The 114581-nt window shown below is 70.4% G+C and carries 101 protein-coding genes and 3 pseudogenes (2 of these 104 running past the window's edge); 59 read left to right on the forward strand and 45 right to left on the reverse strand.

What is annotated here, in order from left to right; translation table 11 throughout:
* Positions 1 to 469, reverse strand: partial view of a LysR substrate-binding domain-containing protein gene (locus RCO28_RS01240; protein WP_308939003.1) — the 5' portion only. Its footprint begins 437 nt before the window's first position; 469 of the gene's 906 nt are visible here — the first part of the coding sequence; it begins with the start codon at positions 467 to 469; its stop codon lies beyond the left edge, outside the window.
* Positions 470 to 577: 108 nt separating this feature from the next.
* Between RCO28_RS01240 and RCO28_RS01245 the strand changes: the two genes are divergently transcribed.
* The 11 genes from RCO28_RS01245 (at position 578) to RCO28_RS01295 (ending at position 14273) form a co-directional block, all read left to right on the forward strand.
* A complete protein-coding gene (locus RCO28_RS01245) occupies positions 578 to 1726 on the forward strand; it encodes an acyl-CoA dehydrogenase family protein (RefSeq protein WP_308939004.1) in 1149 nt (382 codons plus the stop codon).
* A 134-nt stretch (positions 1727 to 1860) separates the two neighbouring features.
* On the forward strand, positions 1861 to 3636 hold the full coding sequence (locus RCO28_RS01250) for an acyl-CoA dehydrogenase family protein (RefSeq protein WP_308939005.1): 1776 nt from the start codon (positions 1861 to 1863) through the stop codon (positions 3634 to 3636).
* 49 nt (positions 3637 to 3685) lie between these two features.
* Positions 3686 to 4465, forward strand: a complete 780-nt coding sequence (locus RCO28_RS01255; protein ID WP_308939006.1) for an SDR family oxidoreductase — start codon at positions 3686 to 3688, stop codon at positions 4463 to 4465.
* A gap of 32 nt (positions 4466 to 4497) precedes the next feature.
* A complete protein-coding gene (locus RCO28_RS01260) occupies positions 4498 to 5283 on the forward strand; it encodes a crotonase/enoyl-CoA hydratase family protein (RefSeq protein ID WP_308939007.1) in 786 nt (261 codons plus the stop codon).
* 26 nt (positions 5284 to 5309) lie between these two features.
* Positions 5310 to 7421: a 3-hydroxyacyl-CoA dehydrogenase NAD-binding domain-containing protein gene (locus tag RCO28_RS01265; RefSeq protein ID WP_308939008.1), complete on the forward strand. Its 2112-nt coding sequence runs from the start codon at positions 5310 to 5312 to the stop codon at positions 7419 to 7421.
* A gap of 334 nt (positions 7422 to 7755) precedes the next feature.
* Complete coding sequence (locus tag RCO28_RS01270; RefSeq protein WP_308939009.1) at positions 7756 to 9000, forward strand: MFS transporter; 1245 nt, start codon at positions 7756 to 7758, stop codon at positions 8998 to 9000.
* Complete coding sequence (locus RCO28_RS01275; RefSeq protein ID WP_308939010.1) at positions 8997 to 9449, forward strand: MaoC family dehydratase; 453 nt, start codon at positions 8997 to 8999, stop codon at positions 9447 to 9449. The genes RCO28_RS01270 and RCO28_RS01275 overlap by 4 nt, the downstream gene beginning before the upstream one ends.
* 19 nt (positions 9450 to 9468) lie before the next feature.
* Positions 9469 to 10212 (forward strand): enoyl-CoA hydratase-related protein, encoded by a 744-nt coding sequence (locus RCO28_RS01280; protein ID WP_308939011.1) that lies wholly within the window; start codon positions 9469 to 9471, stop codon positions 10210 to 10212.
* Between the two features lie 49 nt (positions 10213 to 10261).
* Positions 10262 to 12187: an AMP-binding protein gene (locus RCO28_RS01285; RefSeq protein ID WP_308939012.1), complete on the forward strand. Its 1926-nt coding sequence runs from the start codon at positions 10262 to 10264 to the stop codon at positions 12185 to 12187.
* Positions 12188 to 12217: 30 nt separating this feature from the next.
* Positions 12218 to 13057 (forward strand): MBL fold metallo-hydrolase, encoded by an 840-nt coding sequence (locus RCO28_RS01290; RefSeq protein ID WP_308939013.1) that lies wholly within the window; start codon positions 12218 to 12220, stop codon positions 13055 to 13057.
* Positions 13050 to 14273, forward strand: a complete 1224-nt coding sequence (locus tag RCO28_RS01295; protein ID WP_308939014.1) for an acetyl-CoA C-acetyltransferase — start codon at positions 13050 to 13052, stop codon at positions 14271 to 14273. Before RCO28_RS01290 ends, RCO28_RS01295 begins: the two co-directional genes overlap by 8 nt.
* A gap of 1153 nt (positions 14274 to 15426) precedes the next feature.
* On the opposite strand, the gene RCO28_RS01300 is transcribed toward RCO28_RS01295, so the two are convergent.
* The 3 genes from RCO28_RS01300 to RCO28_RS01310 all read right to left on the reverse strand — a co-directional run bounded on the left by RCO28_RS01300 (position 15427) and on the right by RCO28_RS01310 (position 17598).
* The gene (locus RCO28_RS01300; protein ID WP_308939015.1) at positions 15427 to 15873 is read right to left on the reverse strand and encodes a PIN domain-containing protein; all 447 of its coding nucleotides are present in this window, start codon (positions 15871 to 15873) and stop codon (positions 15427 to 15429) included.
* Entirely contained in the window at positions 15870 to 16112 is a 243-nt protein-coding gene (locus RCO28_RS01305; protein WP_308939016.1) for a type II toxin-antitoxin system prevent-host-death family antitoxin, read from the reverse strand. The genes RCO28_RS01300 and RCO28_RS01305 overlap by 4 nt, the downstream gene beginning before the upstream one ends.
* Before the next feature lie 793 nt (positions 16113 to 16905).
* On the reverse strand, positions 16906 to 17598 hold the full coding sequence (locus RCO28_RS01310) for an isochorismatase family cysteine hydrolase (RefSeq protein ID WP_308939017.1): 693 nt from the start codon (positions 17596 to 17598) through the stop codon (positions 16906 to 16908).
* Between the two features lie 56 nt (positions 17599 to 17654).
* Between RCO28_RS01310 and RCO28_RS01315 the strand changes: the two genes are divergently transcribed.
* The 3 genes and pseudogenes from RCO28_RS01315 (at position 17655) to RCO28_RS01325 (ending at position 18806) form a co-directional block, all read left to right on the forward strand.
* Positions 17655 to 18167, forward strand: coding sequence for a PadR family transcriptional regulator (locus RCO28_RS01315; RefSeq protein ID WP_308939018.1), 513 nt, complete (start codon positions 17655 to 17657; stop codon positions 18165 to 18167).
* 19 nt (positions 18168 to 18186) lie between these two features.
* A pseudogene (locus RCO28_RS01320) lies at positions 18187 to 18309 on the forward strand (transposase); the annotation flags it as partial.
* A 254-nt stretch (positions 18310 to 18563) separates the two neighbouring features.
* Complete coding sequence (locus tag RCO28_RS01325; RefSeq protein ID WP_308939019.1) at positions 18564 to 18806, forward strand: hypothetical protein; 243 nt, start codon at positions 18564 to 18566, stop codon at positions 18804 to 18806.
* 237 nt (positions 18807 to 19043) lie between these two features.
* On the opposite strand, the gene RCO28_RS01330 is transcribed toward RCO28_RS01325, so the two are convergent.
* Positions 19044 to 19640, reverse strand: coding sequence for a TetR family transcriptional regulator (locus RCO28_RS01330; protein ID WP_308939020.1), 597 nt, complete (start codon positions 19638 to 19640; stop codon positions 19044 to 19046).
* Between the two features lie 291 nt (positions 19641 to 19931).
* Here RCO28_RS01330 and RCO28_RS01335 point away from each other — a divergent pair, with 291 nt between their 5' ends.
* The 14 genes from RCO28_RS01335 (at position 19932) to RCO28_RS01400 (ending at position 35053) form a co-directional block, all read left to right on the forward strand.
* The gene (locus tag RCO28_RS01335; protein ID WP_308939021.1) at positions 19932 to 20624 is read left to right on the forward strand and encodes an AfsA-related hotdog domain-containing protein; all 693 of its coding nucleotides are present in this window, start codon (positions 19932 to 19934) and stop codon (positions 20622 to 20624) included.
* On the forward strand, positions 20617 to 21309 hold the full coding sequence (locus RCO28_RS01340) for an HAD-IB family hydrolase (protein WP_308939022.1): 693 nt from the start codon (positions 20617 to 20619) through the stop codon (positions 21307 to 21309). Before RCO28_RS01335 ends, RCO28_RS01340 begins: the two co-directional genes overlap by 8 nt.
* A gap of 106 nt (positions 21310 to 21415) precedes the next feature.
* The gene (locus RCO28_RS01345) at positions 21416 to 22036 is read left to right on the forward strand and encodes a hypothetical protein (protein ID WP_308939023.1); all 621 of its coding nucleotides are present in this window, start codon (positions 21416 to 21418) and stop codon (positions 22034 to 22036) included.
* The gene (locus RCO28_RS01350) at positions 22033 to 22887 is read left to right on the forward strand and encodes a hypothetical protein (RefSeq protein WP_308939024.1); all 855 of its coding nucleotides are present in this window, start codon (positions 22033 to 22035) and stop codon (positions 22885 to 22887) included. Before RCO28_RS01345 ends, RCO28_RS01350 begins: the two co-directional genes overlap by 4 nt.
* Before the next feature lie 143 nt (positions 22888 to 23030).
* On the forward strand, positions 23031 to 23762 hold the full coding sequence (locus tag RCO28_RS01355; protein ID WP_308939025.1) for an SDR family oxidoreductase: 732 nt from the start codon (positions 23031 to 23033) through the stop codon (positions 23760 to 23762).
* A gap of 52 nt (positions 23763 to 23814) precedes the next feature.
* Positions 23815 to 24798 carry a DMT family transporter gene (locus tag RCO28_RS01360; protein WP_308939026.1) on the forward strand — a complete coding sequence of 328 codons (984 nt, stop codon included), beginning with the start codon at positions 23815 to 23817 and terminating at the stop codon, positions 24796 to 24798.
* Positions 24799 to 24896: 98 nt separating this feature from the next.
* Positions 24897 to 25892 (forward strand): aldo/keto reductase, encoded by a 996-nt coding sequence (locus tag RCO28_RS01365; RefSeq protein WP_308939027.1) that lies wholly within the window; start codon positions 24897 to 24899, stop codon positions 25890 to 25892.
* A gap of 65 nt (positions 25893 to 25957) precedes the next feature.
* Positions 25958 to 27016, forward strand: a complete 1059-nt coding sequence (locus RCO28_RS01370) for a ketoacyl-ACP synthase III (RefSeq protein WP_308939028.1) — start codon at positions 25958 to 25960, stop codon at positions 27014 to 27016.
* 786 nt (positions 27017 to 27802) lie between these two features.
* A complete protein-coding gene (locus tag RCO28_RS01375; protein WP_308939029.1) occupies positions 27803 to 29485 on the forward strand; it encodes a DUF6880 family protein in 1683 nt (560 codons plus the stop codon).
* 497 nt (positions 29486 to 29982) lie between these two features.
* A complete protein-coding gene (locus RCO28_RS01380) occupies positions 29983 to 30276 on the forward strand; it encodes a hypothetical protein (protein WP_308939030.1) in 294 nt (97 codons plus the stop codon).
* Positions 30277 to 30893: 617 nt separating this feature from the next.
* A complete protein-coding gene (locus RCO28_RS01385) occupies positions 30894 to 32234 on the forward strand; it encodes an MFS transporter (RefSeq protein ID WP_308939031.1) in 1341 nt (446 codons plus the stop codon).
* A complete protein-coding gene (locus RCO28_RS01390) occupies positions 32231 to 33475 on the forward strand; it encodes an amidohydrolase family protein (RefSeq protein ID WP_308939032.1) in 1245 nt (414 codons plus the stop codon). The genes RCO28_RS01385 and RCO28_RS01390 overlap by 4 nt, the downstream gene beginning before the upstream one ends.
* Positions 33476 to 33506: 31 nt before the next feature.
* On the forward strand, positions 33507 to 34769 hold the full coding sequence (locus RCO28_RS01395) for an amidohydrolase (RefSeq protein WP_308939033.1): 1263 nt from the start codon (positions 33507 to 33509) through the stop codon (positions 34767 to 34769).
* A 107-nt stretch (positions 34770 to 34876) separates the two neighbouring features.
* Positions 34877 to 35053, forward strand: a complete 177-nt coding sequence (locus tag RCO28_RS01400) for a hypothetical protein (RefSeq protein ID WP_308939034.1) — start codon at positions 34877 to 34879, stop codon at positions 35051 to 35053.
* A gap of 148 nt (positions 35054 to 35201) precedes the next feature.
* Here RCO28_RS01400 and RCO28_RS01405 read toward each other — a convergent pair whose 3' ends face one another.
* The 5 genes from RCO28_RS01405 to RCO28_RS01425 all read right to left on the reverse strand — a co-directional run bounded on the left by RCO28_RS01405 (position 35202) and on the right by RCO28_RS01425 (position 41050).
* Positions 35202 to 36098 carry an aminoglycoside phosphotransferase family protein gene (locus RCO28_RS01405; protein ID WP_308939035.1) on the reverse strand — a complete coding sequence of 299 codons (897 nt, stop codon included), beginning with the start codon at positions 36096 to 36098 and terminating at the stop codon, positions 35202 to 35204.
* Between the two features lie 293 nt (positions 36099 to 36391).
* Positions 36392 to 37804 (reverse strand): aspartate ammonia-lyase, encoded by a 1413-nt coding sequence (gene aspA, locus RCO28_RS01410; protein ID WP_308939036.1) that lies wholly within the window; start codon positions 37802 to 37804, stop codon positions 36392 to 36394.
* 74 nt (positions 37805 to 37878) lie between these two features.
* On the reverse strand, positions 37879 to 38895 hold the full coding sequence (locus RCO28_RS01415; protein ID WP_308939037.1) for an asparaginase: 1017 nt from the start codon (positions 38893 to 38895) through the stop codon (positions 37879 to 37881).
* A 41-nt stretch (positions 38896 to 38936) separates the two neighbouring features.
* Positions 38937 to 40376, reverse strand: a complete 1440-nt coding sequence (locus tag RCO28_RS01420) for an amino acid permease (RefSeq protein WP_308939038.1) — start codon at positions 40374 to 40376, stop codon at positions 38937 to 38939.
* A 2-nt stretch (positions 40377 to 40378) separates the two neighbouring features.
* Positions 40379 to 41050, reverse strand: coding sequence for a FadR/GntR family transcriptional regulator (locus RCO28_RS01425; protein WP_308939039.1), 672 nt, complete (start codon positions 41048 to 41050; stop codon positions 40379 to 40381).
* A gap of 366 nt (positions 41051 to 41416) precedes the next feature.
* On the opposite strand from RCO28_RS01425, the gene RCO28_RS01430 reads away from it, so the two are divergent.
* The gene (locus RCO28_RS01430; RefSeq protein ID WP_308939040.1) at positions 41417 to 41818 is read left to right on the forward strand and encodes a hypothetical protein; all 402 of its coding nucleotides are present in this window, start codon (positions 41417 to 41419) and stop codon (positions 41816 to 41818) included.
* 515 nt (positions 41819 to 42333) lie between these two features.
* Here the strand turns inward: RCO28_RS01430 and tnpA are convergent.
* From tnpA to RCO28_RS39285, 6 genes and pseudogenes are all read right to left on the reverse strand, one after another.
* Positions 42334 to 42750 (reverse strand): IS200/IS605 family transposase, encoded by a 417-nt coding sequence (gene tnpA, locus RCO28_RS01435; RefSeq protein WP_308939656.1) that lies wholly within the window; start codon positions 42748 to 42750, stop codon positions 42334 to 42336.
* A 96-nt stretch (positions 42751 to 42846) separates the two neighbouring features.
* Positions 42847 to 44481 (reverse strand): streptophobe family protein, encoded by a 1635-nt coding sequence (locus tag RCO28_RS01440; RefSeq protein ID WP_308939041.1) that lies wholly within the window; start codon positions 44479 to 44481, stop codon positions 42847 to 42849.
* A 3-nt stretch (positions 44482 to 44484) separates the two neighbouring features.
* Entirely contained in the window at positions 44485 to 46779 is a 2295-nt protein-coding gene (locus tag RCO28_RS01445) for an MMPL family transporter (protein ID WP_308939042.1), read from the reverse strand.
* A 205-nt stretch (positions 46780 to 46984) separates the two neighbouring features.
* On the reverse strand, positions 46985 to 47365 hold the full coding sequence (locus RCO28_RS01450; RefSeq protein WP_308939043.1) for a hypothetical protein: 381 nt from the start codon (positions 47363 to 47365) through the stop codon (positions 46985 to 46987).
* A gap of 30 nt (positions 47366 to 47395) precedes the next feature.
* On the reverse strand, positions 47396 to 47818 hold the full coding sequence (locus tag RCO28_RS01455) for a hypothetical protein (RefSeq protein ID WP_308939044.1): 423 nt from the start codon (positions 47816 to 47818) through the stop codon (positions 47396 to 47398).
* Positions 47819 to 47872: 54 nt separating this feature from the next.
* Positions 47873 to 48028: pseudogene (locus tag RCO28_RS39285) on the reverse strand (helix-turn-helix domain-containing protein); the annotation flags it as partial.
* 414 nt (positions 48029 to 48442) lie between these two features.
* Between RCO28_RS39285 and RCO28_RS01460 the strand changes: the two are divergent.
* Positions 48443 to 49189 (forward strand): alkyl sulfatase dimerization domain-containing protein, encoded by a 747-nt coding sequence (locus RCO28_RS01460; RefSeq protein WP_308939045.1) that lies wholly within the window; start codon positions 48443 to 48445, stop codon positions 49187 to 49189.
* Positions 49190 to 49222: 33 nt separating this feature from the next.
* On the opposite strand, the gene kynU is transcribed toward RCO28_RS01460, so the two are convergent.
* The 3 genes from kynU to RCO28_RS01475 all read right to left on the reverse strand — a co-directional run bounded on the left by kynU (position 49223) and on the right by RCO28_RS01475 (position 52797).
* Positions 49223 to 50464: a kynureninase gene (kynU, locus tag RCO28_RS01465; RefSeq protein WP_308939046.1), complete on the reverse strand. Its 1242-nt coding sequence runs from the start codon at positions 50462 to 50464 to the stop codon at positions 49223 to 49225.
* Positions 50465 to 50481: 17 nt separating this feature from the next.
* On the reverse strand, positions 50482 to 51321 hold the full coding sequence (locus tag RCO28_RS01470) for an MBL fold metallo-hydrolase (protein ID WP_308939047.1): 840 nt from the start codon (positions 51319 to 51321) through the stop codon (positions 50482 to 50484).
* A gap of 93 nt (positions 51322 to 51414) precedes the next feature.
* The gene (locus RCO28_RS01475) at positions 51415 to 52797 is read right to left on the reverse strand and encodes an APC family permease (protein WP_308939048.1); all 1383 of its coding nucleotides are present in this window, start codon (positions 52795 to 52797) and stop codon (positions 51415 to 51417) included.
* 304 nt (positions 52798 to 53101) lie between these two features.
* Between RCO28_RS01475 and RCO28_RS01480 the strand changes: the two genes are divergently transcribed.
* The 12 genes and pseudogenes from RCO28_RS01480 (at position 53102) to RCO28_RS01535 (ending at position 62274) form a co-directional block, all read left to right on the forward strand.
* Positions 53102 to 54028: a LysR substrate-binding domain-containing protein gene (locus tag RCO28_RS01480; RefSeq protein WP_308939049.1), complete on the forward strand. Its 927-nt coding sequence runs from the start codon at positions 53102 to 53104 to the stop codon at positions 54026 to 54028.
* A 154-nt stretch (positions 54029 to 54182) separates the two neighbouring features.
* Positions 54183 to 55649, forward strand: a complete 1467-nt coding sequence (locus RCO28_RS01485) for a 2-hydroxymuconic semialdehyde dehydrogenase (RefSeq protein WP_308939050.1) — start codon at positions 54183 to 54185, stop codon at positions 55647 to 55649.
* Positions 55650 to 55727: 78 nt separating this feature from the next.
* Positions 55728 to 56564: a 2-keto-4-pentenoate hydratase gene (locus RCO28_RS01490; RefSeq protein ID WP_374991071.1), complete on the forward strand. Its 837-nt coding sequence runs from the start codon at positions 55728 to 55730 to the stop codon at positions 56562 to 56564.
* Position 56565: 1 nt separating this feature from the next.
* Positions 56566 to 57339: a fumarylacetoacetate hydrolase family protein gene (locus RCO28_RS01495; RefSeq protein WP_308939051.1), complete on the forward strand. Its 774-nt coding sequence runs from the start codon at positions 56566 to 56568 to the stop codon at positions 57337 to 57339.
* Positions 57336 to 57764 carry a RidA family protein gene (locus RCO28_RS01500; RefSeq protein ID WP_308939052.1) on the forward strand — a complete coding sequence of 143 codons (429 nt, stop codon included), beginning with the start codon at positions 57336 to 57338 and terminating at the stop codon, positions 57762 to 57764. The genes RCO28_RS01495 and RCO28_RS01500 overlap by 4 nt, the downstream gene beginning before the upstream one ends.
* A gap of 10 nt (positions 57765 to 57774) precedes the next feature.
* On the forward strand, positions 57775 to 58347 hold the full coding sequence (locus RCO28_RS01505; protein WP_308939053.1) for a 3-hydroxyanthranilate 3,4-dioxygenase: 573 nt from the start codon (positions 57775 to 57777) through the stop codon (positions 58345 to 58347).
* Between the two features lie 20 nt (positions 58348 to 58367).
* The gene (locus tag RCO28_RS01510) at positions 58368 to 59381 is read left to right on the forward strand and encodes an amidohydrolase family protein (RefSeq protein WP_308939054.1); all 1014 of its coding nucleotides are present in this window, start codon (positions 58368 to 58370) and stop codon (positions 59379 to 59381) included.
* Positions 59374 to 59667 carry a hypothetical protein gene (locus tag RCO28_RS01515; RefSeq protein ID WP_308939055.1) on the forward strand — a complete coding sequence of 98 codons (294 nt, stop codon included), beginning with the start codon at positions 59374 to 59376 and terminating at the stop codon, positions 59665 to 59667. Before RCO28_RS01510 ends, RCO28_RS01515 begins: the two co-directional genes overlap by 8 nt.
* A gap of 35 nt (positions 59668 to 59702) precedes the next feature.
* A complete protein-coding gene (locus RCO28_RS01520; protein WP_308939056.1) occupies positions 59703 to 60326 on the forward strand; it encodes an acetaldehyde dehydrogenase family protein in 624 nt (207 codons plus the stop codon).
* A pseudogene (locus RCO28_RS01525) lies at positions 60323 to 60966 on the forward strand (hypothetical protein); the annotation flags it as partial. The gene RCO28_RS01520 and the pseudogene RCO28_RS01525, both read left to right, overlap by 4 nt.
* Before the next feature lie 74 nt (positions 60967 to 61040).
* Positions 61041 to 61424 carry a tyrosinase family oxidase copper chaperone gene (locus RCO28_RS01530; protein ID WP_308939658.1) on the forward strand — a complete coding sequence of 128 codons (384 nt, stop codon included), beginning with the start codon at positions 61041 to 61043 and terminating at the stop codon, positions 61422 to 61424.
* The gene (locus tag RCO28_RS01535) at positions 61408 to 62274 is read left to right on the forward strand and encodes a tyrosinase family protein (protein ID WP_308939057.1); all 867 of its coding nucleotides are present in this window, start codon (positions 61408 to 61410) and stop codon (positions 62272 to 62274) included. Before RCO28_RS01530 ends, RCO28_RS01535 begins: the two co-directional genes overlap by 17 nt.
* 48 nt (positions 62275 to 62322) lie before the next feature.
* On the opposite strand, the gene RCO28_RS01540 is transcribed toward RCO28_RS01535, so the two are convergent.
* Entirely contained in the window at positions 62323 to 62649 is a 327-nt protein-coding gene (locus RCO28_RS01540; protein WP_308939058.1) for a chaplin, read from the reverse strand.
* A 231-nt stretch (positions 62650 to 62880) separates the two neighbouring features.
* Between RCO28_RS01540 and RCO28_RS01545 the strand changes: the two genes are divergently transcribed.
* Positions 62881 to 63939 (forward strand): SpaA isopeptide-forming pilin-related protein, encoded by a 1059-nt coding sequence (locus RCO28_RS01545; protein ID WP_308939059.1) that lies wholly within the window; start codon positions 62881 to 62883, stop codon positions 63937 to 63939.
* Positions 63940 to 64032: 93 nt separating this feature from the next.
* On the opposite strand, the gene RCO28_RS01550 is transcribed toward RCO28_RS01545, so the two are convergent.
* From RCO28_RS01550 to RCO28_RS01565, 4 genes are all read right to left on the reverse strand, one after another.
* Complete coding sequence (locus RCO28_RS01550) at positions 64033 to 64767, reverse strand: D-Ala-D-Ala carboxypeptidase family metallohydrolase (RefSeq protein WP_308939060.1); 735 nt, start codon at positions 64765 to 64767, stop codon at positions 64033 to 64035.
* Positions 64768 to 64913: 146 nt separating this feature from the next.
* On the reverse strand, positions 64914 to 66503 hold the full coding sequence (locus RCO28_RS01555; RefSeq protein ID WP_308939061.1) for a GAF domain-containing protein: 1590 nt from the start codon (positions 66501 to 66503) through the stop codon (positions 64914 to 64916).
* Between the two features lie 26 nt (positions 66504 to 66529).
* Entirely contained in the window at positions 66530 to 66817 is a 288-nt protein-coding gene (locus tag RCO28_RS01560) for a hypothetical protein (protein WP_308939062.1), read from the reverse strand.
* A 14-nt stretch (positions 66818 to 66831) separates the two neighbouring features.
* Entirely contained in the window at positions 66832 to 67869 is a 1038-nt protein-coding gene (locus RCO28_RS01565; protein ID WP_308939063.1) for a rod shape-determining protein, read from the reverse strand.
* A 524-nt stretch (positions 67870 to 68393) separates the two neighbouring features.
* Between RCO28_RS01565 and RCO28_RS01570 the strand changes: the two genes are divergently transcribed.
* The 3 genes from RCO28_RS01570 (at position 68394) to RCO28_RS01580 (ending at position 75415) form a co-directional block, all read left to right on the forward strand.
* Positions 68394 to 69917 carry a hypothetical protein gene (locus RCO28_RS01570; RefSeq protein ID WP_308939064.1) on the forward strand — a complete coding sequence of 508 codons (1524 nt, stop codon included), beginning with the start codon at positions 68394 to 68396 and terminating at the stop codon, positions 69915 to 69917.
* A 42-nt stretch (positions 69918 to 69959) separates the two neighbouring features.
* A complete protein-coding gene (locus tag RCO28_RS01575) occupies positions 69960 to 71282 on the forward strand; it encodes an MFS transporter (RefSeq protein ID WP_374991072.1) in 1323 nt (440 codons plus the stop codon).
* A gap of 443 nt (positions 71283 to 71725) precedes the next feature.
* Positions 71726 to 75415, forward strand: coding sequence for a S8 family serine peptidase (locus RCO28_RS01580; RefSeq protein ID WP_308939065.1), 3690 nt, complete (start codon positions 71726 to 71728; stop codon positions 75413 to 75415).
* A gap of 29 nt (positions 75416 to 75444) precedes the next feature.
* Here RCO28_RS01580 and RCO28_RS01585 read toward each other — a convergent pair whose 3' ends face one another.
* The 7 genes from RCO28_RS01585 to RCO28_RS01615 form a co-directional block, all read right to left on the reverse strand.
* On the reverse strand, positions 75445 to 80664 hold the full coding sequence (locus RCO28_RS01585) for an SAV_2336 N-terminal domain-related protein (RefSeq protein ID WP_308939066.1): 5220 nt from the start codon (positions 80662 to 80664) through the stop codon (positions 75445 to 75447).
* A complete protein-coding gene (locus RCO28_RS01590) occupies positions 80654 to 81706 on the reverse strand; it encodes a MoxR family ATPase (protein ID WP_308939067.1) in 1053 nt (350 codons plus the stop codon). The genes RCO28_RS01585 and RCO28_RS01590 overlap by 11 nt, the downstream gene beginning before the upstream one ends.
* A 44-nt stretch (positions 81707 to 81750) precedes the next feature.
* Positions 81751 to 83532, reverse strand: a complete 1782-nt coding sequence (locus RCO28_RS01595) for a trypsin-like peptidase domain-containing protein (RefSeq protein ID WP_308939068.1) — start codon at positions 83530 to 83532, stop codon at positions 81751 to 81753.
* On the reverse strand, positions 83529 to 83888 hold the full coding sequence (locus tag RCO28_RS01600) for a CU044_2847 family protein (RefSeq protein WP_308939069.1): 360 nt from the start codon (positions 83886 to 83888) through the stop codon (positions 83529 to 83531). The genes RCO28_RS01595 and RCO28_RS01600 overlap by 4 nt, the downstream gene beginning before the upstream one ends.
* A gap of 459 nt (positions 83889 to 84347) precedes the next feature.
* Positions 84348 to 85850, reverse strand: coding sequence for an acyl-CoA synthetase (locus RCO28_RS01605; protein WP_374991073.1), 1503 nt, complete (start codon positions 85848 to 85850; stop codon positions 84348 to 84350).
* Between the two features lie 138 nt (positions 85851 to 85988).
* A complete protein-coding gene (locus RCO28_RS01610) occupies positions 85989 to 86573 on the reverse strand; it encodes a hypothetical protein (RefSeq protein WP_374991074.1) in 585 nt (194 codons plus the stop codon).
* Between the two features lie 72 nt (positions 86574 to 86645).
* Positions 86646 to 87233, reverse strand: coding sequence for an XRE family transcriptional regulator (locus RCO28_RS01615; RefSeq protein WP_308939071.1), 588 nt, complete (start codon positions 87231 to 87233; stop codon positions 86646 to 86648).
* Positions 87234 to 87413: 180 nt separating this feature from the next.
* Here RCO28_RS01615 and RCO28_RS01620 point away from each other — a divergent pair, with 180 nt between their 5' ends.
* From RCO28_RS01620 to RCO28_RS01650, 7 genes are all read left to right on the forward strand, one after another.
* On the forward strand, positions 87414 to 88055 hold the full coding sequence (locus RCO28_RS01620; protein ID WP_308939072.1) for an HAD family hydrolase: 642 nt from the start codon (positions 87414 to 87416) through the stop codon (positions 88053 to 88055).
* Between the two features lie 108 nt (positions 88056 to 88163).
* Positions 88164 to 89339: a helix-turn-helix transcriptional regulator gene (locus RCO28_RS01625; RefSeq protein WP_308939073.1), complete on the forward strand. Its 1176-nt coding sequence runs from the start codon at positions 88164 to 88166 to the stop codon at positions 89337 to 89339.
* 102 nt (positions 89340 to 89441) lie between these two features.
* Positions 89442 to 89852 (forward strand): hypothetical protein, encoded by a 411-nt coding sequence (locus RCO28_RS01630; RefSeq protein ID WP_308939074.1) that lies wholly within the window; start codon positions 89442 to 89444, stop codon positions 89850 to 89852.
* A 199-nt stretch (positions 89853 to 90051) separates the two neighbouring features.
* Positions 90052 to 90237 (forward strand): hypothetical protein, encoded by a 186-nt coding sequence (locus RCO28_RS01635; RefSeq protein WP_308939075.1) that lies wholly within the window; start codon positions 90052 to 90054, stop codon positions 90235 to 90237.
* Positions 90238 to 90469: 232 nt separating this feature from the next.
* Positions 90470 to 90703, forward strand: coding sequence for a DUF397 domain-containing protein (locus RCO28_RS01640; RefSeq protein ID WP_308939076.1), 234 nt, complete (start codon positions 90470 to 90472; stop codon positions 90701 to 90703).
* 61 nt (positions 90704 to 90764) lie between these two features.
* Positions 90765 to 91247, forward strand: a complete 483-nt coding sequence (locus tag RCO28_RS01645; RefSeq protein WP_308939077.1) for a hypothetical protein — start codon at positions 90765 to 90767, stop codon at positions 91245 to 91247.
* Between the two features lie 11 nt (positions 91248 to 91258).
* A complete protein-coding gene (locus RCO28_RS01650) occupies positions 91259 to 92164 on the forward strand; it encodes a JmjC domain-containing protein (protein ID WP_308939078.1) in 906 nt (301 codons plus the stop codon).
* A gap of 115 nt (positions 92165 to 92279) precedes the next feature.
* Here RCO28_RS01650 and RCO28_RS01655 read toward each other — a convergent pair whose 3' ends face one another.
* From RCO28_RS01655 to RCO28_RS01700, 10 genes are all read right to left on the reverse strand, one after another.
* On the reverse strand, positions 92280 to 93005 hold the full coding sequence (locus RCO28_RS01655) for a nucleotidyltransferase domain-containing protein (protein WP_308939079.1): 726 nt from the start codon (positions 93003 to 93005) through the stop codon (positions 92280 to 92282).
* A gap of 54 nt (positions 93006 to 93059) precedes the next feature.
* The gene (locus RCO28_RS01660) at positions 93060 to 93875 is read right to left on the reverse strand and encodes an FkbM family methyltransferase (RefSeq protein ID WP_308939080.1); all 816 of its coding nucleotides are present in this window, start codon (positions 93873 to 93875) and stop codon (positions 93060 to 93062) included.
* Entirely contained in the window at positions 93872 to 94132 is a 261-nt protein-coding gene (locus RCO28_RS01665) for a Trm112 family protein (RefSeq protein ID WP_308939081.1), read from the reverse strand. Before RCO28_RS01665 ends, RCO28_RS01660 begins: the two co-directional genes overlap by 4 nt.
* 5 nt (positions 94133 to 94137) lie before the next feature.
* On the reverse strand, positions 94138 to 95181 hold the full coding sequence (locus tag RCO28_RS01670; RefSeq protein ID WP_308939082.1) for a DMT family transporter: 1044 nt from the start codon (positions 95179 to 95181) through the stop codon (positions 94138 to 94140).
* A gap of 1 nt (position 95182) precedes the next feature.
* Positions 95183 to 95911, reverse strand: a complete 729-nt coding sequence (locus tag RCO28_RS01675; protein WP_308939083.1) for a class I SAM-dependent methyltransferase — start codon at positions 95909 to 95911, stop codon at positions 95183 to 95185.
* Positions 95908 to 97221, reverse strand: a complete 1314-nt coding sequence (locus RCO28_RS01680) for a condensation protein (RefSeq protein WP_308939084.1) — start codon at positions 97219 to 97221, stop codon at positions 95908 to 95910. Before RCO28_RS01680 ends, RCO28_RS01675 begins: the two co-directional genes overlap by 4 nt.
* Positions 97218 to 101618, reverse strand: a complete 4401-nt coding sequence (locus RCO28_RS01685; protein WP_308939085.1) for an alpha-(1->3)-arabinofuranosyltransferase family protein — start codon at positions 101616 to 101618, stop codon at positions 97218 to 97220. The genes RCO28_RS01680 and RCO28_RS01685 overlap by 4 nt, the downstream gene beginning before the upstream one ends.
* Positions 101615 to 102337 carry a class I SAM-dependent methyltransferase gene (locus RCO28_RS01690; protein ID WP_374991092.1) on the reverse strand — a complete coding sequence of 241 codons (723 nt, stop codon included), beginning with the start codon at positions 102335 to 102337 and terminating at the stop codon, positions 101615 to 101617. Before RCO28_RS01690 ends, RCO28_RS01685 begins: the two co-directional genes overlap by 4 nt.
* An 86-nt stretch (positions 102338 to 102423) precedes the next feature.
* Complete coding sequence (locus RCO28_RS01695) at positions 102424 to 103593, reverse strand: glycosyltransferase family 4 protein (protein ID WP_308939087.1); 1170 nt, start codon at positions 103591 to 103593, stop codon at positions 102424 to 102426.
* A gap of 375 nt (positions 103594 to 103968) precedes the next feature.
* On the reverse strand, positions 103969 to 104928 hold the full coding sequence (locus RCO28_RS01700; RefSeq protein WP_308939088.1) for a DUF3068 domain-containing protein: 960 nt from the start codon (positions 104926 to 104928) through the stop codon (positions 103969 to 103971).
* Positions 104929 to 105317: 389 nt separating this feature from the next.
* On the opposite strand from RCO28_RS01700, the gene RCO28_RS01705 reads away from it, so the two are divergent.
* The 3 genes from RCO28_RS01705 (at position 105318) to RCO28_RS01715 (ending at position 107479) form a co-directional block, all read left to right on the forward strand.
* A complete protein-coding gene (locus RCO28_RS01705) occupies positions 105318 to 105470 on the forward strand; it encodes a hypothetical protein (protein WP_308939089.1) in 153 nt (50 codons plus the stop codon).
* Positions 105471 to 105475: 5 nt separating this feature from the next.
* Positions 105476 to 106738 (forward strand): helix-turn-helix domain-containing protein, encoded by a 1263-nt coding sequence (locus tag RCO28_RS01710; protein ID WP_308939090.1) that lies wholly within the window; start codon positions 105476 to 105478, stop codon positions 106736 to 106738.
* 81 nt (positions 106739 to 106819) lie between these two features.
* On the forward strand, positions 106820 to 107479 hold the full coding sequence (locus tag RCO28_RS01715; protein ID WP_308939091.1) for a hypothetical protein: 660 nt from the start codon (positions 106820 to 106822) through the stop codon (positions 107477 to 107479).
* Positions 107480 to 107605: 126 nt separating this feature from the next.
* Here the strand turns inward: RCO28_RS01715 and RCO28_RS01720 are convergent, their stop codons facing one another.
* Complete coding sequence (locus RCO28_RS01720; protein WP_308939092.1) at positions 107606 to 108043, reverse strand: MarR family transcriptional regulator; 438 nt, start codon at positions 108041 to 108043, stop codon at positions 107606 to 107608.
* Positions 108044 to 108162: 119 nt separating this feature from the next.
* On the opposite strand from RCO28_RS01720, the gene RCO28_RS01725 reads away from it, so the two are divergent.
* On the forward strand, positions 108163 to 109182 hold the full coding sequence (locus RCO28_RS01725; RefSeq protein WP_308939093.1) for an NADP-dependent oxidoreductase: 1020 nt from the start codon (positions 108163 to 108165) through the stop codon (positions 109180 to 109182).
* Positions 109183 to 109254: 72 nt separating this feature from the next.
* Positions 109255 to 109680, forward strand: a complete 426-nt coding sequence (locus RCO28_RS01730) for an organic hydroperoxide resistance protein (protein ID WP_308939094.1) — start codon at positions 109255 to 109257, stop codon at positions 109678 to 109680.
* Positions 109681 to 109759: 79 nt separating this feature from the next.
* On the opposite strand, the gene RCO28_RS01735 is transcribed toward RCO28_RS01730, so the two are convergent.
* On the reverse strand, positions 109760 to 112111 hold the full coding sequence (locus RCO28_RS01735) for a M14 family zinc carboxypeptidase (protein WP_308939095.1): 2352 nt from the start codon (positions 112109 to 112111) through the stop codon (positions 109760 to 109762).
* A gap of 145 nt (positions 112112 to 112256) precedes the next feature.
* Here RCO28_RS01735 and RCO28_RS01740 point away from each other — a divergent pair, with 145 nt between their 5' ends.
* Positions 112257 to 113159 carry an EI24 domain-containing protein gene (locus tag RCO28_RS01740; RefSeq protein WP_308939661.1) on the forward strand — a complete coding sequence of 301 codons (903 nt, stop codon included), beginning with the start codon at positions 112257 to 112259 and terminating at the stop codon, positions 113157 to 113159.
* 25 nt (positions 113160 to 113184) lie between these two features.
* Here the strand turns inward: RCO28_RS01740 and RCO28_RS01745 are convergent, their stop codons facing one another.
* Positions 113185 to 114426, reverse strand: a complete 1242-nt coding sequence (locus tag RCO28_RS01745; RefSeq protein ID WP_374991075.1) for a pyroglutamyl peptidase — start codon at positions 114424 to 114426, stop codon at positions 113185 to 113187.
* Positions 114427 to 114485: 59 nt separating this feature from the next.
* Positions 114486 to 114581: the 3' end of a TetR/AcrR family transcriptional regulator gene (locus RCO28_RS01750; RefSeq protein ID WP_308939096.1), read on the reverse strand. It continues 498 nt past the right edge of the window; the window shows 96 of its 594 coding nt (coding positions 499-594); the start codon falls outside the window, past its right edge; its stop codon occupies positions 114486 to 114488.

A 114581-nucleotide genomic window follows, 5' to 3' on the forward strand; every position in this document is an offset into this window, starting at 1 on the left:
CGGGCGGCTCTGCCAGCCAACGGACGATCGCCAGGTCCAGCGCCCGGTCCGCCACCATGCGCAGCCCCTCGGAGGCGTACGTCGTGCTCCGCAGCGTCAGCTCGATTCCCGGGTGCCGCGTCCGAACGGCCTGGCTGAGGCTGCTCACCAGGATGTGTGACGACGGCCCGGCGAACCCCAGCCGGACCCGCCCCGCCTCGCCGGCACCCACCGCCCGTAGGGCGCGGCGTGCCCGCACCGCGCTCTCGACCAGTTCCCGTGCCGGCTCCACCAGGGCCTCACCGGCACTCGTCAGGCGCACGCTCCGCGTGGTCCGGTCGAACAGCCGGTCACCCAGGTCTGACTCGAGCTGTCGGATCGTCCGGCTCAGCGCCGGCTGCGTCAGATGCAGGCGCGCCGCGGCACGGCCGAAGTGCAGTTCCTCGGCCACGGCGAGGAAGGCGTCGAGCTGGCGTGTATCCACAGCCATCGATCATTGCATATCCCGCATCAATCAAACCGAGATCGGCATTGGACCTGAAACAAACAGCGAAGTGATCCTCGGGACCTGTCCCCTCAACCGGAAGAGAGAGAAAGCATGGACCCGCAGGACTTTGCTGACGCCATCGACGCGGTGCGCGCCTTCGTGCGCAAGGACGTGGTCGCCGCGGAGGAGGAGATCGAGGAGGCCGACCGGATCCCCGATCGGCTCCGCCGTAAGGCCGCGGACATGGGGCTGTTCGGCTACGCCCTTCCCGAGGAGTACGGCGGCCTCGGGCTATCCATGTCCGAAGAGGTCCGGCTCGCCATGGAGCTCGGCTGGACCACGCCGGCGTTCCGCTCGATGCTGGGGACGAACAACGGGATCGCCGGCCAGGTGCTCGTCAACTGCGGCACCCCCGAGCAGCGGGAACGGTACCTGCCCGGCATGGCCTCGGGAGAGCTCATCGGTTCCTTCGCGCTGACCGAGCCAGAGGCAGGCTCCGACCCGAGCGCCCTGCGCACCAGGGCCGTCCGGGACGGCGACGGTTACGTCCTCGCAGGCCAAAAGCGGTTCATCACCAACGCGCTCGATGCCGACCTGCTCATGGTCTTCGCCCGCACTGACCCCTCGGCTCCTGCCAACCAGGGCATCTCGGCGTTCGTCGTCCCCGCGGGCACCGAGGGGGTCACAATCGGCCCCAAGGACGACAAGATGGGCCAGCGCGGCACGACCACGTCGGAGATCTTCTTCGACGGGGCCCGCGTCCCTGCCGCCAATCTCGTGGGGGGTGTCGAGGGCGAGGGCTTCTCGGCGGCGATGCGCTCACTCGCCAAGGGACGGCTGCACATCGCCGCGCTGTGCGTGGGCCTCGCCCAGCGCCTGATCCACGAGAGCACCGTCTACGCGACCACCGCGTCGCAAGGCGGCGAAAAGCTTGCGTCGTTCCAGCTGGTCCAGGCGATGCTCGCCGACAGCCAGACCGAGGCCTACGCCGGCCGGGCCATGGTGCTCGATGCAGCGAGGTCGTACGACGACGGGTCGGACCGGCGGATGGCCACCTCCTGCGCCAAGCTCTTCTGTACCGAGATGGCGAACCGCGTGGCCGACCGTGCGGTCCAGGTCCATGGCGGCATGGGCTACATGAACGAGGTACCCGTTGCCCGCTTCTACCGCGACGTACGGCTCTTCCGGCTCTACGAGGGCACCAGCGAGATCCAGCGGCTCATCATCGCCAAGCAGATGCTCAAGGGGTCGCTCGGCTGAACCCGGGGCGCGCACCAACAAGGGTCCCTGTCGGAGAAATCCGACAGGGACCCTCGCCGTCCTCCGACTCCGGTGCAGGCACCCCTCTTCACAGAATGAGAGCACCGCCACGACGTACCTGGAGGACAGCCCCGATGACCTACACGCCGCCCCTGCGAGACATGCGTTTCGCGCTCCACGAGGTGCTCGACGCCGCCTCGGTCCTGACATCGGCCGGCATCGAGATCGACCGCGACACGATCGACGGTGTCATCGAGGGTGCCGGCGAGATCTGTGCCGAGGTCATCGCCCCGCTCAACGCCCCCGGGGATGTGCAGGGTTGCCGGCGGGACGAGGAGGGTGTGCACACTCCCGATGGGTTCCAGGACGCCTACGAGAAGTACGTCGCCGGCGGCTGGCCGGCAGTCGACGCCGACGAGCGCGACGGGGGCGGCGGTCTCCCCAATGTCGTGGGCTCCCTCATCAAGGAGATGCTCGCGTCGGCCAATCCTTCCTGGGCGCTCTACACCAGCCTCTCCGCCGGTGTGTACCGATGCCTCAACGCCAACGCCGGCGACGAGCTCAAGCAGACGTACCTCCCGAACCTGGCCTCCGGCCGCTGGACCGGCACGATGTGCCTCACCGAACCACACTGCGGCACCGACCTCGGCATGCTGACCACCCGGGCCGAACCGCAGGCCGACGGTACCTACCTGATCTCGGGCACCAAGATCTTCATCACCTCCGGCGACCACGACCTCACCGACAACATCGTGCACCTCGTCCTTGCCCGGACGCCCGATGCGCCGGAGGGGACCCGCGGAATCAGCCTCTTCGTGGTGCCCAAGCACCAGCTCACCGACGACGGCGGGCCCGGTCGCGCCAACGGGGTGCATTGCGACGGGATCGAGTCGAAGATGGGCCTCCACGGCAGCGCGACGTGTGTCCTGCGGTTCGACGGCGCGGTCGGCCACCTCGTCGGCCAGGAGAACAAGGGCCTGGCCGCGATGTTCGTGATGATGAACGGCGCCCGCCTCGGCACAGGGGTGATGGCCCTCGGCGTCGCCGAACGGGCGGTGCAGGCAGCCCTTGCGTACTCCCGGGAACGACTGCAGTCGCGGGCCCCTTCGTCGCTGCGCGACCCGGCCAAGCCAGCCGATCCGATCATCAACCAGCCCGACGTCCGCCGCATGCTCCTGACCCAGCAGGCCTGGGTGGGTGGGGCCCGCATGTTCCTCTACTGGCTCGCCCTGCAGACCGACCTGCGCCGGAACGCGACAGATCTCGAGGTCCGGAGTCTGGCCGAAGACCATCTGTCCCTCCTGACGCCCGTGGCCAAGGCCTTCGTCTCCGACCGCGCTGTCGACGTCTCCTCACTTGCCATGCAGGTGCTGGGCGGCGCGGGCTACATCACCGACTATGGCGTCGAGCAGTGCCTGCGCGACGCCCGGATCCTGCCGATCTACGAGGGCACCAACGGGGTGCAGTCGCATGACCTGCTCGCCCGCAAGGTCATCGGCGACGGTGGGCGTCGAATGGAGCAACTCCTGGAGCTGGTGGCGCAGTTCACCGACCGGATCGCCGAGACGCCTGACCTCGTGCCGTTCGCGCTGACGCTGGACACCCTGACCCAGGACATCCGCGAGCTGACCCGCGACCTGATGGTCGGGACCGAGCAGGACGAGTTCCGCGTGGGCACCAGCGCGGTCGACTACTTGGAACTCATCGGCCACTACCTGTTTGCCCGGTTCTGGGCGCAGGCCGCCGAGCACGTCGTGGCTCTCGGCCCCGCTGCCACCCCTTTCCACAAGCGCCAACTCGCACTCGCGCACTTCTACTTCGACAAATTGCTGCCGAACACGGCCGCGCTGCTCCTGCGCGCGCGATCGTCGACCGCAGTGCTCATGGACCCTGCCGCGATCGACCGCTGACGCCGGTCCCCATCCGATCCATCCGCTCACCCACGACGAAGGAACGAACATGAGCACTGCCAACGGCCTCTTCAGCCTCGAAGGACGCACCGCCCTCGTAACGGGCGGATCCCGTGGAATCGGCCTGCAGATTGCCGAGGCCCTCGGGGCCCAGGGCGCCCACGTACTGATCAGCTCCCGCAAGGCCGACTCCCTGGAGAGCGCCCAGCGGCACCTCTCCGGCCTGGGCGCGAAGGCGGAATGGATCGCTGCCGACTGCGGCAAGGAGGACCAAGTGGTCCGCCTCGCCGAGGATGCGATGGAGCGCCTTGGCAAGATCGACATCCTGGTCAACAACGCTGGCGCCACCTGGGGAGCGCGCACCGAGGACCACCCGCTCGCCGCCTGGGACAAGGTGATGAACCTCAACGTCCGCTCGATCTTCCTGCTTTCGCAGCAGGTCGCCAAGCTCTCCATGATCCCGGCCGGCTACGGCCGCATCCTGAACGTCGCGTCGATCGCGGGGCTCCGGGGCAACGCCCCCTCGTCGGCCAAAACCATCGCCTACAACACCAGCAAGGCCGCGGTCATCAACTTCACGCGTGCCCTGGCAGCCGAGTGGGCGCCGTACGGCATCAACGTCAATGCGCTCGCGCCCGGCTTCTTCCCCTCCGACATGACGCGCGGAACGCTCGAGAACCGTCTCGACCAGATCGTCGCTCGCGTCCCCCAGGGCCGCATCGGTGACGGCGACGACCTCAAGGGGGCGGCGCTGCTGTTCACGAGCAACGCCGGCAAGCACATCACCGGCCAGACCCTCGCCGTCGACGGCGGCGCGACCGCGATCTGACCCGAGAACCCGACGATGCGAGGAGCAACTCCATGAGCGAGAGCAAGCCCGGTGAGGTCACGATCCGGATCGACGGCCGGATCGCCGTCATCACCGTCGAGAACGAGTCGAAGAAGAACTCGTACACACCCGAGATGATGGAGCAGCTCAGCGAGCACCTGACCCGGTTCGAGGAGGACGACGAGCTCTGGGTCGCCGTCTTCTGCTCCGCCGGCAAGGACACGACCGCCGGCCTCGACATGCCCAAGTTCTTCGGCCCGACCGCGACTGCGAAGCCGCGCGACCCGGCAAAGGTCGACCCGTTCGGCCTGGGCCGCCGGTGCACCAAGCCGGTGATCGCCGTCGTCCAGGGCCTGACCTTCACCGTGGGCATCGAGATGATGCTCGCGGCGGACGTCGTCGTCGCTGCCGACACGGCCGTGTTCCAGCAGCTCGAGTCCAAGCGCGGCATCGCACCGATCGGCGGCGCCCACTTCCGCTACCTCACCCGCACCGGCTGGGGCAACGCGATGTACCACCTGTTCCTGTGCGACCGGTTCGACGCCAAGGAGGCGCTGCGACTCGGCTTCGTGCAGGAGGTCGTCCCGTTCGGCCGGCAGCACGACCGGGCCATCGAGCTCGCCCGGGAGATCTGCACCAACGCGCCACTGGGCATCCGTGCGACCAAGGTCGGGGCCATGGCCTTCCTCGATGCGGCGGAGCAGGCCGCCATCGCCCAGATCCCGGCGATCCGCGACAAGGTCATGGACTCCGACGACTGCAAGGAAGGCATCCAGTCGTTCATCGAGCGCCGCGAAGCGGTCTTCAAGGGCCGTTGAGCCGCGAAACGAGAGAGGTGAGCACCATGCCAGGCACAACCGAGACCGTCGGGCTGTCCACCACAATCCACTACGAGACCCATGGCCACGTCGCCGTTATCCGGCTGGCCAATCCCCCGGTGAACGGCCTGGGTGACACGCTCCGCACCGGACTGGCCGCCGGCATCGCCGCGGCCGCCACCGACGACGCCGTCCGGGCCGTGGTCATCGTCGGCGAGGGCAAAGGCTTCTGCGGCGGCGCGGATCTGAGGCAGTTCGGCACCCCGGCCGCCTCGGTGAGGCCGGCCGTGTCCGAGGTGTTCCAGCAGATCCTGGCGCTCCCGAAGCCGGTGGTTGCCGCCATCCACGGGTTCGCGCTCGGTGGCGGCTACGAGCTGGCCCTGGCGTGCAGCCACCGCATCGCGCACCGGGACGCCACCATCGGCCTGCCCGAGGTCAACGTTGGCCTGCTGCCGGGCGCCGGCGGGACGCAGCGCCTGCCGCGCCTCATCGGCACGCCTGCGGCGCTGGAGCTGATCCAGAACGGCGCCACCGTCCGCGCAACGCGTGCTGCCGAGCTCGGCATGATCGACGCCTGCGTCGACGGTGACGTGCTCGAGGCCGCGCTGGACTTCCTCGATGACGGCGAGCTCGCAGGAGCACAGCCTCGGCTGGACGATCTTCCGCCCGTGGTCGCGGACGGCGCGGACTTCGCAGCCGCCCGCCGGCTGGTTCGTCCCAGCACCCGTAACGGCATTGCCCAGCTGGCCGCCATCGACTCGGTGGAGACGGCCACTCGACTCCCTATCGAGGAGGGCCTCGCGCTCGAGCGTGCCACCTTCCTCCGTCTGCTTGAGAGCCCCGAGGCCAAGGCCCTCCGCCACACCTTCTTCGCGGAGAAGGAGGCCGCCAAGGTCACCGACATCGCACCGTCCGTGCGGCCTAGGAACATCGAGCGCGTGGCCGTGATCGGCGCCGGAACGATGGGCACCGGCATCGCGATGGCATTCGCGAACAGCGGCCTCGCCGTCGCGCTCGTTGAGCAGGACCGGGCGGCGCTGGAGCGCGGCATGGCGATGGTGAAGCGCAACTACGAGGCGACCGCAGCCAAGGGCCGCCTCGCCGCCCACCAGGTGGAGGAGCGGCTCGCCCTCATCACCCCCGCTCTGGACCTCGACTCGGTGGCGCATGCGGACCTGGTCGTCGAGGCGGTGTTCGAGGACATGGCCGTGAAGAAGGAGGTCTTCACCAAGCTGGACGTCATCGCCAAGCCCGGAGCCGTCCTGGCGTCGAACACGTCCCGCCTCGACATCGACGAGCTCGCCCGCTCGGTGTCGCGCCCCCAGGACGTGATCGGGCTGCACTTCTTCAGTCCCGCGCACGTGATGAAGCTGCTCGAGGTCGTCCGCGGTGCGGCGACCGCCGACGACGCCGTGGTGACGAGCATCGCCATGGCCCGCCGGATCGACAAGGTCCCGGTGCTCTCGAAGGTGTGCGACGGCTTCATCGGCAACCGGATGCTCACGCCGTACCGCCGCGAGGCCGACTTCCTCCTGGAGGAGGGCGCGACCCCGGAACGGGTCGACCAGGCACTGCAGGCCTTCGGCTTGGCCATGGGCCCCTTCGCGATGTCCGACCTCGCGGGTCTCGACATCGGCTGGGCCGCGCGCAAGCGACTGGCGCCCACCCGCGACAAGGGCCTGCGCTACTCCAGGGTGGCCGACGTGCTCTGCGAGGCTGGCCGCTTCGGCCAGAAGTCCGGCGCAGGGTACTACCGCTACGCGTCGGACAGCCGGAAGCCGATCCCTGACCCGGCCGTGGACCAGGTCATCCGACAGTGCGCCACGGAGGACGGCATCCAGCTGCACGAGATCGGCGACTCCGAGATCATCGACCGCTGCGTGCTCGCGCTCGTCAACGAGGGTGCCCGGATCCTCGGTGACGGCATCGCTCAGCGCGCCTCCGACATCGACGTGGTGTACGTCGACGGCTACGGCTTCCCCGCGTTCCGGGGTGGTCCGATGTATTACGCCCAGACGGTGGGTCTCGCCGAGGTGCTGCAACGCATCCAGCAGTTCGAGGCCGTCCACGGAGCGTCCTGGACGCCGGCCCCGTTGCTGGAGCGGCTCGTGGCCCAGGGCAAGGAGTCGTTCGACTGATCCGGCCTCACGGCCGTGACGACGCCACGGAAATCGGCGTCGGGCGTGCTCGCACGGAACAGCCCCGGCTCCGGTTTCCGGCGTTCCCGCTGCGGGGCCCCTGTCGGAAGATTCCGGCACCAGGCATCGCCGAAGTCCTACTGACCAGGTCCGGCGCTCTGACAAGAATCGACAGTGGTGGCGCACATCACATATTCGGGTGGTCCACCCACAGTGCCGGGGCGCATCGTCGTCCCCGACTCCGGAAGGACAGACTCCTGTGCACATAGAACGCGTCTCGGAATCCAGCTCACAGGCGCCGCAGCGGCCGGCCAGTGGCCTCAAGGCATGGTCGATGACCGGTGTCGTCATCCTGCTTTACATGATCAACTACGCCGACAAGGCCGTGTTCGGGATCATTGCCCAGCCACTCGCGCGCGAACTCGGACTGACCGCTTCCCAGATCGGCATGGTAGGCAGTCTGTTCTTCCTGCTCTTCACCCTGGGCGGCTTTACCTCCGGCCTGCTGAGTCGCTGGCTGGGGCTCCGGTGGGCCCTGCTGGCACTGGCGGTCATCTGGTCCGCCTCGGTGCTGCCCGTCGTCGTGGCGGGCACCCTCGCCGCGCTGATCGCGAGCCGCATGCTCCTCGGTTTCGCCGAGGGGCCGAGCTCGGCACTCATGCACACGAGTGTCTACTCCTGGCACGCCCCCGCCAAGCGCGGTTTCCCCAGCGCCCTGCTGCTCAGCGCGATCTCGATCGCGAAGATCATCTTCGCCCCCGTGCTCACCTGGGTCACCATCTCCCACGGTTGGCGAGCGACGCTGATCACGACGGCCGTCCTCGGTCTCGTCTGGTGCGCCGTGTGGCTGGCCACGTGGTCCGATGGGCCGTACGCCGGCGGCAAGCACGGCTCGACGGAGTCGACCACGACCGAGTCGGTGCGGTGGGCTTCGATTATCCGGACGCCCACGTTCGTCTTCGGTGCCCTGCTGTTCATGGCCTACTACGCACTACAGACCGTGATCCTGACCTGGCTGCCGTCGTACTTCGAACTGGGCCTCGGGTTCACGGCTCAGCAGGCTGGATCGCTATTCGGCATCCCCAGCCTGGTGGCGCTTGTGTACATGCTGACCGCGTCGCGCCTCAGCGACCGCATGATCACCCGGGGCGCAACGGTGCGGAAGGCCCGGAGCGTCCTGGCCGCCGGCGGCGTGCTGGTGTGCGCGGCCATCCTGCTGTTCGTTCCGTACATCGACTCCCCTCTGCTCGTAGTCGCCCTGATCTCCCTCGCGTACGGCATCGCATCCGCGGCCGCACCCCTGCTGAACACAGCGGTCTCGGTGATCTGTCCGCAGCACCAGCTCGCCGGCACCCTCGGTGTGTACATGGCGATCATGGCGGTGGGCGGACTCATCGCCCCGTGGCTCGCCGGTGTCATCGTCGACCACGCAGCAACTCCGGCCGCCGGCTTTGCCTTGGTCTTCCAGATCCTCGGTGCCGCGGCAGGCGTCTTCGCGGTCCTGGCGATGCTGTTCATGCAACCCGACCGTGACCGGGTCCGGCTGCTCGGTGCCGCTGAGAGCCGGAGCCAGGCATGAGGATCCTCGCCGGCATCGCCGACCTCGAGCGTGCCGTCGGCACCCACCTCGGCTACAGCGGCTGGCACTTCGTCTCCCAGGAGCAGATCGATCGGTTCGCCGAAGCCACCGGGGATCACCAGTGGATTCACTTGGACCGCGAGCGCGCAGCGAAGGGGCCGTTCGGCACGACCATCGCCCATGGATTCCTGACCGTTTCGCTCCTGCCGACCCTCCTGCAGCAGGTCTATCGCGTCGACGGATTGCGGATGGGCATCAACTACGGCATCGAGTCGGTGCGGTTCCCGGCCATCGTGCCGGTCGGATCGCGGGTCCGCGTGGGCGCCGAGCTGCTGCATGTCAACAAGGGGGCCACCGGGGCCCGTTGCCGTACGCGCGTCACAGTCGAGCGCAAGGGCGGAGACAGGCCGGTCTGCGTCGCCGAGACGCTGTCCTTGCTCGTCCCGTGAGCGGAGAGGAACCACTGCGATGACCACACTACGTATTGAGGACGTCCATGAGGGCGTGCGCCTCCTCACGATTGACAGGCCGGACAAGCGCAACGCCCTGAACCATGCGACTTACCTCGCGATGGTGGAGTCCTTGGGAGAGGCAGACGTCGACCCAGGCGTCCGGGTGCTGATCATCACCGGTGCCCAGGGGAACTTCACCAGCGGCAACGACATCGCCGACTTCCGGCGTACGCCGCGTCCCGAACCACGCGGAGGTCAGCTGCTGTTCGCTGCCCTCCGCGCGACCCGCACCCCGGTGATCGCGGCCGTCGAGGGATACGCCGTGGGAATCGGAGCGACCATGCTGCTGCACTGCGACCTCGCGTACGCCGGTGCCGACAGTCGGTTCCGCTTCCCGTTCACTGCACTCGGTCTGACTCCTGAGGGCGGGTCAAGTTACCTGCTACCGCGCCTCGGCGGAGATAAGAAGGCCGCCGAGCTCCTGCTCCTCGGCGAGATGTTCGACGCTCAACCGGCCCTCGAGGTCGGCCTCATCAATCGGGTCGTCGCGAGCGGCGACGCGCTGGCCGAGGCCACGGCCCGGGCATGCACCCTGGCACGGCTCCCCGCGGCCTCGGTCCGGGCGACGAAGGAGTTGCTCCGCGGCCACCGTGATCAGGGCGTGCAGGCCGCCCTCGCCGCGGAGAACGCGGAGTTCGCCGAGCGGCTCGCCAGCCGCGAAGCCCAGGAAGCATTTGCGCGCTTCGCCGCTGTGTCCTGATCAGCAGGACCACGAAGAACCTCCATCAGCAGCCGAAGGGGATTCCAGCATGACGCACACGTCGGGCCATTCGGTGGCCCCCGACACCGAGCACGTCGGCCCCGTCCCGGCGTACTGGGCTCCCGTGGACCTGTCCACACGTGAACTCATCGCGGAGTACGAACGCACCCCCTTCGCGGCACGGGGACTGCCCTCGAGCGTGTACGACTACATCCGCAACGGGGCCATGATCGCCCCGGACCGGGCGGCCCTCACCTACATCCCGGATGCCAGGGACCCAGACACTGCCGTCCACGTCAGCCACCGAGAGACACTCCGGAAGATCACCCAGGCAGCAAACCTGTTCCAAGACCTGGGCGTCACCGGGAATGATCCGGTCTCGATCCTGACCGCGGGCACTCCGGAACCCCAGTTCGCGCTCTGGGGCGCTCAGACCGCCGGCATCGCTAACCCGCTGAACTGGATGCTCGACCCGAAGCTCCTCGGCGACCTGATCAGTGCCATCGGCTCACGCATCCTCATCACCTTCGGAGGCGATGCCGTCACCGACCCCTGGCCGAAGGTCGACGAGATCCTGGAGAACGCACCGTGCGTCGAAACGGTGATCCGGGCCGGCGGGGCCCGCACGGGTCCTGCCCCTCGCGGGGTGCGGATCCTGCAGTTGGAGGACGAGCTCAACCGGTACGACGGAGACGCGCTTCAGCGTCCGCGGGACATCCGCCCGGACACAGTCGGCGGGATCTTCGCCACTGGTGGGACCATCGGCGCACCCAAGCTCGCGAAGGTCACGCACGGCGGCCAGATCTACGCCAGCTGGGCCTCCGCGATCTCACACCGGGTGCCCATCGGCGTCGTGCGCTTCAGCGCATCGCCGATGTTCCACGTCCACGGCCTGGCGGTCAGCCAGCTCACGGCCCTGGCCTTGGGCGGCACGACAGTCCTGCCCACATCCGGTGGATGGCGGGGAACCGGCGTCATCGACAACTTCTGGGCTCTCGTCCAGCGTTTCGACGTGGAGAGCGTGCCCTTGCTGCCCACGATCGCGAATCGCTTGGTCCAGCGGCCGGAGGCCATCCCTGCGCACCACCCCGTCAAACGGGTGTCCAGCGGCTCCGCCCCGTTGTCCGCCGAGATCGCCAACCGGTTCAGGAAGTTGACAGGGGTGGCGATCGTGGAGGGCTACGGGCTGACCGAGACGTCCGGGGCGGTCGTCTCGTGCCCGCGCGGAGTGGAACCAGTCGCAGGTGTCGTCGGGATGCCGGTCCCGTACACCGACGCGCGGGTCGTTCGTGGGGGCGGAGGCGGCGAGCTCGTCGAATGCGCACCCGGTGAACCCGGCATCCTGCACCTGCGAGGGCCGTCGGTGTTCGCCGGGTACGTGGATGCCCTGCAGGACGAGGGCGCCCTGCTCGAGGACGGCTGGCTGAACACCGGTGACCTCGCCAGCCGGGAGGCGAACGGTTTCCTCCGCATCACCGGCCGCCTGAAGGACGTCATCATCCGCGGCGGGCACAACATCGACCCCGCTCCCATCGAGGAGGCGCTCTTCCAGCACCCCCGTGTGGCAGACGCCTCGGTTGTCGGCATGCCCGATGCGGACGCCGGCGAGGTGCCGGTCGCGTATGTAGTACCCGTCGGCGGCGCTGCCCTCGACCTCGTCGATCTCGCTGCGCACATGCGGCAGCAGGTGAGGGAACGGGCAGCTCTGCCGCGGGAGTACTTCCTCATGGACGAGCTGCCCAGGACTGCGGTCGGCAAGGTCAGGAAGAACCGGATCCGCCTCGATGCGATCGTCAGGGCTTTCGGACGACTGCTCGACGAGGCCGGGCTCCAGGGGTGCTACGAGCTGGCTGCGGAGGACCAGGGCGCTGCGGGCGTCGATGTCGGCGTAACCCTCCTCGACGACGACCCCGGCTCCGCGGAGCGGGCGCGGGCGGCCCTGTCCGCACTCACCGTTCGGCACCGGATCCTCTGACCTGGCGACCACGCGAAAGGACACAGCACGATGGCTGCATTGGCCCTCGACGTTTACACCAGTCCCCTGCGGGACCTCCCCGGTGGCGGATCGTTCTCGCCGACCACTGCCACCCTGGTCATGGGACCCACCGAAGCGGTCCTCATCGACACCGGGTACGCACGCGAGGACGTCGACGAGATCGCGGCTCGGGTGACCCGGCACGGGAAGGCACTCAGCGCGATCTGCATCACCCACGCCCACCCCGACCACTACCTGGGGCTCGGGGCCCTGCTCAAGCGGTTCCCCGACGCGAAGCCGGTCGCCGCGCCGCCCGTGGCCGATGCGATCCGCCGGGGGCTCGAGGCGGCCCGGACCACGTGGCGGGCCAGGTTCGAGGGACTGGCGCTGGACAACACGATCGTTCCCGAACCGCTCGACGGCAGTCGCCTCACCGTGGACGGTGAGGTCTTGCACGTGATGACCATCGGTCAGGGGGACATCCCCGACAACACCGTGGTCCACGTCCCGTGCATCGACGCTGTTGTCGCCGGGGATGTCGTCTACAACGGCGTACACCCGTTCCTGGGTGCCTCCGGCCCTGACGAGTGGCCCCAGTGGATCGCGAGCATTGACGCGATCGCCGCCCTCTCGCCTCGCAGGGTCGTGGCCGGACACAAACGTCCCGAGCTACCCGACGACGACCTGGTGGCCTCGCTCGGGGCCACCCGCTCCTACATCGCGGAGTTCATCCAGGCGGTCGACCAGGCCGACAGCGCACGCGACGTCATCAGCCGGATGCTCGACCTCTACCCCGACCACGCCAATCCCAGTGCCCTGATCAGCGCAGCCAAGGCCGCCATCAACAGAAGGACGTCCACCCATGCCTGAAGCAGTCATCGTCGCGACCGCACGTTCCCCGATCGGGCGAGCCGTCAAGGGATCCCTGAAGGAAGTGCGGCCCGACGACCTCGCGGCCCGCATGGTCACCGCGGCCCTGGACACGTTGCCGTCACTCGACCGAGCGCAGATCGACGACCTGATGCTCGGATGCGGCCAGCCGGCCGGGGAATCCGGCTACAACATGGCGCGCGTGGTTTCGCTTCTGGCAGGGCTGCCAGAGGTTCCCGGCACCACAGTCAACCGCTACTGCTCGTCGAGTCTGCAGACGACCCGTATGGCCTTCCACGCGATCAAGGCCGGCGAGGGCAACGTGTTCATCTCGGCCGGCGTCGAGTCGGTGAGTCGGTCCACGGCCACCGGGCGCTCCGACGGCCTGCCGGACACGAAGAACCCGCTCTTCGCCGAGGCACTCGCCCGGACCGACCACCGGTCCGAGGCCGACGCGGAGCCCTGGCACGACCCGATAACTGATGGACTGCTGCCTGACATCTACATCAGCATGGGACAGACGGCCGAGAACGTGGCCCAGCTCAGGGGCATCAGCCGTCAGGAGCAGGACGAGTTTGCGGTGCGCTCGCAGCACCTCACCGAGAAGGCCCGGGTGAACGGCTTCTGGGAGCGCGAGATCGTGCCGGTTCCCCTCCCCGACGGCACGGTGATGAGCCAGGACGACGGGCCACGGCCGGGCACCACCCTGGAGGCCGTCTCCCAGTTGAAGCCGGTATTCCGGCCCGACGGGACGGTCACCGCGGGCAATGCCTGCCCGCTCAACGACGGCGCCGCCGCAGTCGTGATCATGAGCGACATCAAGGCCAAGGAGCTAGGCCTCACCCCCCTTGCCCGGATCGTTTCAACGGGCATCACCGGCCTGTCTCCCGAGGTCATGGGTCTGGGACCGATCGGGGCCACCCGAAACGCCCTGGCCAACGCTGGGATGTCCATCAGCGACATCGACCTGGTGGAGATCAACGAGGCCTTCGCAGTGCAGGTGCTCGGGTCGGCGCGCGAGCTGGACATCCCGCTCGACAAGGTCAACGTCAACGGCGGTGCGATCGCCGTGGGGCACCCGTTCGGTATGACCGGCGCCCGCATCACCACGACCCTGATCAACTCCCTGCAGTTCCACGACAAGCAGTACGGCCTCGAAACCATGTGCGTGGGCGGGGGGCAGGGCATGGCCATGATCATCGAGCGGCTCTCCTGATCATGTCGGCATTCCGTTGCTGACGTAAACCAGCGACTGCGTGAGACCCCGCCAGTTTCTTGGCGGGGTCTCGGTGAGCTGATCCAGGCCAAGGGAATCGAAAGCTCCCCGGAAGGACCGGGCCTACTTTGCGGCGACGCGGGTTACAGGCTGCCGGTAGCCCGACTCCGCCTCGCCGCCTTCTGTGGCGGACGTGGGTTGCCCAGCCTGGTTGGAGTCGCAGGTGGGAGAGGTCGACACTGGATCACCCGGGGCCGGCCAGTACGCACCATCCGAACTCAGGCGTACGAAGGCGGCGTGAACGGAGGGACCCGCACTACGCTGGGAAACGGCGGGCTGACCTGCAAGAAGCCGCACGGCTCCACCCCCGGGTACAGGGGGCCGGAGCCCGCTGCGCCGGTAAGGCACTCCGCTGTGCTGCAGTTCAAAAGCTCTCCCACGTGTTGCCCTCGACCTGCGGGCATGGCCAACGCGCCCGGTCAGCGGTCCATCAGGGCAGGCACGAGCGCGCCTCCAGTGGACACGCAGTGGACGGAAGGATCAGGAAAGGACGGGAAACAGGCGGACGGGGGCGGGCATCCAGGAGTCCGTTTAGCTGCTCTGACCTGCATAAACGGGAAGGTTGCGGCAAGATCAGGAAGATCGGCAAGGGACTCATAATCCGTCGGCCGTGGGTTCGAGTCCCACCCGCCCCACCACGCGCAGGTCAGAAACCCCTTCTGGCCTGCGCAAACGTCTTTTCGGGTGTCCGCAGGTGGGACTCTTGCCCAACGGATTCGACTCTGTTGGCGTTGCTTCGGTGAACGGGTGGGGCTGGAGTGGCTCCTGAGGCTGTGACCTGCGGGGATGTTGTGGCTGTTGATGCGGTGAGCCGCGCCGAAGTGGTGTCCAGTGGCCCGATGGTGGCCACGACGGTAATGAAACTGCAGTTCGACCTCGTGATGCGCGAGGCAGCATCCCGCATCAAGCCAACGGCCAGATGCTCCGGCAAAACTGCGGCCTTTGCGCGGGGTGTGTGCGTAGCGTGCACACCTGAGCGCGACGCTGGTGACATCAGGGCTGTGCTTGCCGCCGGTCATCCTCGACGCAACTCCGCGTGACCCGGGTGGAGCGCACTGGGTGGGAATCGTTGTCACTCTGCCAGGCCCTGGGCTCAGAGGTCGTCCGGCAGGAGTCGGAAGGCCTTGTGGCCGGTCAGGGGGCGGGCCATGCGGAAGTGGCGATCTGTGGTGAAGATTGCTTCGGTTCGGTAGGCGGCAGCCAGAGCCACATTCATGGCATCGGTCAATCCAATGCCCTTCCCTCCGTCAGCGTCTGCGTAGCCTTCGGCGACGGCGATCGCCGTGCTGAGGTGCTCGGCGACAGGGGGTACTTCGAACCGGCGGGTGGCCACGTGGCGTTCGATGAACCTGGCCGCGGTCAGGGCTTGGCGGGGGCCGCCTCTAGCCGTGATCAGGTAGTCCAGCTCGGCCAGAACCATGGGGGAGACGATGAGGTGACCGATCGCTGCCAGTGCCTCTCTGTGTTCCTCGTGACCGGTGAGTTTCGGGTCAAGCAGGCGGTAGAGCGCGTTGGTGTCGGCGATTGCGATCAGACTCACGAACCCATCCCCCTGAGTACGTCGTCGATCTCATCGTTGGTGAGGTCGGGAAGGTCGAGTTCCGGCAGATCGATGAGACCCATGGGGTCCGTCGGGTACGCGGGGATGTCGTCGTCGGTGATCGGGACAACGCGTGCGACGGCGACGCCGTTCTTGGTGACGACGACGGTCTCGCCTCGTGCAGCAGCGGCGAGGACCTGCGACGACTTCTGATTGAACTCGCGGGCAGTGGTCTCCATGTACTACATGTTACTACTTTAGCTGGACGGGGTGAGCCATGTGCCGTCAGGCCTCTGTCAGGTACAGGGGTGAGATCCTGTCGCGCCGGTAAGGCACTCCGCTGCGCCTGGGTTCGAGTCTGCCAACCTCGCAGATCGGCAGCCTGGGGAAACGCCCGGACCTCCCATAATCCCCCCCCCGTGCTCAACCGGACTTGAGGCCTCTTATCGACTCGCGAGCTGGCCAGCAGGTGGCCCCGGTGGCCCGCAAGTGGCCGGAACGGCCGGGAAAGATCAAGAAAGAGAGAGAAAGTCGAGCACGCGGCAGGGCCTCTGACCTGCAGAAACGGGAAGATCGAGGCAAGGCCCGGAAGGATCATGAAGATCCGTAAAGGACTCATAATCCGTCGGCCGTGGGTTCGAGTCCCAACCGCCCCACCACGCGCAGGTCAGAAACCCCTTCTGGCCTGCGCAAACGTCTTTTCGGGTGTCCGCAGGCGGGACTCTCGCCCAACGGATGCGACTCTGTTGGCGTTACGTCGGTAAGTGCGCGAGGTTGGCGTGGCCCCTGAGGCTGTGACCTGCGGGGATGTTGTGGCTGGTGGTGCGGTGAGCCGCGCCGAAGTGGCGTTCAGTGGCCCTGCAGTGGCCACGACGGTAATGAAACTGCAGTTCGACCTCGTGATGCGCGAGGCTCGGGCTTCCTCTGCGTATGGCTGTGCACTGCTGGCGAGGGTGGCTTGGGTGCTTCTTGAGTTACGGCGCGGCGGCTGCGGGGTGGTGTCCGTTCCGGTAGCTCGTGGCTGGTGCCGCATCAGCCAATGTTCGCCCTGTCGGCTACCTCTCGTAGGTGGGCGGCGGCTGTGGCCAGTTGGTTCGTGATCTCCTCGGCGGTCAACACGAGTGCGAAGCCTTTGCGTAGGACGGCGAGCTCTGGTTCCTGCCGAGACTCGTCGTCGGTGGCCGTGACGTCTGCCCCGAACACGACCTTGTAGCCGCGCTCGTATGCCTGCCGGGCTGTGGTGCCACAGCAGTAATTGGTGAGAGTTCCCGTGACAATGACCGTGTCGCGACCGAGGTTGCGGAGCATCGTGTCGAGTGGGGTGTCGTAGAACGCGCCGTAGGAGGGCTTACGGATCAGGGCCTCGTCCGGGCGGCGGCCCATCTGGTCCCACACTTCGGCTGGTCCCGGCCGACGCCAGTCGGTGTCGGCGTGCGGAAGGTAAGGCAGGGTCTTCGGCCGGTCCAGTCCGAGATGCGTGTCGTCGAAGATGGTCCAGATCACGGGGACAGAGGCGGATCGGCATTCCTTGACCAGCCGACGCAGTCTTGGCGCCATCCGGGTCGCAGCCGGCACCCAGTAGGGGCTCCAGCCGGGCCGGATGAATTCATCCTGCATGTCGATGACCAGTAACGCCGCCCGCTCCGGCCGTACATCGAAGGATGCCCGGCCGTGCTCGTAGGCGTCACGCGCCCGCGCGGTCACCCATTCCTCGGTATACGACATCCCCAACTCCTTACATCGATTCGATGTACCTCGTTTCGATGTGCGAGAGTAGCAGCATGCTGGAACTCGCGATCCTGGGATTCCTGGCCGACGGGCCGCTGCACGGCTATCAACTGCGCCGTCGGATAGCGCACTTGTCCGGCCACGCCCGACCGGTCAGCGACGGCAGCCTCTATCCAGCAATCAACCGACTCGTCAACGCCGGGCTACTGGATCGCAGAGCCGAGCCGGGCGCCTCGGCCGCCCAGCGGCACACCCTGAGCCTGACCACCGCCGGCCGCACCGAGCTCTTGCGCCGACTGCGGGATGCCGACGGCCTGGACATCAGCGACAGCACCCGGTACTTCACCATCCTGGCCTTCCTCTCCCAACTCCCCGACACCGCCGACCAGCACGCGGTACTGCGTCGGCGCCTGGAATTCCTGCAACAGCCCGCAAGCTTCTTCCACGACGGCGAGCGCCCGCTGCGCGCTGAGGACACTGGCGACCCCTACCGCAGCGGCATGCTCACCATCGCCCGCGCCACCAGCCACGCGGAACAGTCCTGGCTACGGGAGATTCTGGGCTGACAACACCGACAGGCCCCGCCGGGCTGCATCCTGGTGCGACTACTACTCTCCGCACCTGACCACCAAACGGTGCCGCCGGGTGGCGGACTGGGCCGGAGCCAGCAACGTCGAGATCGCCTACACCCGGACCAGCAGCTGGTGGAGCTCTACGACGACCTGGGCCGGTGGAGTGGCGGCAGTACACAGGACTGGACGACAAGGCCCTTGACCTGCTTGAGGAGGTCGACGGCACGTCCCTAGGTGAGGCGATCCTGGACTTTGCCGGCGTGCAATTCATGTTCCTGCCCGCCGAGTTGGAGCGCCGAGGCGGCGGTCGACGCCGGTCTGCTCAACGGCGACGGCGGGCGAGCGGCGGGTGGCAGGGCAGGGCAGGGCAGGGCTGGGCGCAGTGCGAGCTTGGCGCTGGATGCGCTGGAGGCGTCGCGGTCCGCGTACAAGATCGGCAACTCGGCTACGGCGCTCGGCGTGGTCCTCGCCGGGTTCGAGCGGCGTCTGTCGGAGCTGGCCGAGGGCTGGTTCAACGCTGCTACGGGGCAAGCGACGAGGGCTGGCGCGGTGCCGCTGGAGAGGCTGTTCGGTGTCGCGAATTGCCCGTCGAAACGGCGGCAGCCGTACGAGCGGCGATTGATCGGATGGTGAGGTCGTCGCGGCTGGTGTTCAAGGTGCTGACGACTAGGGGAGGCCCCACGTGCGTGGGGAGCAGTCGGGAGATCTGCCAGGACCACTGAACGATCCGGGAGCAGCCCCACGTATGCGGGGATGGGCCCTGCACCGCTTCGCGGCCGGTATCGGGCTCGATCTGCTCCCCACGCCTGCGGGAATGGACTGGATGGGACGCCGGTCCGCGGTCGTCCTGATGGATGACCGTCTGCGCGTTCAGCCTTGTGTGGCGGTAGCGGCGGTCGCGTCCACGACGGCAGCGCCTTGTAGGAGCAGGGAGTGGCGGAGGGCTGCCGACTCCGCGTCGTGGGAGGTGAGCAGTGCACGCTGTTGCTCTGCGACGAAGGGCCAGGTCGCGATGGCGATGAGCGTCAGGATGAGGTGGGCCGTCTCGCAGCGGCCGATGCCTCCCAGGGCTTCGCTGAGCTTGCCGCTCTTGTCCTGGTAGTAGGCCGACCGCTCCTGTCGGCCAGGGAATTCCTGCCCGCCGTAGTACAGGCCCTCCCAGGCGATGAGCCGGGCAAGTGTGGGGTCGTTGGAGTGGTAGTCGAAGATCTCGCCGGTGTAGCGGCGTGCGGCTTCGCGGGTCTCCGGGACGGGAACTTGCTGGCTGAGGTCCTGGTATGCGGTGCTGATGACGGCGGAGAACAGGCCTTCCTTGTCTCCGAAGTTGGCGTAGATGCGTTGCTTGTTGACTCCGGCGTCGGCCGCGATGCGGTCGACCCTGGCGCCGGCGATGCCGTATCGGGCGAACTCGACCCGTGCTGCGGTGAGCAGCTTGTGGCGGGTGACCCGGCTCTTCTCTGTCTGCATGGGGATCCACTCTAGAACACCAACCAACCATCTAGTTAGTTTCAAGACAGGGCAAAGAACCAACTAGATGGTTGCTTCCGAGGTGTGGATCTTCGTAACGTGATCACCGCCGCAGGAGATGCGCGGCAGCGAACGCCGCACGCAACTCCCTACTGCCGTCTGCGCGAAGGGAGTAGGCGGTGATTCTGAACATTCTCGGAGGGGGATTTGAGTATGTCTGACACCACTCAGTCGGTCGTGGTCGTGGGGGACCGATTCACTGGTTTCGCGGCTCAGGAGGGCGTTCTCACCGTGTCGCAGTTCCTCGCGGAGCTGCAGTCCGGTGAATACGTGGAAGGCCCGGTCCGTGTGGTCCGGGCTGGTCAGGGGGTGGGGCACTTCGAGTGGCAGCTCATATGCGATCGCGTGGAGGTGCATGGACTGCAGCATCAGGTGCAACTGGTGCGCCAGCACACCGAACTGACGACTCGTGCGGAGTGCCACAAGCGGAGTGAGCCCAACGCGCTCATAGCCGATCTGCACCGTGTCGATGACCAGCTGTTCCGAGCGTCGTTGCGACTGCACAACGACAACGAGCTGCTCCTGGATCATCAGACGGGTCAGCACGTGCAGGGCATGGTGGCGGTCGAAGCGGCCAGACAGATGTTCCTCGCGGTGACGGAACGCTTCTTCGCCGCCGCGTACACCGGGCGCCGCTACTACTACGTCATCGAGTCCATGAACACGGACTTCGAGAACTTCCTCTTCCCGCTGGATGCACAGATCGAGTACCGCGTCCTGACCTCGGAGTTGAGCGATCCCGCCCGGTTGTCCTTCGCGGTAGAGGTCAGCCTGCTGCAGGCCGGGCGAAGGGCGTCGGCGTCGCGTATCACCTTCAGCGCCTTCGACGACTCGCTGCTCAAGCCCAAGGAGCACCGTCGCGCGGCGCAGGCTGTCGCGCACACCCTGGCTGCCACGATCATGCGGGAGCCCGCCGGTGTCTGAGTATGCGAGCGCCGGGGAGCCGGACGTCGCGTTCTTCGACGTCGACGAGACCCTGATCTCGGTGAAGAGCATGTTCCGCTTCCTGGACTTCTATCTGGAAGCCAGGGGTGAGGCTCCGGGTACCTACCGGCGTCTGGCCGGTGAGCTGCAGCAGATGGCGGGTCTGGGCGTTCCTCGTGAGGCCGTGAACCGTGCCTACTACCGGCTGTACGCCGGTGAGTCGGAGCGTCGGCTCGCTCGGTTGGGCGCCCAGTGGTTCGCCCAGGAGAGCCAGTCGGCGGGCTTCTGGCTGGCGGCGGCCGTGTCCGAGCACGACCGGCTGAGGCGCCAAGGTGCCGCAACCGTGCTGGTCTCGGGGTCCTTCTTCGCCTGCCTCGATCCGATAGCCGAAGCCCTGGACGCAAGCGATGTGCTCGGCGCCCCGGTGGTCATCCGCGACGGGCGGCTGACCGGCGAGATCGGTGAACCAATGATCGGTCGGGGCAAGGAACATGCCGCTCTCAACTGGCTCACACGCCAAGGACTTTCACCCTCCCGCTGCTCGGCTTACGGCGACCACCTGAGCGACGTCCCGCTCCTGCAGGCAGTAGGCACGCCGGTGGTCGTGGGCGACGAGCCCCAGATGGCGAGCCTGGCCGAGCAACGCGGATGGCGCCGCCTGCCATACGCGCTGACCACGGCCTGAAGACGCCCGTCCGGCCAACCCCGACTTCATACGTCGAGGGCAGCGGGCCTTGATCACGCACATCCGATCACTCGAAATTCGCCATCAACACATGTGGAGAACAACCATGTCTGCTTCCCTGATCGTCACCTCTGAACTGTCCGTGAAGCCCGACCGCGTGGACGAAGCTGCTGCCACCTGGCTCAGCCTGCATGCCGACGCGCCGGCCCACGAGCGGGCCCTGTTCCGAGGCCTGGACGGGACCTCGCTCCTCGAATTCACGGTGCTCCCGTCGGTCGCTGATGTCGAGGCGCTGCGGACCGACTGGCAGCGTCAGTTCGATCAGCTCGCTCCCTTCGCGGAAGGCGACTTCGCCCGCGAACTGCTCGAGTTCATCGAGGCTCCCAAGCCCACCGACTTGGCTCTGCCGCAGACCCGCTACGTTCAGATGCGGCACGTCGAGGTCAAGCCCGGCCAGTACCAGGCCTACCGGGCCTGGCGTGAGGAGACCATCTTCGACGTGGTGCGGGGCCACGACGACGCGGCTGTCTTCCTCGCCTACCACTCCCTGCTGAGCAGCGCACCGGGCGTCATGTTCGTCTCCGGCTTCGACTGCCCGCCCGAGCAGTACAACACCGCCTTCACCTCGCCCCGCTACCAGGAGATCGTCCAGCAGGCCGGCGACCGCTACATCACCGGCGGGGACCGCGGTCTGTACACCAAGTTCTACGAGCGGGTGGAGAAGTGACGGCGACGGTGCCGGAGACCGCGGCGACGAGTCGCTCGTACGACCTGAGTGTCACTACACAGGGCCCCGTCTACCCGCCCAGCGAAGTCATGGACCAGGACGGCAACTTCGTCGTCATCGGCCGTCTCAACACGGCAACCGGCCCTCGCTGGGGGAGGGCGGTGGTCTCTGCCGACAGCCCTGTTCCACCTCTCGGCGAGGACCTTCCGTACACGATCGTGCGTGAGCTGCCGGAACAACTCGGGGAGCGGGACCGGCAGATGGAGCTGTACACGCTGCCGCTACCGCTCCCGTGCAACAACTACCCCATGCTCTTCGCACCTGAGCAGCGTCCGGATGCCCACGAAGTGCAGCGGCCGAGCCATCCGTTGCATCAGGCCCCCATCCCGGACCTGAGGGCCGCCGACGGACCGCGTCGGCGGGAAGCGATCACTCTGGAGCAGTGGGTCAGGGCACGCGGCCAGCTCGAGGTCGAGGTGCCGGCCGACGGACGCAGCGCCCGCTTCTCCTTCTCCTTCACCGGGCTGATCCCGGACAGCGTGTACACGGTGATGTCGCTGCGGGAGCGCGATCTGGATCCTGCGGGGCCCACGCGACCTGGCCCGCTGGGCGTGCCCAACGCCTTCTACAGCGACCGGCACGGCATGGCCCACTATCAGGCGACCCTGCCGAATCCGTTCCCCGCGCCCGGCGCCCCCGGGGCGAACCGCATGATCAACGTGGTGGTGCTGTGGATGAGCTACCAGCAGAACTACGGCGGAGCCATCGGCCACTTCGGCCTGGGCGGCGACATCCACGCCCAACTCAAGCTGTGCGGACCGCACTTCGCCGAGTTCACCACCTGCGACTGACCACTTCGGCGGCCGGGCGCGGCCGGATCCCACCCGGCCGGGCGCGGCCGGATCCCACCCGGCCGCGCCCGCGCCGGACGGCCCTGGGCTCGCGGTGCTCTCCTCGACTCGCCCAACTTCCCTCGTACTCAAAGGAGTTCTTCATGCCCGCACTCACCGGCCGTACGGCCCTGATCACCGGAGCCGACCGCGGCATCGGTCTCGCTCTGGCCCGCCGCCTCGGCGCTGAGGGCGCCAACCTCGTCCTGCACTCCAACAACGCGGACGGCCTGCGACAGACCCTCCAGGCCGAGCAATGGCCTGCCGAACGCATCCACACCGCCGTCCTCGACGTCGCGGATGCGGATGCCGTCGAGCGTTCGGTCGCCGAGGCGGTCGACCGCTTCAGCGGCATCGACTATCTGCTCAACGTGGCCGGCATCGTCCACTACGGCGGCATTGAGCAGTGCACCGTCGACCAGTGGCAGCAGACCCTGCAGACCAACCTGACCGGCTACTTCCTCATGGCACGCAGCGTCCTGCCGCACATGCGCAAGGCCGGCGACGGCGTCATCGTCAACATGTCCTCGATCTGGGGACGACGGCCCGCCCCTGGCACCCTCGCCTACTCCGTGTCCAAATACGGAGTCGAAGGGCTCACCAAGTGCCTGGCCGAAGAAGCCCGGCCCTGGGGCGTGAAGGTCTCCAGCCTCGTCCTGGACAAGGTGGACACCAACTTCCGCGACGGCATGGCCGCCCGGATCTCGTACGACGCCGAACAGCGCGATCGCATGCTGTCCGCCGACGACGTCGCCGACGCGACCCTGGCCATCCTGACCAGTTCGTCGCGCGCCCACCCGTCCTCCATCGAGCTGGACGCCTGGCGCTGGATCTGACGCCCCGGCCGCCGATACCCCACTCCTCCCACCACGAGACGGAACAGCAGCAATGTCCTCTTCCAAGACCCTGGTCGGCGCCGCCGGCGGCCTGGCCACCGCCCTTGCCTGGGGCGGCATGTTCGCCGTGGCCCAGTCCGCCTACCAGCACCTCGACCCCTTCCACCTCACAGCCGTGCGCTTCGCTCTCGGCGCCGCAATCTTCCTGGTGCTCCTCGCGCTCAAGGAAGGGGCCGCAGCCTTCCGATACGAGGGCAATCTGGCCAAGCTCTGGGTGCTCGGCACGATCGGCTTCGCCGGGTTCAACCTGCTCACCTACGTGGGCCTCGAGTCCATGCCCGCGCAGAGCTCATCCCTGGTCGTGGCGACCATGCCCCTGGTCACCGTGATCGTCCTGTGGATCAGGACCAAGAAGGCACCCGCGCCCCTGGCCCTGGCCTTCGTCGTCCTCGCACTGATCGGCCTGACCATCGTGCTCGGCAACGGCAACCCGCTCGCAGTGTTCTCCGGCGGCCTGGGCACAGGCGGCCTTCTCACCCTCATCGGCGTGATCTGCTGGGTCGTGTACACCACCAGCGCCGCCCAGTTCCCCACCTGGTCCCCGCTGCGCTTCACCGCCCTGAGCTGCCTGCCCGGCACCATCAGCATCCTGGCCGTCACCGCGGTGAGCCAGGCGGCCGGCTGGACCGGCAGCTTCGGTGTCGGCGACTACGCGGCAGCCTGGTGGCAGATCCTCTACGTCGCCATCCCCGCCACCGCCGTGGCCATCCTGACCTGGAACATCGCCAACCGGAACCTCGGCCCGGCCAACGGGGTGCTCTTCATCAACCTCGTGCCCGTCACGGCGTTCGTCGTCTCCGCGTTCCAGGGACACGCCCCCACCGGAGCCGAACTCACCGGCATCTGCCTCGTCATCGTCTCCCTGCTCGGCGCCAACATCGCCGGGCGCCGCCATGCCGCTCGTACTGCAGTGCCCCAGCCGTCAAGCCCGGACCAGCCGGCAGCAGCCTCCAAGGAACCGGCAGCAGCCCGCTGACACGCCCCCATCACACCCACCGACGGCGGCAGAGCGGCGCAGCGCCCGCCTTCTGCCGCCCCCCACCACCGCGTTCCCGCCACCCGGAGCAACTCACCATGCACACACGCCGCCTCGGCACGCACGGCCCGCTGGTCTCCGAACTCGGACTGGGCTGCATGGGCATGTCCGCCTTCTACGGCCCCCGCAACGACGACGATGCCCGCAACACCCTGCTCACCGCCCTCGACCTCGGCATCACACTCTTCGACACCGCCGACGCCTACGGCAACGGACACAACGAACAGCTCCTCGGCAGGGTCCTCGGCCCCCACCGCGACCGTGTCACCCTCGCCACCAAGTGCGGCATCCGCTCCGTCAGTTCCCAGGGAACCAGCGGCGGCGCCGTCATCGACTCCAGCCCGGCCTACATCCGCCAGGCCTGCGAGGCCTCTCTCACCCGTCTCGGCACCGACCACATCGACGTGTACTACCTGCACCGCCGCGACCCCGGCATCCCCATCGAGGAGTCGGTCGGCGCCATGGCCGAACTGGTCCACGAAGGCAAGGTCCGCCACCTCGGTCTGTCCGAAGTCAGCGCCACCACCCTCCAAGGGGCCCACGCAACCCACCCCATCGCTGCCCTGCAGACCGAATACTCCCTATGGGAACGCTCTTTGGAGGACGACATCATCCCCACGGCCCGACGCCTGGGCGCCGCCATCGTCCCCTACTCGCCCCTGGGCCGCGGCTTCCTCACCGGAGCCGTCACCTCGCTGCACCACCTGACCGCCGACGACTACCGGCATCACGACCCGCGCTTCCAGGGCGGCAACCTCACCCACAACCTCGCCTTGATCGACCGCGTACGCGACATCGCCGACCGCCACGAAGCCACCCCGGGCCAGATCGCCCTGGCCTGGCTCCTCGCCCAGGGCGACGACATCGTCCCCATCCCCGGCACCAAGCGCCGCACCTACCTGCGCGAGAACTCGGAAGCCACCGCACTCCGCCTCACCGGCGATGACCTCGACACGCTCACCCGCTCCGTACCGCGCGACGCCGTCCACGGCCCCCGCTACGGAGACAAGGCCCTGCAACTCCTCAACACCTGAGAACCGAACCTGCTCGCGTGCCCCGGCCGTACCCGGACACCGCACCAACAAGAGGGGAAACGACCATGTCCTGCACCACCTCTCCCTGCCTTTCCGGCGTCTGGTACACCCAGGGCGGCCCACTGGAAGAACCTGCGCCCACCCCGCATCGCCACGGAATCCTCGGCACCGGCTCCTACCTGCCCTCACACACCGTCACCAACAGCGAGATCGCAGCCCGTACCGGCGTGACCGAGGATTGGATCCTCAGCAAGACCGGCATACGCCTGCGCCACTACGCCGCCGACGACGAGGCCACCTCAGACCTGGCCGCCCACGCGGCCCGCGCCGCACTGGCCAACGCCGGTCTGAGACCCGGGCAGCTCTCCTACATCGTGGTCGCCACATCCACCCCCGACCACCCCCAGCCGGCCACCGCCGCGATCGTGCAGCACCTCATCGGCGCCGACAACGCTGCCGCATTCGACGTCAACGCCGTATGCACCGGCTTTCTCTTCGCCCTCAACGCGGCACACGGCATCGTTCCCGAAGACGGATACGGCCTGGTCATCGGCGCCGACATCTACTCCCGCATCATCAACCCCACCGACCGCCGCACCGCGGTCCTCTTCGGCGACGGAGCCGGTGCCGTGGTCCTCGGCCCCGTGGCCGAACCCGGAGGAATTCTCGCCACCCGCCTGCGCACCTTCGGCGACCTGCACCGCACCATCGAAGTCCCCGCCGGAGGCAGCCGGATCCCCGCCCGCCACCAGGCACCGGACGACCCGGCCCACTACTTCGCCATGCAGGGCCGCGACGTACGCGAGTTCGTCACCGATCAACTTCCCCTCGCCATAAAGGAAATCCTGAGGGACACCGACACCAGCCCAGACGACGTCCAACACTTCATCCCGCATCAGGCCAACGGCCAGATGCTCCGGGAGATCGCCCCCACCCTCGGCCTCGACCAGGCCCACCACCACATCGTCGTCGAAGACACCGCCAACACCGGCGCCGCATCCGTACCCCTCACACTCGACCTCGCCAACCGCCGAGGCGCACTGAAGCACGGCGACAGCGTTCTGCTCAGCGCCTTCGGAGGCGGTATGTCCATCGGCACCACCCTGCTGCGCTGGGCCCGATGACAGATCCCTAGGTGGTGTGTTCAAAGAAGATCCGGGTGGTGGATCACGGCCGGGCGATACGCCGTTATGAACTGTCCGATACCGAGTGGGAGTTCGTCCGGTCGCTGCTGCCTGAGTCGTGTGGCGCATGAAGCGGTGGGACAACCGCACAGTGCTCAACCGGATCGTGTGGAAGTTCCGCACCGGGACGGCTTGGCCTGATGTTCCGGAACCCTGGACGGCACGTTCGAGCAGATGCTCCGGACCGCACAGACGAGGGCGGACACATCCGAGCTCTCATGACGCACGAAGGGGTGCACACCAGATGGTGTGCACCCCTTCAGCATGCCTGGTGCCCTGCCCTGCCCTGCCCTGCGGCGGTGTATCAGCCGATCCCCAAGCCGCCTTTAGTAGGGGGTTGGGGCCACCTCCTCAATATGCGCTTGGCCCCGCGGAAGCACGCAGGGATCACCGCCGGGCAGAAGTCTGGCGGGGCTAGCGAATCTCTGGGCTCGCCACGAGCTGGCTCTGAAGCGGACGCGTTCGACGTGGAAAATCTGATGGGGAGTAAGACCGCGTGGCGGCGACGTAGGCGATGGTGGCCTTGCTGCCCTTGCTGCCCTTGCTGCCCTCGCTGCCCTCGCTGACCGTCGGCGAGCCGGCGTACGTCGGAGGTCCCGGTGTATCAAGGGTCCCGCTCGCGAGAGGGCGTCCGGGCGTGCTCAGTCCTCACATGCGGCCGCGCAGGTGTGGACGGCCGGGGCCGTCTGGCCTCCGCGAGCTGCCGTTCCGCAGTTGAATACCGGTGTGGCACGAAAATTTGTGGGGTTCGGCGAGGACGATCTGCGGGCGCTGGCCGGGGCGCGGTCCTTCGGGCGGGGGCTGGGGTACCTGGACGCGGTGAGCGGTCTGGAGGTGGGAGACGGCTCGGTCACCGCCGTGGTGCACGGTACGGAATCCTACGAAGTCGAGCTCACCCTTGGCGGGGACGACGGGCCCTCGGGATGGTGTGACTGCCCCTACGGACAGGAGGGCAACTTCTGCAAGCACTGTGTGGCGGTCGGGCTGACCGTGCTGCGGCGGGCGGAGACGATCCCGCATCAGCGGGCCGCCGCACGGGCACGGGCCTCCGGCCTGGAAGCGTGGTTGACGGCGCTGTCCCGGGACGAACTCCTCTCACTGGTGCGGGAGCAGATCGCCGAGGACCGCCGGCTGCGCCGACGCCTGGAGCTGCGGGCCTCCGCCGCTTGCTCCGACCTCGGTGCGGTCCGGGATCGGATGATTGCGCTGATCGATCCGCGCCCTTTCGCCCGGTACGGGTACGTCGAGTACGCCGATGCCCCCGGGTATGCGCAGCAGGTGGCGGAGGCGGCGGGCGCGCTGCGCGCCCTGACCGCCGACGGTCGGGCGGCGCAGGCTGTCGCTCTGGCCGAGGAGGCGATCCGGGTACTGGGGGAGGCGTACGAGGAGATCGACGACTCCGACGGTGTGGTGGGGCAGGCCGCCGCCGCGGTGGCCGAGGCCCATCTGGAGGCGTGCGGAACCGCGCGGCCCGATCCGGAGCGGCTGGCCGACTGGCTGGTCGGACAGGTGCTCGGAGACAGCCACGACGTGACGGACCTGGACCTGCTCGACTACGCCGAGGTGCTGGGCCCGAGCGGGCTGGCCCGAATGCGGCAGTCGGCGGCCGAGGCGCGGCGGCGCAGTCCTTCCGGCTGGGCGGAGCGGTATCTGATGGAGCGCCTGGTCAAGGCGGAGGGCGACGTCGACGCACTGGTCGCTCTGTACGCACAGGACCTCGACCCAGCCGGTGCCACGCATCTGCGCATCGCCGAGGAACTCGAATCGGCGGGCCGCGCGGACGAGGCGCTCACGTGGGCAGAGCGCGGAATCCGGGACTGTGCCGCCGAGGTGTACATCGACGGCCGCCTGGTCGACTACGTCTGTGCCCGTTACGCGAAGGTGGGGCGGCCGGCGGACGTGGTCGGTGTGCGCCGGGACCGGTTCCGCATCGAGCGGTCCCTGGCCGCCTACCAGCAGTTGCGCTCTGCCGCTCAGGCGGCGCACTGCTGGGAGGCCGAACGCGTGGCCGCGCTGGCCGCTCTGCGGGAGGACGCCCGCCGTGAGTACGGCCGACGGTACGGCGGGCCCGTGCTGATCGACTCGCTGCTCGATGACGGTGATGCGGAGGCGGCCTGGCAGGAGGCCGTCGGCCTCGCCGACGACCGGCAGTGGGAACAACTCGCCGACCTGTCGCGCGAGACGCGTCCGGCCGAGGCGCTCGCGGTCTACCTGCGGCTGGTCGAGCGGATGAAGGAGCCGACCGGCGACCGTGCCTACGAGCACGTGGCGCGACTGCTGTTGGGTGCTCGTGACTGCCATCGTGCGCTGGGGACGCAGGAGGCGTTCGCCGTGTATCTCGCCGGCCTGCGGGCGGAACTGAAGCGTCGGCGCAAGCTGATGAGCATCCTCGACCGGTACGGGCTGTGAAGGGGGTGCGGGCCTGGTGCCCGCTCACCACGTGCCCGGCTGCGCTTCTCAGCCCCTGGGGTGGATCACGCGTACACGCTGGTGTCAGTAGCGGTACCGCGCCTGGACGATGATCGACTCGTCGTCGGTCGGCTTGTATCCCGATTCACCGCCCTTCCGGTTCTCGAGCTTGCGGTGTGGAGCCGGGTGTGGCTGGGCTGGTGGTGCCTGTCGGTGTCGTCGCGGTCGTGGTCTGGCTCTGGCTCAACGTGCGGCTGTTCGGTCCTGTGGGACCCACGAGTTGGGCGGCGAGGGGCATCTACGGTGAGCAGCTCCACATCGACGGCCAACGCCGAACCGGGCCGATGGATACGAGGCTCCGGCTATGAGCGTGAACGACTCATCGTTTCCATACAGCTTGTTCAGTAACTTGGGGGGTGTCAAGGTCTCCCGTACTGAATGCGCAGCCCGGAGCAACGACCGAAGAGGGGGTCCATGGGCGAGGGCAGGCGGGCGTGGTGCGCGCCACCTTCTACGCCCACTGCGACGACAAGCCGCTGCAGATGTTCGTGGACGCCTGCGCGAAGGCGACGGGGGAGGAGTGCCGCGCCCGCGCTCGGCGCGACGCGGTCCGGTCGCGCATCGGCCCCGATCTGCTCGCCCGGGTGTGGGTGGGTGAGCGGATCGCCGTACTGCGCTGGTGGGTTGAGCAGGAATCCCCGTACCTGTCAGCCGAGGAGGTCGTGCGCATGCTGCTCGATCTCGCGCTGCGCGGGAGGTACTGGGCCGGCGGCTTCGAGTCGCAGGGCTGACTTCGCGCTTGTTCACTCCCGACTGGTGGGCATCGGGCTCGTTGCCGTGCGTCCCGCTCGGGCCGGATCACGATCGGGGTCATAGAGCCGCTCCTGGCCCGTCCGTCACCGCAGTACGGCGATCAGGCGACCCCCTCGGGACTGCTTCATCCTTGACAGCTTCCCGCGTTGCTGAACAAGATGTCTTTAAATATTCACCCGGTCTCGCATCTGGGGAATGTGTCCGCTTGGCTTCTGGGGAATTCCGTGCGCCCAGGCATCCATCGGCACACATCCCGAGGTGATCGGGATCGAGGCCGCTCGTTCCCGGCCGCCCGAACTCTTCTACAGGCCCAGCTCGGTTCGGGCGATTCAGTCGGCGGAGACCGAGCGCGTCGCCCCGCTCGCGCTCACCCCATGACATCTACGCCCGGGACGGACACCCGCACCAGCACTGCCCTCAACGGCTCAAACGGCTCAACGGCTCAACGGCTCAGCGACCGGTAGACGGCCGCATGCATCGGGAGAGACCTATGACAGCGGATACGGCCGGATACGGTGCTTCGCACGGGCCCCGGCCGCGAGGATCACGGGGTCCTCGCGGAAAGAACCTGACGCTCCTGACCGCGTCCACCGCGATGGACAACGCCGAGAGCAGCGTGACCACGGTCCTCTTCCCCCTCATGCGTGACGCGATGGGCCTCACCTCATCGGCACTGGGAACGATCGTGGCCGTGGCCAAGGTGGTGGGGATGGTCGCGGGAATCCCGTGGGTGCTGCTGGCCCGCAGGTTCCGGCGCAAGGTCGTCCTGGCCGTGTGCTCCGGCTTCTGGGGCATCTGGATCATCCTGGCCGCCATGGCAGGCGACTTCACGCAGTTCGTCGTGCTCTACGGGATCGCGGCGGCCGGGTTCGCCGGGGCCGGCCCCATCGCCCTGGAGATTCTCGGCGATCTCTACGAGGACAACCGCCGTGGCCGAGTGACAGGCATGCTCTACGGCGGCGTCGCCCTCATCGCCGGGGTGAGCGCGCCGTTGTTCGGCCAGCTCTCCGGTCTGGAGGACGGATGGCGGTACGGATACCTGATTTCGGGCGTGACGTGCCTGGTCGTGGGCGTGCTGATCCTGATGTTCCTGGACGACCCGAGGCCGGCCGCACCACAGCCACTCACCGCAGCGGAGGCCATCGAGGACAAGGCCCGCACCGTGCGCAGCGGACTGCGCGAGCTGGCCCGTATCCGGACCTTCCGGCTCATCCTCTTGCAGCGGCTGTTCTCCGGCCAGAACGTCATGATGAGTTTCGGCGTGGTCTTCCTGGTCGAGGAGCGCGGCTTCTCGACGGCCACCGCGTCCGTCGTCGCGCTCCCGTTCGCGCTCGGGTATCTGGGCGGAACCCTCGCCGGCGGGCTCATCAACGACCGCGTGCATCGGCTGCGTCCGCTGAGCGGCCGGGTCGTCATGCTCCAGATCAGTCAACTGGCCTTCGCGGGTGTCGCGTTGATCTGCATCCAGACGGTCTCGCACAGCATCGGGCTCTACGTCCCGCTCTTCGCCGTACTCGGATTCCTCCAAGGACAGGTCCCCGTCGTAAACCGGCCGTTGATCATGGCGGTGGTCCGTCCCGAACTGCGAGCCCTGGCCTTCGCGGTGTCGGTCTCCACAGTCGAAGCCTTCGCCTACGCCGGCTACGCGCTGCTGACGGGCTTCCTGGGCGATGCCGTCGGCCTGCAGAGCGCACTGCTCATCGTGACGGTCCTGCTCACTGCGTTCAACGGGCTGGCCTCGGCGGCCCTGTACCGGCCGTATGCACACGACAGCACCGCTCTGACCGACCTGACGCTACGCAAAGGCCTACGCAAAGGCCTACGCAAAGGCCTACGCAAGGGCCCAACCGCAGCCGCCCCGGAAGGGGCATCCCGGCCGTCTCCTGATCCCGGCCCCCTCCCCGCACCACACACGAAGGAACTACCGCCGTCATGAACGACACCACAGTCAGCGCCCTCATAGTCCGGGGTGGCCCCCTCATCGACGGCACGGGCGCCACCCCCGTAGCCGACGGAGCGGTCCACGTCGTCGACGGCCGCATCACCTGGGCAGGGTCCGCCTCCGCCGCACCTCCGGCACCACGGGGAGCCCGCGCGATCGACGCCCGAGGCGGCGCCATCCTGCCCGGCTTCATCGACTGCCACGTGCACCTCGCGGCGCCCGGCGGCGAGATGAGCCGCGTTCAGCTCGCGGCGATGCCCGCCTCTCTGCGCACCCACCTGACCACGCCGCGCCTGTTGAACACCCTGCTGTCCGGCGTCACCACCGCACGCGACCTTGCGGGGCTCGACGCCGGCTTCAAGCAGGCGGTGGCCCGCGGCCTGGTCGCCGGACCGCGCCTCCAGGTCGCCGTGGCGATGATGTCGCCCACCGGCGGCCACGGCGACTTCCGCATGCCCACGGACAACGGCCCCACGGAGCCCTCCGTCAGCCGCCTCGCCGACGGCATCGCGCAGTGCGCACACGAGGCCAGGAACCTGCTGCGGCAAGGCGCCGACCTGATCAAGGTCGCGGCCTCGGGCGGCGTGGGCAGCCCCACCGACCAGCCGGACGACGAAGGCTTCACCGAGGCGGAGATCCGCACCATCGTCGACGTGGCACGCGCACACCGCGGCAAGCGCGTCGCCGCGCACGCACAGGGACGCGGAGGAATCCTCAACGCGCTGCGCGCCGGCGTCGACAGCATCGAGCACGGCTACGAGATCGACGACGAGATCATCGACCTCATGCTCGCCCAGGGCACCTTCCTCGTACCGACCCTGTCCACCGCCACCGCGAGCTTCGACCCGGCCGTCACCCCCGCGTGGACCGTCGCCAAGAAGAAGCAGTGGCAGGCACGCGCACTCGCCGCGATTCCGCGCGCCGTCGAGCGCGGCGTGAGGATTGCGATGGGCACGGACTGCGGCGTATCCGCGCACGGCGACAACCTGCGCGAGCTGGGCCACCTCGTCGACTGCGGCATGACGCCCATGAACGCGATCCTGGCAGGCACTTCGGTGGCCGCCGAACTCCTGGGCCTCGCGGCCGACATCGGAACCCTTGAGGCAGGCAAGCGCGCCGACGTCGTCATCGCTTCCTGCGACCCACTCGCCGACATCCACAAGCTGGGGGATGCCGCGAACATCCCGGTGGTCATCAAGGACGGCTCGGTCCACAAGAACACCTTCGAGAACTGACCTCGACATCCGACGGGAGAAACGGAACCACATGTCCACGGCACCCTCCACGGCGGCGACGGCACACACCCTCGCCGCGGACCACGACCACCCCGCCGTCCTCGCGCTCTATGAGGAACTGCACCGCCACCCCGAGCTCTCGCATGCCGAGCACACCACGGCCGCCCGCGTCGCGAAGGAACTGCGGGCCCTCGGCGTCGAGGTGACGGAGAACGTCGGCGGTACCGGAGTCGTCGGGGTCCTGGAAAACGGTCCGGGCCGCACTGTGCTGGCGCGCGCGGACATGGACGCGCTGCCTGTCCAGGAGGCGACCGGACTGGCCTATGCGTCACGTGTCGACGGGCTCATGCACGCTTGCGGCCACGACATGCACACCGCCATGCTGATCGGCGCCGCCCAGGCCCTCGCTCGCGGGCGCCAACACTGGAGCGGGACAGTGCTGTTCGTCTTCCAGCCGGCCGAGGAAACCGGGGAAGGCGCCCTCGCGATGCGCGACGACGGCCTGCTGAAGCGGTTCCCTTGCCCCGACGTACTGCTCGCCCAACATGTCAGCGCCGGACCCGCGGGCCTTGTGGCCCATGTCGAAGGCCCGGTTCTGGCAGCCTCGACCTCCCTCGACGTCGTCATCAACGGACGTGGCGGCCACGGATCACGCCCCGACACCACGATCGACCCCATCGTCATCGGCGCCGCCGTGGTCGGCCGGGTGCAGTCGATCGTTGCCCGGGAGATCGCCCCGCGCCAAAGTGCCGTCGTCACCGTGGGACGGTTCCACTCCGGCACAGCGAACAACGTCATCCCCGCGACAGCGGAGCTCGGCCTGTCCGTGCGCTCGGCCTCGGGCGAACTCCAGGACCAGATCGTGACGGCGATCCGGCGCATCGTGACCGGCGAGTGCGCGGCGGCGGGCACCCTCGCCGAGCCGGAGATCCGCATCGTGAAGTCCATGCCTGCGACGGTCAACGACCCCCGGACGGCCCGCCGCATCGCGCAGACGCACCGGGAGATGTTCGGCGCCGCACGCATCATCGACCCCGGAGCGGCCATGGGCAGCGAGGATTTCTCCGAACTCGCGGTCCGCCCTGACGGTACGTCAATTCCCTACCACTACTGGTTCCTGCCCTCCACCCTGGCCCCGGTCTGGGATGCGGCTCCCGGCACGTCACTGGAGGAGAAGTTCGCGCAGGTGCCGAGCGCCCACAGCCCGCACTTCGCCCCCGACCCCGCGGTACTCGGTCAAGGCGTCGCCGCCATGACCGGCGCGGTACTGACCGAACTCGACCAGAGGACGTAGCGCGGGCCCCGGCCTGCCGGAGCTGCCCTGAGGGCGACGCCTGGTACACGCATCGAGCAGACGCTGGCGAGGTCCGAAGCAGCGTCTTCCGGCTCCGCCTTGTTGCCATGGGCCCGGAGGCGCAGCAGCTTGCCGAGCAGGCTGCCGCGATACAGGTGAAGACTCGGGAGATCTTCTTCGCTGCCGACAGGGCGGACATGCTCGCCCGAGGCGAGGCAGCGGAGCATGCCTGTGAAGCCTTCGCGGTCGCCGCCAGAGAGGTGCTGGCCGAGAAAGACCGATAAGCAGCGGCACAGCCGCACAACGTTCGACGAGAACCGCTCAAAGTTCGGCGCGACGGAACACTGGAGCCTCGTCCAGGGGACACTCAGTGCTGCTGTCCGTGAGGGCGGAAAGCGATCGTCTCTGTCACGGCCTACGACCGGGGCGACATCACTCCATCGACTCCAGAATGCGGTCGAGTGTCCGGCGCCCCATGCTGCTCATCGTCGGATTGCTCTCGGCGTAGTACCAGACAACACCCATCGCCTGGTCGAACGCCCATGCCTTGCCGCGCTCCCACTCCAGATCGTCACAGGCCAGTGCCCGTCGGAGCACTTCCCGCGGGCCTGGCTGCAACAGGTGCCAGGCACTGACCAGGTCCAGCGCGGGGTCGGCCGGGCCGAAGCCGCCGGTGTCGAGTACGCCGCTGAGCCGGTCTCCCGCGACCAGTACGTTGCCGGGAATCAAGTCACCGTGGCTCATCACGTCGGCACCCGTGCGCGGCAACTCCCGAAAGTGGCTCCACACCTGGCGCAGCCGGGGCACGTCGAGCAGCCCCTCACTCTCCTCGAAGCACTCCGCCATCCAATCGTCGTGGTCGGTGAGAACGCCGCCACGATTTTCGCCGCTGAAAAGCCGCCCCCGCGTCTCGGCGTCCCGCAGGGCGGCGATGAAGGCCGCAAGGTCCTCGGCAAAAGTGGCCGACCCACTCGGGTCGGCATCAAAGGCGACCGTTCCCGGCAGCCATGTCTGGACCGACCACGGCATGGGGTAACCCGCTCCGGGCTTTCCCAAGGCGACGGGTTCCGGGGCGGGGAACCGGGAGACCTGCGCCAGCTCCGCGCTCGCCTGGGCTTCCTGCTCCAGAACAGCCAGCGCCTCGGCGGCATCGACTGGACGCAGTGGGAAACGCGCGGAGAGGTCGTCCCCGATGCGGAAGATGGCGTGGACCGTACCGGTCGACGGCAGGGGTCGGATCGGCTTGCCGCTCCACTGAGGGAACTGTTCTTGGATCAAGGTCGCAACGATGTCGGTGGTCAGGTCCACCTGGTCATCGTGCATAGCCATTCCCGCAAGCCCTTCCACCAGTCCCATTCGAAACGCCGGAAGCAGACCAGATCAGCTCAGACGACAGCCAGTATTCATGCGCCAGGGTTCAGATCAATTGAGTTTTTCGCCCACCCAGGTGTCTCAAACCGTTCTGGTCGCCCCAGGTCACAGGGCCGGCTTCGGACCAGATCACTTGAGACGGTGCCGGTGAGCGACGCCTCCGTCAGGCCGCACGACTCATCACAGGTGAAGGGTGCTTCGATCGGACAGGCCGGGAGCCCCGCGCTCAACCGCAGGTGGGGCAACCCGCCTCAGGTCACGGGCACGCCGCTGCCCGCGACGACCTCGGGCCGCAGCAGGGCGGCGAGCTTTTCGGCGGGCAACAGGCCCTTCTCCAGGACGAGTTCGGCCACGCCCCTGCCGCTGACGAGGGCCTCCTTGGCGATGTCGGTGGCGGCGGTGTATCCGATGTGCGGGTTGAGGGCGGTGACCAGGCCGATGGAGTTCTCCACGCTCGCGCGCAGCGCCTCGGTGTTGGCGGTGATGCCGTCGACGCAGCGCTCGGCGAGCGTGAGGCAGGCGGCCCGCAGGTGGGTGATGCTCTCAGACAGGGAGTGCAGGATGATCGGCTCGAAGGCGTTGAGCTGGAGCTGTCCGGCCTCGGCGGCCATGGTGATGGTGACGTCGTTGCCGATCACCTCGAAGGCGACCTGGTTGACGACCTCGGGGATCACGGGGTTGACCTTGCCGGGCATGATCGACGAACCGGCCTGAACGGGCGGGAGGTTGATCTCGCCGAGACCGGCGCGCGGCCCGGAGGACAGCAGGCGCAGGTCGTTGCAGCTCTTGGAGAGCTTGACGGCGATGCGCTTGAGGACGCCGGACATCTGGACGAACGCGCCGCAGTCCTGGGTGGCCTCGACCAGGTTGGCGGCGGTGACCAGGGGCAGCCCGGTGATGTCGGAGAGGTGGCGGCGGGCCGACTCGGCGTATCCGGCAGGGGCGTTGAGGCCGGTGCCGATGGCCGTCGCCCCCAGGTTGATCTCGTGGACCAGTTCGACGGCCTCGGCGAGGCGGCTGCGGTCCTCGTCGAGCATGACGGCGTACGCCGAGAACTCCTGGCCGAGCGTCATCGGCACCGCGTCCTGGAGCTGGGTGCGGCCCATCTTCAGGACGTCACGGAACTCGACGGCCTTGCGGCCGAAGGAGTCCTGCAGGACGGCCATCGCCTTGAGCAGGCCGCGCACCGCGAAGACCGTCGCGACCTTGACGGCGGTGGGGTAGACGTAGTTGGTGGACTGGCCGAGGTTGACGTCCTCGTTGGGGTGCAGGTGCTCGTACTGCCCCTTGGCGTGGCCGAGCAGCTCCAACGCCCGGTTGGCGACGACCTCGTTGGCGTTCATGTTGGTCGAGGTGCCGGCGCCGCCCTGGATGACGTCCACGACGAACTGGTCGTGCAGCTTGCCGTCGCGGATCTCGCGGCAGGCGGCGACGATCGCGGCGGCCTTCTCGGGCGACAGCAGACCGAGTTCCTCGTTGGCGAGGGCGGCGGCTTCCTTGACCGCGGCGAGGGCGTCGATGAGGTGCGGGTAGGCGGAGATCCGGGAGCCCGTGATGGGGAAGTTCTCCGTGGCGCGCAGGGTGTGCACGCCCCAGTACGCGTCGGCGGGAATGTCCCGGTCTCCGAGCAGATCGTGTTCGCTGCGAGTGACGTCGGCGGCCATGACGGTGTCGGTCTTCTTTCCGAAGTACGAATCAGGGGTAGGCAGTTGAGGGTTGCGGGGGCGGAGGAGGGTGGTCAGGCACAGGTCGGCAAGGTGACCGGGGCCAGGGCGCGCAGGGGCCGGATGGACCCCACCGGTCGCCCGCCGCCGAGCAGCGGTTGCCCGGCGAACTCGGTGAGCGACTCGGGGTCCACACCGGCCCGGACGAGGGCGGCGGCGGCGACCGGGACGCGGGCCCGGTCGGCACCGTCGGCGATCTTCACCGCGATCGCGCGGCCGTCCGGGAGCGCGGCGACCTCGACGCCCTCGAAGCCGTCCTTGGCGAGGAGTCCGGGAACGGCCCCCATCAGGGCGGCCACGTCGCGGCCGGCGCCGGAGGCCATCTCGGCGTGCTCGCGCATGGCGTTCGCCAACCGGGCCTCGTGGGTGCCGGGGGCGGCGGAGGTGATCCGGGCGGCGGCGCGGGCCAGGCCGTGCAGCGAGACGGAGAACAGCGGGGCGCCGCAGCCGTCGACGGTCACCTGGGCGATGCGCTGACCGGTGAGGTCCTCGACGGCGTCGGCGATCGTCTTCTGGAGGGGGTGGCCGGGGTCCGGATAGTCGTCCAGGGACCAGCCGTTGAGCTTGCAGGTGTACAGCATCGCCGCGTGCTTGCCCGAGCAGTTCTGGGCGAGGCGCGAGGGCGAGCGGCCCTCGCGCAGCCAGCTGTCCCGGACAGCGCTTCCGTACGGCATGTCCGTGACGTTGCGCAGGTCGTCCTCGGTGACTCCGGCGAGGTCGAGGATGCGCCGGGCTCCGGCGAGGTGGCGTTCCTCGCCGGAGTGGCTGGCGGCCGTGAGGGAGAGCAGCTCGCCGTCGAGGGGGAGCCCCGCCCGGAGCATGGCGACGGCCTGGACGGGCTTGAGTGTCGAGCGCGGGTGGAACGCGGCCTCGATGTCGCCGATCTGGAAACGGACCTCGCCGTCGGCCCCGAGGACGACGACGGAGCCGTAGTGGATGCCCTCGACGACGCCACCGCGGACGAGGTGGGCGACGGGAGCGTGGAGGGGTTCGCGGACCAGGGGTGCGTCCGCCGGTGAACTGCCGTACATCACTGTCTCTTTGAGGATTGACGAAGGGGGTGCCGGGCCGGTCAGGCGTCGACGTCGGACGGGGTGCGTGTCTGGCGGCGGCGGATGGCGTACCACCCGGCGACGAGCGCGGCGACGATCAGCGGCAGACACAGCACGGTCGTGCGTCCGGCGCCGCCGTCGGCGTACATGAGGACCAGGACGGTGGCGAGGAAGGCCAGCGTCACGAGTTGGGTCCAGGGGGAGCCGGGCAACTGGTAGCCGGGGCGGTCGAGTTCGCCCCGCTGGGTCTTCTGCCAGAACACCAGGTGACAGATCATGATCATGCCCCAGGTGGCGAGGATGCCGACCGCGGCGAAGTTCAGCACGATCTCGAAGGCGTCGGCCGGGACCACGAAGTTCAGGCCGACACCCAGCACACAGATACCGCTCGTGAGCAGGATGCCGCCGTACGGGACCTGGCTGCGGCTCATCACGCCGGTGAACTTCGGCGCGGAGCCGGACATCGCCATGGAGCGCAGGATGCGGCCGGTGGAGTACAGGCCGGAGTTGAGCGAGGACATCGCCGCGGTGAGCACGACGAGGTTCATCACCCCGCCCGCCGCCGGAATGCCGATGTTGGAAAGCACGGTCACGAAGGGGCTCTCGGCGGACGTGTACTTGCTCCACGGCAGCAGCATCGAAAGGAGCACCACCGAGCCGACGTAGAACAGGCCCACACGCCACATGATCGAGTTGATCGCCTTCGGCATGATCTTCTCGGGGTTCTCGGTCTCACCGGCCGCGACACCGACCAACTCGACGGAGGCGTACGCGAAGACGACGCCCTGGATGATCAGCAGCATCGGCAGCAGACCGTTGGGAAAGACGCCGCCGTGGTCCGCGATGAGGGCCGGGCCGGGGGTGCTGCCGTCGATCGGGTGCTGCGTGACAAGCAGGAAGATGCCGATGCACATGAAGAGCACCAGCGCGCCGACCTTGACGATGGCGAACCAGAACTCCAGCTCGCCGAAGATCTTCACCGAGATCAGGTTCACGGTGAGGACCACGGCAAGGGCGATCAGCGCGATCACCCACTGGGGTATGTCGGAGAACATGCCCCAGTAGTGGGTGTAGGTGGCGACCGCGGTGATGTCGGCGATGCCGGTGGTGGCCCAGTTCAGGAAGTACATCCAGCCCGCGGTGTACGCGCCCTTCTCGCCGAGGAACTCACGGGCGTACGACACGAAGGCGCCGGACGACGGGCGGTACAGGACGAGTTCGCCGAGGGCGCGCACGACCAGGAAGGCGAAGAGGCCGCAGACGGCGTACGCGATGAAGAGGGCGGGCCCGGCGTCCGCGAGGCGGCCGCCTGCGCCGAGGAAGAGGCCGGTGCCGATGGCGCCGCCGATGGCGATCATGTTGACGTGCCGGGACTTCAGCGACTTGCTGTAGCCCGCGTCACCGGCGTCGACGTGCCGGGTTGCAGGGCGCATCTCTTCTTTGAGGTGCTGTTCGCTCACGCCTAGGGTCCGCCTTCCGGGGGAGTGTCCGTACGCGCGGGGCGCACGATGTCGGTGAGGGTCGTCGAGACGCGGTTGAGGTGGTGGCTCATGGCGTCCTCGGCGTCGTCCTCGGAACCGTCGATCAGCGCCTCGACGATCATGCGGTGCTCAACGTTGGACTGTTCGCGGCGGCCGCCCAGCTGGTTCAGGAAGGCCGACTGCCGGGCCAGCGCGTCCCGGATCTCCTCGATGACCCGCCGGAACACCGGGTTCTGGGCGGCCTCCGCCACGGCCAGATGGAAGAGGGTGTCCATCGCGACCCAGGCGGTGGTGTCGGTCTCCTGCTCCATGCGGTCGAGCAGGTGGGTCAGCTGGTCGAGGTTCTCCGGGGTGCGGCGTCGGGCCGCGTACCGGGCGACCGGGATCTCCACGTGGTGGCGCACCTCAAGGAGGTCGCTGGCCGCGTAGTCGCCGAAGGTGGGGTCCTCGACGGTGTTCGCGATCACGAAGGTGCCCTTGCCGGTCTTGGCGACCGTGAGCCCCATGGTCTGCAGGGCGCGCAGGGCCTCCCGCAGCACGGGCCGGGACACCTCGAGGGTGCGGCAGAGCTCCGCCTCGGAAGGGAGCTTGTCGCCAATGGCGTACTCGCCGCGCTCGATGGCGCCGCGGAGGTGGGCGAGAACCGCTTCCATGGCGCTGACACGCCGCGGCCCCGGGCCACCTGTCTGGCTGTCTGACAGGTTCACGCAGCAGATATTCCGGGCTGCGGGGCGTGGATGTCAAGGGGTGGGGGAGAGCCGATGCCAAGGGGCGGGGGAGAGTCGCTGGCAAGGGGCGGGGGCAGCTGCAGGTGGAGTGAGAACCGGCTGTGTGTTGTCCGTGGGGTTCGAACTGCCGCTGTACGTAGGCACGTTGTGGTGTCACCAGAGGTGCGGGGGTGAAGGCGGCCCTGCCGTCTCTCGTACCGGACGAGCTGGAATGGAACGTTCGGATTCCCGTGACCCGTACTGCACGGCTGTCTACGACCGCACTCACCGGTGGCCCTAGGGTGGTCCCTCATGGACTCCCTCACCAATGACCTGCCGTTGCTGGAGTTGCTGTGCGCCGGTGACGAAGTGCGGGTCCCCGGCGAACTCGAATCGTCGGGCCCTCACGAGCATGCTCCCGACGCGGTCGTGGACACATACGTGGTCGACGGCGGCCGGCTGCTTCTCACTCTCTGGCGCGGCCGGCTGCATGAGGTGATCTACCAGACCCCGGCGGAGTCCGGAGAGGACGCAGCGCGGCGCAATGACCGGCTGTTCGCGCACTACGGACAGGGCGACGACTGGACCGAGATTCTCGACAACGGTTTCGGCAAGACCTATCGCCGTGCCGATCAGCGGCGGTACGCGTTGTGGAGCTACGCGATGGACGTCACGACCTTCGGCACGATGGACTTCCATCAGGTCATGTGGTAGCCGCCCCGGCGTCCGAGGACGAGGTGCGGTGAACCTTCGCCCAGTACCGGGTGACCGTTCCTACGGCTGACACGGGAAGAGGCCGTGCCCAAGGTCGGCATCGTCACGCGGCATAGACGTGTTCAACGTCCCGGCCCCCGTGTCGAAGCCCGCCTCGCCGTAGCCGAGGATCGAATCGGATAGAGATGTCCGCTTCTCCGGCAGAACCGCAGGTGAGAAGCGCCACCCATTTAAGGTGCGAGTCCCACCCGCCCCACTGGAAGTTGCGCGCCCCCGGTCCGTTTCCAGTTGGCCCTGGACCCACATTCCGTGCGACAGCGCCTGGATGGGCGGGAGTTGGGGGTGAGGGTTTGCGGACCGTTCAGCGGAATCCTTGCGAGGAACCCCGGTCGTTCAGGGGCCGGGAGGAATCGCATCTCGTGGTTGCGACGCGGAGCGTCGCGGTGCCGGGTTTGACGGGCGCGGAGCGCCCCTACGGCTGCCCGGCGGAGCCGGGAACTGCTGTGCCGTGTCGGTCAGTCGGGCCGCTTCTGGTTCTCGATGTACTGCTTGACCACGGTGAGCGGGGCGCCGCCGACGGAGGCTGCGAAGTAGGACGGTGACCAGAAGTGCTCGCCCCACAGGTAGCGGTTGATGTGGTCGGGAAACTCCTGGCGAAGTCGGCGTGCGGAGACGCCCTTGAGGGAGCCGACCAGGCGGGCCAGGGCGACCTTGGGCGGATAGTGAACGAGCAAGTGGACGTGGTCTGCTTCGCCGTTGAACTCGCGCAGCTCGGCGCCGAAGTCCGCGCACACGTCGCGCATGATCTCCTCACAGCGCCTCAGGGCGGCATCGGTGAACACTGTGCGCCGGTACTTCGGCGTGAAGACCAAGTGCGCGTGCAGGCTGTGTACGACGCTGCGGCCCCTGCGTATGTCGGGGGGGCCGGTCAGGCAGGGCGGTCGCGCCGACCGGACCGGCCCCGGAGACAGGTCATGGTCATGTCCTGGTGTCAGCCACGAGGACAGGTCCTCGTCCTTGAGGAAACCTCACGAACCTGTGTCCGGTTGAGGACGAGGCCGCAGACCCCCACCCACCCGGCCGGGCCCCGTGCGGGCCCCCTGGCGACCGGCCCGGACCGCGTGGAGGCGACTGCCCGCGTAGCAGGCGAGGCCGGCCAGGACGGAACCGGTGAGAGCCGGGAGTCGTACGGAACCGTCGAGGCCGGCGTCCATCCCGCCCATCTCGTTGCCCATGAGGGAGAAGCCGATCCCCACCGAGACCTGTGAGACCAGGCCGAGGGCCAGGACGCAGAGGCCCACGGCCACACCGGCGCGCAGCGCGATCTCCAGGTGCCGGCCGAGCACGGCGTTCGACTCCTCGCGGGCCGTTCGTGCCGGGGTGCGGGCGCCGGTGCGGTAACCCGCGTACACGAGCAGGCACGCCAGGAGGGTCAGGCCGATCAGCCACAGCGGGAGGCCGGCCACGGCCTTGCCGCTCAGATCGATCTGCTTGGCCCCGCCGTCGGCGCCGGAGCCGGAGCCGGTCGCTCCGCCGAGTCCGCCCGCGCCGCCCATGCCGCCGGCACCGCCGCCCATGCCGCCGAGACCGCCCATCATGCCGCCGCCTTCGGGCTGTCGGCGCTCCAGACCGGCCTGCCAGGACGCGCCCAGACCCGAGGTGAGGACGGTCGAGATCAGGTTCGGGGCGGCCAGGAGCAGCGCCCCCGCGGCCTTCGCCGCCTGATCGCGCCCGGTCGCCGCGGCCGCTCCGGCGAGGAGCGCGAGGAACAGGGCGACCGTGCACAGGGCGGTGAAGATCCCGGTCAGGGTCGAGGCGACCGGGTTCCACTTGAGGCGCGCCCGGCTGAGCGCGACAGGGCCGGGCAGCGACGTGCGACGAGCGGCCAGACAGCCGAGGCCGATGACGAGCGCCACTTCGAGCACCGCGAGGAACCCGGTCAGCGCGATGTCCGTGGTGAAGTCGACGGAGGAGATTCCGCCGCCGCCCGTCAGCTTGCCGAGCCCGCCTCCCGAGCCGCCCTTGCCGAGCTTCTCCGCAACGCTCTCGGGAAGAGTCAGCGTGCCGCGTGCCAGGTACGCCAGTACGGGTGCGATGACGGCGGTGACGCCGAGCGCCCCTCCTGTGCGGGCGATCAGCAGCGCGGGAGCCGGGCGCATACGGCGGCGCAGCGGCCGGAAGAAGCACCAGCCGAGGACGGCCGCTCCCAGGAACGTGACCATCAACGGCATGGCCCCCACCTGACCGGCGACACCGAGGCTGAGACCGCCACCGCCGCCGCCGCCACCACCGAGCATGTCGAGCATGCCTCCACCGGCGCTGGCACCGGCACCAGCACCGGCACCGGCCTTCGGCGCGAGGTCGGCGGCCAGGCCGATCTTCCCGCCGAACGCGAGGCTGATGACCGCCGGGACGAGCTGGGTCAGCGGCGCGCTGCCGTCGGCACCCAGGGCGCGCAGCGCGAGGTATCCGGCGACTGCCATGGCGGCGATCGCGGCCATGACGGCCAGGCCTCCTTCCAGGGCGTGGCGCGCGGCGCCCCCGCTGGGCCTGGGCGAGGACGGCTCGGCTCCGGCCTTCCCCGGCCCGGTCCCGCGCGCCGGTGCGGCGGCCTCGGTGGACGCTGCTCCCCTTACCGACCGCGTCGTCGTTGTCCGGCTCATGGGTCAGCGCACCTCGTACGGCTCGGCGGGGACGGTGGCGGTGTCCGACTGGGCAGTCGCGTCGGTCGGTGCCGCGTCGGTCGGTGCCGTGTCGGTCGGTGCCGTGTCGGTCGGTGCCGTGTCGGCCCGGGCCGGCTCGCGCTCCTGGAGGCTCTCGCCCTCCACGTCGACGTGCGGCACCCAGCGGTCCAGCCACCGCGGCAGCCACCAGGCGCGGTGGCCGAGCAGGGCGAGTACCGCGGGGACCAGGGTCATGCGTACGACGAAGGCGTCGAAGAGGACGGCGATCGCCAGGCCGAACCCGATGGTCTTGACCATCTGTTCGCTCGACCCCATGAACCCGGCGAACACCGAGATCATGATGACGGCCGCGGCCGTCACGACCCGGCCGCTGTGCTCGAAGCCGCTGACCACGGCGCGTACGGGCTGCCGGTCCGCGACGTAGGCCTCACGCATCCGGGTCACCAGGAACACCTCGTAGTCCATGGCCAGACCGAACACCACGCCGACCATGAAGATCGGCATGATGGACATCACCGGCCCGGGGACCGAGACCCCGAACAGGGCGCTCAGCCAGCCCCATTGGAAGACCGCGACCACCGCGCCGAGTCCGGCGGCGATGGAGAGCAGGAAGCCCAGGGCGGCCTTGAGCGGCACCAGGATCGAGCGGAACACCGCGATCAGGAGCAGGAACGCCAGTCCCACGACGAGCGCGATGTAGGGCAGCAGTGCATCGGTGAGCTTCTGCGAGACGTCGACGTTCATCGCGGTCGTGCCCGCGATCAGCACCTCGGCGTCACCGCCTTCGACCTCGGGTGCGCGCAGCGCGTGGACGAGGCCGGAGGTCTCCTCGCTGCCGGGTGCCGTGGTCGGCACGACGGTGAGGACGGCGGTGTCCTTGCTGTCGTTGAATCGGGGCGGTGTCACGGTGGCCACCCCGTCCGTGTCCTTGATCCCGGTGGCGGCGTCACGTGCGGCGGCCTGGGCGTCACCGCCGTCCTCGGCCCGTACGACCGCGGTCAGCGGGCCGTTGAAGCCGGGGCCGAAGCCGTCGGCGAGCAGGTCGTAGGCGCGGCGCTGGGTCGTGGACGTCGGCTTGGACTCGTCGCCGGGCAGGCCGAGTTCGAGCGAGGCGGCCGGCACCGCGATGGCGATCAGGGCGGTGGCGCCGACGAGCAGCACCGCGAGCGGGCGCCGGGTGATGAACCGGGCCCAGCGCGCGCCCAGGCCGGGACGCGGCGCCGCCCCGGACGGCTCGTCGCCCCCTCGGCGCCTGCGGCGGCGGGGGCGGGCAGGCTTGATGCGCTTCCCGGCGATGCCGAGCAGGGCGGGGATCAGTGTGACGGCGATCAGCACCGCGAGTGCGGCGGTTCCGGCCGCGGCGAGCCCCATCTGGGACAGCACCGGGATGCCGACGACGGGCAGCGCCGCGAGGGCGATCACGACGGTCAGACCGGCGAAGACGACGGCGGAGCCCGCCGTGCCCACCGCGTGCGCGGCGGCGTCCTCACGGTTCCGGCCGCGGGCCAGCTCGTCGCGGTAGCGGGAGACGACGAACAGGGCGTAGTCGATACCGACGGCCAGGCCCAGCATGGTGGCCAGCACGGACGTCGTCCCGCCCAGGTCGAGCGGCGCCGCGAGGACCTTGATCACGCAGGTTCCGACGCCGACACCGAGCAGCGCCGTGAGCAGCGGCAGGCCCGCCGAGATCAACGCGCCGAACGTGATGACGAGCACCACGGCGGCCACCGCAAGCCCGATGGCCTCCGTGGAATGACCGCCCGTGGCCGCCTCGGAGACCGCGTTGCCTCCGGCCTCGACCGTGAGACCGGTCGAGCGCGCCTCCTCCACGGCGTCCGTCAACGCCTCCCGGGAGGTGTCCGCGAGCTCGTTGACGGTCACGCCGTACGACACCTGCGCGTAGGCGGTGGTGCCGTCCTTGCTGACGGAGCCCGTCTTGAAGGGGTCGGTCACCCGGTCCACCTGCGGTGCCTCGCCGAGCGCCGCCACGGCGGCCACGACGGCCTGCTTCTGGTCCGGGGCGGTCACCTTGCCGTCGTCGGCCTTGAAGACGACGCGTGCCGTGGCGCCGTCCGCCTTTATCTCGGGGAAACGCTCCGCCAGGAGGTCATAGGCCTGTTGGGCCTCGGTTCCCGGCATGGAGAAGTCGTTCGGCGGCGCGGCGTCGGCACGGGAGGCGAGCACCCCTGCCACCACGAGCAGCCCCGCCCACAGGACGGTGACCAACCACCTCCATCGAAAGGAGAACGTGCCAGTTTTGTAGAGGAAAGCAGCCACAAGGGTCCCCGGTCATGTTGCCGATCAACAGAACGGGGGCAAGAGTCGCACCTTCACCTGACCGCTTCCGGAGTGATTTCTGGGAGGTTTCTAAGAGGGGTTTCTGCTACCGGAAATCAAGAAATCCGAAGCCCCGCGGCTTTTCCAGCAGGGAGCGGATGCGTGGCTCAGGGAGGCGTGTTCAGGGGTGTGTTCAGGGGTGTGTTCAAGCGGTGTCGTGACGGCTTCGGTGCCACGGCGGTCCTCCGACTGCGACCACGGTCGCGAGGGCAGCCGCGGTGACGAACGAGGCCCAGGCCGTCAGCGGGTCGAGCAGCAGCTCCACCGCCACCGCGGCCACGACGAGCAGGACCTTGGCGACGACGAGCTGCCGCAGGGGCAGGTGCTGAGCCGCCGGGCGCCGCCGGATGCGGCTGCGGACGAGGTGCAGGACGGGCGGTACGACCACCACGATCAGGCACAGGCGCAACGCGTGCTCCCACAGCGGCATGTTCCTGCCGTACACCCATGCCCCGCCGATGAGCAGCCCGGCGGCGGCATAAGCGAGACGCAGGCCGGTGGCGGTCGGCTCGGATCGCGGCGTCATCTGGAACTCCCCTCCCATGACGCCCGACCGTCACCGTTGACCGGCGGGCCGGGCGGTGGCGTCGACTGTGAGCAGGCCGGTGACCGCGTCGATCAGTGCCACCACGTACGACTCGGCGTCCAACTCGGCGGTTGCGGCGGCCCCTTGCGTTCCCTCCAGGTCGGCCAGGGCGGAGATGATCAGCTGGCCCGCCCACCTGATCCGGGGGCGCAGCGGTGGCCGGGTCAGGCCGGGGAGCCGGTCGGTGACCAGGCGTCCGACAGCCACGGCCTCCTCGAGCCCACCCAGGTCCGGAAGGGCGGTGACATCGCGCCCGACGTACTCGCATACGCGGTCCAGGAACCGGACGTAGTAGCTGCCGGAGCGGGTCGCCTGCTCGGCCAGGGGTCGGACCAGAATCTCCACCAGTTCCCTCGGGTCGCCGAGGCGCCCGGTCTCCGCTGATGTCAGCAACTCTGCGCGCCGGGCGTCGATGACACTGAGTCGGTGCTCGAAGATGGCTCTGATCAGAGTCTCTTTGTTCTCGAAATGGTATTTCGCCGCGGCCGTGTTGCGCTGCCGAGCCTCGGAACTGACCTGCCGCAAGGAAGTCGCGTCGATTCCTTGAGTGGCGAACAGGCGCTCCGCTGCGACCAGGATCTGCAATCGCGTCGGTGTTTCCACGGTCTTCCCTCTCTCACTGTGGGCCGATTAAACCGCGTGATTTAATCGGCGTCAACGCTCAGTCGAACCTCGCAGCGAGGAGGCACCCGTGCCCGATTCGTCCAGCGCACCGACAGCCCATACGACAGCCCATACGACAGCCCATACGACAGCCCATACGGCAGTCCGTACGACAACCCATACGGAAGAGCGGCCCGCCCCGGCTGCGCGGGCGAACGGCCTCGCGTCGTCGGCCACGAGAACCTGCTCGACCACTACGCCCGCTACGCGAAAACCGCGGGCCTGAACGCCGCGATCAACGGGCAGCGGCCCGGCGCCAACGGCCGAAGCTGGCCCAGCGCACCCGAGGACTTCGTCGTTCCGGACATCACGTTCCGCGACAGCCTCGAACTCCGCATCGGGGGTGAGCGGTTCATGGTGCGGCACGCCAAGGGCGAGACCGACGACGCCGCCTGGGTGTGGGCCCCGCGGCGACGGGTGATCGCGGCGGGCGACCTGGTGGTCGGCTACCTGCCCAACGCCGGGAACCCTCGCAAGGTCCAGCGGTACGCGGAGGAGTGGGCGGATGCCGCGGAGCAGATGGCCGCCCTCGACGCGGACTGTGGGATCACCGGCCACGGCGACTGCGTACGAGGAGCCGACGCCATCCGCGACGAACTCCTGACGATGGCCGCCTGCCTCCGGCACATCGTGCGCCACACCCTCGACGGTCTGAACGCGGGCCTGCGGCCGGATGAGATCGTGGAATCGCTGGCGGTCCCCGAGCACCTCGCCAACCACCCCCGTCTCCAACCCGGCTACGACCGGCCCGAGTTCATCTGCCGCAATGTGATCCGGCGGTACGGCGGCTGGTGGGACGGGTACGCCGCGAACCTGCTGCCCGCACCCGCCGCCGTGCAGGCGCGCGAGATCACCCGACTCGCCGGCGGTGTCGACGCATTGGCGGCGCGTGCGCGTGAACTCGCCGACTCCGATCTCCGGCTGGCATGCCATCTGGCGGAGTGGGCCTTCCTCACCGATCCGCAGTCGACCACCGCCCAGGACTGCTACGCGGAGGTGTTCGGCCGTCGCCGCGAGGCCGAGACATCGCTGATGGGGAAGCTCGCGTTCTCCGATCCGCATCGGCGTGCGGCTGCGGAACGGGCGAAGGCGGGCCGCTGAGCGAAGGCAGGCCGCTGAGCGAAGGCGTGGGGATCAGGTCACCTGGGAGCGGGTCGCGTAGCGGTCCTCGCGCCACACGTCTGTGGACAGGACCTGGCGCAGAACCTCGACTGCGTCCCACACATCCACGAAACGCACGTAGAGCGGGGTGAACCCGAAACGCATCAGGTCGGGAGCGCGGAAGTCCCCGATGACGCCGCGGTCGATGAGCGCCTGCATCACGGGGTACGCGTGCTCGTGCCGCAGGGCCACCTGGCTGCCTCGGGCACCCGGGTCGCGCGGGGAGGCGACTTCCAGACCGAATCCCGCGCACTCCTGGTCGACCAAGTCGATGAACAGGTCAGTCATCTTTTGGCTCTTGGCGCGTAGCAGGTCGAGGTCGACGCGTTCCCAGGTGTCGAGGCTCGCCTCGAGCGGTGCGTACGAGAGCAGGTGCGGGGTGCTGCACCGGAAGCGGTCGATGCCGTCGGCCGGACGGTAGTCGGTGGTGAAGGCGAAGGGGTCGGCGTGGCCGTGCCAGCCGGACAGCGGCTGGTGGGCCGTGTCCTGGTGGCGGGTGGCGGCGTAGACGAAGGCAGGTGAGCCGGGGCCGCCGTTGAGGTACTTGTAGGTGCAGCCCACGGCGAAGTCGGCGCGGTCGGCGTTCAAGTGGATGGGGAGGGCGCCGGCACTGTGGCAGAGGTCCCACACGACCAAGGCGCCGTGCCGGTGGGCCAGTTCGGTGACCGCGGCCATGTCGTGCAGTCGCCCGGTCCGGTAGTCGACGTGGCTGAGGACGACGACCGCCACGTCCTGGTCGAGTATGTCCTCAAGGCCGGGGCCGCTGTCATACAGCAGACGGCGCTGATAGCCGTCGAGGAGGCCGGTGGCGCCTTCCATCATGTAGAGGTCGGTGGGGAAGCTGGCCGCCTCGGAGACCACGGTCTTTCGGTCGGGGCGCATGGCGAGGGCGGCGGCGAAGACCTTGAAGAGGTTGATCGATGTGGAGTCGCAGACCACGACCTCGCCCGGGTCGGCGCCGATCAGTGGGGCGATGCGGTCGCCGAGCGTGCGCGGCTTGTCGAACCAGCCGGCGTCGTTCCAGCTGCGGATCAGGCCTTGTCCCCACTCGGTCTCGACCATGTCGACGACGCGGGTGTACGCACCGCGGGGGAGGGCCCCGAGGGAGTTCCCGTCGAGATAGATCACGTCCTCGGGGAGGACGAACTCGCCTCGCAGCGGCGCGAGTGGATCGTTGGAGTCGTACTGCTCGCACTGGGAGCGGGTGAGGGGCATCGTGTTCCTCTTGTCTGTCACAGGGACATCAGGTCGTGGCCGACGACGACTTCGCCTTCGAAGCCCTGTGCGGCGTGCTTGCGCCAGGTCTCGTCCGGGATGGCGACGTCCGTAGGGACGAAGTGGGACAGCACGAGCGTCCTGACGCCGGCCTGCTGGGCGAGCCGGCCCACCTGGTCGACGTCGGTGTGGCTGGTCAACAGGTGCCGACGCAGAGTCTTTCCGTTGAATCCGGCCACCATGGCGTCGACGGCCGGCAGGTACATCACCTCGTGCACCAGGACGTCTGCTCCCGCGGCGAGGCGCACCAGGTTCTCCGACGGCGCGGTGTCTCCGGAGATGACGATGGAACGGTCTGCGGTGTCGAACCGGTAGGCCAGAGCGGTCGCGATCGGCGGGTGATGCACCAGCGTCGCCGTGACCCGGACGTTCTCGTCCTCGTGCACCACGCGCTCTTCGGTGATCTCGGTCGGCGCCATGAGGTTGTCCAGCGGCGGCAGACCCTCGTCCGTGATGCGGGTGTCGATGTCGAACCGGTTCATGGCGAGGAAGTGTTCGGTCATCTCTGCCAGGGGCGGTGGCCCGTAAGTGGGCACGCGATGTTCGAGGTTCGCCGCCCAGGCGAGCAGGAACAGGTTGCCGTAATCGGCGTTGTGGTCGGAGTGGTGGTGCGTGATGAACACCCCGCGCATGGAGGACAGCGGTACTCCGGCGAGGGCCATCTGCCGGGCGACCCCGTTGCCGCAGTCGACGACGTAGCTGGATCCGTTGACGACGATGACCTGGGCGGGGGCGCTACGGGTCCGCTTGGGCGCCGGTCCGGCGGCAGTGCCGAGAAGGGTCAGTCGAGTGCTCATGGGGAGGGCTCCTGAGAGGTGTGCTGGGCGCGTGGCAGAAGGTCAGTGCCGGTACACGCCGGTTTGCGGTCTTGCCGGTGGGTGCGCTGTGGCTCAGCGGGCTGGGGTGCGCGGCGGCAGGGGGCTTGCTTCGTCATCGTCTTGTCGGGCTCGGACAACTGCGTTCGCGTGCTTGTGACGTACGAGCCACACGCCGGCGCCGACTGCCAGCCAGGACACCAGCGCCACGGTGGCAGGCCAGGTCAGCTTGTCCAGCAGCAGGTACGCCTGGACCGCCAGTACCGCGGTGCCCAGGAGCACGGTGGTGAGGTGCAGACCCCAGGGCAGCTTGAACGGTGCGGCCTCGTACTGCTGCGGGTAGCGGGACCGCAGCCGGCAGGACGCGATGATCATGATGGCGAGCATCGGCGTGGCCGCGATCGACACCATTCCGGCGATGGAGGCGACGCTGAACCCGGTCAGTACGGGAATGGCACCGATGAGGTACAGGCCGAACAGCAGCCAGTGGGGCGTGCCGTACCGCTTGTTCACCGCGCCCAGCCGCGTCGGCAGCCAGCCGTCGCCGATGGCTGCGAGTACGGGCTTGGTCGAGGTGAGAAGCAGCGAGTTCATGTGGCCTGCCACGGACGCCAGGGCCCCGCCGAGGATGAAGAACGTGAAGCCGCCGGGCGTCAGGATGTGGTCGGCCACCACCGACATCGGTTTGCCCGCTACCTCGGTGATCGGCAGGGTGCCGACCGACGGGATCGCCAGGAAGACGTAGAGGACGGCGGCCAGGACGATGCCGCCGATCATCGACAGCGGGATGTCCCGTCCCGGACGCTTCATCTCCCGCCCCAGTTCGGCGACGTAGGTGCTGCCGGTGATGGCGAAGGTGAGCATGGCGGCCGCGGTGAGCAGGTTCCCGGTGCCGTGGGGCGCCGAGTCGGCGAAGGTGCCCCACTCGACGTGCGGCAGTCCGGCGAATCCGTAGAGCAGGAACGCCGCGAGCATGACGAACGCGAGCACGATGCCCAGCCGGTTGGAGAACGCGGTGCCGACCAGGTTCGCCAGGAAGAACACTGTGATCAGCCCGAGAGCCAGGGGCCGCGTCGGCACCGAGGGGACCAGGCTGTGCAGGTAGTCGGCCCCTGCCAGCGCCATCAGGCTCAGCTGGATGGTGACGAGGACGGAGAACCACATCGTGGTGAAGCCCATGGACGGCGATATCAAGCGTGCCGCGTAGCTGTACCGGCCGCCGGTCACCGGCATGGCGCTGCCGAGCACCGCGACCGGCAGCGAGTAGACGATCACCATGGCGGCGGCGATGGCGAAGGCCAGGGGCGCCCCGCCTCCGGTGAGGCCGATGGCCACGCCCATCAGGGCGATGACCCCGCCGCCGACGATCTGATGGAAGGAGACGCCCAGTGCCTGCGGCAGTGTGATGCTGCGCTTGAGGTTGGCCTCGACGTCAGGTGCGCGAACTGAGGAGGTCATGCGTCCCCGCTTTCTACTGGGATGCCCGGCGGCACGGGACATGGGCATGCGACATGGGACTGCGACTGGTGGCCCTGGCACACCCCTGTGTGCTCGCCGCCACATCGTGAGCTCATCGTGGACCCCGGGCGTCATGCCCAGCCAATGCCAAGTTGGCTGCACGTCATGCCGGGACGGGCATACCTTCGCTCGCCCCTCCGGCATCCTCGCGGAGACATCACTCGCGGGCCTCCGTCGCTTCGGTGTTATGCCTGAACAGGCATGCCAGATCAGCCAGATGGGATGTCTCTGCTATACGTCGTGCATGGACACGCCCCGCCTCCTTGACGGACGCCTCAAGCTCCGCCATCTGATCCTGGTCGACGCGCTCACCGAGCAGGGCAGCGTCGTCGGCGCCGCGGCCGCCCTGCATGTGACGCAGCCCGTGGTGACCCGAGGCCTGCACGACCTTGAGGCCATCCTGGGCGTCACCCTGTACGACCGGGGGCCGCGGGGGATCACGCCGACCGTCTTCGGTGCGGCCTTCACCGATCACGCCCGTGCCGTCATCGCGCAGTTGAGGCATGCGGCGCGGCACATGGTCGAGATCGCCGAGGCCGACCGCGGCACCGTGGTGATCGGCATGCATCTGGCCGGATCCAACCTTCTGCTGCCCCGTGCCATCGCAGCCGTCAAGGCGGAGCACCCGCTGCTGACGGTCGTGGTCCGCGAGGCAACGCCGGAGACGCTGCTGGTCGACCTGGAGGCGGGCCGGGTAGACCTGATCCTGGGCAGGCTCACCACGTCGGCCGGAGGCAATACGGTCCGGGAAAGCCTCTACGAGGAGTCCGTGAAGGTCCTCGTGGGTGCGGGCCATCCGCTGAGCGGGCAGGACGAGGTCGCTCTGGCGGACCTCGAGGCATATCCGTGGATCCTGCCGGGGACCGAGACGGTGCTGCGCCGTGAGCTCGAGGAGTTCTTCGTACGCAACGGGATGGCGCTGCCCGAGAACCGGGTGGAGTGCACGTCCTTCCTCACCGTTCGCCAGTTGCTGGCCGAGACCGACGTCGTGGCCGTCCTGCCCGGCCTGATCAGCAGGGGCGACCCGCGGCTTGTCACCCTTCCCGTGTCGCTGGAGCCGATCGGCCACAGCGTCGGCATCACCCTGCCCGCCGGGCGACCGCTCGGCCCGTCCACGCAGAAGCTGCTCGCGACACTGCGGTCCGTCGCGGCCGAACTCGGCCAGACCTGAGGGCCGCCCGGCAGTACGTCCCGGATGCCTCACGCGCCGCCAGCCATGCCTGAAAGGGTATGGCTGCCGCGCAAATTGACATTAGACAGGCATAGTTCGGGCGGCGGATGCTCCTTGTGCGGACCGAAAGTCGACGAGCAAGGGGCACAGCACGATGAATCGCGCGCACTACATCGGCGGGACCTTCCTTCCCCACGGTGATGACACCGGGCCCCACGGCGATGACACCGGGACGCGTCCGCTGATCAACCCCGTCGACGGGACGATCCGGGGCAAGGTCCCCGAGGCCGGCCGGGAGACCGTCGACGCCGCCGTCGCCGCAGCCCGTACCGCACTGGGCGGCCCTTGGGGCAGCACCAGCGCCGAAGACCGTGCCGCCGCGCTGCGCCGGATCGCCGACGGCATCCAGGCACGCTTCGACGAGTTCGTCGAAGCCGAATCGGGCGACACCGGCAAGCCCCGCGAACTCGCGGCGACCATCGACATCCCACGCGTCATCGGCAACTTCCGCGCCTACGCCGACCTCCTCTACGGCCGCCCCGAGCACGCGTACGCCACCGCCATCCCGGGATGGAGCACCGGCACAGGCCAGGCCCTCAACTACACCGTCCGACGTCCACTCGGCGTGGTCGCGGTCGTCTCGCCCTGGAACCTTCCGCTGCTCCTGCTGACCTGGAAGGTGGCACCGGCGCTCGCGGCAGGCAACACCGTTGTCGCCAAGCCCTCCGAGGAGACCCCGTCCACAGCCACACTGCTCGCCGAGGTGATCGGACAGGCCGACCTCCCGCCCGGAGTGTTCAACCTGGTGCACGGCAGCGGCGTGGGCGGGGCGGGCGAGCACCTCACCACGCACCACGACGTGGACGCCGTCGCCTTTACCGGCGCCTCGGCCACCGGTGCCGCCATCATGCGCGGTGCCGCCGACCACATCACCCCGGTCTCGTTCGAACTCGGCGGCAAGAACGCCGCTCTAGTCTTCGCCGACGCGGACATCGAAGCCGCACTCGAGGGCACCCTGCGCTCCGCGTTCACCCACTCCGGGCAGGTCTGTCTGTGCACCGAACGCGTCTACGTCGAGCGCCCGGTCTTCGAGGAGTTCGTCGCCGCGCTCGGCGAACGCGCTCGTTCCCTGACCGGCTACGGGCCGATGATCTCCGCCGCCCACCGGGACAAGGTGCTCTCGTACTACCGACTGGCCGCCGACGAAGGCGCGAAGGTCATCGCCGGCGGTGGGGTCCCGCACTTCGAAGACGCCCGGGATCAGGGCTTCTACGTCGAACCCACTGTCCTGGCCGGATTGCCGCAGAGTTCCCGCATCGTGCAGGAGGAGATCTTCGGCCCGGTCTGCCACGTCGCCCCGTTCGGCACCGAGGACGAGGCCGTGCGCCTGGCGAACGACAGCCGCTACGGACTCGCCGCAACCGTGTGGACCACCGACCTGTCCCGCGCCCATCGGGTCGCCCCCCGGATCGAGGCAGGCGTGGTCTGGGTCAACTGCTGGAACCTGCGCGACCTGCGGACACCTTTCGGCGGCATCAAGAACTCCGGTATCGGCCGAGAGGGCGGCGCCTACTCCCTCGACTTCTTCTCCGAGCCGGTCAACGTGTGCATCCAGATCTGAAGTCCGGGCCGACCTCCGCCAGAAAGCCGACCCTCCGCCAGAAAGCTGCCCCTCCGCCAGAAAGAGGAGTGAGACTCCGTGATCGACACCTCGACAGCACCAACCCACAGCAATCTGCCCCGAACCGCCCCCGCCGTGGACGCCGCCGCGGCCCGGCTGCTCGAAGCCCACGCCTCCGGAACCCCCTGTGCGCCGGTTCGCGACCTCATCGACGACATCGACACCGCCTACACCGTCCAGGACCGGCTGACCGAGCACTGGCTCACCCAGGGACGCCGGCTCACCGGCCGCAAGATCGGACTGACCTCCCCCGCCGTGCAGCGTCAACTCGGCGTCGACACACCTGACTTCGGCATGCTCTACGCCGACATGGCCGTCCCCGACGGTGCCGAGATCCCCGCGGGCGCCGTACAGGAGGCCAGGGCCGAGGCTGAGGTCGCCCTCGTCCTCGACGCCGACCTCACCCACGAACGGCACACGATCGCCGACTTGCTCCGCGCCACCGCGTTCGCGCTGCCCGCGGTCGAAGTGTGCGGCAGCCGGATCCGCGACTGGGACATCACCATCACCGACACCGTCGCGGACAACGCCTCCTCAGGCCTGTATGTCCTCGGCACCCGCCCGGTGCCGCTGCGCGACGTCGACCTGCGGCTGGCCGGCATGGTCCTGCAGCGCCAAGGCGAACAGGTCTCCACCGGAGCGGGCTCCGCCTGCCTCGGCCATCCCCTGACGGCCGCCCTGTGGCTGGCCGACACCCTCGTCCGCATGGGCCGCCCGCTGCGCGCGGGCGACACCGTACTCACCGGTGCGCTCGGCCCGATGGTGCCCGTGGCGCCGGGCGACGTGCTGCAGGCCCGCATCGACGGACTCGGCGACGTCCGCGTCGCGTTCGCGTCCGACACCGAGGAGGCATGAGATGAACCAACCCGACATCGCGGCACTCGCCGGGACCCTGGACGCCGCCACCCGCGCCGGCCGCACCACCGACCGGCTCACCGACACCGCACCGCTCGACGTCGCCACCGCCTACGCCGTCCAGCGGGAAGGAGTCGACCGCAGGCGGGAGCGCGGCGAGTCCCTCGTCGGCGTCAAGATGGGCTTCACCAGCCGCGCCAAGATGGCCCAGATGGGCGTCGACGACGTCATCTGGGGCTTGCTCACGGACGCCATGCTGGTCGAGGACGGCGGCATCCTCGACACCGGGAACCTCATCCACCCCCGCATCGAACCCGAGATCGCCTTTCTCCTCGGGCGCCCGCTGTCCGGCCGGATCAGCCCCGCCGAAGCGGCCCGCGCGGTCGCCGGGGTGGCCGTCGCGTACGAGGTACTCGACTCCCGTTACGAAGGCTTCCGGTTCACCCTGCCCGACGTCATCGCCGACAACGCCTCGGCGGCCCATTTCGGCATCGCCCCCTGGCACAACCCGGACGACTTCGACCTCGGCAACCTCGGCCTCACCGTGGAGATCAACGGCCGCCCGGTGGCCACCGGATCATCGGCGGCCATCCTCGGACACCCCCTGCGCTCCCTCACCGCCGCAGCCAGGCTCGCGGGCGAGGCGGGTGTCGTACTGGAACCCGGATTCCTGGTGCTTGCCGGCGCGGCCACAGCAGCCCTGCCGCTGCCCCGCACGGCGCACGTGCAGATCACCGCAGCGGGCCTGGGGACGGCGGAGGTGACGACCCGATGAGCAACGATCCGGGCCTCCTGGTCGAGGGCAAGGCGCGGCCTCGTGGACGATTTCCGCACCTGAAGCGCGCCGGTGACCTTGTCTACGTCTCCGGGACCAGCTCCCGCCGGCCGGACGGCACGATCGCCGGCGCACAGGCCGACGCCATGGGCACCACAAGCCTCGACATCCGCGAGCAGAGCCGCGCCGTCATCGAGAACATCCGCGACCTGCTGCACGCCGCCGGCGGGGACCTGTCCGACGTCGTCAACGTCTCGGCGTACCTGGTCAACATGAACGACTTCGGTGGATACAACGAGGTCTACGCCGAGTACTTCGACGAGACCGGACCGGCCCGCACCACCGTCGCCGTCCACCAGCTTCCGCACCCGCACCTGCTCCTGGAGATCGCGTGCGTCGCCCACATCCCCCTCGCCACGTTCTGAGGAGCACCCCATGAACCTGCCGAAGATGACGAACGACTTGCCGTTCAACTTCAACCGGTGGATCGATGACCATCAGGAACTGCTGAGGCCCCCGGTCGGCAACGTGCAGATCTGGCAGGACGCCCACCTGATGGTCACCGTGGTCGGCGGCCCCAACCAGCGCACCGACTTCCACGACGACCCTCTCGAGGAGTTCTTCTACCAGCTCCGCGGCAACATGGTGCTCCGCGTCATGGAAGAAGAAGGCGCGCCCCCGGTCGACGTCCAGATCAACGAGGGCGACGTCTTCCTGCTCCCGCCGCACGTCAGGCACTCCCCACAGCGCCCGGAACCCGGAAGCATCGGCCTCGTCGTCGAGTTCGCCCGACCAGAGGGCCAGCAGGACGCCTTCGAGTGGTACTGCGTCAACTGTCACCACCTAGTGCACCGTTCGCAGCTCCAGGTCGCCTCCATCGTCGACGACCTGCCACCCGTCTTCGAGGCCTTCTACGACAGCGACCGCACCTGCCCGCACTGCGGTTCCGTCCACCCGGGCCGGCAGTGGCCCGAGGCGATGCGCCCGCGCACGCAGACCCGCGCCTGACCTCACCAACGGAGACCTTCTTGTCTGTCATCGACGTCCACGCACACGTCTTCCCCCGCATATCCGAATCCGAGAGCCGCATCCTCACCGGCGCCGACGGGCCGTGGCTGCGCGTCCACCGCGACGGCACCGGGATGATGATGAGCGGCACCCAGGAGTACCGCCCCGTCACCGGGCCGTTGTGGGACCCACAGCAGCGGCTGGCCGCGATGGACACGCTCGGCGTCGACGTACAGGCCGTCTCCTCCGCTCCTCTGATGTTCGGCTACGACGCCGACCCCGCCCGCGCGGCGGAGTGGTGCGAGCTGGTCAACGACCGCATTCTCGACTACTGCTCGCCGGCCCCCCACCGGCTGCTGCCGCTGTGCCAGGTCCCGCTGCAGGATCTGCAGCGGGCCTGCGAGACGGTCTCCAAGGCCGCTGCCGCCGGACACCGCGGCGTCCACATCGGCAACCACGTCGGTGACCGGTCCTTGGCGGACGCGGACATCATCGCCTTCCTCACCCACTGCGCGGACGAAGGAATGCCGGTTCTCGTGCACCCCTGGGACATGCCCGGAGGTGAGCGCACGCGGCCCCACATGCTGCAGTGGCTGGTCGGCATGCCCGCGGAGACCCAGCTCACGATCCTCGGCATGGCTCTCGCGGGCGCGTTCGAGCGGCTCCCCGAGTCCTTGAAGCTGTGTTTCTGTCACGGCGGCGGCAGCTTCGCGTTCCTGCTCGGCCGGGCCGACAACGCCTGGCACCACCGAGACATCGTCCGCGCCGACTCCCCCAAGCCGCCGTCAGCGTACGTACGGCGCTTCTACGTCGACTCCGCCGTCTTCGACCCCCGCGCCCTACGGCTGCTCGTCGAGGTGATGGGCCCGGACCGGGTGATGCTGGGCACCGACTTCCCCTTCCCCCTCGGGGAACAGCAGCCCGGATCGGCGATCCGGGACTGTGCCTCCCTGAGCGACGCCGACCGCGCCCTCCTGCTCGGCGCGAACGCCGCCGAGTTCTTCTCCATCACCGAGGAGAGCGCCCATGTCTGACACGACGAAAGTGGCGATCATCGGTTCGGGCAACATCGGCACCGACCTCGTGATCAAGGTGCTGCGGCTGTCCGAGAACCTGGAGATCGCGGCGATCGCCGGCATCGACCCCGCCTCGGACGGCCTGGCCCGCGGGCGCCGTCTCAACGTGGCCACCACCCACAACGGCATCAACGGTCTTGTGACGATGGACGAGTTCGCGGACGTGGAGATCGTCTTCGACGCCACCTCCGCCCGCGCCCACCAGCTCCACGAGGAAGTGCTGCGCGCATCGGCCGCACCCTGATCGACCTCACACCCGCCGCCCTCGGCCCTTACGTCGTGCCCCCCCCGTCAACGGCGAAGCCCACCTCGGCGCCCCGAACGTCAACAAGGTCACCTGCGGCGGCCAGGCCACGATCCTCGATCGTGGCCGCGGTCAACGCGGTCACCCCCGTGCACTACGGGGAAATCGTCGCCTCCCTCTCCTCCCGCTCGGCCGGCCCCGGAACCCGGGCGAACATCGATGAGTTCACAGAAACCACCTCCTCTGCGATCCAGCAGGTCGGAGGCGCCGCACGCGGCAAGGCGATCATCATCCTCAACCCCGCCGAGCCGCCGCTGATCATGCGCGACACCTTGCACTGCCTGGTCTCCGACTGCGACGAGGAGGCCGTCACCGCCTCTGTCGAGGACATGGTCGGACGCGTCCAGGCGTACGTGCCCGGCTACCGCCTCAAGCAGAAGGTTCAGTTCGATGGCGTGCGGCGGGACGATCCCCTCCGCTCCCTCGTGCCCGCCGAACTCGCCGACGACGCGCTGAAAGTCGCGGTCTTCCTCGAGGTCGAGGGCGCCGCCCACTACCTCCCGGCCTACGCGGGCAACCTCGACATCATGACGTCGGCCGCGCTGCGCACGGCGGAACGCATGGCCGCACACCGCACCAGCGAGGAATCAGCCCGATGACCACCACCGCGACCACGCACGCCCCCATCAGCCCCCTGTACATCCAGGACGTGACCCTGCGGGACGGCATGCACGCCGTCCGACACCGCTACACCGTCGAGCAGGCCCGCGCCATCGCCGCAGCCCTGGACTCCGCGGGCGTCTCCGCCATCGAGATCGCCCACGGTGACGGACTGTCCGGATCGAGCATCAACTACGGCATCGGTGCCCACACCGACTGGGAGTGGATCGAGGCCGTCACCGACGCCAAACCGACTCCGGCGGCCGACTGACCATGGACCGGGTACGCGACCGCTTCCGCGCCTACCGTGACACCCTCGACTCCACCACCGAACTCGGCATCCACGCTCACCACAACCTCGCCCTCGGAGTAGCCAACTCCGTCGCCGCGGTGGAGAACGGCTGTACGCGCGTCGACGCGTCGCTGGCGGGCCAGGGAGCCGGAGCCGGAAACTGCCCGCTCGAGGCATTCATCGCGGTGGCCGACCTGATGGGCTGGGAGCACGGATGCGACCTCTTCCCCCTGATGGACGCCGCCGACGAGCTCGTACGGCCCTTGCAGGACCGAGAGGTCCGAGTGGACCGGGAAACCCTCAGCCTGGGATACGCGGGCGTGTACTCCAGCTTCCTGCGCGAATCGCCAGATGAACGCCTTCCGTTCTCCGTGACGCGCTCCGATTAGCATTCTCGTCTCGACGACAGGAGTTGCTCATGATGCCCTCGCGCCGTGTGCTCGTCCGTTCCCTGGTCGCACTTCCCGCCGCATTCCTCGCCGTACGCGATTCCCATCACGGGGCTGTGCCGGACAAGGGCAGTGGTACGAGTCTTGAATTCGATGAGTGGTACCGGGGGCGTCGGATCCAAGTGGTCGCCGGATCCGGAGATGTTCCGCACCTGCTCATCGATCGACGCCCACTTCACCTCATGCGCTGCGCCGATGGTGGATACGTCACTCCGATCGACCACTATCAGTCCTGCCCTACGCCGATCTCCGCTGCCCGCGCGGCAGTTGACGTGCTGGGATCCGCTCGACTGAGCCGCTACGCCGCAGCGCACGGCAGCGGTGGGGAAGGGAGCACGCATGACCTACACGCGTAAAGATGTACGCGATCTGAGCAAGACCGAGCGCCGAAGGTTCGTCAACGCGGTACTGGATCTCAAACGGTCCGGGGAATACGACGAATTCGTCCGCGTGCACATCGACTACTACGTGTCCGACGGTGAAGACCGCCTCCGGCTCGCACATATGGCGCCGACCTTCCTGCCCTGGCACCGGAAGTTCCTGCTCGAATTCGAGCGCGCGCTGCGCCGGATCGACTCGTCGGTGACCGTGCCGTACTGGAATTGGACCCGGGACCGCAGGCCCTCTTCGGGCGTGTGGAATTCCGACTTCATGGGCGGCAGCGGGCGCCGGCGTGACCTCCAGGTCATGAACGGGCCTTTCGCCTACTCCGAGGGGCGCTGGCGCGTGCGGTACGCCATGACCGAGGACCGCTTTCTGGCCCGGGACCTGGGCCGCCCCGGAGATCCCCTGTCACTGCCCACCAGGGCCCAATTGGACCGTGTGATGCGGGAGAAGACGTATGACGTCGCGCCCTGGAACTCCACGAGCCGCTCCGGATTCCGCAACGCGCTGGAGGGCTGGGGGCCGGGGCGCGGCGACACCCGATTCCTGATCCACAACCGTGTGCACCGGTGGGTCGGAGGGCTCATGCTCGGAGGCGCCTCGGTCAACGACCCGATCTTCTGGCTGCACCACTCGTACGTCGACCTGCTCTGGTCCCGCTGGCAGCAGCGCAATCCCCGGGCCGGATACGAGCCGAGCAGCCCTCCACCGCCAGGTGATCCGCAGTTTCGGCGGGTGGCGGCACGGGGCGAGCCCATGGGGCCCTGGGGTGTGGAACCCGAGCGGATGCTCGATCACCGCCGGATCTACCGGTACCAATGACAAAGTCCCCTCGGCCCGCAGGCCGAGGGGACTTCGCGGTACGGAGGCTCAGCGGCCGTAGCCCTTGCCGCCGTAGCCCTTGCCGTGGTCGCCGTTGCCGTTGCCGTTGCCGTTGCCGCCGCCGTTCTCCTCGCCGTCGGCGTTCACGCAGGTGTTGCCGAAGGCGGGGTTGAGCAGGGCGATCACGTTGACGGTGTTGCCGCACAGGTTGACCGGCACGTGGACCGGGACCTGGGCCTGGTTGCCGGAGGCGACACCGGGCGAACCGACAGCCGCGCCGCTCGCGCCCGAGTCGGCGACGGCAATGCCGGCCCCGCTCAGGGCGACGGCACCCGTGCCGGCGAGGACGGCCACGGCCTTCGCGATGCGAGACATCAAGTACTCCTTGGACAGTGAATTGGCCGTGGGGAAGACGGCCACGCGTCTCGTCCAACGGCGCGACAGACCCGTAGACACGGCAATGGGGTCAAGTGGGATCTTCAGTCTGCAACGGACAGATCGTGCGAGGTCTCGCACCTTCGGCTGGGCTGGGTCGTTCGGATGACAGAGCACGCGCCGCCTGGCCGAAAGCCGAGTTCGCGTGCGCGCGAGGTGTCTCCTGACGGCATGTGGTCACTCTCACGCCCCAAGGAAGCCTTGTCGGGCAGGTCCCGGCTGCACCTCTCCGCACAGTTCACCGCCGCCACGGCCGGTGCCCTTGCCCTGCTGTGCACGCCCCTCACGGCGGCGACGGCGCACGCCAAGCCCGCAGAACAGCGCCCGTCCGCCGTCGAGGCCGCCCCGATGACCGGCGAGGACGGCCTCTGTGTGCCGGGCTACTGCCCGGACACGTATCCGCCCGTCAGCGTCGACCCCCGCGACTACCTCGGCGGCGCCCTGAACCCGCACGAGCAAAAGCCCCACCACAAGCAAAAGCCCCACCACAAGCCTCACCCCAAGCCCCATGACAAGCCCCATGACAAGCCCAAGAAGAAGCGCGGTCCCGTCAAGGTCGTCAAGACCGACCAGAAGACCGGGAAGCCTCTGGCCGGTGCCGTCTTCGAGCTGTGGCGGGAGACCAACGACACCGCCGGACTCCAGACCAAGGGCATGAACCCCGACACCCGCGTGGGCGACACCTGCACCACCGACGGCCGGGGTGTCTGCCGCCGCACCGTGCCGATCGGCACGTACTACTGGCGCGAGACCAAAGCGCCCGCCGGGTACAAGCTCCCCTCGCCGGCCGTCCTCGGGCCGCTCAAGCTCACCAAGGACAACCGCGAGAAGGGTGTGACGGTCAAGGCCGCCAACCACCGCAAGACACCCCCGAAGCCGAAGCCGAAGGGGAAGCTGCACGTCATCAAGGTCGACAAGAAGACCAAGAAGCCGCTGCAGGGTGTGGTGTTCCAGCTGTGGCGCGAGAGCAACGGCCGTACCGGGCTGCAGACCTCGGGATCGGGCAAGGACACCAGGATCGGAAGGGGCTGCGCCACGGACACGCGCGGCCGCTGCGACTTCAAGGACCTGAAGCTCGGCTCGTACTACCTCCAGGAGACGGACGTGCCCGACGGCTACCAGCTGCCGGCGAAGCCGGTGAGCGGGCCGCACAAGCTCACCAAGGAGAACGCGTCCAAGGGCGTCACCGTCCGGCTCAGCAACAAGCGCGGAGGACCGGGCAAGGGTTAGCAGCGGTCGCGTAGACGCAAGAACTGCGCGGGGTACGGCACTTCGGCCGTGCACAGTGGGCGTGGGCCGGACGGTCCACGCCCACTGGCGTGTTCAGATGCCGCAATTGGGGGCCGACCAGTACGGGCTCGGGTCGAACGCCACATGCGTGTGGTCGTTGTGGCCGGGGTAGCCCGGGCCGAGGATCTCCGAGAAGCCGTGGGTCCTCGACTGCTGTGCCAGGCGGCAGAGGCTGGGCGAGCCGGTCAGGTCGGCGGCGTCGCCGTAGAGGTGGCGGCTGGTCGGGGAGCCGCCGACGGCGCTGTTGCAGGACTTCGAGCGGAAGCCGCTGGAGATCGTGATCGGTACGTCGCCGAGGGCGTGCCGCATCGCCTCCAGTTTCCACATGGTCTTCAGGGCGTTCGCCTTGGCGGTGGCCGCCGAGACGGCGCCGCCGGACCAGTCCGAGTTGCACTTGTTGAGCTCGGCGTAGGTGAAGTGGACCGGTGTGCAGTCCGCGTCCTGGAGGGCGTAGATCTTGTTGAACGTGGCGGAGCCGGCGACGCCGTCCGCTGGCAGGCCGTACGCGGACTGGAACTTCTTGACGGCGGCGGCGGTGCGGGCGCCGTACTGGCCGTCGTACGAGAGGCGTTCGCCGGAGGTGACCCAGCCGGCGACGCGGATCTGGAGCTGCGTGACGTCGCTGCCGGAGGCGCCCTGGGACAGGGTGCGGTTCCAGCTGTAGCAGCTGTCGGCCTGGGCGGTGCCGGCGGTGGCGCTCACACCGAGGACCGCGCAAGCCATGGCCATGACAAATAACCCGAGCGTACGTGCCGTGCGTCTGAGCATGTCGGCCTCCCGACCGTCGAACCCGAGGGGAACGACCGCCACCGCCCGGGCGGCGGCCGCCCCCAAGAGTGGGGCCGCTCCGCTACGCGCGTCAACCTTCCGGAGGGCTTCCGGAACGCGGCAGCCGAGAGTTCATCTCGGCGTGGTCAGAGCGGCCACTGGGACGCGGCCGTCGTGCCTTCCCCGCCGCCGTCGTCGTACACCGTCAGGCGCAACCCCGGGCGGCCGTCCGGGAGTTGGGCGTCCGCGTCGACCGTCACGCGGATCTCGGACACCGCGGAGCGGCGGGACGTGGCGGCCAGCGCGTGGCGCAGCGCGGCGAGCAGCTGGCCGGCGACGGGCTCCTGGACGCGACTGTCGACGGCGCCCTTGAACTGGGTCGAGGGCGTCACGCCGAGGAGTGCCGCCGCGCCCGCGGCCTCCTTGAGGACCTTGCCGCGCAGGCTCGTCGGGGCGTCCGCGGGCGGCTGCTGGAGGGCGAAGATCGCCGTACGCACCTCCTGGATGGTCGACTCCAGTTCGTCGACCGCCCTGCCGATGGCCGTGTCCACCTCCGGGGCGCCGGCCCTGCGCTGGGTGGACTCCAGCATCATGCCGGTGGCGAAGAGGCGCTGGACCACGAGGTCGTGGAGGTCGCGGGCGATCCGGTCGCGGTCCTCGAACACGGCGAGCCGCTCACGGCCGCGCCGGGCGTCCGCGAGGACCAGGGCCAGCGCGGCCTGCGAGGCGAACTGCGTGGCGAGCTGCCGCTCCACCGGCGTGTAGCCGCGCGTGCCGCGGCTGCGGGGCAGGGCCAGGGTGCCGATCAGGCGGCCGCCGCTCTGCAGCGGAAGCAGCATGCTCGGGCCGAAGCGGCTGCTGACCGGGGTGGTCATCCGCGGGTCCGTCGCCGAGTCGCCGACGAACACCGGCTCGCCGCCGAGGAGTTGCTCAAGGACCGGGCTGCCCGGGGTGATCGTGGTGCCGACCAGGGCGGCCGGGTCGCCGTGCGTGGACGCCGTGACGATCTCCATGCCGCCCTCCTCGGTGGGCTGCAGGATCACGCCGGCGGCGGCATCGGCGAGCAGGCGGGCCTGTTCGGCCACCACCAGCAGCGGGTCGTCGCTGCGGGCGCCGCTGAGCAGGGCCGTGGTGACCGCCGCCGCGCCCTCGATCCAGCGCTCGCGCTGCCGGGCGTTCTCGAAGAGCAGCGCGTTGCCGATCGCGATACCGGCCTGTGCGGCGAGGATCCGGATCAGCCGCTCGTCCTCCGCCGTGAACGGCCCGCCGCGCTTCTCGGTCAGGTAGAGGTTGCCGAACACCTCGTCGCGTACGAGCACGGGTACGCCGATGAAGCTGTGCATCGGGGGATGGTCCTGCGGCATGCCGCAGGAGCGCGGGTCGGCCGTCAGATCGTCGACGCGCAGGGGGCGCGGGTCGCGGATCAGCACGCCGAGCAGGCCCTTGTCGCCGCAGGGCAGGCGGCCGATGCGGGCCCTGGCCGCCTCGTCCATGCCGACCGTGAACAGCTCGGTGAGCCGGGGGCCTTCGCTGCGGTCCGGGTCCACGACGCCGAGCGCGCCGTACCGCGCGTCCGTGAGGCGGGTCGCCGCTTCCACCAAGTGCTGGAGGGTGGCGCGCAGTTCGAGGTCCGCGCCGACGCCGACGACCGCCTCCAGGAGCAGCGGCTCCCGCTCCACCGCCGCGTCGCGGGTAGCTCCTGCGGGCTGCCCGGCGCCGCCCGAGTCCGCTGCCATGCCCGTCCCTTCCGGTCACCGCCCGGCTATACGGATTCCCTGCCGCTCACCGGTTCCCTGCCGCTCACCGGTTCCCTGCCGGTCACCGGGCGTCCACGGGCCCAGTCCACCAGACCGAGCAGCGAGTACAGGCCCCAGGCGCCCTCGAGCAGGGCGAAACCCCACTGCTCCTCGGCCACCGCGTCGATGGCGAGGAGCGAGGAGCCGATGAAGTTCAGCCACAGATAGCGGGCCGAGCCGAAGGCCAGGCTGCCCGTCTGGGCGAGCACGAACGACGCCAGGATCAGCAGGGCGCCGACGAGCTGCAGGGACATGGACACCGGGGGTCCTACTCGGCGAGCGGGTCGAGGCGCAGCGGCGAGATCTTGCCCTCGATCATCTCGCCGAGGCCGCGCACCGCGCAGGTGTCGGGGCGCTCCGCGATGTGCACCGGCATCCCCGTCGCCGTACGCAGCATCTGGTCGAGGCCGGGGAGCAGGGCGCTGCCGCCGACCATCATGATGCCCCGGTCGGCGAGGTCGGCGACCAGGTCGGGCGGGCAGTTGCGGAGGACCTTGCCGAGGCCGTCGAGCACGGCGGTGAGCGGGGTGTGGATGGCCTCGCGGACGGCGGCGGTCTGGACGTGGACCGAGCGGGCCAGGCCGGTGGCGACGTCACGGCCGTGGATCTCGGTGGACTCCGGGCCCTGGGTGGTGAGGCCGTTTCCGCTGAGCGCCAGTTGCAGCGGGCGCACCGACTGGCTCGGCAGCATCAACTCGTGCTGGTGGCGCAGGTGTTGGACGATCGCGTTGTCGATGGCGTCGCCGCCGACCGGGATCCGCTGGGCCGTCACGATCGCGCCCATCGAGAGGACCGCGACCTGCGTCGTGGCCGCCCCGCACACCAGGATCATGGTGGCCTCGGGCTGCTCCACGGGAAGTCCGCAGCCGACCGCCGCCGCGATCAGCGTGTCCACGAGCTCCACCCGGCGCGCGCCGAGGCCGATCAGCGTCTCGGTGGCCGCGCGCTGCGCGAGCGGGTCGGCGTCGTGCGGTACGCAGGCCGCCGCGCGCAGCCGGGGCTTGCGGCGCAGGGTGCGGCGCAGCTTGTCGTCGAGCAGGTGGCTGAGCATCCGCTGCGCCATGTCGATGTCGACGACGGTGCCGCCGGAGACCGGGCGGACCACCCGGATGTAGTCCGGTGTACGGCCCGTCATGCGCTCCGCGAGCTCGCCGACCGCGATCAGCGCGCCCGTCTTGGTGTTGACGGCGGCGACGCTCGGCTCGTCGACGACGAGGCCCGCGCCCTTCACGTACACACGGGTGCGGGCGGCGCCCAGATCGACGCCGAAGTGGCAGCGATGCAGATGCTCGAGGCTGACGGTCATGGCAGTTCCTCCCGAGAGCGCAAGACCAGAACTGGTGGTTGTCTCCTGGCATCGTCCGGCGGTCGGGCGGTTCCCGCGCGTTGAGGGGGGCCGGGCGGGGTGCCTCTGTACGGGTGGTTCCGCTCGCAACGGTGCGGCAGGTGCTCTTGGCAGGCGTTGCTCTTCAGCCATTCGCGTACGTGACCGTTCTGGCGGCGGCCGGTCATCCCTTGGGGAAAGCGTTTACAGTCCGTCGCTTTCTGGCCGTTGATGTTGAAAGTCCGTCACATGCTGTGTTGTTGCGGTCACGGTGCGAATGGAAATCTCCCTCTCGGTGCTCGGAAGGCACCTCCCGGCCGGGCCGTCGCCCGGTGCGTGCGACCGGCCGGGCCGGGGCTTCGACCGCTGTCGTGGGGGCGGCGGTCGGGTCCTGGGGGGAGAGAAAAGGGGAGCGGTCCCGCCTCGCCGATCATGGGGAGCGGGGCGGGACCGCCACCGGGCCGTGCCGACACGGCCCGTGCTTGTACTAGAGGAGGGGCGCGGCCATGGGCGCGCGGAGAACACCCAACGACCGTCTGCGGGAACGCCTGGAAGAGGCCGAGTGGAACGGGGCCGAACTGGCCAGGGCCGTGAACGCGGCCGGCCGGCAGGCCGGGGTCCGGGTCTCGTACGACCGGTCCAACGTCTCGCACTGGCTGGCCGGGACACGGCCCAGGCCCTCCGCCCGCGACCTGCTCGTACGCGCCTTCGCGAAGCGGCTCGGACGTCTGGTCACCGTGGAGGAGCTGGGGTTCGGAGCGGTCGGCGCGGCGCGCGGCGACCTCACGGGTGCGGAGCCGGGTCCGGCGTACGGCGGTGGGGCGTACGGGACCGGGACGTACGGGAGTGATGCGGCGATGCGGCTCGTGCGCGGCGGGGTGCGGGCCGCGGGCGCGCGGCGGATGCCCCTGCAGCGCGGGCCCCGTGACGCGGCGGACGCGGGCGGGCTGAGCGGCTTCGGGAGCGCGGTGGACGCGGGCGGGGCGGGGTGCGCGTGGGGCCGCCCCGGGGCCGCCCGGCGGGAGCTCGCCGACCTCGTCCTCGAACACCGCGACCCGAGGCAGGTCAAACGGCTGCGTGAACTGCCCTACCGCGCACCGGGGTTGCCGGTGCCGGGAGCCGTCGGCACCGGGCGGCCGGGCGAAGGCGGGGGCGCGGACGCGGACGGGGACCCGGGCGCGGGGACGGAGCCGGACGCCTGCCCGGTGGACGAGGCGTACGGCGGGCGGGCCGGGGCCGTGGTCCGCACCGCGCTCGACCTGCTCGAACGCAGCGGGGGCCGGGCCGTGCGGGAACTCGTCGTCGGCGAGCTCTCCGGGGCCGACCGGGCCGAGGCCGCCCGGCTCTGCCGGATGCTCGGCCGGGCCTGGGCCGACGACCTCGGCCACGGCGCCGCACAGCGCGCCCTCGAACTGTCCGCCGCGCTCGCCGCAGAGGCGGGCCGGCCGGTGCTGCGGGCCGCCGCGCTGCGCGACATGAGCGTGATCGCCCTCGAACTGGGCCGTACGACCGAGGCGTTGGCGCTCGCCGAGGCCGCCGTGGACCAGGGCTTCGACGGGGCGGGCGCCGGAACCCGCGCGTTCCTGCTCACCCAGCGCTCGGTCACCCGCGCCGTGACCGGGGACGGGCCCGGCGCCGTCAAGGACATGGACGGCGCGGAGTACTGGATCGACCGGGGCGACGACGACGAGAACGGCTCGTACTCGCTCAGCGCGCTGCTCTACCAGGTGGCGCGCATGCACCGGGCCGAGGGCGACCTGCGCCGGTCCGTGTCCGCGCTCGAACTCTCCCTGTCCCTGCGGGGGCCCGCGGAACTGCGCTCCCGCGCGCTCATCCGGATCGAGCTGGCCCATCAGCGGCTCGGCTCGGGCGACTTCGCGGCCGCCGCCGACGAGATGCGGATGCTGGTGCCGGGGCGCGAGTCGCTGCGCTCGGCGCGGGTGGACGCGGCCCTCGCGTATCTGCGCAACCGCGCGCTCAGCCCGGACCCGGCGCCGCTGCCGAGGATCGCCTACCGGGGGCGGTGCTGAAACTCCCGGGAGACCGGGCCGGGGTGCGCGTTAGCATCCCCTGTGACCAGCGAGACCCAAGAGGACAGTGAGCCGAAGGACATAGCGGACACCCCGGGGGAGTCCGCCGCCGCGACCGGCACCGGGCGACCGAAACGGCGGGTCCTCGCGGACCTCACGCCGCTGCGGACCTCCGCCGACTACCGGCGGATCTGGATCGGCAGCACCGTCTCCTGGCTGGGCCAGGCCATGACCGCGCTGGCGATCTCGCTCCAGGTGTACGACCTCACCCGCTCCAGCCTCGCCGTCGGCCTGGTCGGTCTCTTCTCGCTCGTACCGCTCGTCGTCTTCGGCCTGTACGGCGGGGCCGTCGCCGACACCGTGGACCGTCGCAAGCTCGGCCTCGGCAGCGCGGCCGGGCTCTGTCTGCTCAGCTTCCTGCTCGCGGGTGCGGCCCTCGCCGGGTTCCACGAGCTGTGGCTGCTCTACTCGATCGTCGCGCTGCAGGCGGTGTGCGTGGCGCTCAACCTGCCGGCCCGCTCCGCGATGATCCCCCGGCTCCTGCCGCCCGAGCAGCTGCCCGCCGCCAACGCCCTCAACACGATGACGAGCACGTCCGGCACCATGTTCGGGCCGATGCTCGGCGGACTCGTCGTCGGATTCTGGGGCTACCAGGCCGCGTATCTGATCGACGCCGTCGCGTTCAGCGTCGCCCTGTACGCGATGTGGCGGCTGCCGTCGATGAAGCCGGACCGGGCGGCGGGCGCCGCCAAGCGGGCCTCCGTCGTGGACGGGCTGCGGTTCCTCGCGACCCGGCCCAACGTGCGGATGACGTTCTTCACCGACATGTGCGCCATGGTCCTCGCCCACCCGCGCGCCCTGTTCCCTGCCGTGGCCGTCCTGTGGTTCGGCGGTGACGCGCGCACCACCGGTCTCCTTGTCGCCGCGCCCGCCGTGGGCGCGCTGCTCGGCGCGGTGTTCTCCGGATGGCAGGGGCGGATCCGGCGGCACGGGCTCGCGATCCTGATCGCGGTGGCCTCGTGGGGCGTGGCGATCGCCGTCTTCGGCCTCACCCGGAACCTGTGGCTCGGCATGTTCTTCCTCGCCGTCGCCGGGTTCTCGGACTCGGTGTCGATGGTGTTCCGGTCGACGATGCTGCAGGCGGCCACGCCCGACGAGATGCGGGGGCGGCTCCAGGGCGTGTTCATCGTGGTGGTCGCGGGCGGGCCGCGCCTCGGGGATTTCCTCGCTGGGGCGGTGGCCGATCTGACCTCGCCTCAACTTGTCGTTACCGGGGGTGGGTTGGCGTGCGCTTTCGCCGTCGGCGTGTTGGCGCTGAAGTGGCGGGGGTTTGCTCGGTACGATGCGCGGTCGCCGCGGCCGTAGGTGTGCGGCTCGGGGGTGCCGCCCCCGGGCCCCCTTCGGGGCTGCCGCCCCGCCCCTTCGGGGCTGCCGCCCCGGGCCGTCGTTTGGCTGCTTCGCCGTCGTGGCTGGTCGCGCAGTTCCCCGCGCCCCTTTCGGGGCTGCCGCCCCGGGGCCGTCGTTCGGCTTTCGCGCCGTCGTGGCTGGTTGCGCCCCGCGGCGGAGCCGCAAGTGTCACAGCCCCGCGCCCCTGTCGGGGCCCCGTCCAGCTCCTCCGGCGGGTGAGGGCGAAAGTCGACAGGTCGTATGTACGAGCACTTACCCCCGCAAACCCCCCTGGCAAGAAGGTGCCATGGCGGATTTCCGCCCGGTTTTGTCAACTCACCTGCGCCGCAAGGGCCCTGAGACTCGTCGCAGCACCCGGGCGCCATCCCCGTCCGGGACGGTTGAGGAGAGGGCGACCCACCATGACCAGAGCCGCACCTTCCGGGCGCAGACCCCGACTGCTCGTCGCCGGGCTCGCGCTCGCGCTGCTGCCCGCGGGCCAGGCGAGCGCCGCCGGGCCCGAGGCGAGCGCACCCTCGCAGGCCCGGACGCAGGCGGCCGCCGCGGCCCGTACCGTCACCCTCGTCACCGGCGACCAGGTGACCGTCACCGACCTCGGGGGCGGCAGGAAGGCCGTCGCCGTGGAGCGGCCGCGGGGCGCGACCGGGGCCGTCCGCACGCAGACCTCGAAGAGCGGGCGCATCACCGTCGTACCCGACGAGGCCGCCCCGCATCTGCGCGCCGGCCGCCTCGACCCGCGGCTCTTCGACGTCACCGGACTGATGGACCAGGGGCTGACGGGCAAGGCGGGGCTGCCGCTCATCGTGACCTACGGCAAGGGGGCCCGTACGGCCGCGGCGCCGAAGGGGACCGACAAGGTGCGCGCGCTGCCGAGCGTGGACGGCGTGGCCGTGGAGGCCGAGCGGAACGCCGAGTTCTGGCGGGCGTTGACCTCCGGCAAGAGCGCGAAGGGCTTCGCCGGCGGTATCGGCAAGGTCTGGCTGGACGGCCGGGTCGAGGCCGAACTCGCCGAGTCCAACGCCCAGATCGGCTCGCCGGAGGCCTGGGAGGCGGGCATCACCGGCAAGGGCGTGAAGGTCGCGGTCCTGGACACCGGCGTGGACGCCGAGCACCCGGACCTCGCGGGGCGGATCGCCGCGTCGAAGAGTTTCATCGAGGGTCAGGAGGTCGCCGACAAGGACGGCCACGGCACCCATGTCACCTCCACCGTCGGCGGCAGCGGCGCGGGCAGCGACGGCAAGGAGAAGGGCGTCGCACCCGGCGCGGAGCTCGCCGTCGGCAAGGTGCTCAGCGACGAGGGTTCCGGCACCGAGTCGCAGATCATCGCCGGGATGGAGTGGGCCGCGAAGGACGTGGACGCCAAGATCGTGTCCATGAGCCTCGGTTCGCGGGAGCCCAGCGACGGCACGGACCCGATGGCGCAGGCCGTGAACACCCTCACCGAGGAGACCGGCGCCCTCTTCGTCGTCGCCGCGGGCAACTCCGGCGCCCCCGGCTCCATCGGCTCGCCCGGCGCCGCCGACTCCGCCCTCACCGTGGGCGCCGTCGACGCGGACGACCGGGCCGCGGTCTTCACCAGCAAGGGCCCCCGCTACGGCGACCAGGCCCTCAAGCCCGACCTGTCGGCACCGGGCGTGGAGATCCTCGCCGCCCGCTCCGGGCTCGCCGAGGGCAGCGGCCTCTACACCTCGATGAGCGGTACGTCGATGGCCACCCCGCACATCGCGGGCGCCGCCGCCCTGCTCGCCGAGAAGCACCCCGACTGGAGTGCGCTCCAGCTCAAGGACGCGCTGATGTCCAGCGCGAAGACCCTGACCGACTCGCCGTACGACCTGGGCGCCGGACGGGTCAGCGTGCCCGCCGCGATCGGCGCGCAGATCACCGCCACGGGCAGTGCCGACCTGGGCTTCCACAGCTGGCCGTACGACGCGAACAAGCCGGTGACCAGGACCCTCACGTACACCAACTCCTCCGACACGGACGTGGAGTTGAAGCTGTCCGCGCAGGGCGCCCCGGACGGGGTCGTCAGCCTCGCCGACTCGACGCTGACCGTGCCCGCGCACTCCACCGCGCAGACCACCGTCACCGGCGACGGTACGAAGGCGGCGGTCGGCACCACCGGCGGCCGGATCGTCGCCGAGGCCGACGGGAAGCAGGTCGCGCACACCGCGTTCGGGTTGGTCAAGGAGGAGGAGCGGTACACGCTCACCGTCCACGTCAAGGACCGCGACGGCAAACCGGCCGCCACCCGGCTCAACCTGCTGCGGCTCGCCGAGGGCGCCGAACCGGGCCAGGAGTTCGTCGGCGACTCCGGCACTGTGCGGTTGCGCCTGAAGCCCGGCACGTACTCCCTGAACACCTTCCTCGACGTGCGCGGCGCCCACGGCAAGGACTCGCTCGGCCTCGGCTTCCTCGCCGCGCCCGAGGTGAAGCTCGACCGGGACCGTGAAGTCACCCTGGACGGCCGCGAGTTGCGGCAGGTCGACGCCCGCGTGGACCAGCGCACCGAGACCCGGCAGCTCGTCATGGAGTACATGCACGACGCGGCCGGCACCGGCTTCGGCGGCGTCGCACAGGTCCCGATGACGTACGACTCGGTCTTCGCCGCACCCACCGGGAAGGTCGACGCGGGCACCTTCGAGTACCGCACCGTGTGGCGGCTCGGCAAGCCGCTGCTCTCCGTCGAGGCGGGCGGCAAGCGGCTCCGCGAGGTCACCGCGCAGCCCGGCTCGACGCTCCCCGACGGCGAGTCGCGCCTCACCGTCGTCGACGCGGGCGACGGCACACCGGCCGCGTACGAGGGCAAGGACGTGCGCGGCAAGGCCGCCGTCGTCCGCGCCGACGGGGCTGTGGAGCCCGAGCAGTTGGCGCAGGCCGCGCAGGACGCGGGCGCGAAGGCGCTGTTCGTCACGGACGACGCGCCCGGCCGCCTGATGGGCTGGTTCGGCACGGCGGCGGGCGAGGACCGCGCCCTGACCGTCGGCACGGTCGACGCGGCGGACGGCGCCCGGCTCCGCGCTGCCGCGCAGGACGGCCGCAGCGTCACCGTCGACGGCACCCGCAACACGCCGTACGTCTACGACCTCTCCGAAGGGCACCCCGGCGGCGTCCCGGACGAGGACCTGACGTATGAGCCGGGGAAGCGTGAACTGGCCCGTATCCAGAGCAAGTTCCACGCGACGAAGCCCGCGCCCGGCGGGGAGTTCCGCTACTCCATCAGCGAGAACTTCCCCATCGGCTTCGGCTTCCCCGAGAGGATCGACTTCCCGGCCGAGCGCACGGACTATGTCTCCACCGGGCCGGGCCAGCGCTGGCACGAGTCGGTCACCAACGGCCCCGACGCCATCGAGCAGCGCTCGGGCACGCCCGCGTACAAGGGCGGCAGCAGCACCGAGCTCGACTGGTTCAAGCCGGTTCTGCACCCGTGGCTCGGCACCGGCCTCGGCTGGGGCCAGCAGCGCAACGGCAACGACCTCCGCTTCAACGTCCCCGGCTGGGGCGACTCGGGCCCGGACCACACGGGCTTCGGCAACGTGTGGGACGAGTCGTCCGGGCTGACGCAGCAGACGAAGGTGTACGTGGAAGGGGAACTGGTCGACGAGGCCACCAGCTCCGGCGCGTACGCCTGGGACGTGGGCCCGCACGAGCAGGAGTTCAAGGTCGTCACGGACACCACAAGCGACCCCGACCGCTGGCGCCTCGCGACGAAGGGCCACGCCGAGTGGACCTTCCGCTCCTCGGAAACCCCCTCGGACCGCTACACGTTCCTGCCGATGCTCAACCTCGGCTTCGACTTGGAGACGGATCTGCGGGGTGATGTCCGTGCGGGTGGCCGGGTTCCTGTGGGGCTGTTCGCGGAGTACGTGGAGGGGGCTTCGGACACGGGGCGCATCGTTCGGGGGTCGCTTGAGGTGTCGTACGACGACGGGGCTTCCTGGGAGCGGGTCGCGCTGAGCGGGTCCGGCGCCTCGTGGAAGGGCACGTTGCGGGTGCCGCGTGACGCATCGTTCATCTCGCTGCGGGCCTCTGCCGAGGACGACCGGGGCGGGTCCGTGAAGCAGGAGATCGTTCGGGGGGTGGGCGTCAAGTAGCCCTGGCCGGGCGGGGCTTCGTCAGGGGGTCACTCCTGGCGGAGCCCCGCCGTCAGGTCGTCGAGGTTGTCGACGATCACTTCACAGCCGAGGTCGCGCAGCCTGCGGCGGACCGTCTGGTCGTACGCGTAGCCGATGACGGGGAGGCCGATCGCTCGGGCGGCTTCGTGTTCGGCGGGGGAGGAAGCGATGAGCACGGCCTGCTCGGGCGGTGTGTCTCCGAGGGCGCGGCGCAGCGGGTCGGGGTCGGGCATGAGCTTGCTCAGGTCGTCGGTGCGGCCGAAGACGCCGTCGGGCACGTGGAGGGGGTTGCGCCACAGCCAGTCGCGCAGGGTGCCCTCCGAGGTGTCGGAGACGATGCGGATGCTCCGCTCCGAGTCGAGCAGCGTGTGCAGCAGCCGTTGCCCTGCGGGGTCGGGGCGCGCCGAGGCTCTCCCCTCGATCGTGTCGAGACGCCGGGCCAGGTCGAGGCCGATGGGATGCCTGGCGTACGTACGCAGGACGTCCAGCGGGTGCACGCCGACCTCTGCGAGGCGAGACGCGACCGGATCCCCGCGCAACACCTCTTCCACGTCCCGTAGTTCGGTGATCAGCCGGGCCAGCTCCTGGGCGGCGGCGGTGGCGGATCTGGGTGAGTACAGCCGGGCCAGGGGGCCTTCGAAGCCGATCAGGACGGTGGTCGTGTCGGCGAGCAGGCTCCCGCCCGCGCGTGGGCCGGGCCGCCCGGTCAGGCTGAGGATGCCGTGCTGGGCGGTGACGCGGGGCGACCTGGGGGAGCGCAGTTCGTTGCGGAGTTGGTGGAGTGCGGCGGTGGTGGCGTCGGGGGAGTATTGGCGGGTGATGCGGGAGGCGGCGTCCCGGAAGGCCTCCATCAACTCCTCGGTCTCACGGCCGTCGGGGTACTGCGGACCCGGGAAGCCCCAGGTGAACTCGACCTGCGCGGTGAACGGCCAGGCCGCGTCCGAGCTGGGCCAGGTGAAGGTGTGCCGCTCGCGGCGAGTGGCGAGTTCGGGGGCGTGCCAGGTGCAGTACCAGGCGAGCGAGCCGATGCTGCGGTTCGACGTCAGCTGTCGGAAGAGACGTACGTCCGCGAGTCGGGCCCGTACCACCAGGCTGTCGTACAGCTCGGGGGAGAGGGCCAGGGCCAGGGGGGCTCGGACCTGCTCGTCCCAGACGTCGTTGATGTCGTCCGGACGTACCCCCAGGAGGGCACGGAGAGGAGGGGTGCGGGGGACGCGGCGGTGGACAGTGCCGAGGGTGCGAACGGCCAGGTTGAGGAGATACGAGTCGGGCTCGACAGCCGTGACGGCTGCCTCATAGCCGTTCGCCGTGGGGCGCAGCTCGAAGTGTCCCGGCTCAGGGAGGTTCTCCTCGAAGGCATTCCTGAGCAGCGTCCCGACGGCCGCGTGCACCTGCGGGTCCTCGGGCGGTGTGGCGAACTCGACCAGCAGGCTCGCCTCGTGGGCGCCCAACTGCTTGAACTTCTGGTGCGTGGTACGGGCCCTCGCACGGGGGCCCAGACGGTGCAGGGCGCTGCTGTGCAGGCGGACAGCTCCTTCGTGGCCGGGCCGCTCACGCAAGATCTCCGCCGCGCCGTCGAGGGTGAGCTGGAAGTCGCCTTCGGCGTAGTTGAGTTCGGCCAGGGTGAGGCGGAGCTTCAGCTCCATCTCGCCGATGCGGGCGCGTACCTCGGCGGCGCGGGCGCCCGGCACTCCGGGCAGTGGCTCGCCGTCCATGAGGGCGAGAGCTTCCTCCGCCAGGCGCAGGCCATCGGACGTGCGGTTCTGTTCGCAGGCGAGACGGGCTTCCGCGGTCAGCTGCTCCATGCGCAGCATGTCCGTGGTGTCACCCTCCAGGAACCGGAGGAACAGCTGACCGTCCTCGCCCGCCCCCACCACATCGGGGCCCAGTTCGCCCCGTACGAACTCCGCCGCCTCGCGCATCTCTTCCTGGAACGCGACAGGCTCTTCGTGGTCGAGGACCAGCGCGGAGAACACGGCACTCTCCGGAGAGCCCGGCAAGCCCACGGCCGTCACTCGCCCGCCCTCCTCGTACCGCGCCGGGCCGAAGAGGCGGTAGAGCCGTGGAGGGCGGCCCGGCGGGAGGGGGCGACCGGAGAGGGTCACGAGCGAGTGGGCCGCCGCCGTTGCCTGGTTGTGCAGGCCGAACCGCAGGTGGTCCAGGATCCTGGCGAGGGCGGGGCGCCACGACTCGGGCAGGGAGAGAAGGTCGTCCGCCCGCACCGCGTCGCCCGAGGGAGCGAGCCCGGTCGCCATCGCCTGCACATGCTCGCCCAGCATGCGCAGGTCGTCCCGCATGCTCTCGTCCTCCGCCAGAGGCGCGAAGCCGCAGAGCACCAGGCGGTCCTCGGCGCCGATGAGGATGTGGGTGGCCGTGAGGTCGCCGTGCGGGAGATCCTCGGCGTGCAGGTCCCGGACGGCGAGGGCGAGTTGTCCGGCGAGGTGCAGGAACTGTCGGGCGGGCAGGCCGCCGGGAGGAGCCTCGGCGAGCAGCTCCCGCAGGGTCACCCCCTCGACCCGCTCCGTGACCAGGTACGCCCCCTGGTCCGTGACGCCCCGGTCGAGGACCCGTACGACGTTGTCGTGACGGAGAGCGGTGAGCCGGTCGGCGGTGTGGGCGAAGACCGGATCCCCGGCATCCACCCCCGGAAAGTGCTGGATCACCACCTCCTCCCCGCTCTCCTGATGCCGGGCCCGCCACATGGCCCCGCTCAACCCCAGCGGACCCAGCGGCCGGTACGGCCACGGCAGGCGGGCCGGCCAGATCTGGCCGAGGCCCGACTCCAGGTCGCCCAGGAGCTGCCGGAACGGCAACGGGAGCTCGACGTCGGAGTCCCAGCGTTGCGCGTACGCCAGGTTCATCAGGATCTGCCCCAGCGCCCGCAGATCACCCTCCCGGCTCGCACGCGGGCGGCGGTGCAGGGCGAAGCCGCTGATCTTCGGGGTGCCGTCCGGTGCGACCAGGATGTTCTCGGCGACGAGGCGGCCGTGCACCACGCCCGCCTCGTGCAGCGTCGTCACCGCGTCGATCAGGCCGGACGCCATGTCCTGCGCCTCCTGCGCATGGGTGCGGTACGAGGCGAGGTTCGGCCCGTCGACGTACTCCACCGCCATGTACGGGCGGCCCTCGTGCTCGCCGACGTTCACCACCCGGACCAGGTTGGGGTGTTCGGGGAGCGCGCCCGGCCAGCCGCCGAGGTCGGTGTCGGCGAGGCGGAGGACGACCCGGTCGCCGGTCTGCTCGTCCACGGCCGACCAGTACTTGCCGTTGCGGCCGAGGGCCGGGCCGAGGCGGTAGCGGCCGCCGACGAGGGAGGACGCGGCCCGCGCGCCCAGGAGTTCGGCGGTCCTCCCGGTCACTGTGGCGATCGGGCCGTCCGCCGGGGCCGGTTCGTCGCCGCCCGGGGTGGTCGCCGTGAACTCGGGGGCCGTGACCCCGGCGCGGGCGTCGATCAACTCGCCCACGCGCTCCAGGAGTTGTTCCGTACGGCCCTGCGCCGAGCGCGGCAGCGTGCCGAGGAGGAGTTCCCGTACGCCGGGGCGGAAGACGTACGCGCCGGGCGCCGCCGAAGGGGGTGTGTGGAGGAGGCCGCTGAGGACGACCTCGGCGAGGTGCTGGGGCTGCGGGTCGGGCTCGATGGCCGCCTGGACCAGGCGCATCACCGGGAGTTCGGGGCGGCCCACGGCCAGGTGCCCGGCGAGCCGGAAGGCCTCGGGGGAGGCGTGGGAGCGGAAGCGGAGGATCAGGTCGGCGGGGGTGAGGCGGTCGGCCGATGGAGGCCCGGACTGATGCGAGGCGGTCGGGCGTGGACCCAACCAGCCCACCGCGCCCGGCAGTTGGCGGCCGCCCGGATCGGCCACCAGCTCCGCCCAGTGTCCGAGCCAGGACGCGACCGGTTCCAGAACCGGAAGCGGCAGCAGCGCACCGGCACCGGACGGGCCGAGCATGTCCCTGAGGTACGCGTCGAAGTCCAAGGGTGCGCTCGGGGATGCCGAGGCCGGGGCCGCGTGCAGGGCGAGGGTCGTCGGCAGGGCGGTGTCGGTGTGCCACGGGCGTTCCGCAAGGGGCGGCAGCACGCTCGACGAGCCGCCGGTGTCCCAGTCGTCCATGGGCAAGTCTCTGCCGGACGGCCCGGTCTCCCCGTCGTACGACTCGAAGGTCAAGGCCGCGTTCGGGGCCGCGGGGGCGGGGGCCGTGAGCAGGCCCGGGGTCGTCGGGAGGGCCGTGGTGCGCCACAGGCGTTCCGGCAGGGGCTGCACCACCGCGAGCGGCATCCGCTCGGCCCAGCGCCGCAACTGCCCGTACCAGCGGGAACCCGCCGGGCCGGGACGCCACTGCGGGCCCATGCAGTCGCTGACGAGGAGGGTGACCGTACGGCCGTCGGCGGGCGCCGGTGCGCCCGCGTACCGGACCCGGCCGTCCGGGCCCGCCCGGTGCACGCTCACCGTGCGGAAGATGCCCGACTGGGCGATCGCGTCCCGCAGTTCGCGCACGAGCGGTCGCCAGACCGGCATCGTCGGGCCCGTGTCGTACACCAGCTCAAGGCGCAGCCAGCGCTCGGCCGCCGGGCGGAGCACCGGCAGCCACCAGGCGGGGTGGCCGCCGAGCGTGGCGATGCGGTGGGCGGTGGCCTGCTCGTCGAGGACGTGCCCGGTGGGCGCGGGCACGGTGCGCTTCAGCGGGCGCAGGGCGCGTTGCAGCGTCAGGGGGCGCGCGAGCATCGGGGGCGCCGGAACGTGCAGCGTGCGGTGCCCGCCGGTCCCGGGGGCCGATGCGGACGGGTGGGCCGGGAGGTGCAGGGGGACGCGCTCGTCCTCGCCGGACGCCGGGCCGGAAGGCGGCGGGGGCGGGGGAGCAGGAGGGGAGGACTCGGGCGGCGGGGCGGGAGCGGGTGCGGCGGGCGCGGCCGCGGGGCCGTCCTGGTGGGGCCGGTTCTCCGGTGCGGGGAGCGGCAGCTCCTCGACGGCACCTTCCCCCGCAGCGCCCCCCAACTGCTGTGCCAGCCACAGCAGTTCGGCCAGCTCGCGCGGTCCGGGGCGCGCCGACGCACCCGACGCACCCGCCTCACCCGACGCACCCGCCTCACCCGCCTCGGCCAGCAGGTCCGCGAGGCGGGTGACCGGGGTGTCGGGGGTGTCGGGGGTATCGGGGGTGCCAGGTGTGCCAGGTGTGCCAGGTGTGCCGGGCGTGCCGGGTGTGCCGGGTGTGCCCGCCGGGTCAGAACGCATCGGGCTCCTGCGCGCCGCCGCCCCCGCCGTGCCCGTCCCCGCCGCCCGCGAGACGGCTCAGATACGGCATGAGCTGCTCGGCGAGCTCGTCGCGCGAGTCCGCCGCGAGGCCCGAAGCGCCGGTCAGGTAGATCGCGTTGAGGAGCTGGTCGGTGGCGAGTTCACCGCTGGTGCCGCGCTCCAGGAAGCGGGCGATCAGCGTGCGGGCGTACGCGTCCGGCTCGCCCAGGTGGGCGCGGACGATCGACTCCAGATGGCCCGCGTCCGGCTGCCGCAGCCGCAGCGTGACGCAGCGGCGCAGGAACGCGGGCGGGAACTCCCGCTCGCCGTTGCTGGTCAGGACCACGAACGGGAAGGCGTGACAGCGCACCCGGCCGCCCGTCACGGGTACCCGCTCGTCGCCGCCGTCGACCAGCACATGCGCCTCGGGCGTGGTGCGGGCGGCGCGCAGCAGCTCCGGGATCTCGTACTGGCCCTCCTCCAGGATGTTCAACAGGTCGTTGGGCAGGTCGAGATCGCTCTTGTCGATCTCGTCGATGAGCAGGACGCGGGGCCTGCCGTACGGGAGCAGGGAGGTGCCGAGCGGGCCGAGGCGCAGATGGTCCTGGAGTTCGCCGCCCGACGGCAGGTCCTGGGCGGCGGCGCGCCCGGCCGCGTACAGGCGGGACAGCGGGTCGTACTGGTAGAGCCCGTCGGCCAGGGTGGACCGGCTGGTGATGTTCCAGCGCAGGACCGGGCCGAGCCTCAACTCCCGTGCCACCGCGTACGCCAGGGACGACTTGCCGCTGCCGGGCGGGCCGGTCACGAGCAGCGGGCGGCGCAGGAACAGGGCCGCGTTGACCAGCTGCACCGACTGCTCGGTGGGCCGGTACGTCTCGGCGCGGTGCGTGCGGTCCGGGGAAGCGCCCTCCGCGGGCCCGGCCGGCGGGGCGAGAGGGCTGTCGCCGCCGCCGTCGAAGGCCCGCCAGGGCGGCGGGGCGGGCAGCGCGTCGATGCCGTCGTGCGGCTCGGCCGTGCCGGTGTAGACGGGCCACTGGACCATGCTTGCTTCTCCTTCGGGTGTGCGGCTAGCCGACCGGTGAGCGGCTAGCCGACCGGTGAGCGGCCGAAGGCGGCGGCCGGGTCGGGGAAGCAGCGCGGATCCTCCCAGAGGAGCGTCAGGTGCCGGGCCCACTCCTGGCCTGCCTGGTCGGAGGACTGCCGCAACTGCCATATCTCGTACGGGAGTTCAGCGGGCGTACGACTTTCGAGATAGTCGCCGAGGGTGTCGAGGAACGACGTGCCGGAGCACGGGCCCGCGCTGTCGTGGCCGCCCTTGCACCCGGTGTGCGGCCACAGGATGACCGGCACCGGCGCGTTGAGCCCGGCCTTCAACTGCTTCTGGGCGCGCGGCGCCTTGGGCGGGGCGGCGAAGCCGAGTACGGCGGTGCCGCGGCGCAGGGCCTGGGTGAGCGGCACCTGCTCCTGGTCGCTGCCACACTCCACGCGGTGCAGCTCGGCGCCGGTGCGCGTGTCCAGGGTGCGCCAGGACTGGTGCAGGCGGTGCTGCAGCATCGCGTCCCGGCGGCGCGCCAGGTCCATGACGACGACGGGGGCGAACCAGCCGAGCGGCGTCGGATCCTCCTTGCTGCGCTCCCAGGCGTGCACCGGCTGGTTGATCCACTTCTTGGGCAGCGCGAACGCGATCAGCTCGTCCGCGCCGGGCGCGATCAGCCGGTACGCCGCACCGATCCGCTCCAGGGCGTACGACCGCACCTCGGCGCGCGGCAGCGAACGCTCACCGATGGGATGCCGTTCGCCGTCGCGGCACAGCGACACCGAGACGATGAACCGGCCCTGGTCGGCGCCGCTGTGGTCGATCTCCACCAGGACCGACTCCCACGGCCGGCCGCTTCCCCTCGCCTCGGACCGCACCGGGGCGGGCGCGGTCCTGGCCCAGCTGGGCGGCCAGCGGCGCAGCCGCTCCCGGGCCTCCGCGTCGCCGTCGGCGAAATCCGCGAGCCGGGCCGCGAAGCGGGCGGCGGCCTCCGGGTCCCGGACCTCCGAGAGCACGTACCAGGCCGCCTCCCACAGCGAGCCGAAGCCGTTCGGCGGCAGCGGCGGGCCGAGTCGGCCCACGGCTTCGCGGTAGAGCTGCTCGGGACGGCACTCGGCGCCCGCGGCCTCGGCCCGTGCGATCAGGGCGCGCAACTGCTCCTTGTCCTCCGGTTCGTAGCGCGGTGTGGGGATCTGGTCGCCGAGCGGCGGCCAGTACCGGGCGAGGGCCGTCGCGGGCAGCATCCGGCCGCCGCGCACGCGCGGGTCCCGGTCGGAGGCCACGGCCATCCCGACGACCTGGTGGGTGTCGGCGCGCACGACGGCCGCGCCGCTGAAACCGGGCGCGAGCGCCTGCCCGTACGAACTCCACGCCTCCAGCTGCACCCACTCGCCCGCGATCAACTGGTCGGCGGTGGCCCGGCATTCGGCGATGCGGCCCTCGTCGTAGTGCAGCGGGAAGCCGTGCACGAGGAGCTTCGGGGCGGGGGTGCCGTACGCGGCGGCGGGCGGGGCGAACTCGGCGGGCTTGACCGGCGCGGGCCGGTCCAGGGCGAGCACGGCCAGGTCGCCGGGGTCGGTGACGGCGCCCGCCCAGCCGCCGTCCGCGACGACCGTGGCGGTGAACGTGCCCAGGGCCTCCGGGAACGTGACCGTGATGGGCACGCTGTCGGCCGGGGTGTGTGCGGTGTCGGCCGGGGCGCGCACGCCGTCGGCCCGGGCATGTGCGGCGACGACATGGGCGCAGGTCAGCACGTGTCGTTCGGACACGAGGAAGCCGCCGCCCACCTCGTTCCCGCAGGCGATGCGGGCGTGCCAGGAGGCGTTGCTCATGCGGAGCGCGGTTCTCGGTCCTGCCCCGCTTCCGGCTGCGGGGCCCAGGACAGCTTGACGACGAGGTGCCCCTCGACCGCCGACTTGGCGATCACGGCACCCGCCTCCGCGGTCAGCTTCACGCCGAACTCGATCTCCACGGCGTCCGGCCGGAGGCTGCCGTCCCGGAACACCCGCAGCGCGGACTCGGCGGCCGCGCGGGCACCCTCCAGGGAGTTCTCGAACGTACGGGTCGCCTGCACGGCGCCGCCGTCCCCGCGGGCGGCGAGCCGGGCGCCGCCCGCCAACTCGTCCTCGGCGACGGCGACGACGACCTGCGCGCCGTCCGCCGCCTTGAACTCCACCAAGCTGTCCATGTGTTGAGCCCCCCGTGGTCCCGTCCGTGTACTGCGTGGATCAACTACATTGTTGCGGAAGGCCGTTGGGCGGGACAACGCGGCGGCGCCGCCTCCCCTTGGGACGAGGGGAGACGGCGCCGCGTTTTGCTTCGCTCTGCGTCAGAGGCGTACTGCCCCGTGTCAGAGGCGTACTGCGCTCCGCGTCAGACCAGCCAGCCGACGAAGTGGACGACGCCGGCGAGGAGGTCGGTGAGGAAGTTCATGGTGGTGCTTCTCCTTGTGTTACGTGTGTCGCGCATGAGGGACCCATGCGCTCGGGACTCGCAATAACGGTCTGCAGCCCGTTGCTTGCGCTCCGTAAGCATCGTTGGTCACTCAGGTCCGATGCAATCTCAGCGGCAACGATCACCTGTTCCAGGGAACGCCTGCTCCCCTGTTCGTTTCCACGGGCAACGTTCCGGGTGGCGGGCGGGCTCCTCAGTCCTTCTGCCTCAGGGCCCGCTTCATGACCTTCCCCATGTCGTTGCGGGGCAGCTCCGGCAGGTAGCGGACCGCGCGCGGGCGCTTGTGCGGGGCGAGCTGGGACGCCACGTGGTCCGTCAACTCCGCCGCGCTCGGCGGGCGTTCGGGGTCGTACGGGACGATCCAGGCGACGACGCGCTCGCCGAGGTCCGGATCGGGCTCGCCGGTCACCGCGGCCTCGCGGACGCCCGGGTGGTCGAGCAGCGCGTTCTCGATCTCGCCCGCGCCGATCTTGTACCCGCCGCTCTTGATCAGGTCGGTGGCCTTGCGGCCGACGATGCGTACGTACCCGTCCGGGTCGCGCACCGCCATGTCGCCGGTGCGGAACCACCCGTCGTCGGTGAACGCCTCGGCCGTGGCTTCGGGCCGGTTCAGATAACCGGTGAACAGGTTCGGGCCGCGCACCTGGATCTCGCCCACCTCGTCCGGGTCGGCGGCCGGCGCGCCCGCCTCGCCTGCCTCGTTGACGATTCGCAGCTCGACGCCGCGCAGCGGCAGGCCCACGGAGCCGGGGCGCGGCTCGGCGTCGGCCCGCACGCTGGTGTTCATCAGGGTCTCCGTCAGGCCGTACCGCTCGATGACGCGGCAGCCCGTCGCGGCCGTGATGCGGTCGTGGTCGTGCACGGGCAGCGCAGCCGAACCGGAGACGAGCACGCGCGCGCCCGACAGTGCCTTGGCGAGGGCGCGGTCGCCCGGCAGGGCCTCGGCGATGCGGTGGTACATCGTGGGCACGCCGAACAGCATGGTGGCCCCGGAGGCGAGTTCACGGGTCACACCCTCCGTCGAGAACCGGCCGAGGTGCCGCACCTCGCCCCCGCGCCGCAGCGGGCCGAGCACGCCGAGGATCAGCCCGTGCACATGGAAGAGCGGCAGTCCGTGCACGAGGACGTCGTCGGCGGTCCACTGCCAGGCGTCGGCGAGCGCGTCCAGGGTCGAGGCGAGCGCGCGCCGCGGCAGCACGGCGCCCTTCGGCGAGCCGGTGGTGCCGGAGGTGTAGACGACGAACGCGGCGGAGTCCGGGTCGGGTTCGGGCGGCAGCGGCGGCCCCGGTACGGGGGCTTCCGTGCGTACGTCGATACGGTCCAACTCGGCCAGCACGTCCGGGAGTTCGGCGTCCGGCTCGGCGAGGACGGCGACCGGCGCGCTGTCCTGGACGATGTGCTCCAGCTCCCGCCCGCCGGCCTTCGGGTTCAGCGGCACGGCGGGCACCCCGGCGAGCAGCGCCGCGAGCACGCCGACCGCGGTCTCCACCGTCGCCGTGGCCCACACCGCGACCCGCCCGCCCCGCTCGAGCCCGCCGGCCAGGGCCCCGGCGGCCGCGGCGAGCTCCGGGTACGTCATACACCGCTCGCCGAAGCGCAGCGCGGGCCGCTCGACGCCCGCGACGAGGTCCGGGATGAGCGCCGGGAAGAGCGCCGGATGGGGAGAACTCACGCGTCCTGACTCCTTGTCGTTCATGGGTGGCACTGACGTTTGCTACCCGAGCCCGCTCAGCCCACGCAAGCCTCTTCTCAACCGCCTTCCGCGCAACGACCTGCGCGGCGACCGGACGGTGCCCCAGGGCGTAGGGGACCACGTCGCCCCGAAGCAACGCCGCTACGGGCGGGACACCCGCTGCAGCAACCCCCACGTGAACTCGGCCACCAGCGGCCGCGGTTCACCGCCCTCCTCCTCCGGTGCGGAGATGAGCAACCCCCAGCGGGTCGGCGCCGAGCCCTCCAGGGGGCGGGCCGGAGGGAAGGCGCGGGCGGCCTCGTCGACGGTGCAGGACCAGGGGGTGAGGTCTGTCAGGGTGTGCAGGGGCGGGGCGGGGGTGCCGGGGGCGCGGATCAGCCACTCGTTCCAGACCGCGCCCGTCGGGGCGAGCAGCACCTCGAACCGCAACTCGGGCCAGAGCGGCACCGGCCAGAGCAGCGCCTCGCACTCCAGGTCGCCGATGGTGCGGCGGATCGTCTGCGGCGTACCGAGGACCGAGCGGTAGCGGGCGGCGGCGGACCGGGAGCGCGGTGCCCGACACATCGCCTGCCAACGCCGGTTGGCCTCCCGCATCTCGCCGACGGACACACCGAGTTCCCGCCGTGCGTCTTCGACGAGACCGGGATTGTGGTCGGCCATGCGTCGGAGGAGGACGAGTTGGAAGTCGAGGGGGGCGAAGGGGGAGGGGGTGGGCATGAGGACCATCGTCGCCTACGGCCACCTCCCGGGGGCCTTGACCAGAGCGCTGGCTGACGTAGTCCCGCTGATGCCCGCGGCCTAGACCGGTCGGCCACGGCTCCACAGTTCTTCGGAGGATTCCGCGAAGCGGTCGAACATGCCGCCTGCGTCAGCCCTGCGCAGGTGCAGTAGTGGGGAGTCGTGGCCCACCAGGCGTGCCAGATGGGGCGTCACCAGGGCGTCATTGTCGAAGCGGAACGTCGAAAGCGAAACGTGATTGACAGCGTCTTCAGGGGCGCTGAACCGCACCTCGACATTATCCAGTGGGCCGAGTCGTGCCAGTTCATCCAGTGTCATACGGATACGGGTGGAGACGGTCAGCGCCACGGCTTCGATTGCTTCCCGGTCTCGCGTGGTCTGACACTCCGGGTCACCGAGCAGAACGCGGATACGGCAGCCGCCTGCGGCTTTCTCGCGAAGTGTGTCGTTGAAGTGCGGCTGTTGAGTCCAGAAGAAGTAGTTCGTGTAGCCCGCAAGGAAAGTATCCGATTTGGCGCCGGCTACCAGCTCGCCCCACAGCGTAGAGGGGGCTGCCGACCGATATGGGTACGTCCGGATGATCTCCCGATCCGCCCCCGTCTTGATGCGGTTGGTCACCGCTTGAGGCCACAGCATCTCTTCGTCCACTCCCAGTGCCCTCGCGGCGTCTATACGGCTCTGGCGGTGCGGCTGGGACTCATCGTCCAGCCAACGCTTCACCGTTTTCGGGGAAACATCGTCGCGTACGGTCGGCTCCCGAGAGGCCCCTGCCAGGACGGAGGATAACCAGACAGGCGCACGCGCCATGTGCCCGTAGGCTGCTCCCCGATGATTGAGACGATCGTGTTCGACATCGGTGAGACGCTGGTCCGGGACGACCGCTACTGGTCTCGCTGGGCAGACTGGCTCGGCGTCCCCAGGCACACGCTCGCCGCGCTCGTCGGTGCCGTCACCGCCCAGGGCCGAGACAATGCCGACGCCCTGAGGCTCGTACGTCCTGGCATCGACATCCGCGCCGAGTACGAGGCGCGTGAGGCGGCAGGGCGCGGGGAGATCCTCGAAGAGGTCGACCTGTACGACGACGTTCGGCCTGCCCTCTCGGCGCTCCGCACACTCGGCATTCGCGTCGTCGTCGCAGGAAACCAGACGCCCAGGGTCGGTGACTTGTTGCGGGCCCTCGACCTGCCCGTCGACCTGATCGCCACATCCGGCGAGTGGGGGTGCGCGAAGCCGTCGAAGCGGTTCTTCGATCGTGTACTAGACGTCTCTGCCGCGGCTCCGCACGAGACTCTCTATGTCGGCGATCACCCGGCCAACGACCTCTACCCCGCCAAGAAGGCAGGGCTCCGCGCGGCACACCTGCGACGCGGCCCATGGGGATACCTGTGGGCAGACGACCCCGAGGTGAACGCTGCGGCTGACTGGCGGATCGACTCCCTCGATGAGCTCGCCGAGGTCTGCGCAGTCTGAGTGTCAATGCGACCGCCACAACTGAGAGTTGGGGGTGGAGCGACCTATGAGTTCGGTGTGTCACCGCGCCTGTACGGTTCGTGCAGGCCGCACCGAACGGAGTCCAGGATGCCCGCTTCAACGATGCGCGAGGTGGGGGAGCGGGTTGCCGCTTTACGTCGTGCCCGCCGGATGACTCAGGCAGAACTCGCACGTGCTGCGTTCATGTCCCTCAGCATGCTCCGCAAGATCGAGCAAGGGAGCAGGATGCCGGGCGATGACACCCTTGACGCCATCGCTGCCGCCTTCGGTATCGACCCGACACGCATTCTCACCGGGCAGTCACGACCCGACAGCCGGGTCCGTGACGCATTACCGGATCTGTCCGCTGCCATCGCGGCCTACGACATGCCCGATGACGGGCCGGTCCGCTCTCCGGCCGAACTCCGAGTCGCCGTCGGGGAGGCCACAGGCTGGCGTCTGTCGGCCCAGTACACGTCCATTGCCCACCGGGTTCCAGCGCTCCTTGCCGAATTGGCCCGAGCCCTCCACATCGGCCAGGGCCACCCCGAGCCGGCACGCCTCCTCACCACCGCCTACCGCTCCGCGGACGCTGTCGCGTACAAGTACGGGGCACACGACCTTTCCGCCCGTCTCGTCGAGCTCATGCGCTGGTCTGCCACGCAGGCCGAAGACCCTCTCTTGAACGCCACTGTTGCCTACGTGCGAGGCGAGACGTTCTTGGCCGCTCGCTCCTACCTCCCCGGGCTGCGCGCCATGGAACGGGCACTCGACCAGATGCCGGCCCCCGTCGACGACATGGCAGCGGCTGCACGCGGCGCACTGCACATGCGTGCTGCCGTCATCGCGGGCCGAGCAGGTGATCCCGACGCCGCTGACACTCACATCGGCGAAGCGCGCACTCTTGGTGACCGGGTTCGTGAGGGCGTGTACGACGGGACTGCGTTCGGTCCGAACAGCGTCCGCATCCACCAGGTATCGGTCGCCGTAAGCCTCGGCGGCGACCACGTGCAGGGCGCACTCGACGTTGCCCGGTCATGGGTACCTCCCCGCTCCCTCCCCACCGAGCGAAGCAGCGGCTTCTACATCGAACTGGCACGTGCGCAGCTCTGGTCCGGTCTCGTAGATGACGCTTTCAAGTCACTGCAGGTAGCCCGCAGCATCGCCCCGCAGCACACCCGTGAACACCCCTGGGCACGTGAAGACGCGGCCACGCTCCGGCGGTTGAAACGAGCCGATGCCGAGTCTCTGACCAAGTTTGTCGAGTGGATCGGTGCCATCTGAACCGGGCTAGCAGGTCGAGCCGGTGACACACGGTGTGTCACTTGGGCCCCTCGAACGGGATCACCATCTGTCTGTCCGCACCGGCGACAGAGGGGGACGAGGATGCCCGAAGCACCCGCATCATCAGCAATTCATTTCGACAGGCCTGGTGACAACGTCGACCGCGCGTCCGCGACGACGCAGGCGTCTGCGCCGAGTCTCGTGGAGGTGCGCGCCCTCATCGGTGTCACCCAGGACGCCGGTCTTGGTGGGCGCGTACCGGCACGAGATGTGGTCCGTGCCCAGATTCGCGAGCTGTCCGGATACCTCAACGCCCTGCGTACGGCCATCGCGACGAGTGCTCGCGACCCTGCCGATCGACGACAGTTGCGGTGCGACGCCGTCGCGCTCGTGCTGCGTGCTCCGGAGCCAGACGATCCGACACTGAGACAGGTCGAGCACCTGCGGCAACTCTCCCGGATCACGGGTCAGTTCCTGGAGATCGCGCAGCGGCGAGAAGGGGAGGTTTTGTGATGCCAGACCTATGCCGCCCCCGCCGAGGCCTCGCCCCGGTCCCGACCTCGATGTGGTGCCAGTTCGAGGTGCGTCTGGTCGACTATGAACCGATCGAGCACGTGCAGGCCTGCGCCCACTGCGACGACCCGGGGCACGCGCGATGCGTCTGCCCCGAGCTCCACACGGGCGGCAGCGGGTGAAGGACTACCCTGCCGTGATGCTGCGGCAACTGCGGTCGCAGCGTCGCCGTCGAACCGCCCGGCGCGCCCTGCTATTGCGGGAAGCGTCCGTGGACCGCAACCGCCGCCGGAACCTCGGCGAAGCCCTCGTCACCGTCTTGCTCGTAGCCATGGTGATCGTCTCCTTCAGCGCGCTGATCTATCAGGTCGTCACACGGCCCTGAGCTCCCGGCCCGACGGCGCGTACGCCGACGTACGCCGCCCGGCCCCGGCCCCTCAACTCCCGCCTCTCCCGCCCTGAACCCGGCCGGGAAGGGAGCGGGCCCAATCCCTCCGTTCCCTTGCGAGGCAACGGAGGGATGTACCGCCGTCCGCGGGGCGGCAAACCCTCGAGGTGCCCGGCCGGCCCCTGCACGGGTGGTGCCGCGCACCGTTGACCAAAACAGGAGGAACCACATGACCGATCTGTACGCGCAGCCCCTCACGAACCTGGAGTTCCGCAAGCACTGCGGCGGCAACCTCCAGTCCGAGCACGAGTCCTGCGTCACCTACGCCCGCGCCGACGACATCGTCGTGATGCAGGACAGCAAGCCGCAGGATGACGGCAAGGAGCTGCGCTTCACCACTCAGGAGGTTGACGACTTCGTCCTCGGCTACGCCCGCGAGCGCGGCCTGAACCTGTCCGCCTGATCGCTCGACCATGCCCGGCCGTGCGGATGCGGCCGGGCACCCCTCAGGGGAGAACCCGCCCGTGAACAACACCTACGACCACCAGTCATGGCCCAACAACGCTCCATGGCAGGGGCACTGGCACGGCTTCGGCCCCTGGGTCGGCGACGGCAAGTCGTACGCGAACGAAGCCGTCCGCCGTCCTGCGGACCTGAGCGGGGCGCACGTCGAGTTCATCCAGTCCCGCGTCCCGCCACTGATGACGGGGCTCTGGCTGATGCGCCCGGCCCAGGCCGTCAGGGAGCGCACCTGGACCCACGTGGGCGATGCCATCGCCTGGCTCACCGACACCTACAAGCAGCACCCGCCCCTCGAAAGCCCCGACGGCGCGACCGCCTACGTCGGCCACGAGGTGAAGACCGCCTACGCGCGGGACGCCCTGCCGCGCGGTGTCGACGTCGTGTGGGCCTACTGGCTGCGCGGGCAGACCATCGCGTCGTATGCCGTGGTCTGCTGCCCGAACTTCTTCCACAAGTCCCTGCCCTGCCCCTGCCCGCCGAACTGACGGAGGAACGAGTGTCGCTCGCTGTGATCCTGCCCGAACACGGGGCAACGGAGTTACGGACCCGATGGCCCGACGAACCACGCCTGTACGAGCGCCGACCCGGCGAGCTGGAGGCAAACGTCAGCGCGGCCATGCTGAACGACCACATCACCACCGGGTGCCTTCCGGCCGCTGAACTCGCCGCCGTGAAAGCCCCGAACCCGTCGCTGAACCCCAAGGCGTTCATGGACGACTACGGACGCACCGACGCCGCCAAACTCCAGCGCCTGATGGAGCAGGGCTTCACCCTCCGGATCGGGAACCTCCAGCGCATCATCCCGTATCTGGCGAAGCTGTCGAAGGCCATCCAGTACGAGACTGGCTACTCGAACTACATCCACGCCTTCCTCACTCCGGGCGGGCAGCAAGGGCTGCGCCACCACTGGGATCAGCAGATGGCCGTGATCGTCCAGCTGGCCGGCGTCAAGCGCTGGCACCTCTGGCGTCCGACCGTCGAGGCCCCGATGCGCACGCACAACGAGTCCTTCCGCGTCTGGAAGAGCGGCTACATCGACAACTGGGAATCGGCCGGACCTGACCTGTCCTTCGACCTGAAGGCCGGCCAGTCACTCCTCGTCCCGCGTGGCTGGGTCCACAACCCTCACGTGCCGGAGGGGTTCGGGCCGAGCGTGCATCTCACGTTCGCCATCCGGGAGCGCACCCCGATCTGGCTCGCTGAACAACTCATCGCCTCCGCGATCGAGGACCCGGAGCTGCGGCGCATCGTCCGACCTGAGGAGCTCTGCGGACCGGCGCTCACCCGACAGCTCTCTGCCGTACGGCGGGTGCTCATTGCGTACCTCGAACGTCTCGATCCCAAGGTGCTCACGGAAACGGTCAGGGAAGCGGCCCTGACCGACCTGGAATACGTCACCTGAGCACGCCGACTGTGGCACTCAACACGCCAAGTCTTCTACGCAGCAGGAGTCCGCCGCCCACATCGTGCCTGGCGGTGAGGAGGGGGGCGGATAAGGCCTTGAGGAAGCGGAGGCCTCAAGCATGCCAACGTTGGGTGTACCCCTCCCGCAGCGGTCCGCCGAGAACGTCGAGCACCTGCTGAGCGGCGGCCGTCAACAAAGCGGGGTCCGCGTGCTCGGCCATGGCCCGGTGACCGTCCAGCAGGGCCTTGCCGCGTTCCGGGTCAGCGGTCAGCAACCGGCGGGGCAGCCACTTCCCGATGCCCGTCCAGGCGCCGTGGTGGGCGAGGAGGAGGTCTGCGGCCTTGCGCAAGGTGAAGTCGGCCAGGGCGAGTTGTTCGTATCGGTCAGCGGGTGAGGCGTCGGCCAGGTCGTCCATGAAGCAGGTGAGGACGTAGCGATCTCGGTCCCACTCCGCGGGGGTGAGCGGCGGAGGACCGGCCGCAAGCACCGCTTGTGCCTGGTCACGGGTACGGGAGACATGGCCGTGGGGATCGGCCAAGGTCAAGCCCCGGTCGTAGATGAACAGGATCGTGCCCCGGCGCAGGGCCCGGTCCCTCTCGAAGTGTGCAGGTACGTCCGCGAGGGTGTGCAGGAAGAGCTCGACCAGGCGGCCGTCGTGGCGTATGACCTCGCGGCGGCTGGTGTCCCAGTCGGGGAGGAGGACCGCCACGTCCAAGTCGCTGGTCGGGGTGGCGCGGCCTTGGGCGGCCGAGCCTCCGAGGACCGAGCCCAGCGCGTGCGGGAAACGGTCCTCGAGCAGGTCCCGAGCTTGGGCTACCGGAGTTGCTTGATCGTTCATGGGCGGCATCGTGCCAGTCGTGCAGACTGCTCGCGGAAGGAACGGACCCGGTGGCTAATGGGCATGCGCCCCACGCCCCTGCGCCCCCGCCCCCGGCCCCCGCCCGCCCGCCAGGAACAGCACCGAGTTCACGTACCGCGGGCCCCGGAACGGGAGGACCCGTCGGAGGAGTCCCCGGCGTACCACGTGGGCCGTGTTGGCCTGGTGGGTGGTGAGGTCGAAGGTGTCCAGGGGGATCCAGGAGCGGCCCGGCAGGACCCAGCCGCGGTAGCCGTGGGCGGCGAGGAGGTCGACCACCGGGGCCGTGGGCTGGATGCGGGCCTCCAGCTCGACGAGCAGGGCCGGGTGGTCGCGGTCCAGGAGTTCGGCGGCGCCGCGCAGGACGGGGAGTTCATTGCCGTCGACGTCGATCTTCACGAAGTCGACGCGGCCCGTCCCCCGCAGGCCGAGGCCGTCCAGGGGCAGGCATGGCACGTCCAGGGCGCGGGCGTGGATGTCCCGGCGGACCAGGGAGGACACGCCCCGGTCGCCGCGCGCGGCCCGGTCGTTGTGCGGGAGCCAGAGGTGGGCCGTGCCCGAGTGGTCCGTTGCCGCCGCCTGGACCACCCGCACGTGGGCGGGCGTCGCCGCGTCCAGGGCGCGGGCCAGGTGCGGTACCGGCTCCACGGCGATCACCCGGCGGGCGCGCCCGGCGAGCCGACGCGACCAGGGGCCGTACCAGCCGCCGACGTCGAGGGCCGTGTCGCAGTCGGCGGGGCAGAAGTCGGCGAGCCGGGCCAGCTCGGGCTCGAAGCGCGGGTACACGGCGGCCGCGAGGGCGCCGACGAGCCGGGCGGGGAGGAGGGGGCCGATGCGGGCGGCGACGGTCATGAGGAGTCGCCCCTTTCCCCGTCGCCCGCGACCGGCACAGCCGCGGGTTCCTCCGCTATCCGCTTCAGGAGCCGCTCGTGCTCCTCGTCCGTGACCTGCTCGCCGGAGGACGGCAGCAGTTGCGGGATGCCGTCGACCAGCGGATAGCGGCGGCGCAGCCGCGGGTTGTAGAGGGCCTCCTCCGCCACGAGCAGGTGCAGCGGGCCCTTGTCGAGGGGGCAGGCGAGGATCTTCAGCAGCGGGTCGTCGGGGGTCATATCGGTCAACTCCTGCGTGTGGGTGGGGGGTTGGGGAGCGGAGTGGTGGTGGGGAACGGGCGATTGGGTACGGGCTCGGGTCGGGGCGGCGGCGGGGGAGCCAGGGCCCGAAGCGGGGGCCGAGGCCCAGGCGGCCCCGGGGCCGAGACTCCGGGCGGCGGCGTCGTCGGCGGCTGTTCGTCGTGGCGGGGCAGGGCGAGCAGGACCGTGACCGCGAGCAGCGTGCCCGCGAGCTGCAGCGCGAGCCGTACCGGGTCGTCGGGCAGCGTCTCGCCGAACGCGAGCGTCCCGAGTACGGCCGTGAACAGGCACGTCACCGTCGTGCACACCGGCACGATCAGTGAGGCCCGCGAACGCTGCAGCGCGGCCTGCGACATCACCAGGCCGAACGGGAACGTGACCAGGAGCAGATACGGATACGGGGACGTCAGCAGCTCCCGGATCGCGCCGCCGAGCCCCGTGGTCGTGAGATGGCTGGAGACCCCCTTGATGGCGAGCGAACTCACGCCGTAGAGCAGACCCACCGCCACCCCGTACTCGGCGCCGTTGGTCGGCAGCCGGTGTGGCCGCCGGGCGCGCCGCTCGGCCGCCGCGTACAGCCACACGCCGAGCGCGAGGGACGGCACGCAGACCAGGAGCACCAGAGAGGCAGGGGCGTGCAGGCTGACGCGGTCGGCGCCCTCCTTCAGGGAGAGGACGACCATCAGCAGGGCCACGAGGATCGCGCCCAGCGCGTACTTCTCCCGGCCGGAGGTCTGTTCGCCGAGCAGGAGGGAGGAGAAGAGCACCAGCAGGACCAGACCCGAGACGAACAGGCCCTGCGCGGCCGCGATGGGCAGGGTCCGGTAGACCGCCAGCTGGGCGGCGAAGCCCGCGAGCAGGGCGAGCGCGCCGCCGATCCACAGCGGGCTGCCGAGCACGTGCCGCAGCAGCGCGAGGGGGCGGCGCGTGGACAGCGACGGCAGCCTGCCGAGGGCCCGCTTCTCCAGGACGAAGCCGAGGCTGGAGAGCGCGTTCGCGAGCAGGGCCGAGGCGACACCCCACCACATGTCAGGTCCTGACGGCGTGGACGAGCAGGATCGACGCGACGCCCGGCCGGGCGCAGGCGAGCCGGTCGAGCGCCCGCAGCGGCCGCGGCACCCCGTGGAACGGCGCCCCCGCCATCCGTACGACGCGGAAGCCCGAGGCGGTGAGGAACTCCCGCAGGGCGCGTGCCGTGTAGAGCCGGAGATGGCCGACCACCTCGGTGCCGGGTCTGCCGTGGATGCCGCGCAGGCTCACCTCGGAGAACACCGGCTGCACCCCGGCGAGCAGCAGGGCGCGGTTGTACCAGGCGGCCAGGTTCGGCGTGGACAGCATCAGGTGCCCGCCCGGCCTGAGCACCCGGCGCAGCTCGTCCATCGCGCTGTCCGGGTCGACGAGATGCTCGACGACCTCGCTGAACAGCACCGCGTCCGCGCTGCCCGACGCCAACGGGAGCCCGCCGTCGGTGAGTTCACCGCGTACGACGTCCGACAGGTGGGTGCGGGCCCGGCGCAGCGCGTCCTGGGACCAGTCCACGCCGATCACCCGGTGCCCGGCGAGCAGCGGGGCCGCCGTGCGGGCCGCGGTGCCGTCGCCGCAGCCCACGTCCAGGACCACGGCGGGGGCGGCGCGGGCCGGGCCGAGGGCGGCGGCGAGCATCCGGGCCTGGCGCAGGCTGCGGGCGTCCCCGGAGGCGACCGGCACGGCCGGGTCCTCGTAGAAGTCGCGGAGCCCGGCGGGCGGGGTGCCGGTCACGGGCCGACCCCCTCGGTGGTCTCGGTGGCGTGCAGGTACCGCGCGAACAGGTCCCGCAGCCGCACCCCGTCCGCCGGGCCGAGCAGCGTCCGCGACCAGCGCAGGGCGAGGTGCAGGCGTCCGGCGGTGGACGCGGTCGTCACGGTCAGGCCGCGCGGCAGCCGGGCCGGGGCGGAGAACCACACGGCGTCCGCCCGGCCCGCGTCCCCGAAGTCCAGGGCGTACGGGATGCGGCCGATGTTGCTGAGCAGCGTCGTCGACGTCCACGGCCCGGCCGCCCGGCGCAGCCCCCGCGTCAGCGCGGCCCGTACGCCTACGGGCAGCACGGGCGCGGTGAGCAGCGCCGCGCCGTGGCCGAGCTGCGGACGGTCCAGGGCCTTGAGGGCGCGGGTGCGCAGCGAGGTCGTACGGAGCAGTTCCGGTATGCGGTCGGGGTCCAACTCGGCGGCCGCGAAGGGGACTTCGACAAGCCGGGTGCCGTTGCCGATGGGCATCGACGCGTCCCTGGGCCGGTCGTCCACGGGCATGGTGATCCGCATCGGCCGGGGGGCCCGGCCGCGCTCCCGGTTCCAGTTCGCGATCATCAGCGCCGTCGCCACCATCAGCTGGTCGTTGACGGTGTACGGGGCGCCCTTCGGCCGCTTCGGCACGGGCAGTTCGGCGACGAGCATGCCGTTGCCGGGCCGGGGCTCGGGGCTGCGGCCGGGCGCGACGTGGGCCGGCCGCGCGAGCCCGCCGGGCATGTCCACGGGGGCCACGGCCTCGTCCGCGCGCACCGGGGGAGCGGCCGGCGCGTTGTCCCGGCCGCCGTACAGCTCGGCGGCCGTGGCGAGCACCCGCAGGCAGGCCGGGCCGTCGAGTGCGGTGTGGTTGATGACCAGGAACAGCACGCAGCCGTCCGGCCGTTCGGGGTCCCGTACGACGTCGAGGCGGACCGGCGGCGAGGCGTGCAGGGGCGGTGCCTCGGTCAGGGCGCGGCGCCGGGCCCGGTCCAGGGCGTCCGGGCCGGGCTCCGCGGCGGAGACCACCGGCACGTCCGGCCCGGTGGTCAACTCCCAGGTGTAGCACCGCCGGTACCAGGGTCCGGGCGCCTCCCGCATCAGAATCCGCGGATGGCGCCCGAGCGCCTCGGTGAACGCCCGGGTCAGCCGCTCCAGGTCCACGCGCCCCGGCAGGTGCACCTCGATGTGGACGGTCTCCGGCTCCTCGTCCTGCAAACAGTGCCGGGCGATCTCGTCCACCACGGGGAACGGCACACGTGAGGTCTCGGTGTGCTGTCGCGGCGCCGAGGGGTGGTCGAGCGCGGTCATCGTCCCTCCCCGGACTCGGGTTCGGGCGGCGTGGCCCGCAGGCGTGGCTTGCGGGGCACGATCCGGGCCGTGGGAGGGTCGGCCTGTGCGGAGGCGGGGCCGCGGGCGGAGAGCGTGGGCCCTGCCGTGGGCGTGCCCATCGCCGGGGTGGCCGGGTCGGGGCGGTGCCGTTGGGGCAGGGGCGGCGGCGCGGGCATGGCCGTCGTGTCCGGTGGCTCCGCGGCCGGCTCCCGCCCGTCGCTCCGGTGCCGCCCGCCCCGCTTCCGTACGGACACGAGCGCCGCGAACAGGCCGGTCAGGGCGAGGAGTTGGGCCGTCGGCGAGAAGGCGCCCACGCCCGCGACCGGGGCCGAACCCGTGTCGAGTGCGGCCGTGACGCCCGCCGCGGCCATCGCCAGGAACGAGATCGGCACGAGCAGCGTGTGCCGCCACCACGCGACCAGGGCGAGCACCGGCACGAGCACCGCGAACGGCCCGGCGATCACCACGCCCACCAGGGTCAGCACGACCGTGCCGAGCAGCAGCCCGGGCGCGGGCGGCACGGGCGTGTCGCCCTGGCCGTCCCCGGCGGCCCGGCGCCGGAACAGCACGAGCCCGACGAGCAGCAGCACCCCGAAGGCGCCGCCGATCAGGCCCGCCCGGTAGCTGCCCGCGGGCTCGTACTCCAGCTCCACGGAACCCCCGGCGCCCTCCGGCACCAGCCATCCCTGCTGCCAGCCGTCGAGCCTGACCGAGGTCAGCTCCTCGCCGTTCAGGGTGGCCTTCCAGCCCTCGTTGACGTTCTCGTACGTCGTCAGATACGAGGCCTGGCCCGCGCCGACCGTCAGGGACCTGCGGTCGCCCGACCAGTGGCCGACCGACACGTCGCGGCTCGTCTCGGAGGGCGCGGCGACCGTGCCGTGGGTGAGCGTCACATCGGTGATCGCGAGCGGACCGGCGTCCCCGGCCTCCACGCGATGCGTGCCGCTCTCCAGGTCGACGCTGCCGTCGTTCTCGTCGCCCGCGCAGAGTGCGACCTCGATCGGCCGGCGCTCGGTGAGGTCGCGGACCGTGCCCTTCGCGCTTGTCGCGTGGAACGTGCCGTCGACGGAGAGCACCGGGCCCTCGCCGCAGGCGAGTTCGAAGCGGCGGTCCGGGTCGGGCTGCTTCGTGCGGTACTCCTCCAGGGCCGGTACGTACACCTCGGTGAGGCCGACCGGCAGCTGCAGCTTCTCGTCGGCGACCGGGTTGTAGAGGGTCAGCGGGGCCGTCTCCGTGACCGTGATGTCGAGCCGGTCGGTGGTGATCGGATCGAAGCGGGCCTGGCCGTTCTCGTCGACCCCGGCGACCGTCGCCCCGTCCGGGGAGCTGATCTCCACCTTCGTGGGCCGCGACGACAGCCCGCCCGCCGCCGCGAGGACGAGACTGTCGACCGGCTGCTTGTCCGGCCAGTGCAGGTGGATCACCGCGTTCTTCCCGCTGCCGCCCGCGATCCAGGCCGTCGTCAGATCGCCGTCGGTGAGGTTGCGCGGCGAGATGTTCGCGCCCATCCGCGCGGTCGAGCCGGCGCTCGCCTTCAGCTGCTTCGGCTGCTTGCCCTTCTGCGGCGCCACCTTGTAGAGCAGCTCGTCGAGTTCGCGCCCCGGGACCGCGATCGCGCTCGCCTTCACCTCGTACGCACCGGGCGTGCCCGTGGTGAAGCGGCGGTGCAGTCCGGGCTCGGTGCCGGACGGGTTGAGGCCGCCCGGGTCGGCCGCGCGGTGCAGCGAGAAGCGGGTGGCCTCCGCGTCGGAGTCCCGGGCGTCGGCGGGCAGGCTGAGCATCCGTGTGACCTGCACGTCCGGCACCGTGATCTCGGCGAAGCCGGCCCCGGACAGGCCGGGCCGCGAGCCCTGGGTGTCCAGGATGGTGACCTTCAGCCAACTGCTGTCGCCCGCAGGGGCGTTGATGCGCTGCCGCTGCCCGTTCGGCTGCAACTGGCTGACGCGGCTGCCCTGTTCGGTCTCCACCCGCACCTTCGTGGGCGCGGGCCGCACCCCGTTCTGCGGCAGCGGCGTCACGGAGATCCGCTCCGGTACGTCGGTGGCCTTGTCGAAGCCGATGCGCAGCCACTCGCCGTTCGGCGAACCGGCGCTGCCCTCGGCCCAGCCGGTGTCCGGCGAGCCGTCGAAGGCGTTCACCGGGTCGTACTGCGGCAGGTGGAACAGCCAGTTGCCGGACGAGGACGCGGTCACCGATTTCGCGCCGCGCAGCGCGGCCGTCGTCTGATGCTGCACGCCTTCGGTCGGCAGGATCTGCTTCGGCTCCTTGCCGGGGTCCTGAAGGCTCCCGCTGTGGTTCCGCTCCTCGGGCGTGTACGTGTACGACGTGTTGGCGTTGACGAGGCCGAACCGCGTGTCGGCGCGGCGCAGCCCGTCCCCGACCGCCTGCAGCGGGGCCTTGCCGAGGCCCGGGTGGTGGTCGCCGGTGAGCACCGCGGGCCGGTTCCGCATCGCCGGGTCGGCGGAGAGGGGCAGCAGCGACTCGGGGCCGCCGCTGACGACGGCCGTGTCCGCGACGGCCTTCAGGCCCGCCCGGCCGGGTTCCCGGACGTCGTCGGCGGGCCGGTAGATCTCCACGGCGCGGGAGCGCGGGTAGAGGCCCTCGACCTGGATCGGGGTGTCGTCGGCGATCCGCCCGCCGGTGGTCTGCGGGCCGAAGCCGGTGACGCGCTCGTACCCGGAAGCCTCCAGGGTCCGCTTCACCGTGGCCGTCGGCACGTACCCGACCTGGTCCGGGTCCAGGTCGTTGCGGACCACCACGTGGTGCAGCCCGGCACGCCCCAAGTAGTCCTGCAGCCCCGGGACTTCGCCGCCGGTCTGCAGGGCCTGCTCGACGGCGTCCATCGCGCGGCGGTTGCCGGGCGCGCCGAACGGCACGTAGTCGCGCTGCGCCCAGCGGGACTCGGCGAGCACGTCGAGGGGCTGGTCGATGGGCGAGCCCCAGGTGTAGATGCCGTGCGCGGTGGCGGGCACGACGAGGGCGCGCGAGTCGGGGGCGTGCTTCTTCAGCCAACTCGCCGTGGACGCCCAGTGACCCGGCAGTTCCTTGAACGCGCCCGGCTGGAGGATCGACCCGTTCACGTACGGCAGCACGAGACCGGGCAGCACCAGGGCCGCGGCGATCAGCGGGGCGAAGCGGCGGGCGCGCACCGGCCGGGCGCCGCGGGCCTCGGCGGCGACGCCCACGAGGTGCGCGAGGCCGAGGGCGAGGGCGAGCGCGAGGCCCGTCTGGAACTTGTAGATGTTGCGGAACGGCACGAGCACCCCGTCGAGCAGGGACTGCACCGCCCCGTGGAAGGGCGCCCCGAACGCGCCGCCGTACCCGGCGAGGGTGATCAGCGCGACGCTCGCGACGGTCAGCACGAGCCAGCGCCGCTCGGGCAGATCGCGGCGGGCGAGCCCGGCGAGGCCGAGCGCCGCGGCGAACGCGGAGCCGAGGACGGCGAGCCAGGCCGTGGCGACGGTCCACCCGGCGGGCAGCCAGGCCTCGCCGAAGTGCAGATACGCCACCCAGTTGCCCGCGCCGCGCAGGGTCTCCGTCGCGGACATCGTGTCGGTGGTGGTCTGCGCGGACTCCACGTACGCCAGGAAGTTCTCGCCGTACACGCCGAGAAGGAGCAGCGGCACCACCCACCAGGCGGTGGCGAGCAGCACGCCCGGCACCCACCAGGCGATCAGCTTCCGCTTGCGCGCGCCGCCGGGCCGGGACAGCAGATACAGGCCGACCGGCAGCAGCGAGGCAAGCACGGACGCCGCGTTGACGCCGCCCATGAACGGGATGACCAGCGCCGACCTGAGCGCCGCGACCCGCGCGCTCACCGCCTGGTTCGTCAGCGGAAGCAGCACCCACGGCAGTACGGCACCCGGCAGCGCCGCCGCCGAGGTCGAGCCCACGACCACGGTGTACGTCGGCCACAGCGCGAACGCCGCCGCCGCGAGCAGCCGGGACTTCGACGAGCCGATGCTGAGGCGCTCGGCCAAGCGGAGCGCACCCCAGAACGCGGTGGCGACGATCAGCGACATCCACAGCCGCTCCGCCAGCCACACCGGGAGCTGCACGAGGTCCGCGAGCCCGTAGAACGGCAGCGACGGGAACGCGTACCCCACGTACTGGTTGAAGATCCCGCCGAACCCGCCCTGGTCCTGCCAGAGTTCGCCGAGGTCGCCGAGGAACCGCCACGGGTCCGTGGCCACGCCCAGCTTCGTCTCGAACGTCATCCGGCCCGGAGCCGCGGCGACGAAGAGCACGAACGCCACGGCCCAGAAGCCGACCAGCCACCACCGTGACCGTGGCCCCGCGGGCGGCCCCGGCGGGGCACCCGGAGTGGGACGGGGCGCCTGGGGAGGCAGCTGTGGAGCCTGGACCGTGCTGGTCATGGACACCGCCGGAGAAGGAGAAGAAGGTTCCAGGTGGCGAACTCGCGGAGCACCGGCACCTTGGGCACCGTCTCCGCGAGGAACGGCCAGTACCGGGACCTGGCCGACAGGACACTCACGTCGTCACGGGCCCGCACCTGCCTGAGGGTGGGCCCCACGTGGATGGCGAACAGGTTCTCGCCGAGGGTGTGCTTGGCCCGCCTGCCGGTGCGCCGGCGGTAGCGGGCCACGGCGCGGTCGGCGCCCAGATAGTGCCAGGGCGCCCACTCGTGACCGCCCCAGGGCGAGTACCAGTTGGTGAACGACACATAGATGAGCCCGCCGGGCCGGGTGACGCGCACCATCTCGCTGAGGAACGTCGCCGGGTCGTCGACGTGCTCCAGGACGTTCGAGGAGAACGCGACATCCGCGACCCCGTCCGCGAGCGGCAGCAGATACCCGTCCGCGCGCACGGTCCCGGCGGCGGGCTCCGCGCCCAACTCCCCGGCGTCCGGCTCGAAGAGGTACGCCTGCGCCCCGCGCCGCCGGAACTCCTCGGTGAAGTACCCGGCCCCGCCCCCGACATCGACGACGGTACGCCCGGCGACCGGCCCGTACGCCGCCTCGACCTGGTCGGCGGCGTCGCGGGCGAGGAGGGTGTAGGTGTGGGCGGGGTCGGTCTGCTCGCGCATGAACGCGCGGAACAGGGTGAGGGACCTTCGGAACGAGGGGTCCTTCAGCTCGGCCGTGGTCGCCGCCGCTGGGGCTCCGCCCCCGGACCCCCGGTCCTCAAACGCCGGACAGGCTGAATTTGACACCGGGTTCCTCACCGTTGCGCCGCCTGGACAGCCTCAACCGCCACCTCACGGAACCGGCGCACCGTATTCGCCCAGCGGTAGTCCGCCGCGCGGCTGGCAGCAGCCTTGCCCATGGTCTGGCGTCGCTCCGCGGACAGCGTCAGGGCGCACCACGCGGCGGCGAAGGATGATTCCCCGCGCGCCAACACCCCCGTAACACCGTCCTCGACGGAGTCGCGCAGGCCCGGTACGTCGAAGCCGATCGCCGGGGTGCCGCGGGTGGCGGCCTCTGTGACGACCAGGCCCCAGCCCTCCACCGCGGACGGGTGGAGCAGCAGCCAGGACGCGCAGAGCAGCCGGTGCTTCTCGGCCTCCGAGACATGGCCCGCGAACTCCACGGAGGGGCCCGCGAGTTGTTCGAGCCGGCCGCGTTCGGGACCGTCGCCGACGATCACCAGACGGCCGCCGGTCACGGGCCGGACCCGCTCCCAGAGCCGCAGCAGCAGATCGATGCGCTTGTACTCGACGAGACGGCCCATCGCGAGGAACAGCGGTTCCTCGGAGCGTGGTTCGAGCGGCCCCGGGTCGTCGACGCCGTTGTGCACGACGCGTATCCGGTCGCCGGGCACGCCGATGTCGCGCAGCGCGTCGGCCGTGGACGGGGAGACGGCAACAAGCAGGTTGCCGCGCTGCGCCCCGGCGAGCGCCCAGTGCTCCAGGCGCCTGCCGAGCCGGGCGGCGGGGCCGGGATAGCGCATGCCCCACAGCTCGGTGTGGACGTGGTTGACGAGGCAGAGCGTGGGCCCGCGATGCCACAGCGGCGCCAGGTACGGCATGCCGTTGCAGACCTCGACGAGCAGATCACAGTCGCCCACCTGGCGGGTGAACGCGGAGCGCGCCCTCAGGTAGTGCCCGAGGTCGCCGCCCGCCGAGACCACGCGGTAGTCGCGGTACGCGGCCGGGCCGCCGCAGAGCAGCGTCACCTGGTGGCCGCTGCGGGTCAGTCCCCCGGCGAGCTGGTCGACGAGGAGTTCGGAGCCGCCCGCGGCCGGGTTGCCGAGGTCGCGGCGGGACAGGAACACGATCCGGCGCGGGTGCGGGGGACGGGCGCCGGACGGCGCGGGGGCGAGGGCCTGAGCGTCCTCGGGTTCAGCCTGGGGGTCCGGGGCGCGCAGCATGGGGGGTACGTGCTGGGGCATCCGTGCTCCAACTCGTCTCGGGGTGCGGAACTGATGTGGGGGTGAGCGGGACCGCACGGGGCGGGGTGGTGCGCGGTGCGTACGAAGGTGTGGGGGCGAAGGTGCCGGGACGGACGTTGTGGGGACGAAGGTGCCGGGACGGACGTGCGGGACTGTGCGGGGGCCGTGCGGGACTGTGCGGGACTGTGCGGGGGCCGTGCGTAAGGGGTGGTGCCGATCGCCTGGTCTCTGTGGTGTCGCTGTGTGCGTTCGGTGTGATGAGTGGGTGGGGGTCGCCAGTTTTCGCCCCGGCGTTCGATGCGGCTACTCACCGAGGTGACAATTTCGCGCCCAGTTCCCGCCGTCGACACATCACTTCGTGCGGTAATCCAGCGGTCACTGCGAGGATTCGGCCACGCCCTCCGGCCGGACTCGGCCCCGTACGACCAGGAACGTGCCGATGGCCGCGAGGACCAGGCCAAGGCCTGCGGCGCCGAGCGGGGCGGTCTCGCCGACCAGCTTCAGCCGGCTGCTGTCGTTGTCCGCGAGGGCCACCTGGGTCTTCTGCGTGGCCTCGGTGAACGCGATCTTCCGGCTGTCCAGGAGCACCACCGCGTCCTTCTCCGCGCCCGGCTTGCGCAGCGTCTTGCGGGGCCCGATCTGCGCGTACACGATCCGCCCGGTGCGCCGGTCGACGACCAGCTCCACGCCGTGGTTCGCGTACCACTCCTCGGCGAGGACCTGGCTCGCCTTCGACCCGACGAGCCGCCCCGGCACCTGCCGCGTCCCGGTCTTCGTGGCCTTCACGGTGCCGGTGAAGCGCAGCCCCTCGTAGCCCTGGACCTGCTTCATGCCGCTGAACTTCAGCGGCACGGTCGCGCCGAGGGTGTTGTCCCACCAGCGGTACGTGCGCTCCTGCACGTCGAACGGGAACTTCAGGTAGGCCTCGCCCTCGAAGTAGGGCTCCTCGTCGCAGCAGTGCACGGGGCGGTTGGTCTTCCGGTCGGTGACCCAGCGCTCGGTGGTCCACTGCAGCGAGTCGTGCGGGTCGGCCGCGGGCAGCGACTTGTCCGGGTCGACCGAGGTGGACACGTCCCAGACGGCGTGCTCGTCGCTGCTGTCGGCGACGTCGCCGCGCACCTGCCGGGTCACCGTCAGATCGGCGCCCTCGACGGTCTTGACCTTGTCCGTGTCGAAGTAGGCCCCCTTGCCCTCGAACACCGTGACCGTGTCGATGTCGACGGGGCTGACCTTGGCCCGTGGCTCCACGTACCAGGCCAGCATCGGGGCGAGCACGAGCAGGAAGACGCCGGCCCCGAGGAGGACCAGCGAGAGAGGCGAGGCGGTACGGCGCATCCGGGCACTCCAGGGCGGGTGAGAGGCCGCTCGACCGGCGCGGACGCGGCGGGAGCGGTGGTGGATGAGAGCTGCGTGAACGGGAGCACGGCAGACGGAACCCGACCCCGCGGTCAACGGGGCCGGCCCTGCCGGAATGGCAGGGCGGAGAGCACAGGCGGTCTCAGACCCCGCTCAGCTGGACCGGACGGTCGACGTCGACCGGATGCGACCTGATCCGCCGGACAGGGCCTGGGCCGGGACCGTAGGCCCACTCTTGACGCGCTGTCAATGGACCCTTGACACTGGCAGTCGCCGGACGGGGACCCCGGCGACGGGGCGGCCGTAGGCCCTGCCTTCATGGCAGGACCTGGGCGGGGTGGTGTCGCCGACAGAGAGGCTGACCTGCCATGCACCGACTTCTCGCCGCAGCACTCACCGCGCTCTGCGCCGCAGCACTCGCCGTCGGCGCCGCCCTCGGCATCGTCGCGATCCTGGGCGCCACACCGGAGCAGCCCAACACACCCCTGATCAGCTACGAGCAGGCGCAGCAGGGACGTTGACCACCATGAGCGCACGCTCCGCGTGGCGGACGGTGCCCCGGCTGAAGATGGCCCGGTTCGCCGAGATCGCCATGGACGAGGTGCCGCGCCTCGCCGACGACATCCTGCGCGAGATCCGCCGCGAGTACCCCCATCTGCCCGTCGTCCTCAACGACTCCGGCGAACCGATGGCGCTCGTCGGCATCCGCCGCGCCCTGGAGGTCTTCGTCCAGCAGGTCGCCCACACCGAGGACCGGCCCCGCTATCACCCGGAGGTCTTCCAGGAGTTCGGCCGCGGCGAGGGGCTGCACGGCCGCAGCCTGGACTCGCTGCAGGCCATCTACCGGCTCGGCGTCCGCCTCGCCTGGCGCCGCCTCGCCGAGATCGGCCAGCTCGTCGAGATCCCGCCCCCGGCCATGTACGAACTCGCCGAAGCGGGCTTCGAGTATCTGGACGGCCTCGTCGACCAGTCCGTACGCGGCTACGCCGAAGCCGCGGCCCGACAGGCGGGTGAACGGCTGCGCCTGCAGCGGAAGTTGATGGAGCTGCTCCTTGTCGAGCACCGCACCGACCCCGCCGAGGCGATCGCCGAGCGTGCCGCCCGCGTCGGCTGGACACCGCCCGAGCGGGTGGCCGTCGGCGTCCTGCTCCGCCCGGCCCGCGAGGCCGTCGCCCCCGCCGTCGGCCAGGACGTCCTGCTCGACATGGAGACCGAACAGCCCCGCATGGTCGTCCCCGAACCGGACGCCGCCGGCCGGCCCGAACTGCTGCGCCGAGCCATGACCGGCTGGGCCGGGGCGATCGGGCCGCCCGTGCCGCTCGTCGACGCCGCGAAGTCGCTGCGCTGGGCGGAGGCCGCGGTCCGGCTGATGGAGCGCGGACTGCTGCCCGGCGGCGAGGTGCTGTTCTGCGCCGAGCACACCGAGGCCCTCGTCCTGCTCCAGCCCGAGGAGCTGATCAACGACCTGGCCCGCCGCACCCTCGCCCCGCTCGCCCACTGCGGCTCCGCCCACGGCCGCCGCCTGGCCGAGACCCTGCTCGCCTGGCTGGAGACCCGCGGCGGCGCCCCCGAGGTCGCCGCTCGCCTAGGCGTCCACCCGCAGACGGTCCGCTACCGGCTGCGGCAGATCCGGGAGCTGTGGGGCGACGAGATCGACAACCCGGACCGCCGCTTCGAACTGGAACTGGTCCTTCGCGCACAACGCCTCAGAGGCGGCATTTCAAGCCCTCCGACGGACGGGGCCCCGGGGGCGTCTCCCGATCTTCGAGGGACGTCTCCTAGCCGCTGACCAGCCACGGCAGGACTTGGCACACAACCTTCACACCACCTACCTCAACCGTTACGGGAGCACCTCTAGCCTCCCGAATTCATGGACTACTGCCACCCCTGCCGCCGCCACCTCAACGGCGCCCTCGCCTGCCCCGGCTGCGGCACACCCGCCGAGGCCTGCCGCAGGTACGCCGAGGAGATGGCGGCCGCCGAGGCGGCAGCGGGCGGCGCCGCGCACCGCGGGGACGAGCCGGACGAGCCGCGCCGCTCCCGCCGGGCCGACGGCCGAGCCCGTCGCCGGGACGCCGAGCGGCGCCGCCGTCGTACCCGCGCCCTCGTCGTCGGCGCCGGGTTCCTGCTGGTCGCGGGCGGTCTGGGCGCGGCCCAGCTGAGCGGCGACGCCGAGCCCGAGGACCGCGCGGCCCCCGCGCAGCCGGACGCCCCGGAAAGCACGGACGCGGTCCACCCCACCCAGACCGCGGCGGAGACCGGCCGGGCCGACCGCAGCGACCGCGCACCGTCGGGCACCACCTCCGCGACGCCCGGCACGCCGGAGGCGGACGCGACGACGAAGGCCCCGAAGAAGTCCGACAAGCCGGACAAAGCCACCAAGTCCCCGGACGGGAAGCCGAGTTCGACGCCACCCTCGCAGCGCCCGCCGACCCAGCGCCCCACCCCTCCGCCCACCACGCAGCAGCCCCCGGAGCCGGAGCCCGAACCGTCCCAGACCTGCGACCGGTTCCTGTGGTGGTGCACGTAGGCGAGTGGCGACGCTCCCCTGCCCCCGAGCCGGGCGCTCATCTCCCCGAACAGGGCACTCACCTGCCCCCCGAGCCGGGCGCTCACCTGTCCCCGAGCCGGGCGCTCACGTCCCCGAGGTGGCCGCTCACGCGTCCAGCATCAGCCTCAGCAGGTCCCGCAGTGCCACCCGCTGCTCCCTCGACAGCGTCCCCAGAGGCTCGCGCGCGAAGTCGTCCAGGCCGTCGCGGAGTTCGCGTGCCGTGCGCTTGCCGTCCTCCGTCGTGGCGGCCAGCTTCACGCGCCGGTCGGCCGGGTCGGGGCGGCGCTCGACGAGGCCGCGGGACTCCAGGCGGTCCACGATGCCCGTGACGTTGGACGGCTCGCACTTCAGCTTCTGCGCGATCCGCCGCATCGGCATCGGTTCGAGGGAGAGCAGCCCGAGGACCCGGGCCTGGGCTCCGGTCAGGGTGTGCTTGCTCGCGGCCCGCTCGTACTCGTCGTGGTAGCGGTTCACCACGGAGCCGATCAGCTCGACGACCTCCAGGGTCAGCGGGTCGGTGCGGGGCGTGCGGGATGTGGCCATGCACACCAGCGTACCCATTTACTTGACAACATGAAATATCCAGGAGCATGGTTGTTTCACGTTCTGAAGTAGTTTCCCGGCAATCCCCGGGGTTGCTACGTCTCAAGGAGGCCGCACCCATGTCGTCACTGCCTTCCACCAGCCGCGCCTGGCACCTGGTCGCCCGCCCGCACGGCTGGCCCGAGGACTCCGACTTCGAACTCCGTGAGGTGCCCCTCGCCGCGCCCGCCGAGGGCCACATCCTCGTGAAGAACCTGCACTACTCGGTCGACCCGTACATGCGCGGCCGGATGAACGACGTGAAGTCGTACGTCCCGCCCTTCCAGCTGGACCAGCCCCTGGACGGCGGCGCGGTCGGCGAGGTCGTCGCCTCGAACGACCCGGGCTTCGCGGTGGGCGACCACGTCCTGCACGGCCTGGGCTGGCGCGACTACGCCGACGTACCGGCGAAGCACGCCAAGAAGGTCGACGCCTCGATCGCCCCGCTCTCCGCCTACCTGGGCGTCCTCGGCATGCCGGGCCTCACCGCGTACGCGGGCCTCCTGGAGGTCGCCTCGTTCAAGGAGGGCGACGCGGTGTTCGTGTCCGGCGCCGCCGGTGCCGTGGGCAGCCAGGTCGGCCAGATCGCCCGGATCAAGGGCGCCTCGCGGGTCATCGGCTCGGCCGGCACCGACGAGAAGGTCAAGCTCCTCACCGAGGAGTACGGCTTCGACGCGGCCTTCAACTACAAGAAGGGCCCGGTCGCCGAGCAGCTGAAGGAGGCCGCCCCGGACGGCATCGACGTCTACTTCGACAACGTCGGCGGCGACCACCTGGAGGCCGCCATCAGCCGCCTCAACGTGCACGGCCGCGTCACCGTCTGCGGCATGATCGCCGGCTACAACGACGCCGAGCCGACTCCCGGCCCGCGCAACATGGCCATGATCATCGGCAAGCGGCTGCGGCTCCAGGGCCTGATCGTCACCGACCACCAGGCCCTTCAGCCCCAGTTCGTCCAGGACGTCGCCTCCTGGATCGCGTCCGGCGAGCTCAAGTTCAACGAGACGTTCGTCGACGGCATCGAGAACGGCGTGGACGCCTTCCTCGGCGTCCTGCGCGGTGACAACACCGGAAAGATGGTCGTCAACCCGACCCGTTAAGGTCTCACCAGTGACCGTTCCCGGGTCGTGGGCGCGAGCCCGGGGCGGCGCAACCATGGAGGAAAGCAGCAAATGGCCATCCAGCAGTCCGACGTCAAGTACACCGCCGTTGCCACCGCGGAGGGCGGCCGTGACGGTCGCGTCGCCGCCACCGACGGCAAGCTCGACGTCGTCGTCAACCCGCCCAAGGAGATGGGCGGCTCCGGCGACGGCACCAACCCCGAGCAGCTCTTCGCCGCCGGTTACGCGGCGTGCTTCCAGGGTGCGCTCGGCGTCGTCGCCCGGAACGAGAAGGTCGACATCACGGGCTCGCTCGTGACCGCCGAGGTCGGCATAGGCTCCAACGACGAGGGCTTCGGCATCATCGTCGCGATCAAGGGCTCCATCCCGACCGTGGACGCGGCCACCGCCAAGTCCCTGCTCGAGAAGGCCCACCAGGTGTGCCCGTACTCCAAGGCCACCCGCGGCAACATCGAGGTCAGCCTCGCCGTCGCCTGATGACCCCCGCACGACCCGAGGGCCGCACTCCGTCCGTGGAGTGCGGCCCTCGGTGTGTTCCCGGGCGCGTATCCCGGGGTCAGCCGATGAGCGCCCGCCCGACCTGCGGGAACAGGCCCTTCGGGTGCGCCCGGAACAGCGGCTCCGTGCCGAAGAGCACGACCTGAGCGCCGCCCGCACGCCCGCTGACCACGGACGCCTTCCCCGCCGCGTCCCGCGGACCGCCCTTGCCGTCGTCCGTCACCCGCCAGTGCCCGGCGACCAGCGGATTCCCGGTCGCGTACGACTGCTCGACGCGGACCCCCGAGCCGAGGCCCGTGAACCACAGCGGCGAGTACACGAAGCTGTGCGCCGGGGCTCCCTTCGTGAGCGAGCCCTCGTTCCGCACCCGCACCACGCCGTTGGCCGCCTCGTTGCCCTCGACCGCCGTCACGTCGAGCAGCTTCGCCGACGCGTTGAACGCGGCACCCTCCGCTCCCCGCGCCACGACCCGGCCGCCGTCCGCGAGGAAGCCGTCGAGGGCCTTCCTCGCGGCGGCGTCCAGCTTGTCGTGGGCGAGCCCGGAGGAGACGAAGAGCACATCGGTGTTCTTCCAGTCGAAGCCGTCGTTGAGGGCCGCCGTCGACACCGGCGTCACGTCGAACTTCATCTCCCGCAGCGCGAACAGCTCACCCGGTGTGACGGCCGCCGCGACCTTCGTCCGGTGCCGCCCGTTGGCCGCCGCGACCGCCTCGGCCGAGTCGAGGCTCCGCCCCGGATCAGCGGCCGCCGCGCTCCGTACCGCCGTGCGCCGCACATCCAGGTCCGTGCCCTCCGGCACCGCCCGTACGTCCGCGCCCCACAGCAGGCCGAGGCTCCAGCCGGAGATGTCGTACATCGTCGACACCTTGTCGCTGATGTCCCGGCCGTCGGCGAGCAGCACATTCGCCATGCCGCGCTTCGACTGGTGCAGGTCCACCACGTACGAACCCGCCGGGTGGGAACGGCCCGCGAGCCGGAACGCGTGGCTCGCGCGCTCCACCCGTACGTCGTTGGCGAGCAGATGGTTCACCAGCCGGGCCGCGGCCGCGCCCCTCGCCGGGATGACGTACGCCCGCGGGAACTCGGTGGTGTAGACGTCCTCCGGGCCGATCCCCGGAACCCCCGGCACGGTCTCCTCGGAGACCTCCACCTGCTTCTCGCCCGCGTCCGCCCGCCGGAACGTCTCGATCTGGTCGGCGATCAGCGAACTCCGCTTTGAGCGCGCGAAGTCGAGGGTCGCGCGCATCGCCGCGCCCGCGATGTCCACGTTGATCGCGGAGCGGCGGCGCAGCTCGGCCACCGGCAGCTCGTCGTAGGCGTCGTTGTTCACCCGCATCGGGAACTCGATGGTGTGCGAGGCGACCGCGCCGTGGAACGGCATGTACTGCGGCGTGAAGATCGGCGGCCAGTCGTCCCAGCCCTCCTCCTGGTCCCGGAACGGGATCACGGCGGGCTTCACGCCGTCCCTCTCCTCGGTGTAGCCGAGGCCGTTGACGGACTTCTCCATCCCGAGGGCGTTGGCGTACGTGTTCTTCAGGAAGAGGTCGTACTCGTAGTTCTCGCCGTGCGGGGGAGTGGTCGGCTCGATCAGGGTGCCGTTGACGTACCCGTGCAGATCGATCATCACGGCGGGCTGCTTGTCGATGGCGATCTGCCGCATGGCGCGCGTCTCCGGCTGGGACGCGGTGACGAAGTCGCGGTTCAGGTCGAAGCCGTTGCCGTTGGCGCGGGTCCCGGCGATCCGGCCGTCCGGGTTGGCCGTGACGTTGAAGTACACCCGCGACCGGTCGAGCAGCCGCTCGGTCTTCTCGCTCTTCGACGTGGCGAGTTCCTCGATGAGTCCGAGGGCGGCGTCGGTGCCCTCCCACTCGTTGCCGTGGATGTTGTTGTTGACGAAGACGGGCGTCTTGTAACGGGCCTTGATGCGCGGGTCCTTCGCGGCCCGCGCGGGCGCGCGCTCGATCAGCTCCCGCATCCGCTCCTGCTCCCGCGCCGTACGCGCCGACTCGGGCGAGGTCACGGTGACCAGATACAGCGGGTGCCCCTTCGAGGACCGCCCGGCGATCTCCACGCTGACCCGGTCGCCCAGCTCCTGCAGCTCGTTGAGGGCCGGTGCGATCGCGTGGTACGGGGTCAGGCCCAGCTTGACCGACTTGTCGCCGGGGTTCTCCGGCTGGGCGGGAAGGACCTGCTCGCGCGGGTAGCCGCCGGTGGCCGCCGACAGCGCCGACGGTGTGTCCCGCAGGGCCCGTTCGGCTGCGGCGGCCGGGGACGTGGCCGCGCGGCCGTCCGCGCGCGCCCCGCTGTCCCGGACCGGGCTCGGCCCACCGGCGTCGGCGCTCGCGCCCAGCGGTGCGAGCAGGGCCGCGCTCGTCGCGGCGGCCAGGGTGATGGCTACGGGTCTGGGCATGCCCACACGTACCTCCGGGAGATCGATACCGGAGGTCTACCGGACCAACTCCGCGCCAACAAGAGGGACTTGACTGTCGTGACAGCACCGTTGCCCCGCGCCGACAGGGCGCCGACACGCTCCAGTTAGGGTGTCGCCCATGGCCATGCGTGATCTGGGAACCGGTTTTGGATATCTCGCGAAGGGTCAGCGCTGGGCCGCGGGCCACGGGCGCTGGCTCGGCTTCGGCCTGATCCCGGGCCTGATCACCCTCCTCCTGTACGCGGCGGCCCTGACCGGCCTCGCCCTCGGCGCCGACGACCTGATCGCCTGGGCCACGCCGTTCGCCGACGACTGGTCGTCCCCCTGGATCGGCCTCTTCCGCGGCTTCCTCACGGTGCTGCTCTTCGTCCTCGGCCTGTTCCTCGCGGTGATCACGTTCACCGCGGTGACGCTCCTGGTCGGCCAGCCCTTCTACGAGTCGCTGTCCGAGCAGGTCGACAAGTCCGAGTCGCCCGACGGCACCGCGCCCGAGTCGGGCCTGCCGCTCCTGCGCGAGCTGTGGATCTCGGCCCGCGACAGCCTGCGCATCCTGGTCCGCGCCGTGCTCTGGGCCGTCCTGCTGTTCTTCCTCGGCTTCATCCCGGTGATCGGCCAGACCGTCGTCCCGGCGATCGGCTTCTGCGTGACGGGCTTCTTCCTCGCCCAGGAACTCACCTCGGTCGCCCTGCAGCGCCGCCGCGTCGAAGTCCGCGAACAGCTCGCCCTGCTGCGCGCCAACCGCATGATGACCTGGGGCTTCGGCGTGCCGCTCGCGCTGTCGTTCCTGATCCCGTTCGTGGCGGTCTTCCTGATGCCGGGCGCGGTCGCGGGCGCCACGCTGATGGTGCGCGACCTGCGCGGCGAGAACGAACTCCCGCCGCAGCAGCCGGGCCCGCAGGGCGGCCAGGTCCAGGGCCAGGTCCAGGCCCCCGGCCCGTACGGACAGCCGCACCAGCCGGGGCAGCCGCCTCAGGCCCAGCACCCGCAGCAGCCGCAGCCCCTCCAGAACAACCCGTACGCGAAGTAGCGCCGACGCCGGGCCCGCGCGGGGCTCAGCCCTCGGACGCCACCACGCCCACGATCGCCCGTACCTGCGCCACGATCGCGAGCCGGTTGCGTACGAACTCCGGGTCCGTGACCGTGCCGTTCGCCGGGTCCGTGTTGCCCGCGCCGAACTGCAGGACCGGCGTGTGCACATGGCCGCCCGGCAGCTTGTCGCGCAGGCCGAGCCGGTCGCGCAGCAGCGTCGCTCGGTACGCGATCTCGTTCGAGAGGTAGTCACCGCCTCCGCCCGCGCGGGCCGTCGACCCCTCCGTCGGCCCGTCCGGCCGCTCCACCGGCTCGCTCGCCCCGGCCGGGATCTCCGTCACCTCGGTGTTGTCGTACACGGGGAACGGCCCGGTGTCCGCGGCCACGATCCGCTCGTACGGCAGGGTCGTACGGGTCCACTGCGGCTGTGTGTCCGGGTCGGTGACCGGCACCGTCTCCGTGCGCGACACGTTCAGGTTGTCCGGGAAGCCGCCCCGCCAGGCCCCGTTGAACCGCTCCACGTCGAAGCGGCCCACCCGGCCCTGGCTCACCGTCGTGAAGGCGTCCACGCGCGGCAGGTGCGGGCGCAGGGCGCGCTCCACCGCGCCGTCCGCGAAGTCCTGCCAGCGCACGGGGAACACGACCACCTCGACCCGCGCCCGCCGCCCATCCGTAGTCCGCACATACGTACCGTCGAGCGCGAGCGCCGCCGCGCCCGAGGGGTTGCTGATGCGGACGTCCCGGTCGAGCGTGAACGGGTCGAAGCCGGTCAGCAGCACCCGCTTCTCGCCCTTGGCGCGCGCGGGGTAGCGGATGTCGTCCTGGCCGCGCGAGGTCCGTTCGAGGGCCGCGAGCAGCTCGGCGCGGCGAGCCGGGGACAGCTCGAACTCGGCTTCCAGGGCGCGCAGTTCACGCGTCATGCCGAGCCGCGCCCAGTACAGCGGCCGGTCGTCGCCCCGGCTCAACTCCCCGTCCGCCACGGGCGCCCGCCCCTGCACCCGGTCGACGGCCCGCTCCCACAGCCGCGCTCCATGGCGTACGACGACGCTCCGGGCCTCGGCGTACGAGTCCGCCTCGCGCAGGGCGCGCGCGAAGTCCGGCGCGGCGTCGTCGAATCCGCTGCGGCGCAGGATCTCCTGCGGTGCCGTGCGGTCCAGGCGCTGCTCCTCGACGGTCGCGGGCTGCGCCGCGGGGGCGGCGCCGAGGGTGAGGGACGAGCAGAGAGTGAGTATCGCGGCACCGAGCCGCACGCGTGCCAGGGTCACAGGGGTCCTTCCGTGAGCCGCCGTCGCCGGTGACGGACGGTGCCGGAAGTATGGCCCAACTAACCGTTCGCGGACGGCTGTTCGGGCCCTTCGCCCACTCCACCTTCGAGCAGCGTCAGGAAGTGCCCGAACGCCGCCCCCATGTCCACCGCGTC

The sequence above is a fragment of the Streptomyces sp. LHD-70 genome, assembly GCF_031157275.1.
Lineage (GTDB): Bacteria > Actinomycetota > Actinomycetes > Streptomycetales > Streptomycetaceae > Streptomyces.

Excerpts from the sequence above, each read along its gene's own strand:
- RCO28_RS01245 (WP_308939004.1), top strand. The coding sequence starts at position 578 with ATGGACCCGCAGGACTTTGCTGACGCCATCGACGCGGTGCGCGCCTTC.
- RCO28_RS01250 (WP_308939005.1), top strand. The coding sequence starts at position 1,861 with ATGACCTACACGCCGCCCCTGCGAGACATGCGTTTCGCGCTCCACGAG.
- RCO28_RS01255 (WP_308939006.1), top strand. The coding sequence starts at position 3,686 with ATGAGCACTGCCAACGGCCTCTTCAGCCTCGAAGGACGCACCGCCCTC.
- RCO28_RS01260 (WP_308939007.1), top strand. The coding sequence starts at position 4,498 with ATGAGCGAGAGCAAGCCCGGTGAGGTCACGATCCGGATCGACGGCCGG.
- RCO28_RS01265 (WP_308939008.1), top strand. The coding sequence starts at position 5,310 with ATGCCAGGCACAACCGAGACCGTCGGGCTGTCCACCACAATCCACTAC.
- RCO28_RS01270 (WP_308939009.1), top strand. The coding sequence starts at position 7,756 with ATGACCGGTGTCGTCATCCTGCTTTACATGATCAACTACGCCGACAAG.
- RCO28_RS01275 (WP_308939010.1), top strand. The coding sequence starts at position 8,997 with ATGAGGATCCTCGCCGGCATCGCCGACCTCGAGCGTGCCGTCGGCACC.
- RCO28_RS01280 (WP_308939011.1), top strand. The coding sequence starts at position 9,469 with ATGACCACACTACGTATTGAGGACGTCCATGAGGGCGTGCGCCTCCTC.
- RCO28_RS01285 (WP_308939012.1), top strand. The coding sequence starts at position 10,262 with ATGACGCACACGTCGGGCCATTCGGTGGCCCCCGACACCGAGCACGTC.
- RCO28_RS01290 (WP_308939013.1), top strand. The coding sequence starts at position 12,218 with ATGGCTGCATTGGCCCTCGACGTTTACACCAGTCCCCTGCGGGACCTC.
- RCO28_RS01295 (WP_308939014.1), top strand. The coding sequence starts at position 13,050 with ATGCCTGAAGCAGTCATCGTCGCGACCGCACGTTCCCCGATCGGGCGA.
- RCO28_RS01305 (WP_308939016.1), bottom strand. The coding sequence starts at position 16,112 with ATGGAGACCACTGCCCGCGAGTTCAATCAGAAGTCGTCGCAGGTCCTC.
- RCO28_RS01310 (WP_308939017.1), bottom strand. The coding sequence starts at position 17,598 with ATGTCGTATACCGAGGAATGGGTGACCGCGCGGGCGCGTGACGCCTAC.
- RCO28_RS01315 (WP_308939018.1), top strand. The coding sequence starts at position 17,655 with ATGCTGGAACTCGCGATCCTGGGATTCCTGGCCGACGGGCCGCTGCAC.
- RCO28_RS01330 (WP_308939020.1), bottom strand. The coding sequence starts at position 19,640 with ATGCAGACAGAGAAGAGCCGGGTCACCCGCCACAAGCTGCTCACCGCA.
- RCO28_RS01345 (WP_308939023.1), top strand. The coding sequence starts at position 21,416 with ATGTCTGCTTCCCTGATCGTCACCTCTGAACTGTCCGTGAAGCCCGAC.
- RCO28_RS01355 (WP_308939025.1), top strand. The coding sequence starts at position 23,031 with ATGCCCGCACTCACCGGCCGTACGGCCCTGATCACCGGAGCCGACCGC.
- RCO28_RS01360 (WP_308939026.1), top strand. The coding sequence starts at position 23,815 with ATGTCCTCTTCCAAGACCCTGGTCGGCGCCGCCGGCGGCCTGGCCACC.
- RCO28_RS01365 (WP_308939027.1), top strand. The coding sequence starts at position 24,897 with ATGCACACACGCCGCCTCGGCACGCACGGCCCGCTGGTCTCCGAACTC.
- RCO28_RS01370 (WP_308939028.1), top strand. The coding sequence starts at position 25,958 with ATGTCCTGCACCACCTCTCCCTGCCTTTCCGGCGTCTGGTACACCCAG.
- RCO28_RS01385 (WP_308939031.1), top strand. The coding sequence starts at position 30,894 with ATGGACAACGCCGAGAGCAGCGTGACCACGGTCCTCTTCCCCCTCATG.
- RCO28_RS01390 (WP_308939032.1), top strand. The coding sequence starts at position 32,231 with ATGAACGACACCACAGTCAGCGCCCTCATAGTCCGGGGTGGCCCCCTC.
- RCO28_RS01395 (WP_308939033.1), top strand. The coding sequence starts at position 33,507 with ATGTCCACGGCACCCTCCACGGCGGCGACGGCACACACCCTCGCCGCG.
- RCO28_RS01400 (WP_308939034.1), top strand. The coding sequence starts at position 34,877 with ATGGGCCCGGAGGCGCAGCAGCTTGCCGAGCAGGCTGCCGCGATACAG.
- RCO28_RS01405 (WP_308939035.1), bottom strand. The coding sequence starts at position 36,098 with ATGGCTATGCACGATGACCAGGTGGACCTGACCACCGACATCGTTGCG.
- aspA (WP_308939036.1), bottom strand. The coding sequence starts at position 37,804 with ATGGCCGCCGACGTCACTCGCAGCGAACACGATCTGCTCGGAGACCGG.
- RCO28_RS01415 (WP_308939037.1), bottom strand. The coding sequence starts at position 38,895 with ATGTACGGCAGTTCACCGGCGGACGCACCCCTGGTCCGCGAACCCCTC.
- RCO28_RS01425 (WP_308939039.1), bottom strand. The coding sequence starts at position 41,050 with ATGGAAGCGGTTCTCGCCCACCTCCGCGGCGCCATCGAGCGCGGCGAG.
- RCO28_RS01430 (WP_308939040.1), top strand. The coding sequence starts at position 41,417 with ATGGACTCCCTCACCAATGACCTGCCGTTGCTGGAGTTGCTGTGCGCC.
- RCO28_RS01440 (WP_308939041.1), bottom strand. The coding sequence starts at position 44,481 with ATGAGCCGGACAACGACGACGCGGTCGGTAAGGGGAGCAGCGTCCACC.
- RCO28_RS01450 (WP_308939043.1), bottom strand. The coding sequence starts at position 47,365 with ATGACGCCGCGATCCGAGCCGACCGCCACCGGCCTGCGTCTCGCTTAT.
- RCO28_RS01460 (WP_308939045.1), top strand. The coding sequence starts at position 48,443 with ATGGTGCGGCACGCCAAGGGCGAGACCGACGACGCCGCCTGGGTGTGG.
- kynU (WP_308939046.1), bottom strand. The coding sequence starts at position 50,464 with ATGCCCCTCACCCGCTCCCAGTGCGAGCAGTACGACTCCAACGATCCA.
- RCO28_RS01470 (WP_308939047.1), bottom strand. The coding sequence starts at position 51,321 with ATGAGCACTCGACTGACCCTTCTCGGCACTGCCGCCGGACCGGCGCCC.
- RCO28_RS01475 (WP_308939048.1), bottom strand. The coding sequence starts at position 52,797 with ATGACCTCCTCAGTTCGCGCACCTGACGTCGAGGCCAACCTCAAGCGC.
- RCO28_RS01480 (WP_308939049.1), top strand. The coding sequence starts at position 53,102 with ATGGACACGCCCCGCCTCCTTGACGGACGCCTCAAGCTCCGCCATCTG.
- RCO28_RS01485 (WP_308939050.1), top strand. The coding sequence starts at position 54,183 with ATGAATCGCGCGCACTACATCGGCGGGACCTTCCTTCCCCACGGTGAT.
- RCO28_RS01495 (WP_308939051.1), top strand. The coding sequence starts at position 56,566 with ATGAACCAACCCGACATCGCGGCACTCGCCGGGACCCTGGACGCCGCC.
- RCO28_RS01500 (WP_308939052.1), top strand. The coding sequence starts at position 57,336 with ATGAGCAACGATCCGGGCCTCCTGGTCGAGGGCAAGGCGCGGCCTCGT.
- RCO28_RS01505 (WP_308939053.1), top strand. The coding sequence starts at position 57,775 with ATGAACCTGCCGAAGATGACGAACGACTTGCCGTTCAACTTCAACCGG.
- RCO28_RS01515 (WP_308939055.1), top strand. The coding sequence starts at position 59,374 with ATGTCTGACACGACGAAAGTGGCGATCATCGGTTCGGGCAACATCGGC.
- RCO28_RS01530 (WP_308939658.1), top strand. The coding sequence starts at position 61,041 with ATGCCCTCGCGCCGTGTGCTCGTCCGTTCCCTGGTCGCACTTCCCGCC.
- RCO28_RS01535 (WP_308939057.1), top strand. The coding sequence starts at position 61,408 with ATGACCTACACGCGTAAAGATGTACGCGATCTGAGCAAGACCGAGCGC.
- RCO28_RS01540 (WP_308939058.1), bottom strand. The coding sequence starts at position 62,649 with ATGTCTCGCATCGCGAAGGCCGTGGCCGTCCTCGCCGGCACGGGTGCC.
- RCO28_RS01545 (WP_308939059.1), top strand. The coding sequence starts at position 62,881 with ATGTGGTCACTCTCACGCCCCAAGGAAGCCTTGTCGGGCAGGTCCCGG.
- RCO28_RS01550 (WP_308939060.1), bottom strand. The coding sequence starts at position 64,767 with ATGCTCAGACGCACGGCACGTACGCTCGGGTTATTTGTCATGGCCATG.
- RCO28_RS01555 (WP_308939061.1), bottom strand. The coding sequence starts at position 66,503 with ATGGCAGCGGACTCGGGCGGCGCCGGGCAGCCCGCAGGAGCTACCCGC.
- RCO28_RS01560 (WP_308939062.1), bottom strand. The coding sequence starts at position 66,817 with ATGTCCCTGCAGCTCGTCGGCGCCCTGCTGATCCTGGCGTCGTTCGTG.
- RCO28_RS01565 (WP_308939063.1), bottom strand. The coding sequence starts at position 67,869 with ATGACCGTCAGCCTCGAGCATCTGCATCGCTGCCACTTCGGCGTCGAT.
- RCO28_RS01570 (WP_308939064.1), top strand. The coding sequence starts at position 68,394 with ATGGGCGCGCGGAGAACACCCAACGACCGTCTGCGGGAACGCCTGGAA.
- RCO28_RS01580 (WP_308939065.1), top strand. The coding sequence starts at position 71,726 with ATGACCAGAGCCGCACCTTCCGGGCGCAGACCCCGACTGCTCGTCGCC.
- RCO28_RS01585 (WP_308939066.1), bottom strand. The coding sequence starts at position 80,664 with ATGCGTTCTGACCCGGCGGGCACACCCGGCACACCCGGCACGCCCGGC.
- RCO28_RS01590 (WP_308939067.1), bottom strand. The coding sequence starts at position 81,706 with ATGGTCCAGTGGCCCGTCTACACCGGCACGGCCGAGCCGCACGACGGC.
- RCO28_RS01595 (WP_308939068.1), bottom strand. The coding sequence starts at position 83,532 with ATGAGCAACGCCTCCTGGCACGCCCGCATCGCCTGCGGGAACGAGGTG.
- RCO28_RS01600 (WP_308939069.1), bottom strand. The coding sequence starts at position 83,888 with ATGGACAGCTTGGTGGAGTTCAAGGCGGCGGACGGCGCGCAGGTCGTC.
- RCO28_RS01605 (WP_374991073.1), bottom strand. The coding sequence starts at position 85,850 with ATGAACGACAAGGAGTCAGGACGCGTGAGTTCTCCCCATCCGGCGCTC.
- RCO28_RS01610 (WP_374991074.1), bottom strand. The coding sequence starts at position 86,573 with ATGGTCCTCATGCCCACCCCCTCCCCCTTCGCCCCCCTCGACTTCCAA.
- RCO28_RS01620 (WP_308939072.1), top strand. The coding sequence starts at position 87,414 with ATGATTGAGACGATCGTGTTCGACATCGGTGAGACGCTGGTCCGGGAC.
- RCO28_RS01625 (WP_308939073.1), top strand. The coding sequence starts at position 88,164 with ATGCCCGCTTCAACGATGCGCGAGGTGGGGGAGCGGGTTGCCGCTTTA.
- RCO28_RS01630 (WP_308939074.1), top strand. The coding sequence starts at position 89,442 with ATGCCCGAAGCACCCGCATCATCAGCAATTCATTTCGACAGGCCTGGT.
- RCO28_RS01635 (WP_308939075.1), top strand. The coding sequence starts at position 90,052 with ATGCTGCGGCAACTGCGGTCGCAGCGTCGCCGTCGAACCGCCCGGCGC.
- RCO28_RS01640 (WP_308939076.1), top strand. The coding sequence starts at position 90,470 with ATGACCGATCTGTACGCGCAGCCCCTCACGAACCTGGAGTTCCGCAAG.
- RCO28_RS01655 (WP_308939079.1), bottom strand. The coding sequence starts at position 93,005 with ATGAACGATCAAGCAACTCCGGTAGCCCAAGCTCGGGACCTGCTCGAG.
- RCO28_RS01660 (WP_308939080.1), bottom strand. The coding sequence starts at position 93,875 with ATGACCGTCGCCGCCCGCATCGGCCCCCTCCTCCCCGCCCGGCTCGTC.
- RCO28_RS01665 (WP_308939081.1), bottom strand. The coding sequence starts at position 94,132 with ATGACCCCCGACGACCCGCTGCTGAAGATCCTCGCCTGCCCCCTCGAC.
- RCO28_RS01670 (WP_308939082.1), bottom strand. The coding sequence starts at position 95,181 with ATGTGGTGGGGTGTCGCCTCGGCCCTGCTCGCGAACGCGCTCTCCAGC.
- RCO28_RS01680 (WP_308939084.1), bottom strand. The coding sequence starts at position 97,221 with ATGACCGCGCTCGACCACCCCTCGGCGCCGCGACAGCACACCGAGACC.
- RCO28_RS01685 (WP_308939085.1), bottom strand. The coding sequence starts at position 101,618 with ATGACCAGCACGGTCCAGGCTCCACAGCTGCCTCCCCAGGCGCCCCGT.
- RCO28_RS01695 (WP_308939087.1), bottom strand. The coding sequence starts at position 103,593 with ATGCCCCAGCACGTACCCCCCATGCTGCGCGCCCCGGACCCCCAGGCT.
- RCO28_RS01700 (WP_308939088.1), bottom strand. The coding sequence starts at position 104,928 with ATGCGCCGTACCGCCTCGCCTCTCTCGCTGGTCCTCCTCGGGGCCGGC.
- RCO28_RS01705 (WP_308939089.1), top strand. The coding sequence starts at position 105,318 with ATGCACCGACTTCTCGCCGCAGCACTCACCGCGCTCTGCGCCGCAGCA.
- RCO28_RS01710 (WP_308939090.1), top strand. The coding sequence starts at position 105,476 with ATGAGCGCACGCTCCGCGTGGCGGACGGTGCCCCGGCTGAAGATGGCC.
- RCO28_RS01715 (WP_308939091.1), top strand. The coding sequence starts at position 106,820 with ATGGACTACTGCCACCCCTGCCGCCGCCACCTCAACGGCGCCCTCGCC.
- RCO28_RS01720 (WP_308939092.1), bottom strand. The coding sequence starts at position 108,043 with ATGGCCACATCCCGCACGCCCCGCACCGACCCGCTGACCCTGGAGGTC.
- RCO28_RS01725 (WP_308939093.1), top strand. The coding sequence starts at position 108,163 with ATGTCGTCACTGCCTTCCACCAGCCGCGCCTGGCACCTGGTCGCCCGC.
- RCO28_RS01730 (WP_308939094.1), top strand. The coding sequence starts at position 109,255 with ATGGCCATCCAGCAGTCCGACGTCAAGTACACCGCCGTTGCCACCGCG.
- RCO28_RS01735 (WP_308939095.1), bottom strand. The coding sequence starts at position 112,111 with ATGCCCAGACCCGTAGCCATCACCCTGGCCGCCGCGACGAGCGCGGCC.
- RCO28_RS01740 (WP_308939661.1), top strand. The coding sequence starts at position 112,257 with ATGCGTGATCTGGGAACCGGTTTTGGATATCTCGCGAAGGGTCAGCGC.